This is a genomic window from Niallia laureatilytica (assembly GCF_046613985.1).
Classification (GTDB): domain Bacteria; phylum Bacillota; class Bacilli; order Bacillales; family Cytobacillaceae; genus Niallia.
Genome location: NZ_JBKKHP010000005.1, coordinates 115,343 through 230,685 on the forward strand (window position 1 = coordinate 115,343; position 115,343 = coordinate 230,685).

Below are 115,343 nucleotides of genomic sequence, written 5' to 3' on the forward strand. Positions count from 1 at the left end.
TACTGGCAGGTTTAATGGATGGAAAGTACCATACAGCCAGCGAACTAGCATATATGGCCAAAATCACACCACAAACGGCCAGCTTCCACCTTGCAAAACTAGTCGAAAATAATCTTGTGACTACGGAAAAAAATGGACGTTTCAGATATTTTCGATTAGCAAATGAAGAAGTAGCGAATACACTTGAGATATTAATGTCTATCTCTCCACCACCAGAAATTCGTTCATTAAAACAATCAAGTCAATTAAAAAGGCTAGAAAATGCGAGAACCTGTTACGATCATCTAGCGGGACGCGTAAGTGTACAACTAACAAAAATAATGGAAGATGCAGGATACATAGAAAGAAGTGATAAACAATTCATCGTAACAGCAAAAGGAGAATCCTTTTTTCAAAAATTAGGATTAGATTTAGTAGGTTTATCTAAGAAACGCCGCTCTTTTTCACATGCATGTCTTGACTGGAGTGAACGTACTCATCATTTAGGAGGAGCATTAGGAAACGGTTTATTTGAGAGGTATATTGAATTAGGCTGGATTGAAGCAAAAGAGAATTCTCGGGAAATCATGATTACAGCGCGAGGGAAGTCTGGATTCAAAGAATTTTTTGGAATCGAGAATCTGCTTTAATTGAAGGATTTTAATTCATGATTTCTTTATAAAAAATAAAGCACTTCCTATTATAATCATTTCATCATAACAGGAAGTGCTATTTAAATTACATCAAGTGAATTAAATGGAATACGATACCAACTGCGAACAATCCAAGAATCATAACGATTGGAGAAACTTTCTTCTTCAGCAGCCACATGCAAAGAAGTGTTAACAGCAATCCTGCTAAACCAGGGATTAAGCTGTCTAAGTTGGCTTGTAAAGTTGTTACTTTAACTGGATCTAAGGAGAGACCAGCTGCTTGCTGTTCCAGCGCGGTTTTAATTCCTTCTGCTCCAGCAGGCAAGTTATCCCAGTCGATATAAGCACCTTCGTCTAATTCAACAGATGATACTGTTGGTGTGAATTGGACGGATACCCACCTGTTAACTAACGCTCCGAGGATGAACATCCCGAGTATAGAGGCACCTTTTGTAATACTTTGAAGTATTCCACCAGATAAGTCGTCTGTAATTTTGGAACCAGCTTTGTAGCCAAATTCTTGTGTATACCATGTGAATGCCATTCGAATGATATTCCATGCAAAGAAGTAAATAATTGGACCAAGGATGTTGCCAGTCAATGCCAGGGACGCTGCTAATGCACCAAGGATTGGTTTAATGGTAAACCAGAAAACTGGATCTCCTATACCTGCTAAAGGTCCCATCATTCCGACTTTAACACCTTGAATGGCTGTATCTTCAACAGGTGCACCGTTAGCACGTTCTTCTTCAAGTGCTAGTGTTACACCAATGATAGGTGAAGCAACATATGGGTGTGTATTAAAGAATTCTAAGTGACGTTTTAGTGCATCTGCACGATCTTCTTTTGTTTTATATAATTTTTTGATGGCAGGAATCATTGAAAATGCCCAACCGCCGTTTTGCATACGTTCGTAGTTCCAAGAACCTTGAAGGAAAGTGGAACGCCACCAAACAGAAATACGATCTCTTTTTGATAATCTCAATTCTTTTTCCATTGTTTATTCCCCTCCTTCTTAGTAATTATCGATAATATCGCCTAGTGGATCTCCATTGTTGGAATTTCCGCCGCCACCTGAGCCGCCTTGCTTAGAAAGTGCTAAGTAGATAAGTGCAAGAGCCACACCGATAGCTCCAAGACCGATAAGTGTGATTTGTGAAACTGTCGCTAATACGAAACCAATTGCGAAGAATGGCCATACTTCTTTCGTAGCCATCATGTTAATAACCATTGCATAACCAACTGCTACAACCATTCCCCCGCCGATTGCTAAGCCGCTTGTCAACCATGTTGGCATCGCTTCTAGCAATTCTCTAACAGGACCTGCTCCGATAGCTAAAATCAATACAGCAGGAATAGCAATACGTAAGCCCTGCATACAGATAGCAACGATATGCCACATTTCCACTTTTCTAATGTTTCCTTCTCTAGCTGCTGCATCCATCAAATGTACTAATGCTGTTGCAATTGTACGAACGATGATTGTTAGCAATAAACCTGCAACTGCAAGAGGAACAGCAATCGCGATTGCAGAGGACACGCCAGCTTCGCCCTGTCCACTTAAAACTAGTATAATTGCGGATGCCACAGATGCTAACGCAGCATCAGGTGCTACTGCAGCTCCAATGTTTGCCCAGCCTAAAGCGATCATTTGCAGGGTACCACCTAAAATAAGACATGGTACTAATTCTCCTGTAACTAAGCCGATTAACGTACAAGCAATGATAGGTTGGTGGAAGTGGAATTCATCCAAGATACCTTCTACACCAGCTAAAAATGCTACGATAATGACTAATATTATTTGAATCATATTTAAATCCATGTTATTAGTCCTCCCGTTCTTTCTATTTACGATTATTTTTGTTTATTTAATTCCTCTTGAGCCTTTTTAAGAATTTCATCCATATTGCCTTTTGAATCGTTCGGAACTTTCCGTACATCAAAGTTTAGGCCCGCTGCTTTCAGTTTAGCGAAAGTATGGATATCTTCCTGGCTAAAGGCCAAAACCTTATTCGGTTGAACCTTACCAGGTGAGTGTGCCATGGAACCAACGTTAATTGTCTTTAATGGAACACCGCCTTCAACCGCTCTAAGTGCATCTTGCGGGCTTTCAAACAGAAGTAATGCACGTTGACCGCCGAAATGTTGATCGTCTTTGGCAAGCTCGATCATTTTTTTGATTGGTACAACATGTGCCTTAACACCTGGAGGAGCAGCCTGCTGAATCAATTTCTTTCGAAGCTCATCCTTTGCCACTGCATCAGATACCACAATAATACGCGTAGGCTGTGTCGTTTTTGTCCATGCTGTTGCTACTTGGCCGTGAAGCAAACGAGAATCAATACGTGCTAACACATATTCAAATTTACCAGGCGCACCTGCATTTACAGGTTTTTGAGTAGCAGCTGCAGCAGTTGTGTCTGCTGGTTCTAAGCTTTCCGGTTTTACTTTAACCCCTTCTTTTGCTGTTCCTAAAATATGGGCAGCAATTTCATGGGCTGTGTTCATCGAGAAGCGTGATGCATATGCTTCAATTAACATCGGTAAGTTCATACCAGCAACGATTGCCCATTTGTCTTTGTGTTCATCAATCAAGCTGTTGGCTTGGTTGAATGGAGTTCCACCCCAAAGATCGACTAAGAATAATACTTCGTCTTGGTTGTCGAAAGAGGCGATTGCTTCTTTCATTTTTGCTTTGACATCATCAGGTCCTTCGCTCGGCATCAAAGTAACTGCTTTTACATTTTCTTGCTCTCCAAAGATCATTGCTCCAGATTGCATGATACCAGTGGCAAATTCACCGTGACTAGCAATGATAATTCCTACCATCTTTTTACCTCCTTTTATTAGTGTTACTGCTAAATAACATGGTGATTTAACCATGTATTATTCAGCTGTTTTTTTCAACTCATTTAAAGCGGTTACATTTTCGATATAAATAACAAAAAAGGCATGAGTAAAAAGTCGATTTTAAATGAGAATATAGGTATAGATTGCCCCTTAATCCTCAAAAAAATCAATACTTTTAACTCATGCCTGATCGAATCAGTAACACGTAAAAAATATGATAAATATCCAGTTTTATGTAAACGCTTTAAATTAATAGTTAAAAATTTGGATGCCTCTTTACTGAGCTTCCAAAGAAATTATAGCACACTAATATAACGCTTACAAGAAAGATTTTAAAAAAATTTAACGATTCTCACCAAGTATACTTGCAGCATGAATACATCCAGCCCTTCTGGCTGGTTTATTCAAACGGAATTGTAGACAACATAATCACTGTAATATAATTTTTCTGCCAAAATGGTAGGCAAAACTATTTTTTTACTTTACTCTTAAAACCCCGTTTAATAACATCAAAGAAACTTAAAGATTGGACCATATGGCTTGGATCTACGTAATTGCGAATGGCGCGCAAAACTTTTTTAGGCTCTTTAGAAGAAAATATATACTTCCCATTTCGTTTCGTTTGAACAGCATAACGAGGAATCCATTTCCCTTTGAACATAACTGATGCCGTAACAAAATCAACTTCATCCCAAGGTATTTGAATAAACTTCCGAGCATCACGACTGTTAAAGAATTCAAATCCCTTGTCGCCAATCATGATTTTTCCATATTCTGAAATCCCCATATGTGAAGTTGCATCACTAACTAAATCGACTTTTGTATTAATTGATTGGACCATTTTGTGTACTCCATTTCTAATATTAATTAACATTATTATACGTGTTTTTTTCATTTGTGCAAAAAAAATATGGTGTCAGCAAGGAAAATTATCTTTAAAAATAATTGGAAAGTCCCTCTAACTTTAGGACATATTTTAACTAGTTTACAAATAGTGTCTTATTATAGACACTATTTGTACCATTTAATAAAAAAGTCCCTCAAACACTATGTCTGATCAGCATTTCCTTGTTTTTATTACAATGTTTTTTTACTGCCAACGACAACCAACATATCCTGCTATAAAACTAGTAGTCTAGCAAGATAAAACATAGGCAGGAGCAGCGTAAAGCACCATTGCACCAAGGCTGTTCAGCCATCTGATCCTAAATGGACGAATGTCATGCTCTTTCTCATCAACTTGGTCTGTGTTTTTCACTATTTTTTTAGCAAGACAGCTGATGCAAATGTCCAATATTTTTACCACTTCGAGTGCCAAACTTCCTTTTAATTTTACATTAAAAAAATACTATCTTTCCTTGCTAAATCTTAATTTCTGCCTCTATCTATATCAAATTACCTCTATGATTTGCTAGGTCTATTTATATTTGTGCTCGCTGCTAAGTCATTTTATAATTTTTTTACACTCTTTCCATCTAAGGAGGCTACAATGGATACTTTAACAATAAAGGATATATACAAAACAATTGATAAGCAGCGAATTGAGATGGCATTACAAAAGGAAGACTTTAAAGGGGCATTTGTGTTATTCAAGTATTCTGAACTATCTTATGAAGAGTTTGGAGTTTTAGTTGAATCATTTATCGATTTTGATATAGAGGACCTTAGTACTTATCTGAAGCTAAAAGAGGAAATGAAGACTATGAAAAGGAATAATAGTCTGTCGCAGGAAGAAAATCAGAACGAAGAATACAATGCCCCTGCTAATCAAGAAATTTGGCAAAAAACATTGAATGATATCAAAGGGAAATTATCTGCTCCCTCTTTTCATACATGGCTCAAAGACACAACGATTGAAATGAAAGATTCGCAATATGTTCGCATATTTTGTCCAAATACCTTCGCACGTGATTGGTTAGAAGAACGATATGCAAGCTTGATTGCCAGCTCTCTTGAAAAAAATAATGGGGATAAGGCCGTCATTAAGCTTTATTGTTACTAATTAAAGTATTGGTTCAATAGGAAAAAAGGAGGAATCAATACCATGACCGACGAAACATTTGGTTAAAACTGTAAAATACTCTATAATAATTGCATTAAGATTATACTAGAATGGGAGTGTATAAGTTGGGATTTTTTAATCGGTTTTTTAAGAAAGTCGAAGACGTTAACAAAGGAGAAGCTGCTGCAACAGAGCTTGAAGAAGAGTTTTACTTAGGCTCACCTGAAGAGGAAGCCATCAATTTTTGGGTGGAGATGGCGCAAAATATTATCGTAAATACTGTTAAGGTAGCAAACAATTCCGTGGAACGTGCCTTTATTTTAGTGGATATGAGAACACAACCATCTTTTGAAATTTTCTATCAGCTCGATGGGAAATTAGTAATGTGGGATGAGCTTGAAGATGCTAACATAAAGGATAAAATTAAGAATGAATTAATGCCGCAAGCAGCGTCTGTCGCCTCGGCAGTTAATGGCAATTTCGCACAGGCTGAACATTCTTTGATTGCTTTTGCTGAACTGCAATTCGAATCGGCGACGGGAGCATGGTTTTCCCATATCATTTGGGAAGATGATGCTAATGCAAAACTGGCAAAGGAAGAGATTGCAAGCAAATGGTTTGATTCCTTGAGTGCTGAAACAAAATCGCTTCCATTGGACAGTGATAGCAAGCTTTCATGGTATCCATCATAATAACGCTAGAAGCATATCTGATATGCTTCTTTTTTACGTATAACGCATATAGTGTTTATGATGAAAAACGTCTGAAAGAAGATTGAACTATGATGTTCGGAGACTCTTCCTAATTGGGTTTGGTTATTCTATTATTTGTTTATTATCGCGACATTAGCTGCAGCTCTTTATAATGCAATGCGTAAACGAAAAAGGGCTCTATCTGTTTTCACTGCAATTGTCACTTTAATCACACCATTTCTTTCTTTTTTGTTCGCATTAGGCCGCAGAGATGGATTGAATGAATGGGAGTATATCGGTATTGGTTTGCAAGAGGGCTCTATATGGGCACTCACTGTAACAGCAGCACATTTAATGATTGTTGCTTGGTGGTTGTCAAAGATTTAATACTAGACTAAAGGAGTAATTCCACGTAAAAACCTCCACTTATTTCATAAATGGAGGTACACAGAATTTACATTTGAACAGGAGTTAAGGCTTCACCACCACCTAGTACGCTTACAACATTCTCGACAGCAAGCTGAGCCATACTCATTCTTGTTTTGTAGCTTGCACTGCCAATATGAGGCAATGTCACCACATTATTTAAGGATAACAAGTGGTGATCAGCAGGTACTGGTTCAATTTCAAAGACGTCTAACCCAGCTGCCCAAATATCTCGATTCTTTAAAGCTTGATATAAAGCATCTTCATCGACCAGTCCGCCTCTCGCTGTATTGATGAGAATGGCAGTAGGCTTCATTAGGGACAATTCCTCTTTGCCAATCAGATGATGCACCTCAGTACTATATGGAATCATCAGACACACATAATCGGCTTTCTGCAATAAATCGTTTAATTCTGCATAGTGAATATCAAGCTCCTGTTCTTTGTCTTGCTTTCGGGAACGATTATAGTAAAGCACATTCATATCAAAGCCTTTTGCCCTTTTAACAAGCGCTTCGCCAATTCTTCCTAAGCCGATAATCCCTAATGTGGCACTATAAATATCTTGTCCGGTAAATTCCATTAAAGACCATGCGCCCCACTTTCCGTTACGCAAAGCTTCAGAAGCAGTTGTCACACCTCTAGCTGTCGCCATCAGCAAAGCAAATGTTAAATCTGCAGTTGTTTCTGTTAACACTCCAGGTGTGTTCGTAACCTGTATTCCCCTTTTTACCGCTGCTGCTATATCGATATTATTGTAGCCTACTGCGACATTGCTGATTATCTTTAGATGTGGAGCTCTGCCGATGACTTCTTCATCAATCTTATCTGTTAAGAGACAAATAAGAGCATCAATATCTTCTACTTCCTTAAGTAAAATATCCCTTGGCACGGGGATATTCTCTTCTTCCCACATTCTCACATGAAAATGAAGGGAAAGTGTATTAATTATGTCTTCTGGCAGTTTTCTAGTAATATATACAGTTTGTTTCAAGACAATCTCCACCTTTTCAACTGGAAAGTATTTCAATAATTATAGCTTACAATAAAACAGGGCATGGGAAAACTCCTCTGCCCTATAAATGACTATGAATTTATCCTTCTAGTGCTGGTTCCTTTAAAGTGGTAATAATGAAGAAGCCAAGCACTAGCATGACCGCAAAGAATCCAAAGGCGATATTATAATTTCCAGTTGCATCAAGGATTGCGCCAACAATCATTGGGGAAAAGAATCCGCCTAGGTTTCCGCCGCTGTTTACTGTTGCAATCGCGACAGGAAATGTATTTCTATTTGTTAACCCCATTGGATAAGCAGTAAATGCGGGCCAGCCAATATTAAGGAAGAAGCCTGCCAGCCCTAAGCTAAGGGAAACAAGAATGGCGTTATCTGGAATATTCATCACGACAAGCATCATCAATGCGGTAGCGATGGCTGTAATTAACATGGTTGGCTTACGTCTTTTTAAGAATACTTTGTCAGAAATAATTCCGCCTAAAAGAGCACCTAACAGACCGCCGATTGCAGGTGTAGACGCGACAAAGCCCATTTTCATAAAGGAGTAGCCTTTTGCGTTGACTAAATACATAGGTACCCATGTCAACATGCCGTATAATACACTGTTCATTAAAAAATAAGTTAATGTATTACCCCAAATATTCCAAGACGTAAAAACTTCTTTAGATGTGCTGATTTTAGCGACTTTTTGGTAACGAATAGCTTTATCTAGCCAGCCTAGTGATCTATTTTCCGTTGCGGCCTCTGTCGGCACTTCTTCTTGGCGAATATATTCTAGCTCCTCTTTTGATACCTTTGGACTGTCTTCAGGCTTTGTTCTGACAACCAGATACCAAATGATCGCAATTATAAATCCAGGGATAGCAAACCAGTAAAAAACATAACGCCAACCGAAAGACATGGCAATAGCTGTAGCAATGATGGGTACAAAGATTGGGGCAAGCTGTGTAGAAGCAATATAAATTCCTGTTGCGGTAGCTTTTTCTTTAGCCGGAAACCAGTGGTTAATGGTGGTTGACATACTGACAGGAACAGGACCTTCTGCTAAACCTAGAAGTAAACGAAGTAAAATCAAAAGTGCAGCACTTGAAACCATCCCAAGGAAAAAGGTGACTAAGGAAAAGGCAATAACTGCAATAGCTACTATTCCGCGAGTTCCTTTTTTGCCGAGTAGGAAACCGGCCGGGATTTGTGAAATGGCATAGCCTAGGAAGAAAAAACTTGATATAGCCCCTGTTTGAAAGTTGTTAAGCGTAAAATCTTGTTGAATAAATGGCAGCACAACACCGATATTCGTTCGATCAGCATAACAAACAATATAGACCACAAAAATAAGCGAAAGAACTAACCAACGATATCCTGACTTTCTCTTCCCTTCTAATCCTGGATTGACCTTGGATTCAGGTAAACTCATTTCATTTCCCCCAATCATAAAAAATAGTATTTTCCTCATAAAAACTGCTATTTTTCTCTTTGTAAGGGTTTACAAAAAATACTAAATAATTACCTCTTCATCCTCTTCTGTCCCATTGTCAGCTTTAGAAAGTGTTTGATTGCTTAATGCAAAAAATGTTTTTAAAGACGGGTAAATTTGATGAAACACATTATTTAACTGCTCATAAAGCACTCGCTTACTCAAGTCTGGCTTTATTATGGAAATCGTATTATTGTGAATTTTTTCAACCGCCTCCTCCAATGAATCAAAATAGCCTATTACGGTGCCAGCAATCATACATGTTCCTAATACACCTGTCTCCGAAATATCTTTAATATGAACGCTTTTGTTCAGTACAGTTGCTTTAATTTGGGCCCATTCCCGATTTTTTGCCCCGCCGCCGATAGATTGGTAGCTTTTAACGCGGAGTTGATAGTCTGATTCAATAATTTGATTAATTTGTTTCAAACCAAAAGAACAGCCTTCTAACACAGCTCGAAACATATCGGCTTTAGTTGTATTTAAATGTATGCCGACAAAGACCCCTCTTGCATTAGGATCCCAAATCGGGGCTCGCTCTCCTTGCATATAAGGCAGAAAAAAGACACCGCCTGCTCCTGGTGCTGATTGTTTGCACAATTCTTCTAACTCAGCTTTCGTGTATCCTTCCGGCTTTAGAAATTGGTCGTAAAACCATTGTATAGCTGCACCAGGAAAGGACATGGCTCCATGAGACAACCAATGATTCTTTATAACATGGCATCTATTTAAAAATCGCTTATCTAACAGCTCTGGATTATCTGTACAAACAGTTAAAACATTAGAAGTCCCGACAGATTCGAACATTTCATTGACACCGATTCCGAGGGCGGCAGTGGAGCATGCTGTATCTGCTGCACCGGCAATCACAGGTATGCGGACGGACGCAATTACTGGATGCACATATTCCCCAACGATAGAACTTGGATCAACAACCTCAGGAAGCTTCTTAGGGTTTATACCAACCGCCTCATATATTTCAGGAGACCAACGATAGTTTTTGACATCATACATCCCGCTAAAGGAACTTTGCGTCCAATCCATCACAAAATTGCCTGTCAGCTTGTGCAGAATAAAGGTAGAAAGATTCCCCCATTTGTAGGTGCGCGCATATAATTCTGGATTATTGTTTTTAAACCACAAATGAGTTGTAAGCGTATACATTCCAGGTTCTAATCGATTTTTAGTAATGTCAAACAGAGATTTCTCACTGACTTGGTCTTTGATCCAAGCTGCTTCTTGTGTGCTTCTTTGATCTAAATACATAATGCCTGGATAAAGGGGCTCGCCCTTTGCATTTAAAAACACCGAGCTATTACAAAAAGTAGACAGAGAGATTGCTTCTACTTTGCCTGTGTTTTCAAGCTCAACTTGCTGCCACACCTTTAACAGCAATGTTTTCGTTTTACTCCAAATATCATCAAGATCAATTTCAATCCAGCCCATGGCAGGGTAAAGAAGAGAATAGGGCTCATACTCAAGAAACCCTAATTCTCCCTTTTTATTCATTGCACCAACTTTTATCCCGCTAGTGCCAATATCTATGCCAATGATATGAGACATAACTATACCACCCTCTATACACTCAATGGAGAATTCATTAACTCATTATAAAGTTCTATTGTTTCTTTAACAGTTCCTTTATTATGAATAATATTTCTAAACGCTGACACAACCGCTGTTGGATTAGGATTATTCCATACCATTCTGCCAAACGTGATACCTACTCCGCCCGCATCGATAACATCGTAAACCATTTGGAAATAGTCATCAATATTATTTCCATTTTCTCCGCCTGCGACAACTACCTTTCCTGGAGTAGAAGCAACCACTTTAGCGAAAGTTTCTGGATTGCCGGTATACTTTGTTTTCACGATATCCACACCAAGCTCAGCGCCAGCACGAACTGCATAGGCTACATTCTTCCAATCATTTTTTTCATTCTCAGGAATTTGGTTTCCTCTTGGATAAATATGTGCAATCATTGGCAAGCCGTGAGCTGCAGCCTGACCAGCAATGATACCTAGATTGCGTAATTGTTCAGGCTGATCATCACCGCCTACAATACAGCCCATCGACACTGCATCTGCGCCTAGTCGCACTGCTTCATCTACTTCTGTTACCCATGCATCATAATTTGGCTGCCAAGGGGAGAACGTAGAGCACTTCAAAATAAAGCCTGTTTTGCCAGCATGAGGACGGTAACACATATCCGCAATGCCTTTATGCATCGTAATGGCATCAGGTTCACCTGCTACAATTTCATCTAATTTACGTTGAATTGGCATCAGCTCTTCAAAAATACCCCGTGCCATTGCTTGATCGACTGCAACAGCTAATAGTTTTCCAGACTTTTGATTTAATAGACGATTCATACGAACTTCTTTACCTAATAATGACATATAAATAACACTCCTATTCTCATATTATTTCTACTTGTTATTGGGTTATGACTGTTTTCATATGATTACCATTCTTTACATCTAAAATTGCCTGTTCGATATTTTCAAGAGTGTAGCCTGTTGTGATAATAGCAGCCGTATTGATTTTGCCTGATGCAATGAGAGACAATGATTTATGATAATCAGCTCTTGTTAAAGCAGAGGTTCCATTAATGGTAATCTCATTATAATGAATAATGTTAGGATCAATCTCCGCCAAGACGCCATTTGTAAATCCAGCAAACAGATTTAATGTACCGCCTTTTTTTAATAGATTGGCGGACGTTTTAACTAAGAAAGGAATGCCTATTGCCATGATGACTACATCTGCCCCTAAACCATCTGTTTCACTTAAAACAATATCCTCAAGTGATTCTTCCTCCGGGTTCACAGCATAATCGGCACCTGCAAGAACCGCTTTAGCACGGCGATGATCAATTGGTTCACTCAATATCACCTTAGTCGCCCCTGCTATTTTGGCTAATTGTACATGCATCAGCCCAATAGGTCCTCCGCCAATAACTACTACAACGTCGCCCATTTTTACATTTGCTTTTCGTTGGCCGTTCATGCAGCATGCAAGCGGTTCTGCAATGACTGCCTGTTCAAAGGACAAATTATCTGGAATCTTCACCAGGTTGCCAGCTTCAAGAGCTGTACTTGGAATTTTCACATATTCTGCAAAACCACCGTCAAATTCATAGCCAATCGCAGTACGATTTGCACAAACATTCTCCCTGCCATTTAAACAGTAGTAACACTTCCTGCACGGAATAACTGGCATTATTCCCACTCGGTCACCAACACTAAATTCCATTACCTTTGCACCGACTTCTGCAATGGTGCCGACAAGCTCATGACCAATCACCGACGGAGTTCGAACGCCCTTTGTTTTTTTGCCTTCATATATACGAATATCTGTGCCACATACAGCACTTGCATTTACTCTTACAAGCACTTCGTTTTCACTAATTTCCGGCTTCGTTACTTCTTCCAGCTTCATATTATTAGGACCATGAAATACAGCTGCTTTCATTTTCTGTTCTCTCCTTTATGAAGAAAATTTCCTTCACAATAAATTCAAAAAAATAGAAGGAATTTACCAATAGTGTGAAACAATTCCTCTATTTCTCACATGACAATAAGAGAATCTTGGTAAATCACTCCTTCTACGCTGTATTTTCAAAAAACAAGAAGTACGGTCTAGTTGTATAGAATTTTCTGTTATTTCCTTTTGCACAATCATCATATCACATGGTGGTAATTTCCTTCAAGATATTTTTAGAAAATTTGAAGATTTTTTTCAAGTACACTCTTACATCTTTTTATCAGTAGTGGACTTTCGGGTTTTCTGCAAGTTGCTATAGTACAGTTCATATTGCTGATTCGCAACAGAAGCAACTAAAATATCAATAATAGTTAATTGAGCAATCCTTGATGAAATGGCATCTGTTCGAAATAAGGTCTCTTTAGAAGCTGTTTGCAGCACAATATCCGAAATTTTAGTAATAGGAGACTTTGAAGAATTCGTAATACATATGATGGCAGCTCCTGCTTCTTTTGCAATTTTCACCGCCGCTAAAACGTCTGTGTTAGAGCCTGTATGTGAAATGGCGATAACAACATCTTCAGGTGTGAGTACACTTGCTGACATAGCCTGAAGGACAGGATCGCTATAGGTAAATGATTTTATACCTAGCTTTAACAGTTTATGATGAGCATCCGCTGCGACTGCCCCTGAGCCGCCCGTTCCATATAGTTCAATTACGCGAGCTTTTGATATAGCGTCCACTGCTTTTCTTAATTCATCATCACTGCAAACCTCGATTGAATCATAAAGTGCCTGAATATTTGACTGGAATACCTTCTTTTTAATCATGACAACGTCATCGCCCTTTTCAATCACTTCATGAATTTGTTTTTCAGGGGCAATGACTTCCTTTGCCAAGTTTATTTTTAAGTCTTGAAACCCCTTATAACCAAGGCGTTTACATAAACGGACAACAGAAGATTCACTTGTTTCACTTCTTTCAGCGACTTCTGTAATGGAAAGATGAATTATCTCATCTTGGTTTTGTTCAATAAACTCTATAATCTTTTTCTCAGAATCCCTTAGTTTTGACATGGCAGCATTTATTCTTGTGAAAAAACCAGGATTTGTATTGATATTCAATTCGTTCATGGATACCCCTCCACTTTCTTTCACATACTAATTTATCATTAATTTTATAATATTTATTGGCAAATTTCCTACTTAATTTCTCCATTTTAACAGAATGGCTATGAAAATGATTCAAGTAAAGCAGATTTATCTTAGGGCATAAATATAGGAGGTAAACCATCGGCTTACCTCCTAATTAATTATTCAGCGCCTTGCTGATAATCAATATCATATTTTTTCGCTAGTTTTGCCATATCTTCATGATAATCTTTCAACATCAACAAGTACTCTTGTGCTTTTGCGTTAGATTTCCCGAACAGTTCTTCATTATCCTTTTCCAGCGCTTCTTTTTCAAGCTGCAAAGCTTCGTAGTAAGTGCTTGTTGCATCTTCCATTTGCTTTTTCAATGGTTCCAGTTCTGAAGAATTCACTTGTATATTTTTTGCTTCACTAACAGCTTTTTCATATGTAGGAATTACTTTATTTGTCAGCACATCATATAGCTTATCCTCTGAACTGTAATTGTCACCAGAAACAGTTGCCAATTCGTCATTTGCTTCTGTTTCATAGGCAGAAACCTTTGCAATATCATTATTAATGAAATTAACTATTTCTTTTTGTGTTTCTTCCTGAGAAGCTTTGTCTTCAGTTTGTTCTGTCTCCTCTTTCGGAGTTGAATTATTATCGCTGCATCCTGCAAGCAATATTAGCACAGCAAACAGACTGTAAAATAATTTTGTCAAAATCTTAACCTCACTTATTCTATGTTTGTAAAAAATCTCTCTAATAACTATAACATATCAAATATAGATATATGTTTAAAATGCTCGGATTGCATACCTTCTATTCCTAATCTGACATGCTCTATAAATCCTAAAAGGAATAATAGGGTCTTAACATAGTGACGCACATTTAAGAAAATGGCTGTAAACTTATGCATTATGAGTACATTGCTATAAAAGTTAAGAGATTTTTGACATTATAGTGACTATAATTAGACACTATTATTCAACCCTTTATATAACAGGTTTATTGAAATTTCACCTTTTAACAAACCACTCTTCCATTTACGTAAATATATCATAGACCCTTACAATAGTGACCCCTGAATCACTCATTTAATTTCCCACTAAAAAAGATCCTGCCTAAACAGGATCTAACTGGATATTTATTTTACTAATACAGTAGTATTAGCAGGTATAGTTAACATCGAATCATTCTTTATTACACCCGCTTCACTTGAAAAAACTACTTCTCCATTGCCGGCAATAGTTACTGCAACTGTCTCATTTGAAATATTATGATAAATCTGGATGGTTTGGTGGAGGGTCCGTTTATAGGCGACTATTTTTGCATTATTGACTTCCATCGCTTCTAAATTTCCTTTTAGTAACTCGTCATACCCTTGGCGAACACGGATCATTTTACGATAGTGGTTTAACAGGGAAGCTTGATCGTTGTCTTGTGCTTCAACAGAGATACCATTTCCGCCAATATTGTAGGTTGGTGTTTGCCAGCTTGTTTGGCCTTCCCCGTCGCCTTCAAACCAACGGAATGGCTCACGGATGAACTCATCTGGTTTTGCGCCTGTCATACCGATTTCTTCCCCATAATAGATAAATGGATTGCCAGGCAATGTCAACAGAATGGATGCAGCCGACTTCGCTTTAGCAGCATCACTATTCAGCTCGCTCATAACACGGTTTTGATCATGATTGGATAAGAAAATGGCGTCGATTATAGTGGGATTATAAGTGTGGTAAAGCGCTGCTGTTGAAAGTGCTGCTGCGGTAATACCTTGATCTGTGCCGCTTTTAACAGAAAGGATGATTTTATCTGCTAAATGGAAATTAAAGGCTGAATCTAATGCCTCATAGTACGGTGCAACTACCTCTGGCAAATCCCAAACTTCACCGACTAAATACACATCTGGTTTACTCTGCTGCATCACAGCTCTGAATTCTTTCCACCATTCGAGGTTATTAGCTGCACCATCTTCAGTTTGCCCTTTATAGATATGCATCGCCGCATCCAGCCGGAAACCGTCGGCCCCTTGGCTGAGCCAATACTGCCCAATTTTAATCATTTCTGCTCTAACGTCATGATGATTAAAATTCAAATCAGGCATGCCAGACCAAAATGTGCCATAGTAATAGCCCTCTCCGTTTGGGTTTTTATACCATACTTGCTGACCCCATGATCCTGTTTCGTTTAAATCGGCATGTTCATCTGCCCACACATAATAAGTACGGTATTTACTGTTTATATCTTGACTGGCTTCCTTAAACCAAGGATGCTCACTGCTCGTATGATTAACAACTAAATCCATAATTACCTTCATGCCCCGTTTATGTGCTTCATTAGTCAGGTTACGAAAATCTTCCAACGTTCCATATTCAGGATCTATATTATAGTAATCTGTCACATCATATTTATGGTAGCTTGGTGACGTATTAATCGGCATCAGCCACATTCCATTTACTTGCAAGTCTTTACTGGTGCTCCTATTGCCGTCATTCAAGTAATCAAGCTGACTGATAATTCCTTTTAAGTCACCATGGCCATTACTATCAGAATCATAAAAAGATTTTACATAGATTTCATAAAAAACACCGTCTTTATCATATTGGCTTTCCCCGCTTTGAGCACTTACCTGAGATGATAAACTAACAGTTTGCGGCAATGACAATTTTACTCCGTACCAATTCCTCAATTGCCTTCCCCCTTTTCAAATGAAATCGTTTACATTTTAACTATACCTGTATGGACAGCACGTTGCAAATATTTGGGGGAAATTGATTCTTTTTATATGATAATTATCAGCAGCTTAAAAAAGAAGTTTTCTTAAACATAATCTAAAACAGCTTTTAAACAATACCACATCCTTTAGCTTATTTCAGTTACGAAAAATGTCACAGTCTTCAGGACTTTAACTCTAAAATACTAGATTAAAAGAAAAATGTCATAATTCGCAAAACTATTAATTCTTTAGCCGTGTTATATTTTACATGTAATCTGGCATGCAGGTCCCTGACAGATTATAAAAAAATGATTAAAAGAAGAAAAACAATGAAAAAGAAACTTATCCCTGGTTTATTAATTACCGCTTTTCTTTTTTCAATCTTGACTCCTACTGGGTTTGCACAGAAAAAATCCTTCTCGTTTAATGTAACTCCGTCGCAAAATAGTGGTGTAGCGTATTCTGCACCTAACCCGAAAGATGATACTGAACAAAAAGGCTATATTTACACTACAAAGCACAATATAATATCTTCTGATAAATACTACTACAACATAAGAAAAAGCCCGTTAACTAGTGCAACATCTTACACTGGTTACATTAGGGTAACTCCCTCTAATGCAAAAAAAATTGTCAAAGCTTATAGTAAAAAAGCGAACAAAGGTCAAAGTTTAATTCTGCAAGCGGATACAGATAAATACTCTGTACACTAAGAAGGTTATTGGTACTCTTAACAAGCTAAATCGTCTAAATTAACATAGACCGACTACCTGCATCGGTCTATGATTATTACTTAATCATTTTTGAAAGGAGTATAAGTCTTGAAAAAAATATGGTTATTGCTACTTTGTACATTTCTAGTCGTGCTTTCTGGCTGCTTTCCAACAGGTGAACAAAACGCTGCATCTGATTCGAAACAGGCAAACAAATCAAATGAACCAACACCTGATAATCTTGATGTGGAATTGGACAAAAACTTGCTTGTAAAAGCAGATATAGCTGGTGGAGAAAATAAAGATTATCCCTCACTCTCCATCTCACCGAAGGACTTAAAGAACGATCCGTTAAAGCAGGAACTTGTTAATAATAAAGAATTAACAGATACTTTTGAAAACAATAATGAGATTAAACCAGACTATAAAGATGTATATTTTGAATTTACGGATGGATCGTATATGTCGATAGAATTAGGTACTGTTAGGTTTGAGGATTCATTTTACAGTGATCGTGAATATTCTGATGTTATATATGGTGCAAAGCCCAATATACGGTCTGATTTGCACGATATATACAAAAAAACAGCACTTGAAAATATTAATAGCAACGAGGCCATTGAAAAGGTTAAAAAGGCAGCAAATGAATACGGTATAACCAACCTTGGAAATCCAGATGTGATTGCTTTAGATTTAGAAACATTAGAAAATGAATGGGAGGATTACGAACAAAAGGACGGCGGTCATCCTCGCAAATGGGAAAAGGCTGATGAAGCATATGTAGTCACCTTTCCTGTTGTACATAACAATCTAATCATAACAAACAAAGGTTATTTTAGTAATGCTGCTGAAATACCGGTAATAGGAAGCCGGATAGTAGGTGTTGTTAATAAAGATGGAATAATTGCCTTAACTCTAGACGGCATTTATGATACAGGCAAAACAATACAAAATAAAGTAAATCCGATTTCCTTGGAAGACGCCATAAACATGGTTGAAAACAAGTACAAAGACGTCTTATTAACAGACCCAATAACAATATCAAAAATAGCATTAGAGTATGTTCCAATTGTGTCCAAGCAGGATTCCATCAGCTATAAACTAACCCCTGCATGGGTCTTTACCGCCAAACAGGATGTAACGTCTAGTGATGAAAAAGGCACAAACACAGCATCCGATTATTTTACTATCATAATCGATGCAGATACGGGCCAAGAATTGCGTATTGGAAGTGACTATTAATATGAAAAGTAGAGCATTAACTATGTCGTTTATGCAAGTATTTTCGTCTCCTGTTTTTTACCTTTCCATCATCGGTGTTACTTTACTTTGTTTTATAAGCGTCTGGGAAGAAATTAATAGTGTTGCTGGAGATGTAGCTTATTATTTTGATATTTTTATAGGCTTAACAATGTTTAAAAAATTAGTAGTTTTATTTGCTGCGTTTCCTTATGTATCCAGCTTCTGCAGTGATTGGAAATGCCAATTTATAAAACCAGTTGTCATCCGTACAGGGATTAGCAAATATGTGTGGTCAAAAATTATTACTTGTTTTGTCAGTGGTTTATTAACTGTATTTATAGGACAAATCCTATTTATCATCTTACTGTCATTTAAGTTCCCCTTGTTTCCAAATGAAGATTTAAACCAAGTATTGTTTCCACCATTTAAATCACTTAGTACCAGTATTTTCCCGCCTTTATATTTACTAGCACAAAGTTTTGTTTTTAGTATGGCAGCAGCATTATGGACAGTTGTTGGATTAACCTTCTCTGCGTTTATACCAATTCACTTTGCTGCAATAGCTGCACCTGTTATTGCCAGTTATGTTTTAGAAGAAGTTACCATCCTACTTCCAAATGCATTTAACCTGTACTTACTTACAAAAAGTTCAGATGTCATTCAGCAAGGTCCCCTCATCAGTTTTATCTACTTTTGTTTTATTTTTATTATGTTATCAATACTAGCTGGATGGCTGTTTTCTTATCAAGTTAAGAGGAGGGTGCGTAATGAAGTTGTTTAATACAGCAAGATTTGTGTGTTTGCAAAATTTCCGCAAATGGTCCTCCAATTACCGAGTTTGGATTATCGCTATTCTGCTGATCATTTTGACACATAGCTTTACGAAGGAAATCGTAGATTTTGGAAAAGACATTGATATTAATGTCTCGCCATGGATGTTTCCGTTTCTTTTTACTCAGAAATTTATTAAGCTACTGTTCTTTTTCCCCTTACTATTACTGTTCAGTGATGCTCCTTTTATTGACGAGAACCAGCCCTATATAATCGCAAGAAGCGGCAGAATTCCATGGAGCATCGGACAAATTGGGTATATTTTCATCGCTTCAGCAATTTATTTTATCTTTCTCCTGCTCCTATCTATCGGGCTTAACTTTTTCAATATCCAATTTACAATGGAATGGGGAAAAGTTCTTGGCACACTTGCAAATACTAATGCAGCCGAAGTAGTTAATTTAAAAACATTTATTCCTTCAGATGTTTTACACTATTTTTCGCCCATTCAAGCATTGTGGTTTTCTCTCCTGCTTTCATGGTTAACCGGAGTATTTTTAGGGCTTATTATTTATGTTATTAATTCCTTTTCGAACACTAGAGTGTTTGGAATATTAACGGCATCCTTCCTGCTAGTTTTAGATGCGACTGTTACCAATAGATATTATTTATACCGCTTTTCACCTGTGTCATGGAGCAATCTTGCACGGATTGATATTAATGGAACAACTCCAATGCCGTCGATAACCTATATTTATATTAGTTTTGCTCTACTGATCGGGATAATGATAATATCAGCCATTGTAATTAACCGCAAGCAAACGATTAATGTGTTACCACCTATATAAGCAAGAAAGGAGTAGTTAAGATGCATGCAGGTATTAAGGTTCATGATTTAACAGTAAGGTTTGGAGAAACGACTGTATTAAATAACATCTCCTTATCGTTTGAAAAAAACAAAATTCACGGTTTAGTTGGCAGAAATGGTTCTGGGAAAACCATTCTCTTAAAGTGTATTTGCGGGTTCGTTATCCCAGCATCTGGAAGTATTAAGATAGATGATCAGCAAATCGGTCAGGACTGTGATGTGCCAGAAAATATAGGTATCATTATTGAAGCACCGGGATTTCTGCCTAATTATGATGGATACACCAATTTGAAATTTCTTGCTGCAATCAAAAAGCAAATATCAAAGGAACAGATCTTACATGTAATTGAAAAAGTTGGATTAGATTCTAAAAGTAAAAAACATGTCGGCAAATATTCACTCGGAATGAGGCAGCGACTTGGTCTTGCTCAAGCACTGATGGAAGATCCTGATATCCTTATACTTGATGAACCGATGAATGGCTTGGATAACCAAGGAGTTAAAGATATTCGAACAATCCTTTTAGAGCTAAAAAATCAAGGAAAAACAATATTACTCGCCAGCCATAGTAAAGAGGATATTGAGATTCTGTGTGACACAGTACATGAGTTGGATCTCGGCAAAATAATAAACTCGAATACTAAAAACTGATATATAAAAAAATGACTCAAGACAGCTCTTGAGTCATTTTTTATATTCATTTTAGTTTGTATTCTGACCGCCGCCATTTAATCCTGCTTTAATAAGCTCATTCACCTTGCTGTTAGCAACCAACCCTAAATGGCCAATTCCACTAAGCTCAACGTTTTTTGCTCCTTTAAGGTTAGAAAGCCATGTTGGCACTAAATAATCTTTTGAACTGTAAATAGACGTGTATAGAATTTTATCGTTAGAATCTTTGCCAACTGGTGCTGTTGATGTAACAAATCTGTTAGGCGATCCTAATGTGATAACATCATTCACCTTTGTTCCGCCAGTGTTCAATATATAAGTCAATGTATTAATACCGCCTGCACTGTGTCCGATGATATCGACCTTGCTTTTGCCGGTTTTCTTTAATACTTGATCTACATATGTTGCAAGCTGCTTGGCATTTGTATAGCTGTTGCCTGTTTTATCTAATAATTCAATAGCATAAAGCTCATTATCTGCCCAGCCTTGTGATTTTAAATAACTTTTAATTGCATAGAAGTTTGTGCTGTTACCGCCTGTTCCGTGCACATAAATAACCGGGTCATGACTTGACGCTGCTTTGGAAACAGAAGGTTTCGCTCCAACAACAGAAACAATAATAGCCATACATGCAACTAATGAAATTAGTAATTTGGTAGTCTTCATTATTTCCCCCTATGGTTTAGAAGTTATCTTGCTATAACTATTGTTATATATTTCGAGAGGAGAAACAACCGGTAAGATTTGTTAGGAAGTGTATTCTATTTTTTTATATCACTAATAACTACTAAATTTGCTATTCTTAAATGTTCTTAATTATGTTATTATTTTGTACGTTATTAAGAAAAAAAGTGAGGTCTAGTTATTAATGAGAATGCAAAAGAAAAAACGGAAAATCAGTATCACAGGAATAATTATCGTATTATTGCTTGGAGGAGCTTTTTACGGGGGTATTTTATATCAAAGTTACTCTGAAGAAGCATCTGAAAAGAAAAAAGAATCTAATTCAGCACCATCAATGGACGAGAAAACTAAAACTGGCAGTAAGGAAAAGGCAGTCGTTACAGCAAATAATGACATATTACCTCAAGATGACTCGACAGCAGAAACCATCGATAATTTCGAGTTAACATATACACCTTTTGAAGAGAAACTAGTCGTTTCTACAAATGATGGAAAAACAAGTACTTTTAATTATTTAAACAATAACGATATTATCTCTTACTCCCCTTCTTATCAGAACATACTGCTTAATCCCCTCGGTGGTTTTGAAGAAGGTGGAAGTCTTTTTGTGTACATGAAGGATGAGGGTACGGTAGAAGTAAAAGTGGATAACGAGAATGAAAACAATTACTATCCGAAGCAAGCACTATGGCTTGATGATCAATACATATTAGTTGTCAAAAGTTACGTATACGGGACTGTAATAAACGGAGATTTGCTGCTCTATGATAGCCTAAATGAAACATTAACACCGCTGAATATCTATAATGGTGATGCAGTAGTAAGCATTAGCCTCTCCCATACTAAGAATAACGAGAAAACAGTTATTGTAGATGGAATAAACTTTACAGATGACATTTTAAATGAGAATCAGCCTTATGTGGCAGAGTACTCTGTAACAACCATACTGGACGAATTGTAAATAGATTAAAACCCTATTATGTTAACCTCATGTCCACATAATAGGGTTTTAATTATTTATTCGTATTCAACCCGCCGCCATTCAAAGCAACCTTAATCAAGTCATTTACTTTTTTACTAGTAACAAGCCCAAAATGATCAACACCAGTTATTTCAATGTTTTTTGCTCCATCGAGGATGGAAAGTTTGTTAGGTGTTATATAATCGTTTTTGCTGTAGATGGATGTATAAAGGATTTTGCGGTTTGGATCTGTTCCGACGGGTGCTTTTGTTGTTATTACTCGATTTGGGGATCCTAATGTTACTACATCGTTAACTTTATTTCCCCCATCAGTCAGAATATAAGTTAACGCATTTATCCCGCCTGCACTGTGTCCTATAATATCAACCTTTTTCTTACCCGTTTTTCTTAGCACATCATCTACATAAGTAGACAGCTGTTTCGCATTTGTAATGCTGTTCCCTGTTTTATCAAGTAATTCAATGGCGTACAACTCATTATCTGCCCAGCCTTGCTGCTTCAAATAGGTTCTAATGAAATAAAAGTTAGTACTGTTTCCCCCTAATCCGTGCACGAAAATTACAGGATCATGTGTTACTCGCTGTGCTTCGGAGACAGTTGGGTTTAAACCGACTGCACATAAAAGAATCGTCATACATGCTATTAGTGAATGTAACATTCTCATTTTTCTTCATTTCCTCCTAAAAATTATGCTGTTCATGACTGTTTTATTATGGACAATTTTTGTGGAGAAATTCACGGTAACTTCTGTTAGAAAAATAGAAGCTTTTTTACATTTCAGCTTCTGATCGGAATAAACAGAATTAGGAGAAGAATAATAAAAAGACTTAGGATATATCCTAAGCCTTAGGCAGCAATACACTTTTTGGGATTGATACATGAATTCCTTTATTTTCATCCACCACTTGTGTTATCGAAAAATCGCCACAAACGCTGATTAACGAGTATGCATCTTGCCTTGACAGCCCATATCTTGAACTCAGAAATCCAACCATTTCTAACGCTGCATTTTTTGCAGCTTGCTCTAAATCCGGATGAAAACCATGGGTTATCCATGCATCAGTTGTTTCAAGCAAGGGAGAGTGAAAGGCCATGTCTTTACGGACATTTATTTTTAACAAGCAATTTAATGATGCTTCTACTGCAGTTCCGCTCAGTTCACTGTCTCCTTGCGCGAAGTGACCGTCACCTAGGGACAGCAATGCGCCTTCTACTCCGACTGGATAATAAATCGTAGCACCAGCACCAATTTTCCAGTTGTCGATATTTCCTCCATACATTCCTGGAGGTGTTGAACTAAAGCAACCCTTTTCCTTAGGTGCGACTCCCATATTGCCGATATGAAGTCTTGCTGGTATTTGCATATTTGTTAATGCAGGCTCCCTTATAGCCTCTTCAGGTGCAATAATTCTGCCATTGATGTTGTATTCATAAGGGTAGTCGTAAGCAAATTTAGCATTCAGCCACTTGCCTTCTCGGTCTAATTCATAAATAGTGATTCGTTCCTTTTTATCAAATTCATTAAATAAAAAGCCCCAATTCGCCAGCAAGTTTGCACCATAAGGTAAGCGTGGAGTTAGCTGCAGAATTTCTACTTGAAGCATATCTCCAGGTGTTGCATCCTTAACATAGATCGGTCCAGTCATAATATGAGCACCTGGTATTCTTTGCTCAAAAGGAATATTATCGTATATTTCTTTAATCCCGTCATCCATCATCAAGTCAGGTGCGTCCCCCGCTTGGTGTGTTACTGTTTCTGCACTCACGATATCACCGGAGTTTATTTCTAACGCTGGCTTAACAGAATTATCAAAATAGCCCCAATGCACCGTTTTTGAAGTTGCTTTCAGTGTATGAAGCGATATTTCTTGTACTTTCGTATCATTTACAGCCATTGTACCTCTCCCCTCTCGGTTTTTCCTCCGATACAGTCACATAGGTTTGTGCTGACAATCCTCCATGAAAGTATTACTATGAATTATGCTTACCGCATTAATCTCTCTGAAGAAAACATCTGTGTGTTACAGCTGTCCAAGTCTTTTTCAAGTTTTCCATCACCTTGACAGCCTGTTATGCAATTCACCTTTTACCTATTCGGCGGCTCCCTTGTTATAAACAGAAAAATCGCTAGCCTAGTATGGTGCAACTTCTTCGGAGCATTCTCTAAGACGTACCTAGTTATTCTGGGATTTTCGTTCAAATGAAAGGTAAATAAGTCGATGTATTTGCATTTCATCGTAATTTATTCCTTCTTTACAGGCAAGCAACTTGTCAGATTATTTAACAAAGTATTTTAATAGCTTGCATGAATACAAAAAATAGAGCTGCATCCATTCAGATGCAACTCTAAATAACAATTATAAGATCCTTTAACTCCGTTTAAAATTCTCCTCAATCTGCTCCAGCGACAATCCTCTTGTTTCCGGTAAATACTTTCCTATAAACACAATCCCTCCAACCGCAAATACGGCGAAAAGGAAGAAGGTTGCCGATAAGCCAACACTGTCTAATAGTACGGGGAAGAATAAACCAACTAAAAAATTGAAAAGCCAGAGAAACAAGACTGCCATTCCCATCCCTATTCCTCGGATTCTGGCTGGAAATATCTCTGATAAGGTGAGCCATGTCATTGGACCGACTGCTCCTTGGAAGAACGCTAAATATAAACATGTCATAGAAAGGACGACATATGGCAGCATTGGGGAATCCGCAAGAAGCAGTGTGGAAATTCCGATTGAAAGGAGAGCTGCGGTAACACCAATTAATCCTGTCAGAAACATAGAGCGTCTATTTACCTTATGCATGATGGACATGCCAATAATGACGGCTACTAAGGAAATTAAGCCATTTGCGACATTTCCGATTAATGCTGCCTTTGTTCCAAAGCCAGAGTTTTGGAGAATTTGTGTGCCATAGTACATGATTGAATTAATGCCTACTAATTGTGAAATCGCTCCGATTCCTATTCCAAGGACAACGATTCTTCTAATCCATGGAATGCCTAAATCTTTAAAGGTAACTTTTTTGGTGTTTTTCATTTCTTCGATACTTGCTTGAATACTTTTTAATTCTTTCTCAGCCGAAATTCCTTCACGAATTTGTTTTAGTGTATGCAGTGCTTCTGCTATTCTCCCTTTTGATGCGAGCCAGCGTGGGCTTTCTGGCAATATAAGAACACCTAACCATAAGGCAACGGCTGGTAGTGTAGCAATCACTAGCATATATCGCCAGACATGTCCTGCTTCATCAAAGGTATTTCCGATAACAGCATTAAAAACATAGGCAAGAAATTGACCAGTGACAATCATTAATTCATTTTGTGTTACTAATCTGCCGCGTCGTTCTGCTGGTGACATTTCTGCAAGATAAGAGGGGATGATAACGGATGCTCCGCCTACAGCTAGCCCTAACAGAAATCGGAATGAAATCATGATGGTTGTATTTGGAGCGATAACACAGCCAAGCGCTGCGAAGAAGAATAAGATCGCTAAATAAAGAATCGTTTTTCGATGTCCCCTAGTATCTGAGAGCCGGCCTCCGAAGATGGAACCAATTGCCGCTCCCAAAACAAGTGAACTTGCGACCAAACCTTCTGTAAAAGGAGTTAAGTTAAGCTGGTCAGGCTGAGCCATGAATGGCAGTGCACCGTTAATTACACCTGTATCATAACCAAACAACAATCCTCCAAAGGTCGCTACAATCGTAATTAACCGGAGATTTTTTTTTGGATCTTTATTACCCTTTCCTGTCTCCATCGAGTAATGATTAGACAACTTTGCATTATCCATTGCCCATTCCTCCTTTTTCGCCAGAGTATTTGTATCCGCTTTCAAAAATAATCAAATAAAACGGATGCTTTCTTAGCTTTACAACTCTATCATATGATGGATCTTCTTTATGATAGAGTTGTAAAGAACTGTTTATTTGGTATTAATTACGTTAGTAATAGTTTTTAAGTATTCACTTGTCCGCTTTGCAATTGGAAATGGCTTATCAAATGGTGCAGGATACATATCCTGTTCGACAACTGCCCACCCATTATAGTTTATGTCCTGCAAAGTTTTAAAGAAAGCTTCCATATCGACTACACCTAATTCAGGTTCACACATAATATCCTCACTCACTGCTTTAGCAAAGGACCAGCCCTCTAACTGCATTCTTTCTCTTACCTTGAGATCACAGCTTTTAATGTGAAGGTATGGAATACGAGCATGGTGTTTGCGCATGAACGCAACTGGATCACCATCTGCATATGCATGATGTCCTGTATCTAAGCATATATTTATATCTGTGTCATGCAGAAGTCTTTCGATTTGCTCCTCTGTCTCAATATGACTTTGTGCATGTGGATGAAACACTACTTCCAAGCCGTATCTTAATTTTGCATGGTTTTTTATTTGTTCTACATTGCGGATAAATGAGCTCCATTCGTCATCGTTTAATATTTGCGGACGGATAAGTTCGCCTGAAAACAAATCTGTATAACAATCATCGATTAACACTACATATTTCGCAGTTGGAAACTTCAGCTGAAGCTCTGCCATTTCATCGAGTAGAGCAATCATTTCCTGTGTTTTTTTCTCAGAAGTAAGATCACCAACTAATGTTGTTGCTGTCAGGGTTAAGTTGCGTTTCTCAAGCTCTTGCTTTAATTGCTGATAATTATTCGGAAGATAGCCCCATGGTCCAAGCTCAATCCCCTCATAGCCTGCCTCTTCCATTTCATTTAAGCACCGTTCCCACGGCACTTGCTTTTCATCTTCGGGAAACCATACTCCCCAGGAGTCTGGTGCTGTTCCTATTTTAATATTCATGCGATTACACCTCCCACTTCATTCACCCGAACCCATTGCTGCTGTACTGCTGATGCTAGAATGGCATCAACTGTTTTATCAATTTGTGCGCCAAATTCAAAATCACAAGCATAGGCAGTGCCTTTTGATAGTGCTGACAGCAATTCGTGTGCTTCAAGCACTTTCATATCGTTATAACCGATTGCAATACCAGCTGCTGGATAAAATGCACTATAGCCTTTATGATCTGGACCTAAAAATACTGTTCGGAAACCTCTGTCTGCACTATTATCTGATGTGAAATACACGTTTACTTCATTCATACGTTCTAAAGAATAGTGAACAGTGCCTTTTGTTCCTTGGATTTCATATGTTAAGTAATTTTTTCTTCCTGCTGCAATCCGGCTAGAAGAAATTGTGCCGACTGCTCCATTTTCATAGTTTGTTAGGATTGCAATAATATCTTCATTTTCTACTTCTGCTAAAGTTAAAGAACCAGGAGATGAAGGTCTTTGTTTAAATATAGTTTTCGCTGTTGCATTAACGCTTTCAATATTTCCCAAAATAAACTGGGAAACACTTAACAAGTGGGAGCCTAAATCACCTAGTGCGCCAGAACCAGAATACTTATTAATATGTCTCCACGTAATAGGCAAATTTGGGTCAAGCAGGCTATCTTGTGCATACGTTCCGAAGAAGCCGACGATGTCGCCTAGTTTCCCAGTGTCTACTAGTTCTTTTATATAAGCACTGGCTGGATTCATCACATTATTGTAGCCAACATAGTTGACGACTCCTTTAGCCTTCGCAATTTCCGCAAGCTCTAATGATTGTTCACTTGATAGAGTTAAAGGTTTTTCACAGTATACATGCTTGCCGTTCTCTAGTGCAGCCTTTGCAATTTCATAGTGAAATGCATTTGGTGTCGCAATATCAACGATGTCAATATGTTCGTCAGTGACTATGTCCTGCCAGTTTGTTGTCCATCTAGAATAGCCTAATGTCTCACTTGCTTTTTGAGCTGCTTCTGCACTAACATCTGATACAACTTCAAAAATTGGCTTGCCATATTCAGGACCAAAGTTCAATAAAGCGTTTACAAATGAGTTCGTATGAGCCTTACCCATCCAACCTGCACCAATCAGTCCAATTCTAATTTCCATGTTATTTAACTCCTTTATTGTTTATTTTTGCTTTCCTTATGTACATATTAATAAACTCTATTTACAATGTCATTATAGGATATTGCTAAATAATGTAATATTCTTGCTGTCTTTATAATGCGTGTAAAAGATATGTAGGAGGAAGTTTTATATGGTGGAAAAAGGAGTCTTATCACAATCAAAAATGTATTTTCATACACCTAGTGATTTCGCGAAAGATGCACTTTTCTATTTATCTTACTCTGGTACGTTCTGCTGCAGTAACGAATATATCGTAGAGCGGAACAATTGGAACAGCTATCTATTTATGATTGTAAAGAAGGGAAAAATGAGAATCTTTTATGAGGGAAAGGAATATACCGCCTCAGAAAACTCGTTTGTGTTTCTGAATTGCTATAAACCACATAAATATCAGGCCGAAGAGGAAACTGTATTTGATTGGATTCATTTCTCTGGTAATGCAAGTGAAGCTTATTATAATCTCCTATATGAAGCAGGCGGATGTGTTTTTTCGATTGCAAACAATTATGTAATTCAAGACTATATGACTAGTATTCTCCATGCAGCCAAAGAAAATCATGTAGAAGAGGATGCTGTATCTATTTATATACATAAGATATTGTATGAATTAAAAAAGAAATCGAGTGAAGTGGATTCCTTGCAGTTCAAATCTATCTTAGAGGCGATTAATTACATAGAAAGCTCCTTTCCTAACCAAATTAAGCTTCAGGACATTGCCGATTGTGCAGGATTAAGTCCATATCATTTTTCACGAGTATTTAAAAAACATTTGAACTGTTCTCCCTATCAATATTTAATTAACTTCCGCATTAATCATGCCAAAGAGCTCTTGCACAACACAGACTTATCTATTCAGGAAATCACATTTGAATGTGGCTTTAACAGTGTGCCTCATTTCATAAAAATTTTTAAAGAGCATACAGAATTAACACCAAAGAAGTTTAGAAATCTGCCGTTTTAAAGAAAGAAGGAACAAGTGGTATACACTTGTTCCTTCTATTATTATTCCCATATATCTTTCAATTCCCAATAAGTAAAATCGATTACTTCAGCTGCTCCATTTTCTGCAAAAAGTTCAAACCCTAGTATTGCTTCGTTAGGATATATACGGCTTGTCATTGTCACTTGTCCATCATTTGCGAATACTTCGATAGAGGATCTGTCGATAAACACCCTTAGTGAAAGTTGTGTGTCAGCTGTAAGTGTAGTGCCTCTTACTCCATCTTCGCTTTTTCCAGCTTTAGACACATCTAACACTAGCTTCTGTTCTTTCGTTTCATATTTTATCAAGGTTTCCTCTTGATTGATGCCGCGGATTTTCACGCCCACTGTTTGTGCTGCTGTTTTTGTTAAATCAATATCAAGCTTTAATTCCATAAGATCATTATTTGCTTCAACGAGATAGCTTTCAGCTAGATGTTTGTTTGTGCACACCTTTTGCTCTGTTGTTCGCAGCAATGACAATTCCTCTACTGGTTTCATGAAGATTTTGTTATTTTGATCAAGTGTTAACTCGCGGGGAAGTGTTAAGGCGCCGCACCAGCCGTCTTCCTTTGTCGGCATAATCGATTCCCACATATCCATCCAGCCAATCGCAATGCGGCGGCCTTTGTCATCTAAAAATGTTTGCACTGCATAAAAGTCATGGCCATTATCTAGTTCTGTGAAATCATCTGCTTCAAAGCTATTTGTTTCATAACTGTAATCTCCAACTATATAGCCTGTTTGGAAGATATTATTATATAATTCACCTTGTGCCTCCATGCCTTGCGGAGAGAATAATAGTACATGCTTTCCTCCAAGCTCAAAGAAGTCTGGACATTCCCACATATAACCTAGTGATCCATCACTCTCTGCTAATACGCCAATATATTGCCACTCTCGTAGATCACTTGATTTATATAAAACAACTTTGCCGGTATCTTCCTTTCTTGTGCCTAATATCATATACCAGAAGTCCTCATGCTTCCATACTTTAGGGTCACGGAAATGACCAGATCCTTCTTCAGGATGCTTGGATATTACCGGATTTGCGGTGTCTTTTGTAAAGAGAATGCCATCTGTGCTAGTAGCAATACATTGGGACTGATCAAGAATATCTTTCTCTTTGTCTATAAATATATTGCCTGTGTAAATCAAGGTAAGAATGCCATTATCATCAACAGCACTTCCAGAAAAACAACCATCTTTTTCGTATGCTTCTGTTGGTGCAAGGGCAATTGGCAAGTGCTCCCAATGAACTAAATCCTTGCTTTTCACATGGCCCCAATGCATCGGACCCCAGTTTTCATCAAATGGATGATGCTGATAAAACACATGATATTCCCCTTTATATTGGACTAAACCATTCGGATCATTTATCCAATTTGCAGGCGCCATAATATGATAGCCTAATCTGTAGCGGGAATTCATTTGCTGCTTTGCCTTTTCGATGGCTTCTTGCGCTAGTTGAAGCTTATTAGTTGTTAACATGTACAATTCCTCCTAATTAACTATTTGCAGTTTTTTCTTATTATTTATCGTTTTATTCGAATTGAGTAATGTGAAGATCGAAATAATCGAAAATACGAGCACCAATAATCCCATTAATAAATAGGACTGTCTAAATCCAATACTGTCATATAATCTGCCGGCCAATGGAGATAGAATCGATGCACCGACTTGAGATGCAAATTGAAAGCCGACTAAATATAAGACTGATGACAATCTAGTGTCAAAATTCGCAGCTAAATATTTAAAGATAGCAATTAACATGATTGGCAGCTCCACTGCATGAATTAACTTCATCGAAGAAATTCCAATTGGACCTATTACAATACCGGAGCCAATGATGCGGAAAGCCATCAAAAAACCTGCCAGCAATAAACTTCGTTTCGCTCCAAGCTTATTCACAAGAAATGGAGCTAAGAACATCATTCCTGCTTCCAAAAACACTTGGAATGAATTTAAATAGCCGAACACTTGATTACCAAGGGCTTCAGATGCAAACAAAGAAGAATAATAGATTGGAAATTGTTGATCATATACACTGTAAACGCAAGTGACACCAACAACATACATCATTAAAAACCAGAAATCTTTTAAGAGAAACAGCTGTCCTACATCTTTCAAGGTAACAGAGTCGGCTCTTTCCATTTCATGATGAGTCATCTCTACTCTTACAGATAAAATGATTGCAACGAGGATGACCGCAGACACAGAGGCAATCCAAAAGTTGATGTTCGGGTTAACATTAAACAGCTGCCCGGCAAAGAAAGTAGCTGCGGCCCATCCCAGCGAGCCCCACATTCTTGATTTCCCATACTCAAACTGATATTTCCGGCCAATCTTTTCAATATAAGACTCGATTGCACCGATGCCGGCTAAAAAGGCTGTTCCAAGATAAAGGCCCCCAACCGCTGCCCCTAATAGCACATTAAATTGCAATAATGGTCCGTAAACATAAATATAAAACGGTCCAACAAAAACAAGCAGCAAGCTAATGAAAAACAGAATATTTTTCTTCAGACCAATTTTATCTGAAATATATCCGTATATGGGCTGCATACATAAAGCGAAGATAGCGTTTACAGAAAAGATAATGCCAGTTTCTGCTCCGTTTAAGTTTATTTCTTGACCTAACCAAATGGAAAATAAGGAATAACTAGAAGACCAAGTGAAAAAGAAAAAGAAAAAATAAGCACTTAATTGCCAATACAATCGTTTTGAACCATTCATTTCAATTTCCCCTTTTTGATGTAATGGAGTACAAATCTAAATTGAAAGCACTTTCAACATCATTTTATGTCAACCGGTTTCATATGTCAACGGGTTGACATAGGTTTTTCTTAAATTAGTTTATCGAAACATCTAAAGTTATGATAAATGTTCAACTTACTGCCCTAGTTGAGAAAAAGTTTTAATTTTTATTTGGTTCCATTATTAACTTCAAAATGGCTAAACCACAGTATTTTAAGTCCTATATTATAAAGAATCTTATTTCCTAAAAAGTCTTTGTAATATTCCATTATGTTTAAAGTAAAATCTGTTCGGGTATTTAGTATGAGACAAAAAATATAGGTTATATAAGCAGATTTATTGTAGTGAATGATAGCAAGGTTTAGAAATCGTTAGGATTATAAAAAAATAAAAGGAGGGAAACAACTATTCACTTGAGATCAGTGTTAGTTTGACCTGACGAATTTGGCACTATATTAATTATTTGTGCTTTCAGTTTACCTCAAATGCTTTTCCCCACAATATGATACATGAGTAACACTAGATTGAACTAATCTGTTATTTTTGTATAACCGCACATCACGGAGTTGAAAAAATGAAATTTAACAAGAAGAAGATTAACATTGTAGATATTCAAACAGCGAAGAAAAGTGTGTTTGCTACAGGAGTAGGAAATGCAATGGAATGGTTTGATTTTGGTTTATATTCCTACTTAGCTGTTATTATTAGTCAGAACTTTTTTAGTGCAGTACAAAATGACGAGTTAAAATTAGTATTTACTTTTGCCACATTTGCAATTGCCTTCTTAATGCGACCTTTAGGCGGTATTATCTTTGGTAAAATTGGTGATAAAGCCGGAAGAAAAGTCGTCTTAACTACAACCATTATTTTAATGGCCTTTTCGACCTTATTGATCGGTTTATTACCTACTTATGATCAAATTGGAATATGGGCTCCTATCCTGTTATTAGTCGCAAGAATTATTCAAGGATTTTCAACTGGAGGCGAATATGCCGGTGCAATGGTCTATATTGCTGAATCATCTCCTGACAATAAGCGCAGCATCCTCGGAAGTGGATTAGAAATTGGTACCCTTGCAGGATATATATTAGCTTCACTCGTAGCAAGCATACTCTTTATCACCTTATCAGATGAACAAATGGCCTCATGGGGTTGGAGAATTCCATTCTTGCTTGGTTTACCACTAGGATTTGTTGGATTGTATTTGAGAAAGAACCTAGAGGAATCACCTATTTTTGAAAATGAAATTTCTACTACAGATGCTCAAGAACAAACAGAAGAAAGCTTCTTCTCTATACTAAAAAATCATAAAAAAGATATTATTGTCTGTTTCGTATCTGTAGCCTTCTTTAATGTTACCAATTATATGTTATTATCCTATATGCCTTCCTATTTAAACGAAATTATTGGTTTATCAAGCACTACCGGTACTATATTAATTACACTTGTGATGGTCATCATGGTGCCACTCACATTACTATTCGGTAAGCTAAGTGATAATATTGGTAATAAAAAAGTCTTCTTAATCGGTTTAGGCGGTTTGACCCTTTTATCGGCGCTAGCTTTTTATTTCGTAAACATGAGTGGCCTAATATTTATTTCATTAGGTATTCTAATTCTGGGTGTACTGCTTGCAACCTATGAAGGTTCCATGCCTGGTTCGCTACCAGCAATGTTCCATACCGATATACGCTACCGAACACTATCTGTAACATTTAATGTCTCAGTTTCTATATTTGGTGGTACTACACCATTAGTTTCCACCTGGCTCGTTCACCAAACAGGCAATAACTTAGCACCTGCCTGGTACTTAACAATCATAAGCCTTATCGGATTCTTTGTAATTCTATTCTTATTTAAGAGTACAACAGGAAAATCCTTAAAAGGATCTTACCCAACAGTTGCTACAAAGTCTGATTATAAAGAAGTTATTGAGAATCCAGCAGATGCCCTATGGTGGAAGGCTGAACAAGAAGAAAACAAACTTTATTAACAATCTATTGGTTCCATTTATCAACTGGATAGAACTCTCAACAGAATTAAAGCATCAGCATTTTGCTGGTGCTTTTTTGAGTTGAATTCCTATAAGAGCATATTTATTGGACTGTTTAAATAGTAATGCAAGGCAACTATTAATACAGTTTACCCTCTTTTAGGGAATGAAGAAAAGCTGCCCATAACGGACAGCTTTTCTTCATTTTCTCGTTAACTATACTTCTTAAGAATATTTTTATATACTCTAGCAACATCAAAAATTAATGGGACAGCACAGATTACAGATATAAATAATCAAAAATAACGAAATACTTCTTCATTATCATCCATCCAATATAATACATGAGGTACGGGAGTAATTAATAAAACTACACCAATATAAATCCATAAAAAAGGGCTCGTTGTCTATCCACTTATCCAAAATCCTCTATTCCTTAGTTATTCTAACCATATGTATTCTATCTTACTCTGACAATTCCTTCTATCACTAACTGTTGAAAAACAACTATTAAATCCTTCTTTTTTCTGTCTAAAAAGAAATCCCGCTTTTTAGCTTTTATCCATTCAAGATAACAAGGAAGAACCCTTCTTAATTCATGGATCCCTTCTTTAAATTTCACAAGATTTACATGATTAGTTTTTCTGAACTGTTCTGTTACTCAATTCCCTCATAAAATGTAATTCTATTTCAAAAAGGGTCAATAACTGTTAATTCGATAGTGTTCCAAGGCATTTTTTCAATAGCTGGATTAGAGTATGGATATTCTTTTCTTGATAGTAAGGAATGAAAATTTTTTAAATCATTAATTTTAATTCTAATTGAATTCCCTGGAGAAGAGTCTCCATTATGTTCAGATAGATGTATAACTATATCATTTAAAGAAATTTGGAGATATACTGGCATATTTTCCGAATATTTATGTTCCCAATCTATTCTAAATCCTAAATAATTTATATAAAACGAGCAAACTTTTTCAATATCAAAACACGAAAGATAGGTATAATCATATATTATTCCTTTTGTGCACACTAGATAAAGACCCAAACTTACATACATATTGATAGGAATTAATCGAGTTTTGCATTCGTCAACTCCTTAATGCTCCTCGTTGACAGACACTATAAGGGGAATTTCTATCAATGTCCAATATTATTGTTATCACTACTAATTGGTTCAATTAAATTCCCATTTTTATCTGTTATGACACTTTCTGTTTTATCATTGGATTCTTTCGAAAATGAATAATATGAAATAGACACAACTATAATAGCTACCAACACAATAGAAATAATTTTCTTCATAGGAACTCCTTTCAAAGGCTTCTTATCTTTTATTTTAACTTCCTTTTTAATTTATAAAAATAGGACTTCCTCGTCAACCTAATCAAAAAATCCCAACAGAATGAGAAAATTATTTGCTTCACATGTTAAAGAAAAGCTTTTTGTTTTTAAAAATCCATTATATTGCTGCATGAAGCGGAATTACATCAACTAAATGGAAGTTTACATTTGTAAATTCAGAACAAAGTGAAAGACAACACTGAAAGTTAAACAAATATTCCTTCTTCAACAAACTTACCCTTTCATAATAAAATAAGAACCAGCCGCCTATTATAGCAGCTGGTTCTTATTTTCGCTTGTGTTTTTCATTAATTATTTTTTTGTTGAGTATCCTGACTTTTCCAACCATTAGCAACCTCATATCCTCTACGATATATTTCGCTAACTTATCATCAGAAATGTCATCTCCATGGATATCGAGACGAAAATCCTGTCCTTGTAAACCACCGCCATTAGTAAAATCGATTTCAAAGTCGAATTGGACTCTTTTATCCATTTTTATATCCACCTCTAGTTAGTTTTGTGTCGATATTATATATATTCTTATAAAGTAAAACAATGACTTTTTACAGCTATCCTAACTCAATTAAGGCATAATATTTCATAACCCACGATAAATGGCGATCCTCATCTATAAGAATCGCCATTTTCTAATTAATATTTTTACAAATGTAGCCTACATTATTTATGACAGTTTTTTCGCTGGTTTAGAAATATAACCTCTCAGTAAAATAGTCACCAAACTTAACACTAAGAACAATATTCCTCCCCAAACAATATATTCTATCCCAATGCCTGTAATGAATAAGCCTCCTACAGCAGTTCCAATACTTATTCCCCAGTTAGAGCCCGAGACGAATAATCCATTAGCAAACTCTGGTGCTTCTGGTGCAGCGGAAGTTATCCAATATTGGTTCAAATTATTTTGAATGGAGAACAAAATGCCGAATATAATCATAATTATTGCCATCGGAACTAGAAGCTCTCCTACAAAAAACCATACGATGAAAATTAATGCCATTACTATCGGAAAAATAATGGCTGTTTTGATTGCACTTTTAGTAAGAAAATTCCCAGCCAGAAGATTTCCAACGATACTTGCTGCACCGAATAAAAAGAGTACTAGGCTTAAAGTTTTCCCAGATACTTGTGTAACACTAGTCAAGTATTCAGAGGTAAAACTATTCGTTCCAGCAACTGCGGCGGTTAGAAAAATAATCGTAAAAATGCTTAACCATGTAACTGGTCTTTTCAATACGCTTAACTGCTTTCCGTAAGATGTTTTCCCTGCAACTGGCATAGAAGGTACTAAGAACAAAGTTAATAAAAATGCTACTGCATTTAAAGCAGCAGGAAACAGTAACGCCATTTCAATTGAAGCCATACTTGCAATAAATGTAGTGATAGGTACACCAAGCACCATACCTGCAGAAACTCCCATAACAATAATGGTTATTGCTTTCCGAGCTTCCTTTTCATCCCCTGCCGTAGCTGCAATTGTTAATGCCAATGAACAATAGATTGGATGAAAAAATGCAGGAATTATACGAGCGACTAATGCAATGTTAAAATTAGTTGCAAAAATAGAAAAAACAGTGCCGACTACAAATACTCCTAAAGAAATAAGCATTACCTTTTTACGATTAATACCTGAAAATAAAACTGGTAATACTGGACCTGTAATAGCAACAACAAGTGCAAACAGACTAACCAACAATCCGGCTCTTGTGACAGAAATTCCGTAATGCTCTGCCAGTAAAGGTAAAATACCGATTACACCCATCTCTGTGTTCAATACCCCAAATACTCCAAATGCTAAAATAAAAATAAGTAGTTTAGTATGTTTCTCCAAAATAGTACTCCCTTTTTAACAAAAAATTTCATTTGATATTTTTATAAATAAATTTTCGCTAACTAATATTAGCGGACCGGAAATGATTCCAGCTTATGGTTTAAAGCATATTTCATGTGAGCCTTCTATTTATACTTAGTTATAAATCATTTATATACTGGATATATTTTTAATCTTGTGGAATAGTTAAAACGATTTTCCCAAAGTTTTCTCCCTGTTCCATTTTGAATAATCCCTCTGGTAGCTGTTCCAACGAAAGAGTTTCTTCCAAAATAGGATGAATTTGGTGTTCTTCAACAAATTTAAGCATCTCAGCAAAGTCTTGGGGACTTCCCATTGTAGAACCTATCAGGGACATCTCCTTTACAGTCATACTTGGAAGGAATAAATTCGGTACTGCACCTCTCGTTGCACCAAAACTGACAATTCTACTACCAATTTTCCCAAGTGACACTAAGGTTGAAAACGAATCTCCACCAATACTGTCAATAGATAGGTCAATACCACCAGTTAATTTCTCTAATTTCTCCGACCAATCATCTGCTGTGTAGTTGACACCTCCCACCGCACCAAATTCTTTAGCCTTTTCTATCTTTTCTTCTTTGCTTGATGTTACGTAAACTTTTGCTCCTAATGCAGCTGCAAACTGAACAAGAAAAGTAGCTACGCCTCCGCCAACACCTGGGATAAGTACGGTTTCCCCCTTCTTCACTTTACCTTTCGTGATTAGAGCACGGTAGGCAGTTAAGCCAGCGAGTGGTAGTGCTGCTGCTTCTTCCCAAGATAAATGAGTAGGTTTTGCGTAAACATTTTCCACTTGTATCTTTACATATTGAGCGAATGTTCCGTCAGTTGGATTACCAAGAACTTGGAAGTCGGTACTTTTTTTATCTTTATCATTTCCCCAGTTTATTCCAGGGTTTATAATGACTTCGTCACCAATAAAGACATTTTGAACTTCGCCTCCAACCTCGACGACCTTTCCTGCACCGTCGGAACCAAGAATAGCTGGCAGTTTCATCCCTGGGTATTGCCCTTTTACAACCATAAGATCTCTTCGGTTAAGAGATGCCGCTTGTAATCGAACGATGACATCATTCGGACCCGGTTTTGGCTTTTCTATATCTTGTAACTTTAATTGACTTGGTTCCCCTGTTTCTCTTAACATTATTGCTTTCATATAAATCTATCCTTTCATGGCTAAGTCTTTCTCTATTTCAGAGAAAATTAAATTAAATTAAATATCAAATTTCCAATTGGCAAATTGCTTCACAATATTTGGATTGTTTTTGGAAGGAAATAGACTCGTATTTGTATCTAAAGTTGAAATTGCGTCCATATCGTCTTGGCTTAATTCAAAGTCAAAAATACGAAAGTTTTCGATAATTCGTTCCTTGTGAACAGACTTTGGAATCACAACAATTCCCCTTTGTGTTAACCACCTTAAAATTACTTGAGCAACAGACTTTTTATGCTTATTAGCTAATGTAACTAAAATTTCATTTTGAAAAATGTTATTTTTACCTTGAGCAAGCGGACCCCAAGACTCCATCTGGATATTGTATTCTTTCATAATTTTTTCACTTTCCAATTGGTGGTAAAATGGATGGGTTTCAATTTGGTTTACAACTGGAACAATATCGTTATGACAAATCAAATCTACTAAACGATCCATCTGGAAATTACTTACGCCTATTGCTTTAACTTTTCCTTGTGCATACAATTCCTCCATCGCACGCCAAGATCCGTATATATCCCCAAATGGCTGGTGAATCAAATATAAATCTATATAGTCCAATTGCAGCCTATCCAATGATTTTTCAAAAGCTATTTTTGCACGCTCAAAACCAGCATCCTGAACCCACAGTTTTGTTGTAACAAATATTTCCTCTCTAGGCACTCCACTGCGTATGATAGCTCTCCCGACCGCTTCTTCATTTTCATAAGCAGCTGCAGTATCAATTAGACGATAACCAGCAATAAGTGCATCGTAAACTGCTTGTTCACATTCTTCAGCATCTGGGATCTGCCAAACTCCAAATCCGAGTAAAGGCATTTCAACACCATTATTTAAAGTCACTTTTTGCATACTAAAACCTCCAAAAATAGTCTCTGATTTATTCAAAGTAAATCCTTTACTCTTGCATGTTTTATTGCGAAATTTTACTATCAGATTCTTTGAACAGCTTTAAATATAATTCCTTCGTGTTACACGAAGCCAAGAAAGAGATAGCATTTTTTAAATCGATTTAGGTATTTACAAGATTGGAAATCCTGAGTATCATTACATTACCAGCTTCGTGTTACTCGAAGTCAAGAAAAGATAGTATTTTTTATATTTATATAGGTATTTACAAGATTGGAATTCTGAGTATCATTACAATATCACCTTCGTGTTACACGAAGTCAATAATATAAATTAACCTAAATTTAAAGAAAAGGAGTTTTTTAATATATGTATACCGTAAAAGAAGTTGCTAAATTACTTGATATAACCTCCCACACTGTACGTTACTATACAGATAAGGGGTTAGTTCCTAATCTACAGCGAGATAAAAATAATAATCGCATCTTTAAGGATGATTCTATAAATTGGCTTAGAGGGGCAAAAAACTTAAAAAAGAGTGGAATGTCAGTTGATGATATAAAGAAATATGTTGAGCTCTGTTTGGAAGGTGATTCTACTATTCCGGAACGTTTTGAAATAATATTGAAGCAAAAAGAACTGGTTCTGAAGCAATTAGAAGAAGCAAAATTAATGGCCGAATATATTCTAAATAAAGAAAAGCACTACCGTAATATTATGAATCAGGTTATTCCAGATGATACGAACCCTGCCCTTTGGCATAATGGTAGATTGCCAAAGAATGACAGCCAATCTTGTCAACCTGTTAATGAGGCTAAGATTGCTGATTAGAAAGAATTATTTATAATATAAATTATCCATTAATAGTTAAAAGTCGATGTTCCTATGGAATATCGACTTTTTCTTTATGATGCCCATACACTATAAATCTCTCAATAAACAAACACTTATTCTTAAATTTAACATTTTATAAAGCTAAAGCAGCAGAAAAGAATAAATAAAGTGCCAACTAATTAGTGCAGGCTTGATGAATATATGAGATACAGGAATGTTTTTATCCTACATTTTTGTATTACAGGAATTCTGCTCTAATTGTACTAGAAAAGACGCTCCCTTTTATGAAAAGAATGCATTTTTTAGTACATATGCCTAGAAAAGAACTCGTTTATCAATTTATCTGTTGTAAGTATTGTGGCAAATTCTTCGTGCAATGTAGCTAGAGAGATATTATGAATAGCTTCTGCATCATAATATATCTCATTTTGGTCCTTTAAACCAAAGGCAGCTGTTGCATCTGAAATCAGGTATGTATCGAAACCTAAGTTACCACTCATTCTTATAGTTGTAGATACACAATGAGGTGTAGTTAAACCAGTAATTACAACTGTTTTTATTTCATTTTCTATTAAAATCTCTTCTAAATTTGTACCAATAAAGCTACTGTTTACTTTCTTATTTATTATTACTTCTTTATCAATAGGTTTAACGATTTCTTTAATAGCAAACCCCTCATTTTTATGATGAAATACTGAATTAGGATTATCAGATGTATGTTGTATATGTATTACTAACCATTCTTGTTCTCTCCATAATTTTAGTATCTTACTAATGTTTTCTTCTGCATTAAGGTTGTTACGTTCTCCCCATTTTTTATTATCGAAAGCTTTTTGCACATCGACTATAATTAAAGCTTTTTTCTTTTCCTCCATAAGATATCCTCCTATCATTAATTTTCACTACATTTTAAATCACTTTTGTTCATTTAACCTACCATGTTATGTAATAAGAAAAATATCATCGCTGCCTTTAGCACTTATTTCTGTTAGGTGATTTTCTTTAAAACTATTAAAATGAAAATTCCTTTTCAGATAGTCCCAAAATATCTGTATTATTAGGTAAATAACCGAGTAACCGCAGCATTGCTACAATTTGCCCCTTATGATGAAATTCATGTGTAATAGAATGACATAGTAATTGGTGTGGCGATTTTCTTATAACCCCACTGCCTACTTTCCAAGAAGGCTCTTTAACGATCAGTTCATTATTTCTATCAGCGAATTGATCGAAAACATTATCTACATATATATTTGCCTGCTGAAAATAATGTTGGATATTTTCCATTTTCATTTCCTTGATTGCTTCCTTTGATAATAATGGTGCATCCGTTTTGGCAAGCACAAAAGAACCTAACCAAGCATGATAACAACCCGCGACATGAACTAAGGAATCTCTTATATTTTGAAATCCAAATCCAAACTCTTTTGTAAAATCAGCTTCATTCAATTCTTTACACTGGTCTAGTAAAATCTGCCTTGTTTGTTTTACCCACTCATATTCCTGTTTGTCCATCTCACTATCCCCCACTTATAAAGATAATAACTGAATATTCTTCTTATTATACATAAATGAAGCTTTTCACTAAACACTAATTTTCCATTTCGTACCGACATAATGTGGAGTCTTTTACTACCGTAAATATCCTCCATTATTAATATCAAACGTTGCTCCTGTGTAATGCTTTGCTTTATCTGATAATAAAAAAACAACCGTTTCCGCCACATCTTCAGGTAGGACAGGGGTATTAATGAGTTGGTGACTTAAATATTCTTCTTTTCTCCAATCAGGTATTATCCCCATCATCGTTGTATTTACCATCGTAGGCGCAACAGCATTAACTCGAATATATGGTGAAAAATTCATGGCGCAGCTTTTAGTTAAACCAAGTATAGCTGCTTTCGAAAGTCCGTAAATCGCATCTGAACTGCCTTCCATCCCTGAAACTGAAGACATATTAATGATGACTCCCTTCCGTTTCTCTTCCAATAATTTTTTGCCAAACATTTGTGAAAAATAAATAAATCCCTTTACATTTATGTCTAAAACTTTATCCATTTCATCTGCTTGATAATCCAAAATATTTTTTGCTAAATAAATTCCAGCATTGTTAACTAAACAATCTACGTCAGAATGTTCTGCTTCGATGTAATCAAAAAATTTAGTAACAGCTTCATATTTACTGACATCTAATTGGTATGTATATAAAACATTACGATCATCCATTGCCAGTGATAAATTATTTAAAGAGTTGCCATTAATATCGCAAGCAATTACCGATGCACCCTCATTTAAACATCCTTTGACAATCTCCTTTCCAATTCCATAGCCTGCACCTGTTACTATAACTTTTCTTTTTTTGAGCATTTTTTATAACTCCTCTCTATATTGGTTTTTTTTGAAAATTTTATCTTCTTTAAATTATAAATGAAACAAATGGAAAAAGGTGGAGGAATTACTTTTGGGGAATTACTTTGTAACAATAATCGTAACATAACAAAGAACCCAGCATTATTCAGCTGGGTTCTTTAAATAACATTTCTTATTCTTGCTGTTTCCTCTACTCAAGCGTAGTGAGTGAAGCTATGGTCATAATGATTAGTACAAAGGAGACTGTGAACCATACGGTATTATTAGCTGTATTTTCTTCATACTTTATCTTCTTTAACAATGACACAAGATTTAAACAAAAAACAATACAATAAATGGGTAATAAGTAAAAGCTAAAAATAGCAAAAACTTCAATCAAAATAGTCACCTTTTTTCTTTCCTAAGTCAAAATAAAAGCGAATTAAACCAGCATCTCTACCACCATATAATAAAGCAATATTTAAGCTGTAGTTCCTTTTAATAATCGAACAGGCAGCCTTGTTTCTAAATGAATGTCTGTGAATTCTCCCTCTATTTCTTTCAATAAAATATCGATAGCTGTTTTCGCTATTAGATCGACTGGCTGCCTAATGGTTGTTAGTTCTGGTAATAATGTTTGAGCTGTCTCTGTCCCATCATAGCCGACTACCTTAATGTTTTTTCCTCGTTTTTTTGCTTCATTCCAAAATGCTGCCGCAAATAAATCATTAGTGGCAAATACACCATCTACTTCTGGATGGTCGTTAATAATTTCATTTATTATATGTATATAACTATTTTGAGCAAAAACCTCTGATATTTCATAAATAATTGGCGTCCTGCCCTGTTGCTCCATAAGATCTATATATGCTTTTCTTCTTAATCTGGCCGGCGTTTCCAGTTCTCCAATTCCATCCATTAGCACAATACAATTACAGTCATTTTCAATTAACAATTCTGTTGCGATTTTCCCACCTTCGTAATTATCAGAGCCGACAACTGGGATGGTTTCAGACAGATACCTATCTATAGCAACAACAGCTAAACCTTGCTTATGATAATCAAAAATACCGCGATTATGTGTGCCGACAATAATTCCATCCACCTGATTACGTAATAACATTTCCAAGTATTTTTCTTCTTTATCAATCTGATTTAAACTATTGCAAAGCAACACCTTATACCCTAACGTTGCACAAATGTTTTCTAAGTGAAAAGTCAGTTCTCCAAAGAAAGGGTTTGCCGTTGTCGGCAGTATCAAGCCAATTAAGTTAGACCGCTTGTTAAATAAAGACCGAGCAACATCATTTGGAAAATAATTAAGCTCATTCATCGCTTCTTGGACTTTTTCCCTAGTTTTATCACTTATGTACCCGCGGTTATTCAAAACACGCGAAACAGTAGTTGGCGAAACACCAGCCTTTTTCGCCACATCTTCAATTTTAGGCTTCATTTCTGTTCCTCCTAAAAAACCAATTAAGTATATTATAGTACAAAAGATTATCCGCTGTTTTACTGGATGAAAGATTTATAACATTTTAGGAAGAAAAAGTGCTCATCACGTTATTAACATTAGCCGTCACTTCCATTTTTAAGCTCTACTCTGAATTTTCTTGTTTGTATGTTTAATCAGCAAATCTTGGGTTAACAGACATTAAGATTACTTTTGTTTTAAAGTCAGAATTCAGTTATTTTCATTTTGTCTTTATTCTATAGATAAATGATGTAAAAAAACCGCAAACATTGTCATATCATGCGATTTCTCAGGAAATACAACATAAAATACGGAAAATATTTCTCAGCTTGTCGCTCCTTCATGATATGCCCCGAAATAGTGCATAATAAAAGCCCGAATCCGCATAAGAATTCGGGCTTTTCATTATTTTATTCTTCTGTAGCTAATTCCTCTTCTGCTTCTTCTAAATCATCAGGATAAACTGTCGTATCAAATACTTCTCCTGTTGCTTCGTCTTTAACATCGATATTTACCTTCATTTTATCCATGTCTTCTCCGTTAAAGAGGTTATACATCATACCCGTAATACCAATACCGATAATGGACCATGAATCCATGCTGTTCTCATAGGCTGCTTTATCTACCGTTAAAGTGAACTTAGAGAACGAGTTATTGTAAGTAATATCTTTCACAGATGGGAAAGTGCCGTCTGTTTTTATTTCATCTAATGATTTTTCGGCATTTGTTTTAATGTCTTTCATCATTTTTTTATGCTCTGATTTAGACATTTTATACGTTAAAGAACCATCCTCGTTTTTTGTTACCTCAATACCTTCTGCTTCCGCTTCTTTAATGGTATTATCAATGTCCTCGCCTTCAACAAAAGATGCTGGCATTGTAATTTCCACATTTAGCAGACCTTTGTCTACAGCAAAATCCTCTGTTTCTTCTGATTCCTTCTTGTCACTTGAAGTCTTGCTTGCTTCTTTGTCAGCTCCACAAGCAGCAAGTGCAAGTACCGTAATGGCTAAAAATAACAAAAACCCAAATTTTTTCATGTAAGAATCCCCCTACTGTACTATATATTGTATTTACGTACCTTAGTACAATACCATATAATAGGAGGTCATTTCTAGCAATCTCTAATAATCGAATTATTCTAAACTCTATTCCTTACCGACATATATGTAATTATCAAAGGATAATAATGACATTTCAGCCCCATTTTTTTCGTAAATCTTCATCGCCCCCTCCTGTGCTATTTGACGCTCGTAATTCTTCCTTTTCTTGTCTGAAAAAAAGATGATAGTTTCACGGCTCTCTCTCCTAGTTTTATTTGGAGATTAGACGGAATAATTTACAAAAAGTTACAATCCTAGTTATAATAAAGGAATCTTTTTCTTTTAAATTCCGCCCCAATTATTCGCTTTTAAAATACTTGAGTACCTCATTTAATACCTTCACTAACCCCTGTTATTTCCTTATATTAAAATAATAATTATATTGGGTTACTATGAATTCAGATTAAGATGTATATTACAGTCTCTAATTAATAAAAACGGGTGCCTAGTGCTTAGGCAACCCGTTTTTCTGTGTCTTATTCTTACTCTTTTATACTATCAAGCTTCGTACTAACTTCCTCTTTAGCCGCCTGATTTCCATAATGCGGTCTTACTCGTTTAATAAACAATGCGAGTATTAGTGCAAGCACTGCAATCCATGTAGAAACAATAAAGGTAAAGTTAATTCCATGTATCATTGCTTCATTCATGATTTGTTGTTGAATTTCCGTTGCCGACTGTGCTGTACTTGCATCCATATTTGCCATTGCATTGGCAGCTAATTCCTCTGCTTCTGCTTTCGTTCTATTTTGCATAACGGTAATTAATAACGCTGACCCAATTGCACCTGATACTTGTTGTAAAGTGTTGTTCAATGCTGTTCCGTGTGGATTGTTAATCGGCGGCAATTGATTTAATCCGTTTGTCATTACTGGCATCATAACCATGGACATTCCGAACATACGCAAGGTGTACAATAAGACAAGTGTGGAATATGCAGTATTCATGCCAATCTTGCTGAAGTAATAAGACGTTATAACTGTAATTGTTAAGCCAATTACGGCTAGTATTCTTGCTCCGTACTTATCAAAGAGTTTCCCTGTTATCGGCGACATTATTCCCATTACAATCGCTCCAGGAAGCATTAACAAGCCTGAATCCATTGGAGAAATGCCGCGGATGGTCTGCACATAGATTGGCAGCAGGATCATAGATGAAAACATTGCGACTGAAATAACAATGGAAATGACTGACGACAATGCAAACATAGGATACTTATAGATACGAAACTCAAGCATCGGCTCATCCATGCGCAGCTGGCGCAGGATAAAAGTAAGCAATGCAACTGTACCAATAATAATCGTTCCATATACGTATGGGCTATCCCAGCCCTTCTCTCCTGCAGAACTAAAGCCATACAGCAACCCACCGAAGCCAATGCTCGATAAAACTAATGAGAATATATCAAGCTTAATATCTCGTTGGGCCGTTACATCTTTTAATTTAATAAAGGCAAAAACTAAAGTTAAAACTGCAATTGGCAGAACAATATCAAATAACATTCTCCAGCTGTAATGCTCAATCAGCCAGCCTGAGAGCGTTGGCCCAATTGCTGGAGCTGTAATCATCACCAGACCAAACATCCCCATTGCTGCCCCTCTTTTTTCAACTGGAAATGCTGTAAGCATCACATTCATTAATAACGGCATCATGATCGCTGATCCTGCTGCCTGAATCATGCGCGCTCCTAGTAACACACTGAATGCTGGAGCAATGCTTGCTAAGAGCGTTCCTAAAGTAAATAATAACATGGCTGTTAAGAATAATTTTTTATCAGAAAAACGCTGAATGAAGAACGCACTAGCTGGTATTAATATCCCATTAATGAGCATATAACCTGTAGACAGCCATTGTACTGCAGTCGCATTGACGTCGAATTCCTCCATAATTGCTGGAAGAGCAACGTTAAGCAAGGTTTCATTTAATATCGCTACAAAGGCGCCGATAAATAAAATCGCAATCATGCCATATGGAGGTGAATTAGTTTCCTTTGTCATGTGGAATCAGTCCTTCTTTCTTATTTAATTTATCCTTCAAATCTGTAAAGCTCCCCTCTTCCCCTCCGTTTCAATAATTCCTTTGTTTCTGTTTTAAATAATTGAATTTACAACAAAAACACTCCTTTTAAATTTTTTTCAAAAAAGGATTGACGAAAGCATGGTATACATCGTATAATTAAGATAGGGATAATATACGATAATAACTAAATATAAAATGCATACCTATGTAAATTTACCATATCTAGTAACTCTTTTCAATGGTAAATTACATATTTTTTTATGTAATTTTTTATTAGAAGTGCGTTCATTGAACGCACTTCTATTTTTTTGCGGCAGGCTGTTTATTCTTTACTATAAACGGAATAATTAGCATGCAGCTGTCCATCTTGTCCAAGTATTCGCTGTGTAACGAACATTTGTGTTTTATCTGCTGATAATGATCTCGTTGCCTCGTTAAGGATGTTTCTATCTTTATATGCAGCAGAGATGAATTTTCCATCTGCAGTTATTTCATACTTAACAAAATCGACTCCTTGACCTTTAAAAGGATGCTTTTCCCCGTCAGGAATCCCGGAAAATTCCACTTGATATGTTTGTTCATTTTGTTCCTCCCAGCTGACGTGAAATAGCACTTTCTCGCCAACTAACTTGATACTATACGTGCCTGAAGCAGGCGGACTGCCTAATGAATAATTAGATTCTTCCCTTAACAACTTCCATGTTCCGCAAAAGTCTTGAACAGCATTTCCTAGACTTTGTTTCATAATATCCGTTGCTCCATTTCTGTTATTTTGCCAATCTGTGATATACAGCCATCATATCTCGCTTATTTAATTCTCGAATGCGGTTGAATATTGGAATTTCTTTGACTTCCTCTGCAGCGCCTTCTGTAACCACATCGCTTACCGTACCAGTCAGCCATGTTTGTACTTTTACACCTTCAACTAATTCCTCTAATCCCTCTTCATTGATCCCGCTCGCATGACAGCTGATACACGGCACCGATAATTTCATGACACCATCATGAAGATTATCTTCCGAGATAACCTTTTTGCCTTTGCAGAAAGGACATGGATGACTTGCTTTTATTTTATTAATTTGGGTTACAATTTTTTTATATCCGAATGCTTCATATACATAGGTTAGCTTTTTGTATTTCCCATTCGTGAAATATTTATCAATAATACTTTCTCTCGTTTCATCAATACCAGTAAAATCACAGATTGTCAGCTCGTTTTTACTGCTTAAGTTTTTGATATTGTCTTTAATACTGCTCCAGAACGGCAACACATTTTGCAAAACAATTTCATAGCCTACAAAGCTTGCTAATTCAAGTTCCAGCATTTTAAGGGCTGCTTGTGTTTTTCGAGGCAGCAAGGAAACATCCTGCGTCAGTGGCATGTCTTTGCCGACGATTGCTTTAAGTTTCTCTAAAACTGGTAATGAGCCGACGATATTAATAATCTTTGTAATAGGAAGTTGAATTAACTCCCGGATATCGACGTCACTAAACAACAGCTTTTTCTCGTGATTTAATATAGTGCCATTACAAATTGGGCAAGGTATCATTTCTTTTGATTGCTTCATCTGTTCTTTAATGATGGATTTTGACACAACCATATAACGGCCAAGTATAAAGTTGAAGCCTTCCCATTTCTTTGAAGACTTTGTCGCTTTATCATAAAATGACTTGTCCCAATAGCCATATAAGAAGGTATGTTTTTCTGCTTCTGTTAACTCGTTATAGCTCTTACTCAAATCATGACCTAATTCATTTTTTATTTCCTCGAAAAGAAATTGTATTTTTGCATGTTGATAATATTTCAGCACTTCCATCACATCAGGATGTAATAAGCCGTCCCAAAATGGAACTGTTTTATCTTGAATCACTAACTCAAAATCAAATTTTTCCATTTCTCTGCGCCCGGAACAGCTTGGACAGTGATTAGCTTGACTATAAAAATCAAAGCTTTTTGTATCTTTATTAGCTGGATGAGCAGATACGATATGATTAATTATTCCGCCTATTTCAAAAAGAAAACTGTATTGGCTATATAAGTGCCTCTCTAAATCAATAGCGATGACTGGTGCAATTTTATCAGATTCATATTCGCCGTAAATCAATCGTGCCATAGAAGAAAGACTCTTTAGAATGCCGCCTTTATAGACGTTTTCAGCTTGTTTAAAATAACTGATATGATTTTCCGTTAAATAATTTATTCCCTTTACTGAATCTAATTGGGATGATATATGTATCGATTCATCATTCTTCTCAGTATTTTTTTGGCTGAAATATTCATCATGACTGACCACATCAAGATGCAGCACAGGTTCGGACTGTCTTTTTCCAAAATCTACAATAAAATCAGAGCTTTCAAGCATATAAGCATTATGTTCAATCATTATGATGGAGACTGTTTGATCTTCCAAAATAATTCTTACACTATCAATGAATTGATTTAAGATATTTTGTGATAACCCTTTAGAAGGCTCATCAAATATAAATAGTGTATGCGGATTTCTGGTGTTGGCAAACAGCTCTGAAACTAAGTGAACACATTGAAATTCACCTGTTGACAGTGTCTGTGTTTTTCGTTCCAATGTTAAATATCCGAGCCCAAGCTTAATCAATAAACTTAGCCGTTTATGGACAATGTCTTCTTTTGGAAGCTCTTCAACAATATCTTCAATTGAGCGCTGAAAAACATCTTCTATTTCGCTGCTATATTTTGATAGCTTCCTTTTTATATCAAGAAATGTCGCTATGGTTGACCTGCTCGTGATGGACTGATTCCGGTCCTGACCTACCATTACGAGTTTGTCTTTTGGGTATCGCTTCAGAAAATCCCTTGCAATACACTCATTTACTAAAGTTGATTTACCGCAGCCAGATTCACCTGTAAAGGTTACAAGTCTATTTTTTGGAATCTCGATTTCCGCCATTTGAATATTGCGGCAATACAAATCGTAAAATGGATAGAATTCAGTTGGAGTTTCCTCATTCCGTTCCCAAAGTATGGCTTGCGGACGCGGAGATTCTTTCACTAGCTTTCCTCCGTATTTACCGCTGCCTGGCCCAAAGAACAATTGCTTATCTGCTGCATTTAATACACTATCTGAATGATCTATCAGCCAAATTTGGTTTTTACAGCCTAATTGTTGAACCTGTTCTAATATTTTTAATAGCGTGTCATGATCAAGACCAACCGATATTTCATCAATAATAATCACCGTATTGCTGCTGGCAGACATAAATTCTGCCAAATATAGACGGGTTAGTTCTCCGCCCGATAAGGTGCCCATTATCCGGTTTAATGTTAAGTAACCTATATTCATATTGATAATATTGCGAAGAACAAGCTGTCTTTCTTCACTAATATTTAATTCCTTCGCCAAGGAATAGATCGTTTCAACACTTAAATTATTCACATCAGAAATGCTGTGAGGATGATTTCTAAGCTTTAGCAGATGTTGCTCTACATCTTCACTATAACGCTTGCCATCGCACTTTTTACATGCAACATTTTTTGTCGTTCCCCGCCCTTTGCATGCAGGGCACCATCCTAACGCATTATTAAAAGAAAATACCTCTGGTGACAGATGTAATATTTCTCCAAACTTATTTCGTATCTCTTTAAAAACACCAGTATGTGTGCCAATAGTAGAGCGTGGATTGGAAGAAATCGAGGATTTTCCAAGAAAAAGCACTAACGGCATATTCTCCATATTAATAGCGCTAAAATTGGTTTCCATAATATCTGCAAATAAATATTGGTATTCCGCTTTAGGCAATAGAGAAACAAGCCGTTTTTTTGATTCCTCCCCTATTGTTTGACAAAAGGTAGTTTTTCCAGATCCGGATAAGCCTGCAATTCCGAGCGACCGATCCTCTGGCAAGATTGCATCTAAACGGTTAATATTGTTGGCAATTAACTGATTGATTTTAATCGTTATTCTCTCCTTACATTCTAATTAGCATCTGACATATTTACGTTTAAATCCCAGTTTTCCTCTATCCACTTCTTTTTGAATATTTTCATAAGCATGTAAGAAGCTACTTTTTTTATTAGCTCGTTTCATTTCGACAATACCTATTTGTTTTGCTGTTTCAACTGCCTTTTCATGTAGCGGCAAATAAGAAACACCAACAGTATATATAAAATTATTCATAGCAGATTTTGTTCGTTCAGGCGATTCTGCAATTGTTTCTTTAATATTTTCTAGCATGCTTGAAATCTTGCTCTCGGAAAACTCGGTGTCTTTGCGATTTCCTAGCATCCAGCAATAACAGCTCCAGCCTGCAGACATCTTCAATTCGTCTCCGCTTGCAATCCATTTATCAGCAACCTCTTGGGCAATATCAGACTCAGATAATGTTACCGCTACCACATAATCGGACAGCATATAAAAGTAAGCACCATCTATCCACCGATCGTAATCCGATTCTGTCATGCCTTTTGGGTCTGCAATAATGCCTGCGAAATACATTGCATCATAGTTCCCAGTTGCATATAGCTCTTCTGCCAATAATTGATTAATTTTAATTTTTTTAGCGATTGGTTTCATAGCACCTGTAGCCACACCAAATAAAGGCTCATGAGCACCATTGGACATGTAAATCTTTTTTGTGCGTTCCTTGCCAAGTGCTTCAAGCTCACTCATTACCGTTTGAAAATCCATTGTCTTCTTCCTCTCCTAGTTAAGCTCTTTCATATCTTCCATTTTACCATTATTTTTTTGCCTGTATTCTCCTACTTTTGATATAGATGAAATAAAACAGAGCTGTCCGAAACAGCTCTGAATCATCTACTAGTATTTTGCTACAACAGGAATCCAAATCTCCGTTTTAACAGCTGGTGAAGTTAAATCTTTATTTTTAATGGACAGAATCTCAGGACCTTCTACTGCTTCATAGTTAGAAGACGGAAACCATTCTGAGTATATTCTTCCCCATGTTGCTTGCAGTGTACTTGGGAATGGGCCGATAGATTCAAAAACCGCCCAAGTCAAAGCTGGCACTTCAAGTTTAGAAAAGTGTTCCGGACAGCTTTCCGTTGTAGCTACACCAATATATTGATCAAGCTCCCCTTTTTCCTCCATCCGCCCTTCTGAAAAGTTAAGAGATGCTTGTATCATTCCTTTAGGCTCTAAATTGGACAGCTGCTGCAATTGTGCTATTTTCTCCATCGTTAATGACTGCCACATCGCTGTTATTTCTGGATTCTCTCCTTCAAATATTATTGGAACTCTTTTCATAATACCAACTATTTGAAAGGGGTCTTTCTGTTCTATACGGTAATTCATTTCATTACCTCCTCTAATAGATAATTCGAAGGTCATGTGCGGATACGCTTTTAACTGAATACTTTTGCGTTTTACTTCTGATGGGGTAACACCATGCAGCTGTTGAAAAGCTCTAGTAAATGCATCAGGCGAATTGTACCCATATTTTAGAGCTGCATCAATTATTTTTATGCTGCTATTAGTTAGTTCAAGTGCTGCTAAACTAAGACGTCTGCGGCGGATATATTCTGAAAGAGAAATCCCAGCCAAAAAGGAAAACATCCTTTTAAAATGATACTCTGAACAATGTGCTAACCTTGCTACCACTTTAAAGTCTATTTCGTTCGTTAAATTCTCCTCAATATATTTCATTGCATCATTCATGTTTTTTAGCGAATCCATTTTACGACCTCCTCAACCAAATAATAGCTGAAATGATTGCCAGCAACCCGACATTTTGTGCACGATTATGCAGGGTTAAAAAAACCTTCCAATCGAAATATAAGTGGAAGGTTTCATTTTTAATTTACTTGTCGTTTAAGCCTTTGCCGTCAAGAATATGCTGTACATATTTGTCTACTCTAGCGGCTCGAGTTTTTGCTTGTTTTGCTTGTGAAAAATGTAATAAATATGCTCTTTGTCTTCCAGGTGTCAATCCTTCGAATGCAGACTTTAATGCTGGGATTTCTGCAAATTTTATCTGCAGCTCTTCAGGCATGGAGTATTCTTCATTCTTCTTTAATTCAACCTCTAAGCCGGCCTCTTCTACTGCAATAGCTTCTTTAATATAGGCTTTTAAGACTGATTCCATGTCTATTATTTGCTGAACATTAGTAAACCGGATTTGCCGGGCTGCTTGTACATTCTCTGTTTGCTGAACAAGAATACCTTGTGGGTCTTTTATTAATGCGCCTTTATGAAACAGAAGAGCAACATACTCTTTGAAACCATGGATTAATACGACGTTCTTATCATTAAGTGTATAACAAGGATGCATCCACTTAAAATCCTCTGTAAGCTCACAGTCAAGAATGATATTACGTAATATTCTATACTCCTCTTGCCATGTTTTTGCTTTATTCAAAAATTCATCGACCTTAGGATTAGTTTTATAATTTGACATGAAAAAATACTCCTTTTCGCGTTTCGTTTACCTGACAATTATGTATGTGGTTCTATTATAATCGATTATTATATGTTTTAATATGTGCTATTTGTGTTAAACAGCCTGAGACTGCGACGTAAAAAATCCAGCAACTAAAATAGTGCTGGATTTTTTACAATACAGTCATTATTTTTTTACACCATCAGGATAATTCTTCGCATGATATTTATCTCCTAAATGAGTGAAATCATCAACCGTTTTGCGCAACTCATTCATAAGTGTATACTTTACGTCATGCATCGTTTTATAAAAGGCATACTCTTCACAGCCCTCATGCTTAATTCCTGCTAAGGCGTTTGATGATACGATTCTCCGATGTTCATCAATTAATTTATCAAGTGCTTCAAACACATGCTGCGTGTATTTTGCTACATTCTTATGCTCCATTTTTAATTGATCCTGCAGTTGTTGAATTTGTTTGTCCATTTCGACCCTCATTTCTTTGTTCTAATCATAAACAAACTTTTATTAATATGTTTTCAAAAAATAGACTGTATCATGACTTGTAAAATTTACATCTTTAAAAAAACAGTTCCCAGTAAATTATAAGAGTAAACATTTTGCCTGCTCCGATTAGTCTTTGCTTCTGTACCAGTATTGGTACACTTCTTTAAAGCCGATTTTGGAATAAAGCTTTAAAGCAGGTTCATTATTTAACATTACTTGCAGATAAGCATATTGCGCTCCATTATCCTTGCCCCAGTCCAGGATATTTTGAATTAGCACTGTCCCATACCCTTTATTACGACAGTTGCTGGCTGTGACGATATCAAATAATCCGATATATCCTCTTTCTAATACACACATCCCACATGCAAGTATTTCACCACTATCGTTCTTCAGCAGAAAATAGGCAGTTTTCACCACAATGTTTTTTAGCATTTTCGCTAATGTTACTTGATTACTCCCACTAATATGATTGAGGTGGCAATAGTAATTAAACCAATGTTCTTCGAAAGTTTGATAAAATTCAGCCTTATGTACTACTGCAATATTTACATCTTCTAAAGGCAATACTTGAACAGCGGTTAACCCAGCTTGAATATAGCCATTTTTCGCTAAATTCTCATCCAAGTTTTCCGGTAAAGCTTGCTTCGTCATTTTAAAAATTGGCTTTAAATTTCTGTTACGATAGGTTTGTTCGATAGTACTAATTTTATTAGCAACCTCTTGATAGGAAGAATATATCGGATTGACGGAATTTGCTCTGTTGGTATAGCCATCAGCAAAACGCAATACCCATCCATCATACATATTTGTTTGTAAAGCAGGTAAGGCGTTCATGGACAGTTCCTCTATAATTTGAATCCAGTTTGTTCTCGACATTTTACCCCTCCTGTTTAATTGAATAAAAATACCTATTAACTAATAATTATACAAAATTACACAAATTCCTTCTTCCCTAACATGATATTTTTTTCATAGCAAAAAGAAGCATGAAAACTTCTTCATGCTTCTAAATAGTATTTAAAAACGATTGAATAAATGGTATACCTGCACCTAAAAGCACGCCATTTTCTGGAGAACGGCTTATATAAATAAAAGGATCATTGCTTGGAAATGCTGTCTTTTCATTTACTTTTTCATGAAGAATATTAATATCCTCTTCTCTTAAGTATGAAGTAATATGGCCACCCAAAATGAATTCTCTATTCAATACAAGGTGGATATTATTAATGGAAATGGCTAAATAATTAAGGAATTCATTCCATCTCGCAACATAAACTGGAGAATTGTTTCGCAGTTGTTCAAAAAATGACTCTAACGATTCGTCTTCTGTTAGAAGTGCATAGACAGAACTGTATGTTTCCATGCAGCCTTTCTTACCGCAATAGCACGGGGGCCCGTTTGGATTTACTGTCATATGTTCAACCGTTCCGCTATGCCCTTCTTTCCCCATGTAAATCTGCCTGTCGATTATAACCGCTCCGCCAAGATGGGGACCAATCGAGAGGTAGACAGCATCATCCATATCATTTCTTACCCAAAGCTCTGTTGTTGCTGCACATTTGGCATCATGTAAAAACATGCAGCGATATGGCAGATGCTGTGAAAACACCTCAATATCTAAGCCTGTAGAAATTAATATTTTTCCATAGGTTATTTTTTTGCCGTCATTCGATGTTAACCCTTGTACAGCAAAGCCAATTCCGAGAACCTGCTCTTCTTTCACTTGTAAGGCATCAATAAAGGCTAGAACTTCTTGACTTAACTTTTTGTAATAGTAATCCTCATTAGCATATCCCAAGGATAACCGTTTTTGCTGAAATGCTTTTCCAAGCAAATCAACTGCCAGTAATTGTACAGTAGATTTTTGGATTTCCACTCCAATGCTGATTCGGGCCTGTGGGCAGATAGCATAAGCAGCTGCTCGTCTTCCCACTGAAGATTCAAACTGCCCACTCTTCTCAATTAACCCTTCTTGCTCCAAACGGACTAAATTTTGCGTTACTGTCGGCAAGCTTAAATGCAGCTGGTTAGCAATTTCTTGTTTGGAAAGCTTCCCATTTTGATAGATGAGATGATAGATAGCCGAATAATTGCTTTTTTTTATATCTTTAAATGTGATGTTATTTTCCATGAAAATACCTCATTTGATAAACCAATTTTATAAAAATACTTATCTTAACTCCTTTAAATATAACATACGAGCATATCCAATTACAGCTTTGTCAAAAAGCGTCTGACAATTTTTACTTTTAAATAGATTGACTATTATCAAAAGACGTTTTATTATGTAAATGTATTTTATAAAACTATTTTACAAAATAACTTAACGAAAAGGAATGATAAATATGGGCATTATTGAAAAAATGAGACTGGATGGAAAAAAGATTTTCGTTACAGGCGGTGCTAGAGGGATTGGAAAGAGTGTCGCAACCGCTTTCGCTGAAGCTGGCGCAGATATCGCTATTGTAGATTTAGATATTGAAGAAGCGGTCAAGACTGCAAAAGAATTAGAAGCAAACAATGGGATTAAATCCGTTGCTATTAAAGCAGATGTTACTAACCCACAGGATGTAAACGCTATGATTGATACTGTGCTTGAACATTTTGGCCGTTTAGATGTTGCCTTTTGCAATGCCGGCATCTGCATGAATATCCCTGCTGAAGATATGACCTTTGAACAGTGGAAAAAAGTAGTCGACATTAATCTTACTGGTGTATTTCTAACCGCCCAAGCTGCTGGAAAAGTCATGTTAAAACAAGGCGGCGGGTCTATTATTAATACAGCTTCCATGTCAGGTCATATTGTTAATGTTCCACAACCGCAATGCTCTTACAATGCTTCAAAGGCAGGAGTTATTCAATTAACTAAATCATTGGCAGTAGAATGGGCAACAAGAAATGTGCGCGTTAATTCCATCAGCCCAGGATATATCGGCACAGAGCTTACCTTGAATTCGCCAAGCTTACAGCCATTAATTGCTCAATGGAATGAAATGGCACCGCTTAAACGGATGGGAAGACCGGATGAATTACAATCTATCTGTGTTTATCTTGCTGGCGATACGAGCAGCTTTACAACAGGATCTGACTTTGTCATCGATGGTGCATTCACTGCTATTTAATAGATTCATAGGAGGTCATCATAATGAACTACTTACTCGGTACAGACATCGGAACATCTGGTACGAAAACCATTTTAATGGACACAGAAGGAAACTTGCTTGCTCAAGATCTCCAAGAATATGATGTGTTAACACCAAAGCCTTTATGGGCTGAACAGTGGCCTGATGTTTGGCTTGATGCTGCAAAAGCTTCTATCAGCAACACGGTTGAAAAAGCAGGTATTCATCCTGAAGACATTCGCGGACTTGCTATTAGCGGACTGTACGGCGGATCAGGCATTCCACTAGATGAGCATATGGAGCCTGTAAGACCTTGTATGATTTGGATGGACCGCAGAGCTTCTGTCGAAACGCAATGGGTGTTAGATACTATCGGGGAAGAAAAGCTGCTGGAAATTACCCATAATGGCGCCGATCCTTACTACGGCTACACGAAAATATTATGGATGAAAAATCACGAACCGGAAAACTGGAAAAAAACGAAGCTGTTCTTGCCTCCGAATGATTATGTTATTTATAAACTGACTGGAGAAGTGGCGATTGATTATTCTTCAGCTGGTAATATTGGCGGGATTTTTGATATGAATAACCGTACTTGGTCAAAGGAATTGCTCGATGCAATGGGAATCCCATATTCCATGATGCCAGAAAAAATCGTTGAATCAACAGACATCATCGGCGGGTTAACAAAAGAAGCAGCTGCAGAGTTAGGACTTTCAGAAGGAATGCCTGTTATCGCCAGCGGGATTGACTGTGGTGCAGCTAATATTGGCCTTGGTGTGTTTGAATCTGGCAAATATGCAGCAGCTATTGGCACGTCCATGTGCGCCGCATTGATTTCTGATCAGCCAGTGAAAGGAAAAGACTTAATTGTTTGGCCGTATTTATTCGATGCTAAAAGACTATCATACTATTTTGCTGGTGGAGCTACTGCAGGAGCAATCGTAAAGTGGTTTAGACAAACGCTATGTCAATTTGAATTAGAAGCAGAAAAAGCAGGCGGGAAAAATGCTTATGATGTATTAAATGAACAGGCTGCCAATATACCTGCTGGCAGTGAAGGATTAGTTGTTCTTCCCTACTTTATGGGCGAAAGAAGTCCTGTCTGGGATTCAGATGCGAAAGGCACCATTGTCGGTTTATCTTTAGCACATACGAAAGCACATATATATCGCGCCTTTTTGGAAGCGGTTGCCTACAGTTTAAGAGATGCCATTGAAGCAACAGGCGAAAATGTAGGTGAATCAATCTTGCTTGCAGGGGGTGTTACTAAATCAAAATTATGGAGACAAATTTTTGCTGATGTGACGGGCTATCCAGTTGTATGTCCTATTCACGATGTCGAAGCAAATATGGGGGATGTAATGCTGGCTGGAATTGGTACTGGTTTGCTTTCCTTTGAAGATGTGAAAAAATGGCAGGTTCTTGATGAGAAGATTATGCCAATTGAAGACAATCACAAGAAATATAATGACTATTACAAAGTTTATAAATCTATTTACCAAAACTTAAAAACAGATATGAAAACGTTGACAAAATTATCAGCAGCTACAGTATGAATTTAGCAGCAGTAAAAAGGAGTTGTGATAAATATGGATAAATGGAGAAAAAGAATTGGATACGGGGCGGGCGATTTTGCCTGCAACCTCGTATTTAGTACAATGGCATCCTACCTCCTTTTCTTTTATACAGATGTTTTCGGAATTTCGGCAGCGGTTGCAGGTACTTTAATGTTAGTAACGAAAATCATCGATGCTTTTGCTGATACTGGCATGGGATTATTGGTGGACAGAACGAAAACCAGATGGGGTCAAGGGAGACCTTACTTCATTATTGGGGCACTTCCTTTTGCTGTGTTTACTATTATGACCTTCATCGTTCCTGATTTCAGCATGTCAGGCAAAATTCTTTGGGCGTATATCACTTATTGCTTGTTGAACATTGCTTATACCGTCGTAAATATTCCATTAAACACGATTGTACCTCGGTTAACTTCCGATAATCATGAGCGCAACTGGTTAGTATCAACTAGAATGATCTGCGCATTGCTTGGGACTGCATTAGTAATGACCATCACCACACCGATGGTAAATTTATTCGGTCAAGGAGATGACCAAAAAGGTTATTTAGTTACAATGACTATATATGGCATTGTCGCTGTGCTTGTCTTTGTGTTCACCTTTATGAATACAAAGGAAGTTGTGCCGCCGACCGTCCAGCCTGGCAAGTCCTCCTTTAAAGAGGATTTCAAAGGATTAACAGCCCCTGCTGCTATATTTTTTATATTAAACTTTCTCTACTTTAGTCTATATGTTATCCGAAATACGACTGTTATCTACTATTTCACCTATAATCTTGGCAGAACCGATTGGCTCACATTTGTAGGGATATTCGGAATTCTTTCCGGATTGCCAATCCTGCTATTATTGCCTTGGCTCCAAAAAAAGATGGCAAAGAAAAATGTTTTGCTTTTAAGCACCTTAATTTATATTGTTGGAGATTTAGTCCTTTACTTTGGAAAAACATCCCCTGCCATGCTGATTGCCGGCTTAACGATAACTGGTCTTGGCATTTACGGCATCTTTGGGACAACATTTGCGATACAGCCGGACGTTATTGATTATTCCGAGTACAAAAATAATCGCAGTATTTCTGGAATGATTGCCGCATTCCAAGGTTTTTTTGTAAAAGTCAGCTTAGGTCTTGGCAGCGCCCTTGTAGGAGTTTTCCTTAAAATCGGTGGATATGTACCTAATGCAACACAAACTGAAAGCGCTTTAAAATATATTGAAATCAGCTTTATCTGGGTTCCGCTTATTATTTGTGTGCTGATTGGCATAACGATTGTTTTCTATAAGTTAGATGACAAACGGACCGAAATGGATATTGAACTCGAACGAAGACGTGCAAAGATTAACAAAAATACCGAGCAGGATGCTTTAAACGAAGCACATTAAGTGTTAAGAGGATAGCGGATACCGCTATCCTCTTATCTTCAATGAAAGCCTTTCATATAAAACTCAATTGCTGTTACTTCTTCGTTTTGAAGTCTTTCACGATTGCTTGATAATAAAGTTTTTAATGCATTCATTTGCTCTGATGATGGTGTCACAAAGCTGCGATTAAAATGATTAATCCACTTCAAAAGAGCAGACTTACCTAATCTGGAAACTTCTCTGTTTTCACATTGAACATAAAAACTTATACTATAAAAAATTGCTTCCCATTTGGATAAAGAACATAATAAAATGGCTATATTATATTTAGTATGTTCATAGCTTGCTTCCTTATAAATATCATATAAGTAATCCTTTATATCTTCGTAATAATGCTGTGCTATTGCCTTTCGTGCAGCCTTGGATATGCCTATCATTTCCGATTGCAGAAGCTGAATAAATTCTTGCTTATACTTTGCTCCATCTAACTTCGATATAGCATGGATAGCAGCTTTTGTGATGGAAATACGGCTGTGATACAAGTACGGCTGTATTAGCTGTGCTTGTTCTTTACTGCCTGTCTCCCCTATTCCTAATAAGCTTTCACGAATATACTGGTTAGCATTCAACATACCCATATAAAAGCTGCTGAAATCTATGGATGTTTTTTGCTTCTTTAATAAAAATCTAGCAAAATAGCGAATAGTACTGCTTTTGTCTAAAAGTGCCGCTTCCAATTCCCTGCCACTTATTTCTGGAAAGTAGGAGTGAAATACCTCCAATCCCTTTAAACGAATCGAAGGAAACTTATCTCTTTTAAAAATGGAGTAATGCTCTTTAAATTCATGAGCTTTGAGACTACTTACTAATTCATTAAACAAACTTTGCCGCACAAGAGGGTCCTTTTCCTTTTTATATAGGTTTACTAGTAATTCCTTATCATATAGATTTGCGTGCATGATCATTTGATAACAAAAATACCGGACGTTCCTATCCTTTGCGCTTGTCCCCTCTTTCAGAAATGGCAATGATTCTGGCTGTGATAAAACTTGAGCAACTTGTTGAAAAAGATGCTCTTTCTTAAGTTGCCACTTAAAAACAAGAGGAAGACTTGAGACAATTTCAGCCATATACTTATCATTTAAGCGACGCTCCACATATTTATCAGCTGCTCCCCTCACTGCTGCAACCCAATCCTTACATCTCAAAAGTAAAAATGGCCACTCTTTACCTGAAGTGTATTGATTTAATAGAATTAAAGCTTTTTCACGGAAATAGCCATTTGGGTGAAAGCTGCACAACCCTAAAATAATCACTCTCTGTTCTTCCGGCATATTTGGCAATAATAAATTCTCCGGGTTTTCCTTACTCCAATCCATGGACCAGTCTAATGAAGTTCGTTCTCGAAACAAGGCATCAAGTTTTGCCAATTCAAGGATGGTTAAGCACGCAGCATGTTTAGTAAGCATACTAGCTGTTCTTCTTTTCAACACATCAGAACGTGTTAACAATAAGGGAAAAATAGCGGGAATTCTTGTTAGCTCGATATTGTCTGTATCTTTAAGCAGTTCTTCTATATAGCCATCTGAAAATCTGTCTGCAGGATTGTCTTTTTTACGTTTAGAAAACGGCCATTTCAATGGATATCTCCTCCCAACGGAAACCTAAGGCTTTAGCAATTAATCAATTATCTCCCAAACTCTTTCATCTTCTATCGTAAGCATCTTATTGAAAACTCCTAACGTTCTTACAGTTAGTTTTTCTCCATTTTCGAAATCAAATTCCTTTTCATAAGTTGCATAAACGCCGAAATTAGATAGATTAGAAGTACTGCTGCTTATCATGATATTGTCTATTGAGCATATTTGATTTGAATTGCAGTCAAGTCCATTTGTTGCAATTAACCATTGATCAAATTCTGTATTTGAAGGGGTAGTAAACCACATAAAAACAAATAAAACTATAATAATACTCGCTGCCACATACCTCTTTTTCTTGAACAAATCTATTATTCCTTTCTACAATAATGTGGCTATCTTGATAAAAAAAGATAGCTGCCAACTTGGCAGTTATCTTAAAGTTTCTTGTTTCGCTGCTAAATACATACGGTTCTGTATCCCGGTAATAAAAGAAAGCAAAAAGCAAGCTGTGGCTGTTAGGAAAGTACATACCACCCCAAACTCTTCAGTAAGCCATCCTAAAAAAACAGACGAAATACCGAATGCCGCATACATTAAAGTCCCTCTTGCAGAAAACACTTTAGCAAGCGCCTCTTGCCTAACTGCTTTCTGGAAAATGGATACCTCAGCTACGTCTTTAACCATCTGAGGAAATCCAAATAACAACGAAATGATTAAGGCAATCCAAGCATTCGAGATTAGCGCGAAGGCTAATGTAAGGATCACTAGTAAGAAGGTGGACCAGATAATGTAATACCCCAGCTTTTTCTCCAGCTTATCTGCAATTCGATAGACAATTAAACCACCAATAAACATGCCTGCAAAGAAGGATGCATTTATTATCCCCCACCAAAACTCTTGCTTATGAAGAACTTCTTCTACATATACATATAAAATCGCAGCAATCCAAACGCCATTAGCAAAGGTTTCAAAAATATTCATTAAACTAATAGATCGGAGTTGTCTATTCTCCCAAATAATTATCCAGCCTTCTTTAATGGAGGACCACTTAGAAATAATCACTTCGTTTTTTGGTTGCTGATCTTGTTTAATATAAAACATAAACAATGAAGAAATAATGAATAAACAGAAAGTCAGCCAAAGAAGATGATTCCCTCCCCAAATAACTAACAGTATGCTCCCAATCGGCCAGGCGATTAACTGCGTTATTTGGTCAAGAACAGCTAAAAAACTATTTGTCTTGACGAGTTTCTCTTTTTTTACGAGAACTGGGACTAGTGCATTTCTGGCTGGCGTAGCACATCCATCTAAAAAGGATATGAAGGCAATCAGTATATACAATAGAATCAAGTTATCTAACTGAATCGTCGGTATTAATATACAAAGCAGGAAAAGCAGCAGCGTCTTACCACTTTGCGAATAAAATAAAATCCATTTCAGTTTATATTGATCAAGAATAATCGGCGCAAAAAAAACGCTGCATAATGCCGTAATGGTGATAACAAATGGCACTAGCGACATTAATGTTACAGAGTTAGTTGCTTTATAAACAATTGTTGTTAAACTAACTGTATAGATGACATCACCTAGATTAGCTAACATTTGACCAAGCCAAAGAAACCTAAATGACATCTCATTTTTAAATTTTGACATAGGTACCCTCACTTCTTAATTTATTAAGTTTTAAGAAAGCGGGGAATTCTACATTGGATAGCCTCCTGTCAAAATATTCTAAATCAAGAATACCATAAATCTGTTTATTTGTACCATTATTTGTTAGAAAAAAAGCCGCCTAAAGGCAGCAGGCAAATATCATTGTTTTTTATACAAATCCTCCGACGACAACCATTGAACCAATTGTTCGTATGGATAATAGGTAGTTCCTTTTAATAACAATTTAGGTGCATCAGGATATTTTTCCAACAGTTCTCTAACCTCTTCAGGGCGTAATCTTAAATAAACAAATAAATCTCGCTCTTTAATTAATAAAGGAGTTCCTGATGGACTGCCTTTAGGATTTTTAAAATTTTTCAAACCATTTCCGATGAAATAACCCAACAATGCCAACCCTGCACCTATCCAGAAAAAATCAATTTCCACGTCTTCAACCCTCTCTTTTTTTATCATTAATACGAGTATCAACTGCAAAAAGTTACCTATTTGTTGCGAATGGATAAATAATATTTGCCATTTGCCAGCACTAGAACAATGCTCATAGCTATTATGGAGAAAATTTGTGAATTACCTGATGAGATGGAATAGAATGTGGCGAACATAATTGCTATTAGTAAAGCTGTGCAAAAAAGATGATATGATTTATAAAAACCTATTAACATCACATGTTTTTCTCCATCATCAGCGACGTTTAATAGGGCATTACCATAATCTTTATGCGAAGACCTTGGAATGATTGGGCGATGTGGTTGCACCAATCTATACAGATTCATCATAATTGACATTAAAATGCAGCAAATTAAAACGGTAATTAAGGAGAGTATAATAATTACAATTTCTTTATTGGTAATGAGCGTAATACATAACGCTAGCAAAGAAAAAATGAAATTAGAAAAAGTCAATAACGCATAATCTGAAAGCTTTTTATAAATTTGGATGTCTATTGCATCTTCTTCCTCTCCATCGACATCTTTATTATTTAAACTAATAATCTGCTTGTATAATCCAAAGCTTACCCCCATTACAATCACAATAATAATAAATATTGCAATTACAAACTCATCTACATATGGATCAAAATTTATTTCAAAGCCTTTCAAGATCAGAATCGAGCTAAAAAACCCGAGAATTGCACTAACAATGATTTTAATCCATGTTCTCATCATTCATCCTCCTCTATAAAAAATACATTTTCGACAGGCTCATTAAATATCCGGGCAAGCCGCACTGCAATTAATAGCGAAGGAATAAACTCCTCCCGTTCAATTAAACTGACTGTTTGCCTGCTTATATTGGCAAGCTTGGCGAGTTGAGTTTGATTTAAACCGTCCCGTGCCCGCAGCTCCTTTAAACGACTTTTCATAATTTTCTCACCTCATACATTTATTGTAAATTATGCATTTTGTTTTGACAAGTATATTTGTCAAAATGATAATTATATTGGTCAAATTAATAACAAAAAAGACATCTTACTCTTTGTAAGATGTCTTTTTTGTTCTAATATAAGAATCATATATTTCTCCGATAATTCCTTTAAATTGGTGAACACCTGTATTACCATTAGTCATGATAATTAACCCTCTTCTTAACTTAGGGTACGCTACCATCATGCATTGAAATCCACTTCCCCAACCTAGTGATGAAATCTCTCCGCCTTCGAGAAACACGCCAAGTCCTGTCCAGCTTCTGCAGCCTTGTGCGGTAATTAGTTCTCTTGCTGCAGTTGGAGAAATGCCGATTTTACTTTGATCACCTAGCGCATTCATAACTTCTATTACTAATAGTGACAAGTCAGCTGCAGTTGTCCAAAGTCCTGCCGCTGCGGGATATGGATATAATGGATACTTTTCTTGCATGACATTTCCATCCTTGTCATGGCCACAGCAATAATTATGGGATATGTCACTTATACGGCTTGGATAACGGCTGTTCGCCATTTTTAATGGTTGAAAGATGAACTCCTCTATAATTTCTTCTATTTGTTTTCTAGTTACATCCTCTATGAGCAGCTGGATAATACAATATCCAGCATCCGAATATTGAAAGTCACTTTCTGGTTCATACTGCACTTCAATCGGAGACTGGCAATATGGCGTTTCACCAGTTAATATTTCTTCCATAGTGGGAAGAACCGTGTCTTTTCGTTCTATAAAACTATCTTTAGGATCTTGTATCCCAGATTGATGACATAACAAATTCCGTAATGTTACACCCTTTTTTTTAGTTAAATAATTGTTGGGGATTTTCCATGATGTCAGCCTGTTATTTACATCCTCATCTAAATCAAGAATCCCTTGTTCTGATAGCACCATTACCAAGACAGCTGTTAAAAACTTGCTGATGGAACAAGCACTGAAAAGGGAATGATTGTTCACTATTTTACTCGTACCTGCTTCAAGAACACCATAATTATCAATTTGGGAAATCTGACTATCTTTAATAACAGAAACACTTAAACCTGCTACATTATAATGCTTCATGCGCTCAGGGATATTTATGTTTTGCACTGTACCACCACTCCCTATTTTTAACCAAATGATACCAGATGAAATGATATAGTGAAATAGACTACGCAACTATTTAAAAAAATGCACCTGATTTTAATCAGATGCATTCATTTAAATGATCATTATCGCTTTAACACAAGCACATTCACCGAATTTGCAGCTAAAGTAACCACTATACCATTACCCTCAAGGCTTATTTCTGTTTCTGCTGGTACAATCAGCTCTGCATTTTTCTTGTTTACATTCGGAGTAGAAATTAGCGAAGCATCTCCCGTAACTGTTATCATCTTGCCGGTCTGATTGACAACTATGTCTTTTAGTTCTAGCTTCGTTGTTTTTTCAAATGGATCTGCATTTACGAGCTTCACATATACATGGTTATCATCTTTTGTGACAGAGTGGTAGATATCCCGATTATAAGCTTCGAGTTTATAATCTAGCACTTTGCTTTTGAAGGTTCCGTCTGTGTATGAACAGATGAGTCGATTGCCTGTTTCTCCGCCGTAATTAACCGTAATTAAATAAGGCGTATTAACAGCAAGCTCTTCATAGCTGCTGGAGCGGAGATTTCCTGCTGCGGTGCTGGATGAGTAATCGCCTAGTCTATAACCTTCAACGCCTTGCTTATAAACCTTCACTCCTGTTGCGTTGCCATTATAGCCGATCGCATACTCCAGTACATCCTTTTTCTCTGGCGAAATATCGGTTAATCCGACACCTACATATATACCATCATTGCCAGAGATCTTCGATGCTACAACCTCTACTTTATAATTCGTCCATGCTGCATTTTGGATATACAAGCCGTTTAGACCACTGTTTTGCGGCTTTAATACTAGGCCTCTTTCTTTATCAAGCGTATACCCTGCTGCACCTGGAATCATCTGCCATGCAGCATGCAATTCTTCTCTGAAATCTTGTTGGAACAATACTTCTCCGCTTTTGTTTTCAATCACCTTAACAGACTTCACTTCAACCTCTGCATTTCCGGAAGCTATTTCAATGCCGCCTCTTGCTGTAAGCTCAGTCAAGCTCCCATTTTGGTAAGAAGAAAAGGATGTTCCAAGCAATTTCGTACCAAGATATTTTCCGAACAGCTGTTGTACATAATAATTTGGCGTATACCAGACTGTTTCGTCATCAAACCAAATCAAATCTGGTGTCCAACGGTAAGTTCCATCTGTAAGTACTTTGTTGAACAGTGGTGCATAGGCAGCCAGACGGACAACATCTGAATTTCTTTCAAACCCAGTCATAATGGCTGCTTCAGCAACTGCACCTGCTAATGTATTCTTGTCAGTAGACGCAAACTCGCCGACAAACACTTTTGAAATTTCCGCCTCATTTATGCTGCCATCAGCTTGATAAGCTCTATAGTAATAATTGTATCTATCTGCGTTATTCAACAGATAATCATTGGAACGATAGTAATGCTCATCTGCGATTGTATCCATATAATTAGGCTGTGTTTCATACCATGTTACTGTTTCTTCGGTAACTGTTTTGCCGTCTGTAAAGCTGACGTTTGCTGCTTCTGTTAAGTTACCGCTTAAGAATTTCCAGCCTTCCTGATAGGCATCATCATCTGCTTGCGCACCAACTGTTGAGATTATTTGCAGGTTATGGTCTGGGTAATGCTTCACCATATACGCATCAATTGCTGCTTTAAAATATTCAAAGTTCGCAAAAAACTCTGTACCCCAGTTTTCATTGCCAACACCTAAATAAGGAAGTTCAAATGGTGCTTCATGGCCCATTTGTTTACGCAATGCTGCCCATTCATTACCTTCAAAATCTGTATTGATCGCAAAATCAATTAAATCTGTAAAGCTCTTAACAAAGTAATCTCTTAAATCCCCGCCTGCAGGATGGACATAATCAGAACGCGCTTGACAAAGCACACCGCAAGCCATAACCGGTAACGGAATTGCGTGCAAGTCCTCAGCCAATTGGAAGTACTCCATATAGCCCAGACCCATGGTCATCATATAGCCCCAAACATTAAAGTTTTCCTTACGCAGTTCGATAGGACCGACAGAGTCTTTCCATTCATACACATTCTCCCATATATAAGAGCCCTCTGAAATACAGCCGCCTGGAAAACGAAGGAAGGTTGGATGCAGATCTGCTAATGCATTCACTAAGTCTTTCCGCAGTCGATAGTTCGGATTTCCTTGATAATTTTCATGTGCAGTTGCTGATCTTCCTTCCTCACTAGCTCCCCAAACATCCTGTGGCATTAAAGATACCATATCAATTGAAATGTCACCGCTAAATGTTAAGGCCAGCTGTCCAAGCATGGACTGCGAACCTGTAAGAACAACACTTTCATCTACCCCGTATTTTTTCCATGTGTTGCTGTTGTCAACATGAATCGTTACTGTGTCGCTGATTGCTGCACCATCTTTATCCTGAAGCTGCAGATGAATGCTTCCTTGATTTTCTGCTTTTGCCCAAATAGTAAAATTGTATTTATCTTCTTCTTTAATAAACATGGCACAATGATGATTAGAATCAGTGAAGCCTTTATTGATAAGTGTGCTGCCATTTGGAACAGTAAGATAATGTGTATTAACGTCTTTATCCATTATGTCGAAAAATTCATTTAACCCGCCTGTATTGTGGACGGTAACAGACTCGATATCGCCATACCAGGCATGAAGCGGCTGATGATTTCTTCCTGTTGAACAGCCGCACACACCGGATGTATGCGAATATGTATCGAATAAAAAAGATTCAAAGGAACGATTTTGGACAAGTTCAGCATATATGCCCCCGTCTGCGGCGTTATTAATATCTTCATAAAACAAGCCATATAATGTCTTGCTTATATCTAAGATTTCTTGATTTCCGTCGATTGTTAATAAATGAGATGGAACTCCTTCAGGCAGGACAGACAATGAGAATTCCTTTTCCGCTGTTTCCGTTCCTTTACGCAACACAGCTGTCAAAGTAACTCCTTCCGGCTCGCTAATTTCGCCTAATTTCCCTTCATCTGACAGTAAGCTTGGATTACTTGATTTCCATGTGACTGCCACCTTCGCTCCCATAAGACTTTCAGGAAGTGTAACATCCTTTGAAACGACCGTAATTGGAAATGATAAATATTTATCTCTGGCAAGCTCGACAATCTCCGTATCAGAAAGTGTTTCACACATCACTTCAATTACTTCATCTTGTGTTAAACAAGTCTTATATACACGGAAATCGGACAACGAGCCGCAAAAGTCAGCATCTGCCTCAAATTGCGATTTTCCAATAAAATTATTGCTGTAGTTATCTTGATCAGTAAAAGTCTCAAACCATTCGCGCAGCTTTGCATATGTACCGCTCGAAGTCTGGCTGATTGTTCCGTCTGCAACAATTTCACCATTCACATAAATAACAGGACCTGCACTGCTTAACGTTCCACCTTCTGTGCCTCTGACTGTCATCGCCACATGTAGCCATTCTCCAGAAGAGTATGTTCTATTAGCATCAGCAATTAAATCCGAACCAGCAAAACAATTGCCTCGTAAATTTCTCGTTAAAAATAGGTACGGTCCAGTTTCCCCTTTTCCGAAATCAAAGATTCTTTCCCAAACATTGGACCCTTTCCCTAAGGAAAGCCAAGTGCTGACGGTCAATCCAGTCTGATCGGTAACTCCTTCAAGCAACCCAGCTGGAAGCTTTAAATAGGATGTCCCGCTCGCTCCGCCTGATAACGCAACAGCACTTCTCCCGCCAACAGTTTCTGCCACTGGTTTAATCTTCCCTTCAGCAGTTGCATGATTTTCATATTTGGAACTGTCTCTTCCTATATTATCTGCATCATTAAATTGATATTGAGCAACAATTGATTCAGCCAATGAGTTACTTTCATCGTTTCGCTTCATTTAGTATCTCCTTTAAAATTATTTAAGCGCTTACTTAAAATCCTTACTTGTATGCACCAAATACCATTAAAACCAAACTCATACTTACAACTATTATAATATTGAACAATGAAATTTTCCAATATAATTTACAAATCTAATCTTAATATTCGAATAAAATTATCTAGTTAATAATTTTTATACCTATAACTCCCCTCTTTATGGTTCATTTTAATTAGACTAGTAGTTTTAATTAAAAGAATATTAAAATATTAAATTGACAAACCAATCTACAATGATTATCATTCTCAATATAACTAAAATATAGAAAAAAGAGGGGAAAAATGTACATAACATCTTTTAAAACAAAACCTGTCCTAGTTGCTGCACTGTTTTCTTTATTCCTAGCTGGATGTTCAGCAGGTCAAGAAAATACAAATAGCGAAAATGTAGCTACACACTCTGTTACACATGAGCTTGGAACAGCAGAGGTTCCTGATAAAGCGGAGCGAGTTGTTACATTAGAGCTTGGCTTAACAGAAACGGCTGCTGCTCTTGGCGTGATACCAATCGGTGTTGCAGATGATGATAAGCCAGAAAGAATTGCTGAAGATACAATGAAATTAATCGATGGATACACATCAGTCGGCACACGTGCCCAGCCAAATTTAGAAGTAATTAGAAGTCTTAATCCTAATCTGATTATTGCTGATGTTGACCGTCATGAGAGCATTTACGAGGAACTACAAAAAATTGCGCCAACCGTTGCTTTTAAAGACGATGCCGCAAACTATGAAACGGTAGTAGAAACTACAACAAAGCTAGGTGAAGCATTAAATAAAGAGTCTGAAGCAGAAAAACTGATTACACAGCATAATCAATTAAGTGAGGAACTAAAATCAAAGATGGAAGTAACGGATAAGACAGTATTACAAGCAGGATACAGTGAAGGAAATGTATTTAGTGTATCGACTTCCTCTGCTTTTACACCTGGTTTCTTAACAACGCTAGGTGTTAATTATGCACTGCAAGATGATACTGCAACAACTCAAGAGCTAACGATTGAACAGCTTCTTAAAATCAATCCGGATACATTAATTGTGACCATTACGGAAGATGCTCCTTCTGTTTTGGAAACATTAAAAGAGGATCCTTTGTGGAATAAGCTGACTGCTGTCAGCAGCAAGCAAGTTTACGAGGTTGGTCATAATGACTGGTCCCGCCGGAGAACATTGTTAGCTATTGAGGATAATAAAGAGAAACTTACAGAAATCTTACAAAATATGAAAACAGAAAATGCAGAATGACTTTATAGTCGTTCTCTTTTTTTGGAGGTGAAATTCCATAGCTTCCCGGTTTAATCTATCATTCGTGTTTGCAGCAGGACTAGTAATTCTGCTAATATCCAGCTTTTTTTCTTTAAAAATTGGTGCATTTTCCTTTTCATCCACCCAAATAATAACCGATTTGTTTTCAAACTCAGAATCAGAGTCTGCAATCATTCTCCAGGATGTTAGAATGCCAAGATTACTTATTACTATGATTACTGGAGCAAATCTAGCTGTTGCTGGGGCATTGATTCAAGCGTTAATGCGCAATCCTCTTGCTTCACCGAGTGTACTTGGCATTAATGCTGGGGCCTCTTTAACGGTAGTATCTTGCTTAGTATTCTTTCCGGCGATTACCGGCTATTGGCTCATCATTACAGGATTTATCGGTGCTACTGTCGCCGCATTGCTTATTTTTATCATGAGTGTGGTATTTCGAGGAGGAAATATCGCTGTAAGCATTTCACTCGTTGGCATTGCTATTCAAGCGTTTTTTTCGTCTGCAACTCAATCAATCTTAATATTTAATGAAGAATCCATCAAAACAATTCTTATTTGGCTGGCTGGTATGACAGCAGGATCCACTTGGGACGATGTCTATCTTCTGCTGCCGCTTAGTTTGCTTGTTTATTTTTTTGCCTTTTGCTCCCATCGCTCCTTGTCCATATTGCTGTTAGGAGAAGAAGTCGCCATTAATTTAGGGCAAAGACTTGTGGCGATCAAGCTTTATGTAAGCATACTAGTCATACTGCTCGCCGGCGCAACCGTATCCATTGTCGGACCGATTGGCTTTGTCGGCTTAATCATCCCCCATATTGTCCGCTACTTGGCCGGACAAGATTATAAATGGGTGCTTCCATTAAGTGCTTTATATGGCGGCTGTTTATTAGTTGTTGCAGACATCCTTTCCCGGTTTATCATGTTCCCTGCTGAGACACCGGTAGGAATTTTAACCGCCTTATTAGGTTCCGTCTATTTTGTCTACCTGTCACGCACTAAAAAAATGAAAGAGAAGAGTTGAGTTATGTGAACTATAAACGACATCCGCTTTTTATTATGATGGGGTTGTGTGTAGTCCTCCTAACCCTGGCTGTTATTAATATTGGTCTGGGAGCAGTGCCCATTCCACCACTTCGAGTCATCTCTTCCTTGATCGGATTAGGAGAATACAACGAAACATACATTATAGTTTTTTACAGACTGCCCCGAATTGTCTTAGCCTTACTCGTTGGCGGATGCTTAGCTGTTGCTGGTGTAATAGCTCAATCAATATTACGAAATCCATTGGCTGCACCAGATACATTAGGTATAACAGGCGGAGCAAGCATTGGAGCAATCGGGTTTTCCCTGCTGTTTCCGGCAGCGTCTCCCTCCCTGACAGGTATCGCCGCTTTTATCGGCGGCACTATTGCTGCGGCAGCTGTTTATTTACTAACCTATCAACGCACCGGTACCGAACCTGCCCGATTGGCGTTAGTCGGTGTTTCTGTTAGTGCATTTTGCGGTTCATGTGTAGAGCTCTTTATTTTAAAGATGAATACAAACCTGCAGACATCCTTGCTTTGGCTGAACGGCAGCTTATTTGGACGTACATGGCAATCGGTAATTGACCTCCTGCCATGGGCAGTTATCTTAATAACTGTTACTCTTTTTCTAGCAAAAACTCTCGATATTTTCATCCTAGGAAAAGAATCGGCAATCGGTCTAGGTATCAAAACAGAAACGGCCACTGCAATTTTAATGGGATTATCCGTCCTATTGACTGGTGCAAGTGTTGCTGCAGCAGGAATGATTGGCTTTGTCGGACTAATCAGTCCCCATATTGCCAGAAAGCTAGTTGGCACAGTTCATCATTATCTTATTCCAACAACCACATTAATTGGAGCAATAATGCTGCTTTTTGCTGATTGTATCGGGAGAGGAATAATCCCTCCAATTGAAATTCCAGCAGGGATTGTCACTGCCTTAATTGGGGCACCATATTTTCTATTTTTGCTGTGGAAGCAATCGTCGAAGAAGGGATTGTTGACTCGGTGAAATTCAAATGGAAAAGGAGGAGCAATTATTTTTGCTCCTCCTTTTTTAACTCAATCGCACCGTAAAAGTAGTAATACCACCTGGAGTACTTTTCACTGTTATCTTCCCTTTATGTTTCTCTACAATCGATTTAGCAATAGCTAAACCAAGGCCGTTTCCACCATTTTTCCGCGAACGGGAAGGGTCATTACGATAGAATCTGTCGAATATTTTTTCTAAATGCTCTGATGTAATCCCCTCTCCCGTATTTGTTACCTCTAGTAATATTTCATTATGACGCTTTCTTAGATCTACTGTAATTAAGCCTTGAAGATTTGTGTACTTAATAGCATTATCTATTAAAATCATCACTAGTTGCTTCATTTGCTCCACATTACCAAAAGTGTTTAACTCAGGTTCGATATGATACTCAAGATTGACTTCCTTTTCATAGATAACACCTTCCATTGTCAGAATGACACTTTCGACTACTTTGCTTATATTGAAAGGAGCAAAAACTAAGTCAGAGCGTTTGTCATCCATTTCTGCCAGGTAAAGCAGGTCATTGGTAAGCAACTTCATTCTTTCTGTTTCTGTTTTAATGTGATGAATCCATTTTAATTGATTCGCAATTAAATCTTCCTGGTTGCTTAATAGTACATCTGTATTGGTATGAATGACAGATAGCGGTGTTTTTAATTCATGAGAAGCATCAGAAATAAATTGCTTCTGCTTATTAAACGCTTCCTTGACTGGCGCGATATAACGGTTAGCCAAAAACCTATTAACTATAAACACGATAATTAGCATAATAATACCTACAAGAATAAAGGTATAAATTAAATTATCGACGACTTTTAACTCGGCCGTAACATCAAGCGCATAAACATAATAGCCTGACTGATTTTCTTCCACCATATATGCCCAATTAGTATCATTTAGCTTTAAGCGTCCTTTAGAAGAGTCACTTGTTGATATCTCCTCTATAACTCTTTCATAGAATGCATTATCTAGGTCTAATTTAGATTGTGAAGATAGTATATTCCACTTGTCATCTGTCCTCAGCTCAAAGCATGGTAAAAGTTCATCCTTTGAAAAGCCGGTTTGTTCACCTTGAGAAGGTGGTGATTTGTCATCCTTGCTGATTTTGCTTTTTTTGTGATAATAATCAGATACCATTTCTAGATTAATGTTTATATCACTATTTACTTTTTGACAAGTAATAATGTAGATAGAGATAAATGCTGCTAGCATAATAATGATGATGGTAGCCATGTTGGCAATTAAGAAGCGATTACGTAATTTTGTGAACATCTGATGCCACCTCCAAAATATACCCTACCCCTCTTATTGTTTTTATTTGGACGATTGAATTTAAAAAAGCTAGTTTTTTTCGTAAAAAAGAAATATATACTTCCACATTATTATGTTCAACATCTGAATCAAGCCCCCATAATTTTTCAATGATTTGCTCTTTCGATGTGACCGTATTTTTTCTAATTAAAAGCAGCTCTAATAACTTGCCCTCTTTTAAAATTAATTTCAAATCTTTGCTTTTGCACATTAACATAAGGGTAGACATATTTAACTCCAGATCACCAAATTTCAAGGAATCTTCTGGAACTACTTCATTATTGCGTCTTAGTGCCGCTCTTATTCTTGCCAGCAGTTCATCAGTAGCAAACGGTTTTGCGATGTAATCATCTGCACCATTATCAAGTCCTGAAACTTTATCTGGAACTTCTCCTTTTGCAGACAGCATTACAACAGGAGTTGCGATTCCCCTATCTCGAATTGTTCTCAAAACTGTTATTCCGTCTAGTTCAGGCAGCATAATATCAAGCAGTATTAAATCATAAATGCCGGTGAGGATAAAATCCAGCCCTGTTTCTCCATCATGCACCATGTCCACATAATAATTGTTTTTACTCAGAATTTGCGCTAATGCTTCAGCAAGACCCACTTCATCCTCGACGATTAAGATTCTCATTATACTTCCCCTTACCTAGTTTAATAAAAGTCTAAAACCATATTTCATGAGGATAATCATAACACTTTTCAAAGTCAAATTTAAAATTAATTCATTGATTCTTCCATTTAAGATTCATTTAAGGTTCGGTTTATAAGATAGTCTTAGCACAGAACAGAAAGAAAAGGAGGAGCTGCTGTTACTTTTACTTCCAGTACGGACAAAGGATCATTAATTGATTAAATATGTAATGCGAAGTCTTTTGGGAGTAATTAATATGTCCATCTAAATTTAAATATCTATAATAAAAGGAGAATATAAATGAAGAAAAAATATATTATTTCAATAGCAGCAGTTGCTGTTCTTATACTAGGAATCGGAGGCTACACATTACTTAACAGCTTTATGGGAAATAATGTGGAGATAAACTCTGTGTTAGATCAAAATGAGGAATCTAGTACATCTGAAGCAAGTGCAGATTCTGATGCAACACCTGTTTCTGCAGAAGATTTAAACGGTGATTGGCAAATTGCTGACGCTTCAAGTGTATATTGGTCTGTTACAACATCACAAGAAACAGTTAACTTTGTCAATGAAGAGGTAACAGGCAATTGGACAGTGGATATAAATGACCCAACAGCAATGTCTGGTGAAGGAATTGTCGATATGAATGCATTGGATTCAGGGAATTCCCAAAGAGATGATCATGTCAAAGAAGGCGCTGAGTATTTAAATGTTACCGAATTTCCAGAAGCAACATTTGCGACAAGCACCTTTTCAGAATTACCAACAAGTTGGACAGAAGGAACTGTTGTACCCGTAACGATAGATGGAACAATCACTATTAAAGGCATCGAAAAGGATGTGCAATTTGAATCAGAAGCAATGTACCAAAACGGGCAGCTTCTGTTATCAGGAACTACTGTTGTGACATTCGCTGATTTCGGAATGGAAAACCCACATTCAGTAGCCTTAGACACAGAGAATGACCTTACTGTACAGTTGGAGCTTGTATTAGATAAGGCATAATAACTGATAAAGACGCCAATGGATGTTGGCGTTTTTGTCTTTTTTCTCGGGGTTAATAATCATTCCATTCTAATCTGCAACGCTTCCCTTTACCATGTTTACAAAGCATCTAGATTTTTAGTTTTTCTATTAAGTAAATAAGGACCCTTTGTTAGTAATGATTAAAATTTAACTGCCTGATATTATTAACTTTCTAGTTTTTTCATCATAAATTTTGTAACTAATTTCAACCATATGATCTTTTGTAACTGTCACTTCACAATAGTAAGGGATTGATTTTCCATAAGCATCTAGTTCAGGAATATTCCTAAAGGAAAACCATTCATCTTTGTTGAGCATGTTAAATTCTGCTGATGAAGAGCGACCAGCTGTATCTATTTCAATAACACATTTTCCAGTGACAACATCATATTCCTTGAGTACAACATATTTCACGCTTGGAAGAGTAATCACTAGCATTAAAACACCTATCAATAAAACTCCACCATTTTTTATTATTTTTAATAATGAATAATCCTTACCACGATAAATTACAATAAAGGAAATAACTGCTGCTATTACAAACAGCACTCCGAGGCTAAGCATCAAGTAGTATAAAAACATTTTTCTCTCCCTATCATTATTCTTCTGTTGCTTATATTATAGCATCGCTCTTCCAGAATCCTACCATTTCAAAAAACTCACTTCGAGATTTTTATCCCTTCCACACCACACCTAATAGAATAGAACTTGGTAATTATGGGATGAGTATCCCGAGATAGATTTAATTTTTTTAACCTTCTTTTACCTAACCTTCTATCTAACATAGAAAAAGCCTGAATAATAATATTTTCTGAGTTTATAGCTTGCTCAATAGTTAGAGAATTGTAATTGATTAGTGCTGCATAAAGATGGTAACTTTGAAAAATGCTTTGCGTTATCATAATCTCTTCAGCAGCATCTGAAGCTATTAATAATTCTCTTCGTTCGAGGGAGTTAAGCATTACATTCCAATCTTGGTTATAGGGGATTTCCTTTAGTACTTTTTCATCCTTAATCTGTTGATATAGCTTCTCATGTTTAACTGCATATGTAACATCAGATGCTGTTAATATTTCATGTTTGTCCAAAGTAATCCATACCCTACTTGGACTATCATGATATTTCCGATAAACCGCTGCATGTATTTGAATTCTTCCTTTTAGCTTATCACTTAGAAAACCTTCCAATGTAGTTTTCAACTTACTCCATTGCAAAACATTCACCTTCACTTTTTAATCTGTCTAAATATCTAAACGCTCTTGGAGAACTAATCTGCATTTTGTTTATAATACTTAATCTATAACTCTACTATCATTCGTAATAGAATTAGCGATAACCTCACATTTTTTTATAGCCCAGCTATAATGACTAGCAGTGTTTGCTGTGAAATAGCTGTATAAGTTTGTTGTTTTTGTCCACTTATAGTATTTTTTTGTCATGATTTCTTCATTAGTATGTAATTTAATAAGATTCGTGACCCTTCCATGGCTTAGCTTTAATTTTTTTATCGCTTGATTTAATGTTACATCTTGATAGTTAGCCCAAATTTGCATATTTAACTCTTTCAGATTACTCCATTTAAATCCTGGTGCCGGCATACAAGGAATGTCCCCATCCATACCTTCTCTGTGCCATCTTTCAAGCATTGCTTGCCACTCATAAAGATGCATTAATACATCACGAAAATTCTTATCTCTTTCTTGAGTTTCAATAGATTGAGTCCTTTTTCTGCTAGGCAATGACTCAATTATTTCTAACAATGTTTTCAAATTTATATCGCAGTTTATTAATAATTTTTCTTTTTCATTTTTCATAGGCGTATCCCCTCACTTTTACTATATATTAACATAAGAACATACGGTCTTTTATTGTACTTTCTAAAAAACTGGAAAAATCTCTAAAATTATGTATAAGAATAAATAGATATATATTATTTTTTACAGAATTTTTTTAATTGTTAATTTATAATATATTGATACGTTCTTAATAAAGAAGGGAGTATGTTTGTGAAGAAAAAATTTTGGAGAAAAAATACATTAATTATAATTTGTTCTATCCTTATTGCTGGAACAGCAGGATACTCTGCGTATTTACAATTTTCTAAAGCTGATGTCAAAGTTAGCGAAGTAACAGCCACAGCTGAATCGGATTCAAACACAAAAACATTTATTGAAATTGAGGAAACTAATGCTAAACCAGTTGAGGAAGAGTTCCCGCTAAATATTGGTGAAGGCGAAGTGCAAATAGCAATACATAAAATGTCACATCAAAAAATTGAAGCAGATGAAAAGTGGGGATTTTTGCCGCTGACTCAAGAGCGAATCAAGAGACTGATTAAAGTTGTTAACAGCGGTAATTATGAACACAAATCTCTGTATTTAGAAATACTTAACCGCTGGTCAAATGGAGACTTTTCACAAGCAGATAAAGATCATAACGCTATTTGGAGGCTGCAAGGCGGTTCAGTCGGTGAAGCGACAGGTGTATTATCAACAGAGGAAGAAAAAGCGTTTATTGAAGAGCATTTTGATGTGGATTAATGACATTATGACTTTTGAACAATGATACCTTATTTAAACTGTTTGTCAGCTACTTATGGTAATTATTCCGTTCTGTGCCTAAACATATTTATTATGATTGGATGGACTATAAAAGCATGTTTAATTTTTGAATACATGCTTTTATTACATCTTATTTTCTTATCTAGAATAACCTCTAATGCAAATGGAATTACTTAGTATCAAAGTCTTTCTAAAAATAAACGAACCTGTTTTGGAGTATTAAGTATAACCACTTTCTTATGTTTAGATAAAACCTCTAGACTTTTCAATATAACAGGTCTTTTCGTATGAGGATACTTCCAAATCCACTTAAAAAATGCAAAAGAAAATCTTTCTTCACAGCCTTCTCCCATATCTGGCCTAGTTTTATGATGATATTTTAGTATCCTTTTAATCATTCTAAACATACAAGTCCATCTAGAAATATCAAGAAAAATGATTGTATCTGCTGCATTCAGCCTTATATCCATTGTACCGCCATAGTTCCCATCGATAATCCAGCTTTCTTCTTTCACTAATTCAACTTGAATATTTATTTGTTCATTTTTCGGGACGCCAACCCAATTAGGCTTCCAGAATAATACATCAAGATGATATACCCTCAAATTTAACTTTTCCCCTAATTGCCTGGCCATAGTTGATTTACCAGATCCACCAGAACCAATCAATACAATCTTCTTCATTCATATTACACCTCCCCTATAATGACAAAAAGCCGCCATATGGCGCCTTCGTATTAGTTAAATCAAATTAACTTAACAAACCATGCTACATAATATGCAGCTGGTATAAATATTAGTTGTGCAACAATCGTACCAACAAACTTGGAACCTATCATTGTGAGAGAGTAGCTTTTTAGATAAATGTAATCAACCTGTTTCTTCATGACTTTATCTGCTAGAACAGATGCTTTTGGGTCTATAAATAAAGTTAGCAATATGGTCGCTATTCCATTTATGATGCCAGAAGACATTAAAGCAGCCGGAGCATACGTTTCAGGTACGAGCATTGAAGCATAAATAGACGACAAAACACCAATCGTAAACACTGCAGAAATAACTACATTAATGATAAAAAGTCGTTTAGGAATAGTCTTAAGAGTAATCCCTTTTAAATATGTAAACCTCGGAAGACGAAAACACATTACCACCTTTTTAAAACCATTTTTATTAAAATTTTTTATAAATAAAGCTACAACAGAACCACTTTGTTGAGAAAGTTGAATGATGGCTCTCGAGAAAATATTAATGAATGTAGGAAATAAAAATATTCCTAACAATACACCAAAAGATGTAACTCCTATCAAAACTCTATATTGCTCTTCAATGTAATGCATTGGATTAATACTTGGTGCTTCTGCAATAAGCTTTGCTGTTAAAGGTTGTTGAAACATCGTAGAAAACCTAGAAACAATAAGCAATGTACTAAATAAAGATAAAGCTGTTGCGATTAACTTTACCCTTGCACCTGAAATTCTAGTAGAATATGCTAATGTTTCAATCATTGTTACTAACAATAAAAATAATGATATTAATAAGACTTTACCTGTAACTAGATCCATAATAACTCCTCATTAGTTAACTTAAATATCTTAGATTATTATAGACCATTATACAAAAATTGATAATATAAAGACTCCAATCTTAGGAAAATAATATTAAACTTATTAAATAAAATCATGAAACTTTATATTATTGAAAACGTATTAAATACTAACAATTAAACGGAGGTGAGTTTTAATATGGAAGGTAAAAAATGCTCAGAGTGTGGGGGAACTTCTTTTTCTCAAGGAAGTGACTATATTAACCTTAGACCATTAAACAAAAAGATGGCAATTGGTTCTGAGAAAATCTATACATACTGTTTAAACTGTGGAGAAGTTATTTCTATAAAGATTGTGAATCCCAGCAAGTTAACTTAAATTTGTTATTCATTGTACCTTTTTCTACAGGTACTTTTTTTGTTTTTGAAAAAATTAAGTTAAGCTCGTTTTTGTTAGTTAAAATTCTATCTACAGCAAAAAAACATTTAAATTCCCCTAATAACATGATGATTTGCATCAAAACAAGTTGTTTCTGCAGGAAAGGTCTGAGTTAAATCATCTGGAATTTTGTCATACTTCAAAAAAGTTTCCTCCTCTGAAACAGTAAAAGTTAAACTATAATTTTCATTCAATAAAGCTGCAGTAATTTGAGCAATTTTTTTATTAGGATTTTCCCCATAAATTATGCCATAAACTCCGCTATTTGTTTTTATATCTACATATGATACTTTACTGGTACCATACCCTGACATTTTTATTTTATATTTTCCATTCCATCCTTTATTTAATTGTGCGTAACCAGTATATTTATTATCTAGTTCAAAAAGCACAACAGAAGTATTTGAATTTCCCAATGTGACTACATCTAAGACTTTAACCTTAACTTTTTCTTCCTCCCCTCTATTCTCCCATTCAGTTAAACTGGACTCTATTGATTGGCTATTAGCATCAATAACGTAATCATTATTAATATAGAAATAAAGAAAACCAACTAATAGAAATAAAAATAAAAAAGGTATAAATATTACTTTTTGCTTCATTAAATATCCTCCAGATGGTACTAACCTCATCAAACAAAATACTAGCCCTATATTGAAAAACCAAATGTAATTATGTATAGTAAGGAAAAATCGATTAAATGTGCTAAATCCAGCCTAAAAAGCTACCATACCAATCATCCGGCCTACTCCATATCCAACTAAAATGATTGAGAATCCTATCATTACATAAATACTAACTTTAATAAATTCACTCTGTTCATTAACCTTCTTTAATATAGCGTTATAAATCCCCATAATATTATTACTCCTTCTATATCACTGCTCTAAAACAGATTATTCTAAAGCTGTTGTTAATATTAAAAATCCTGTGATGTTGACATATACTATCTTGTTATATTTATATACGTTTCTTTAACTGTTTGGTTTCACTTAGAGGTATATTGATAGACTGTTGACATTATAAGGACGCTCTACATTCTTTCGGACTTACTACTCCTCGAATAAAATAGCTTTCCCATTTAAGGAAAGCTCTATGTTATACTGACCTATTGCTAATTTAGACTTTATTCTGTAATACATTCGTCCGGATTCATCTTCAGAAGTTTCCATTTACCATCGTTCATTTTCCGAAATTGCGCGATTTCTACGTCTGTACCATTAGTTAAAGTAAAAAATAGAAAACAATAATAAGCCCCGTCAGTACCAAGAACATAAATATTTTTAACATATCCCTGCTTTACTGTTGGATATCTTTTCTTAATTAATTTACACCAATCACCATACTTTACATCTACAACGGATTCGGCATTATGTTGCCAAAGATGATATGGAGCACATAAAAAATCTTCACTGAACTGCTGAATATCGTTTATACGGTAGCCATTTCCTTCAAAACTAAGCTCCATAAATCCATATGAGTAACCAAAAAATTCAGCAGCTGTTTCTTTAAAACCATGGATTGTTTCTAGTTCATAAAAAAAACGTAATTCTTCTTCACCTGGTAGCCTGCAAAGCTTAATAAGACTAATATGTCCTATCCCTGCAAATGAGTTAATGAAATCCTCATAATGAACTTTATCTCGTAATGCATTACTAAACAAATTGTAGGCAATTGGATATGGCGTCTTTGCATTTCCAACTGATCCACAGCTTCTGACATATAGATTTTCTGCCTCACGCAAAATGCTAAAATAATTAACAACAGTATCTTCAGGAGTATTAGTCAACTCTGCGGGTAATTGTATCTGGTTATAGTAGTTCTCCCCAAATTGGTCAAAGAACTCAAAATTAAATCTTAAATTTAATGCTGGTAAGCAGGAAGGCCGGAAATATTGTTGTTGATGTGCTTCTTGGTCCAATTGATTCTGGTTTCTTAATGACATTTGAATCACCTCATTTTAGTTTATGGGCAATCCGTTTTTAGGTGCAAATCAGCTTAATATTCTATATTTCAAAATTACTTATTTCCATAAGTACACCTTTCAAAATTTCAACAGATTCTATAGGAAGTCCATCCAGCTCTAAACTGTGATTTCCTCCTTCTACCAGATGGAAAGTCAGTTGTCGATTGTTTTTCAATTTTTCAAATCGTTCCGCAATGAAACAACTGTCTTTATCACCAATAATACACAGTCCTTTATTTTCACTAGTGACCATTGCTTTAAATACATCATCTCTTTGCAATAATGGAGTTAACCATATAGTTTTTGCATCTTTCAACATTTTATTATGAAGCAAATAACTCAGAGCTATCGTTCCTATCGATTTTGCCACTACAAAAATATTTTTGTATTTCTTGTTCTCAATGGCTTTGTCGATTGTACGTTGTATTTCTATTGTAAAATACTTTTCACTTAAGTAAGATAACTCTTGCTTACTGAATGAATAATTAATATGTAATACATCAAACCCTTTAGTGTAAAACAAGCTTGTTGTAAAGTGTAACAACGGAGCCTGTGTAGTATAGCCCGCCCCTGGTAAGATAATAACTAAATTATCCGCTGTTTCTTGCTGTTCTATTAATCTGAATGGAATACTGTAAGAATCAAAAATTTCTTTATTAGTCACTGTTTTATCACTCCCAATAGTTTTACGGTTCTCTAATTTTTTTCTTAAACTATTAATTAGTTTCCTTCTTCAGTACGCACGTTATTTCTGTTGATCAAAACTTACTTCCGTTTGCTTCTCAAATGTATTATATGATCCTAGAATCGTTAATTCACCTTCAAAACCTTGCTTTGTCCATCTTGAATAAAAGCCTGGATTTTCATCATCAAATTCTGATTTAATATACTCACTCTTCCACCCTAGTTCAGGCAGTTTATTAACATAATACTCATAGACTTCATTCAAGTGGTCCCCATTCCTAACATAATTTACTCTTGTAGGTTCTAAACCCTTAAATAAAGGTATATCTTCATGTTGTTCAGGGATAATTGACATACCTTTATAAGTTTCATCTGTCAATTGTATATATACTAAACTCCCCGCAAAAATTACTATTATAGTAATCGCTAATAATAACACTATTTTCTTCACATTAAACTCCTTATGTATGTGTTTCTTAATTTACTTTCACCATAAAAAGGGATCAGCCAACTTTATAGTCTTTAATTTATATTAAGTATAAGAATAGTTCCAATCTTTTATTAATCCAGAGAAGAAATTGATTTAAAAATCCCCTCCTTCCATAAATTCCAGCTGTTTTTTTATCTCAAAAAGGCTTGTAATCTCCCCAAATTTTCCTCCATAAACACAGCATTCTCTTCCACTCCACGACGTTTACACCAGCCAATACTATTAAACGCATCAGTAAATTGATAAAAAGGCAATACACTGTCTAAATCAATTAAGGGTCTGATACTCTCATAGCCTTCTCGATAAGCCTTATACAAAGCAGAATCAATACTCAGGAAATCACGGTACAATTTAGTGAAATCAATTTCTGTGGAACCAAACCGAACACTTTCAAAATCTATCACTCCAGCAACTTTATCATCATCAACTAATATATTTGCTGGACGAAAATCCATGTGGATAAAGCTAGGTCCATCAGGTGTGGGGAGTTGAAGTTTCATTTCCGCAAACTTTTCGAGTGCTTGTTTATATAAGGTGGTTGGTAAGATGTCTTTTACATCTTCTGCAAAGCTATAAAACTGGTCTTCTATGAATACAGACCAGTTGGGAAACGCATTTTGGATCGTATTCAACTTTTCGCCAGAGTTTGCTTTGATTGTATGCATGGTTGCATGAACTTCTCCAACTTGGAATGCCACTGAATGTGAAGCAGCAGTTGTTAGCGGTCTCCCCTTCAATGCTGATAATAAAAAAGCACCGCAGCACTCCTCATCGCCTGACCAATAGTCCAACATTTCAGGAATGGAGACATTCCCCTTTAAAAGGTTATATGCTTCCAATTCTCGGTGATACTTTAATTTTGAATAAGGAATTTTCACATATACATTTTCACCATTTTGCAAATTACATATATAGACTGTGGAACTGTATGAATCTTCAACCTCACTTATTGATAATACATCTAGTCTAAAATGTTGAATGATTCTATTTATCATTAGTATTACCTCCTTATTCTATGCTTCAATTGTAGCTAACCGTTCCTTTTATTCCAAATTATACCACTCCATCTGATTATCCTGCCACTCTAGAAAAATTAAAAAATAAGGGCGATTCAATAGTATTGAACCACCCTTACAATTTATTTAAAAACCTTGTCAATCAAATTCCGATCGTAATCTAATATCCAATCATTAAAAGTTTTATAAATACTTCTTATATTCTCTGGTGATTCAGCTAATAAATCACAGCCTCTATCATCGTAAACATGAAAGATTGTTTTTCTATCAATATTAATAAAATAGACTCTATGATAAATACTTGGTTTTAGTGCCAAATCTTGATTACAAATTGCTTTTAACAGCGGAATATAGTTGAGATCTGCTGCTTTACATTTTAGAGTAAATCTATGTGTTTTGTATATTCCTGCTTCGTCATCTTCAGGAAAAACATAAGCTTTGATTTCATGGCTCAGCCTGTACAATAAGGATTTTTCAACATAGGACGAAAAGTTCCCTAGATTTCGTCTAATATTTCTCCCCTTATGAAAATCACTTATATCCATCACTACATAAATATCTTCCTCAGGGGAATGTAATGCTTCAAACAAGGAAATCGCCCTATGATAGCACCCAAGTATATACGGGTTATCTGGATAGTCATATTCCCTTTCCCAATTAACCCCAAGTTCAAAACGAATGCCGATATCCCAGCTATAAAACAAGGGCGGTCTCAGTTCTAAAGCCGGGAAGTTTGTATTCATATAATTATTTAATAGCATGCTACACCGCTTTTCTTATTCTTACTTCTCAATCTCTTACAGAAAGTTTACTAGTTATTCTTATTGAGCTTGAGTGATTGGATAACAACGGTCATGGCATTCAAAACTATACGGTTCAAGTTTTTCATCTATGATTTCTGCTTGATAGTTATTATCCTTTAAATAGTTTAATAGAGTAGGAAGTTCAGAAGCTGTGCCACTTCTGTCATGCATTAATATTATTGGTGAATGCTTAGACGGATCTAATTGTTTTAGTTGTTCAATTATATTTTGTACATATTTTTTATTGGAAACGCTCCAATCACTGCTGTCCACATTCCAATCCCAGATGACAAATTTATTCTCTTTTAAAACGTCTCTAAAAGAATTTGTTAAATAAGGAATGCTTCCATACGGCGTGCGGATTAAGTTTGTTTTAACACCTGAGATGTCCTGTAATGTTTTTTGAGCTACTTGCATTTCATTTAAAGCTGACTCTGCTGATTGATAAAATTTATTTACATCATGGGTAACGCCATGTAAACCAACTCCATGTCCGTCCTTAACCGTTCGACTAACCGCTTTCGGATAAGTCTTCATAGCAGGTTCTAACATAAAGAATGTTGCTTTTACATTATACTTGTCAAGGGTATCTAAAATCTCAAAAGTAGAAGAAGTCGGACCATCATCGAAGGTTAAATAAACTACTTTTTCATTCGCCTTAACTTCTGTTGCTTTTTCAGTATCTTTTGTTTCCTCTGGTTTTTCGGTGTCTTTTGTTTCTGTTGTTTTTTCAGCGTCTTTTGTTTCTTCTGGTTTTTCTTCAGCCTTTTCTTCTGTTGCTTTTTCAGCGTCTTTTGTTTCCACTGATTTTTCATCAGCCTTTTCTTCTGTTGCTTTTTCAGCGTCTTTCGTTTCTACTGGTTTTTCATCAGGTTTTTCTTCGATTGTTTTTTCAGCTTCTTTCGTTTCCGTTTCTTTCTCAACGTCTTGCGTTTCAGCTGGTTTTTCACTGTCTTTGTTTTCATCTGTTTGTACTTCTTCGTGTTTATCTATTTCATTGTCTTCAGCCATTTGTTGGGGCGTAGAGTCACTTGATAAAGTTCTATTTTTTTCCGTAACAACTAACAAAATTAATATTGACAACATACAAAAAACGATAATCCCTATTCTTTTCATCTTCCTGTCCTTCACTTTCTACTTTAACATTATGTAAATTAATATATTGAGAGTTTTTTGTACGAATAAGCACAAAAAGGCCAAACAACTCTAATAAAGCAATTGTTTGACCTTCTTTTTATATTAAAAGATAGAAGTAAAAACAAACACCTAATTCTTTATTATAAACACCATGCTGGTTCATACAGTATTGTATTTTTAGATTTATATTCTTTTGAAAGCTTCATCCAAACAAATTAATTACATTCCTCCCATCTATTCCTTAACGTTTCATTTTAACGCATTTTTATTTCACATTTTTTTCCTTAACAAACATCTCTTAATTTAACATAAAAACTATATTAAAAGATTAATTAACTTACACTATTTGGAATAATAGAACTATAGTCCCTATACATCCATATTTAGGCAATATCAACTCCATACTAAATTTCCTATAATACGCTTCTTTTTTAGGAGTATCCTTTATAAAGTCCTTAGTATATAAGACCTTTACGAATTTTTTCAAGGGCTGCTCTCTAGAGTAGCGTTATGTTAACTATTTTCTCTAAATAAATTATCAATCTCTAAATTTTCATTTTTAAAAATGAAATATTTTGAATTACTATAGCTAGGATTTTTATGTGTAGATACTAGAAATGATTCATTCCCAATTATCAGTATTTCACCTAAGGAATTTTTATCCTTCTTCATAGCAACACTATAGTATTCTTCTGCGGTAAAACTCTGTGGTTCTCTAACCCATTTAGAATTTCTAAAATCAGCCATTATTTTTTTAATTTCTTCATGATTAGTTACGGTCACTAACAGTTCTTCATCACTATTCCGGCTCATTTTTTTGACTTCTAATGAAGTTATCTCCGCATTTTCCATGTTAGTTATTGCAGTGAAATTTTTATCCTTAAAATTAACATTATAAATAATGAATGCTAATAACCCTGCTAATACCGTTACGCCTGTGATCAATAAGAATTTCTTCATTTGAACTCTCCTAGCAATGTTGAATCTAATTTTTTAGCAAACTGCTATTAATTTCACTCAAACTTATTAAAGGAAGAATATTTTCATAAAAGAATATAAAAAAGAGAGGAGAATAGCAGTAGCATGACTTAGCATAGCTGAAAAATTCACTTTATGTATATACAATTAGTAGAGGTAACGGAAGTATATTATCTGAAGTTTATGAGAGTATTTAACAAATTTCAGCTACTAAATTTTTTTATATTTAATGATTTTTAATACATACCAGCCACCCCAACCGCCAACAAAACCTATTAGTAATAAAAACAGATTTCTTTCTAAATTGGGCTCTTGTAACCATTGTTTGTTAAATAGTAAAAGACATCCTGTTGAAACTCCCATTGTAATGGTTCCAAACACCAATCTAATTACATAATCTTACATTAAAAGCCCCTTTTGTACCAATCTTCAACATTTTTAAAAGCTCTTAAATAAACATACTGTTTGTATTAATATAAACGAAATTTCTTAGCATAAAGTTTCACTATCCAAGCAGATTTTTTCATCTTTTTATTGTGAATTATAGTAAAAATATTAATATTTGCTGAGTATTTAATGGGTAACATCTTCACAAAGGATAAAATCTTAATTATTAGTAATTCCCATCTGCCTTTGAAATCCTAAGTAACGACTGCCTTGAAAGCTCAATACTCCAATATGATTTTCAGAAAGCAGACCATACTCTTTACCAGAAACATGAAACTCTGAACGATCACCGCTTACAAATTCGAAGGTAATATAATAAAATGTATAAGTGCTTGATGAAAAGTTGCTTTCTTCTTGATAATTAGCATTTGAAATTCCGCTAACATCTGTTCGTTTTTATTTCACAACAGCTGTCACACTAAGCTGTTGTGATTGCTCATTTTTGCGCCACTGACCAATTCCTTTAAAAATGGAATAAAAGAAGCCGCTGATTACAATAATAAAAATTATTGCAATAATAATAGGACCGATTTGAAAGATTAAATCTTCTTGAAAAAACAAATCCCCGCCCATATAAAGCCTCCTTCTTTAACAGCTTATAATACTTACGACTATGTATATAATAAGTTTCATAATTCAACCATTTTTCCCAATTTATGAAACAACAATAGAGAGCTGAATTATGCCCTCTGTATGATTCTGCATTCCTCTCAAACTCCCATTATATTTAACAATTTGCCAATTGTAATAAAAACAAAACACCACATCAAGGCCCCAATTCCGCCATACATCAAATATATTCTTAGCCTCATATGTGCAATCCCGCAACAGTAAAATGTGAGATGGCGTACTCCTGGAATAAAATAAGCGATCAACAGGGAATACGGTCCAAACTTCTTTATCCATGATTCAACTTTTAAAAATCTTTTCTCCTTTAGCCCAATCCATTTTCCAAACCTATCTATCAGAGGTCTTCCAGCTTTTTTACCAATCATATAACTAATCATCATGCCTAGAAAAGTCCCGCTAAAGCTGATTAAAATAGCAAGCTGATAATTAAGAGTGCCTATATGCGTAAAGTATCCTATTAACGTCATCAGTGCTTCATCAGGAATTGGCAACCCCACTATTCCCAAACTGAGCAATAGGAAAACAGCAAAATAACCATATTGACCGATTAACTCGTTAGCTACTTCCATCCGTGAATTTCCATTTTTTCATTGTCTTGTTTCTTGAAATTTGGAATTTTAATATGACTGACCATTAGAAATGCCAGGATGCATATGCCGATGCACAAAATAACTGGGCTATGTAATGTCATAAGTACTAACAAGCACATAGCAGCAGCCGGTGCTGGCAATCCAATAAATACTGCCAGATTGCTTTGTTCTACGTTAAAACGGGCTAATCTCAGCAGTCCGCAAATGCTGAATGCAAGTGCACAAACCAAACCAACGAGGGAAAGCTGACTTAAAGAAATACTATATGCCAGCATGGCGGGTGCAATACTAAATGTTACTAAATCAGAAAGAGAATCAAGCTCTTTCCCGAACTCAGATACGGTATTAAACTTTCGCGCAACCCTGCCATCAAACAGGTCAAAAAACATGCCAAAGCAGATAAACATCATCGCTGAAAATGTATTATTTAATAGCAAGGAATAGATAGATAACACCCCGCAGATAAAGTTGCATATGGTAATGATATTAGCTAAATAAATCAAAATATAACCAGCCTCCAAAACGATTGTTTATTTATTCATCTTCCTAGTATAATTATGGTTCACCCTTACTCTATGTGAATTTTTCTTCATCTCAAAAAGTACGAGCAATCTTATTATTCTTTCAAATTATAAAATTCCAATGTGGATTCTATGTGTTTTTCATAAAAAAACCTTTTAATTAGATAAAAAAACAAACTATTTTTTGTTTTATTTTGTTTTTTTTTATTTAATAGCTAGATTTCCGTCTAAAGACAATATACACCAAAAAAGCAGTCACCTATAGGCAGACTGCTTTGTGTTCTTTTCTAAAGAAAACTAAAACAAATACAATAAATTCTATTCAACCTCTTGTATGGACAATCCTAATGTAGGCTCCAAATTCTCTGGAGCATCATAAATGGCCGTATACATCAGCCCGTTCTCCTCATATGTACTTTGCCCACTATCAATAATTCTACCGTCGACTAAACCTAATGCTGTATTAATTTCTTGTTTCTTTTCTGCCGAAATGGTTGAATCTGCTATATTAACTAAGTTAACTGCTGCAGAAGTAACGTCTCCGCTATCATCCATAATTCCAAAAATTGCTGCTGTCCGAAGGTTGCCAGTATCGTTATCCGTTGCTGCAGATACTACAATTGTTTGATTCTCATTGATAGTGCCAGTACGAAGTAATCCATAAGCACTATCCTTTTCTTCTAAATCATTCAGAGTAGCCAAGTCAGGATTAACGGAAGTCATACTTTTATTCCATTCATTTTTCAAGCTATCCCAGTTCCTATCAAAAACTGTTTTTCCATCCGTTTCTGCTGCCGACACTTTTTTCGGTTCACTAGCATCTGCAGTTGCTTCTGTATTTGCTTCTGTAGCTGCTGCTGTATTTTCAGCTTTCCCCTCTGTTTCCTGAGCTTCGTCTTTTTGACCACAACCGCTTATCACTATAACCAGTAGTAATGCTAAAAAAATGTTACCTAATAAGCTTTGCTTTTTTTCTGTCATCTCCAAAATCCTCCATCACTATTTCATTTTACAATATTTAACTTATAAGTTCTCTTTTCCCAAAGGTATTTATTCCCAAACGCATATATTAAAATTTCTTTCTGTCACATAGAAACTCTGTTTATTTTGCAACAAGAGATGTAACTTCCATTAACACAAAAAAGTCAGACATTTATACCACTGTCTGACTTTTTACGGCTGCATCTTATTTGCGATATCGGATTTGCATCTGTTTCTAGCGAATTTCTTCATATAATTAAGCATATCTCAAAAAATAAAAAAGCTGCTTTAGCAGCGGAGATAAATCAATATACACTACCCTTTTCGTATTAATCTAACAAAAAATGAGATTCCTAAAATTAAATATAAACAAGCAGTAAGACCCCAAGTAAGAAAAATCCCTAATCCTAAGCCAATATTAGCATCTTCATAATTATTTATTACATCATCAATAACCACATACAGCATTGGAGCAGCACATATAAAATAAGCTAACAATGATAATAATAATTTTTTTGTATTTTTATAATAAAACATAACAGGGATGAAAAGTAATGCAAGTGTGATAATAACAATTATCGCCATGGATATTTCCATAAAATCCCTCCAAATACAAAAAACTAAAATATTTTTATCTTTACCGATATTATTACCCGTAAATTAAAATTAGAAATCAAAACAATTTAACTACTAATTCCTTATTCATTATCTTGTTTCAATAGCCATACGCAAGTGTGATACCACTCCAAGAAGCAATAGAAACGAACATACCAGTTTTTCAAAAGAGGTTCCAAGTAGTTGTTGAAAAAAGCCAAAGGTCCAAAGTGCCACGAAACACCAGCATATAATAGATCTTCCTCTTTTATTTAAATACCGCTTTTTTTGGGCAGCAAAAATGGTAAAAGCACCGCCTATAATGCAAACAACCATACCAACAACAGATATTGGCAGCTGAGATTCAAACGAATCAGATCGCCCTCCGTTAACCCAAGAGAACGGAATAACACTGCTGATAACAAGGATATGCAGTGCTATTGTTAAAGAGTAAAAACAAATAGCCATTATTAAAGCAGTACGTAGATTGATTTTTCTAAGTTTTTCTTTCATATATCTACCTCGCTTTTATTATTCCTCTAATTTTTTATTATAAGTGGGACTCATATTATAGTTATGCTTTCACTTACCCCCTTTAGTCCTTTAACCCATATTAATTAATCATTTTTTTTTTACATTATCTAAAAAACAAAGAGGAATTCATTAGAATTCCTCTCAATAGAGATTGATAAATCAACCTATACAACTACTGCAGTAAAAAACCAAATAATCATAATAACCTGTATTAATATTTTTGCTACACTGCCTCCTAAGAAGCCTATTACCGTAGCGAATCCAACCTTTGCCGCCTTCTTCATATCTTTATGCAAGATATATTCCGTAATTAAAACCGCTACAAATGGTACGAGGATAATTCCAAATGGAGGGAGAATAAAGGACCCGACTATTGTTGCGATTGCAGCTATTGTTTCAGAAATCTTTGACCCGCCATATTTTTTCACAAAATAACTATTTGCGATGATATCGGCTGCTATTAATACAGCACTTAACAATCCCATACTTATCCAGAACCATATAGACAGCTCACTAGGATTAATCAAAAACTGATAAACCAAAAATCCTCCCCATATTGCTACTACAGAGGGAATAATCGGATAAACTATCCCCACAAAACTTAATATAAATAATATTATGGTTATTGCCCACCATACGAATTCCATCAAAAAACCTGCCTTTTTAAAATTCTAACATTTAGAAATCTTGCTCTTTCAGAACAAGATTTCCTTTCGTTATTTAGCTGCTGCTATGCTTGCGACTTTTATAGCGGTGACTGCCGCCATACGGATTATACCTTCTGCTTCTATCACTGCTGCTGCTTTTTTTATATCCTCTTCTATCACTGCTGCTGTATTTTTTATACCTTTTTCTATCACTTCTGCTATAGCTTCTAGATCTATGACTGCTGTGAGAAAATTGCTTAATCGTTTTCATAAATTTTTTAAACATTCTTTCCACCTCTTTAATTCATTTTATTTTTTTCGGAACAGTACATCAGAATCTTTTCTCAAAGGGATATTAATAATTACCTTTGTCCATTCACCATAAACACTTTGAATTTCAATCGACCCTTTATAATATTCCAATAACCTTTTGGCGATTGCTAATCCTAACCCATTTCCGCCATTTTTTCTGCTTCTTGCTTTATCAACACGGTAAAATCGATTAATCACCAATGGTAGGTCTTCTTCTGGAATTCCAACACCGTAATCCTTTATTTCAATAGCTAAGCTGTTTTCGCTATGTTTTACTTTAAGCTCGATTTCCTTCTTGTTTTTTGAATATTTTATGGCATTATCTAACAGGATAATTATTATTTGCTCAAGATGATTTTTGAATATTTTTAAGGTGAAATCCTTACTAATATCTATTGAAGAGGAAATATTATAGTCTGGATTTAAAGTTAAGAAATTTTCAACAACATCCTCTACTACACCTTTTATTTTTATATCCTCTAATACAGCAGTACTTGTGGAGAAATCTCCTCTTGATAAGGTCAGCAATTCTGAAACCATACGGATTAATCTATTGGTTTCATTCAAACTCAAGTTAAGTGACCTTTCTAATGTTTGCGGATTATCTTTTCCCCAGCGATTTATAAGGGATAGATGACCGTGAATGATTGTTAATGGTGTTTTTAATTCATGAGAAGCGTCTTCCACAAATTGTTGCTGTTGCTGGAAAGATGTCTCGAGATTATCCATTAATTCATTAAACATAATTCCTAACTCTGTCATTTCATCATGCTGTTTATCGATATTCACCCGTTTATTCAAACCATTTTCTTTTATACTTTTCATTGTCCTAATCATAGAATTTATTGGTTTTAATAACTGAAAGGACAGAATCCTTCCCCCTACAAAACTTAAAATGATAGCCACTAATCCTGTAATTATTACTAATGTCGTTATTTGATTTATCAAACTTTCGAAGTTCTCTAAGTTTCGGACAATTTCTATCGTACCTTTAAAACCGGTTACTTCAAAAGGCTTTCGGTATACAAGCAGTCGATCTCCCTTAGGGGACATTTCCACTAATTCTTCTTTTAAAGCTGATTGTGATGAGACCCAATTTTTTGGCACTTTATTTGTTATTGTAAATAATACGGAATTATTTTCACTAACAATCCTTATTAATTGGTGATGTTCATTCAAGATATCTATATACGCTTTACTTTCTAAAATCTCTTGTTCTGAATCTGCTTCTAATAAATAGGCATAAATTTCTTCCATATTTTTTTGAATTGTTTGTCTTTCATGATTATTAACCCACTTCATAATGACAACATACTGAACGAAGGTATAGGATAAAAATAAGAAGAGGATTAGTAATGCGGCCCAAAATGTTAATTTCCATTTTATCTTGATACTTTTAGGTAATAATGCTTTCACACTTTTCATTCCCTCATAACATATCCCATTCCTCTAATCGTTTGTATATAGCCTTCTTTATCATTAGCTTCCAATTTCCCGCGAAGATGCATCACATAAACATCTACGACATTTGTTTCTATGTCTGCATGATAATCCCAAATATTTTCTAGAATAATCTCTCTAGTTAAAACTCGGTTAATGTTTTTCATAAACAGAAATAACAAGTCGTACTCTTTTTTAGTCAGTTCTATTAGGTGCTCCCCTTTTTTTAACAATCTTGACTCAATATTAAGCTCAAGATCTTTAAAGGACAAAGTCATCTCCGGTAAATTTTTCAGTTTCTCTTGTCTTCTAATAATAACTCTAATTCTTGCTAACAATTCCTCAATGGCAAAGGGTTTTGGAATATAATCATCAGCACCGATATCTAATCCTAAGACCCTGTCCATAATACTATCTCTGGCAGTTATCATAATGATCGGAATATCCTTTACTGCCTTTAACCGTCTACAAACTTCAATACCATTTAATTTTGGCAGCATTAAATCAAGCAGGATAACATCCCAATTCTTTTCTAATGCAAGCTCTAACCCTTTCCTTCCATCATAAGCAGGCGTAACATTATATCCTTCGTGCATTAGCTCCAAAAGAATAAATTCTGATAACGCTTCTTCATCTTCAATTACTAAAATATTCAACTGTTTTACCTCCATATATTATCTTGTCAGAATTATATCTTATCTAAATTATATTGGATACTAATGCATTAATTTGTATTAAGTGAGGATTTTTTAAAATGAAAGTGACCTGCTTATGGGATTTATATGCATTTAATACTATTCTCCTTTCTTAATAAGATTAATCCTTTCTATAATCATACAAAACCGTAATGAAATAACGGTAAAATGTATCATGATGCTTTCTAAAATTTTAATGAAAATTTTTTAATCTTAAATATGTTAGGAGAAGATTATGAAAATAATAAATAGAATTTTTTTGCTTTTTATTGCCTTTTTAAGGAAATCAATGTAATATATATATTACATAATGCAACTTAAACATTACATTGTGTAATTTAGTTCGGTCGGTGAAATTATGAAAAATCGTATTAAAATAGCCAGAGCTGAGAAATCCATGACTCAAGCAGAGTTAGCCAGAAAGGTTAATGTTACAAGACAAACAATTGGTCTTATTGAAAAAGGGAACTACAACCCTACCTTGCAGCTTTGTATTTCCATTGCTAAGGCTTTAGAAAAAACACTCGATGACTTATTTTGGGAGGAGTAATTTTATGGAACAAAAATCATGGCTGTCTAAGGTATTACCTAAGGATGAATACAAAGAAAAGAAAATGCTTTACTATATAGCTGAATCTGCTGTGCTGCTTGCCATATTGTTATTTATTTATGCATTGATTAATAATTTTTCTCTTTACGGAGGGTCTGCTTCTGGAACTGTCACCTTGCTTTCTTTATGTTTCCTAGTTGCCTATGTACTAATAAGATATATAATGTCAGGCATAGAATATCCTGATATTATAAGTGAAAGACGATTTAAAAAAGAAAAACAAGCAATCATAAACCGCAGTTTAATCATGATGGTTCTTATTGCCGTTATGTTAGTAGTAATACAAGGAATCCCGTCTAACATGACAAGTTCAGTTCAGTTGTTTTTACCAGCGATTTTTATATCCTTCATTAATTTTATAATAAGCTATACTTCACTCAAAAAATCCTATCATAAAAACATTGATTTATTGGATTAATCATTAACATGTTTTTCAAATAAAACACCCTTTAAAATACACTTAATGAAGTGAATTTTAAGGGGTGTTTCTTCATGCCTCATTAAAAGTAAACATCTACACTCAAGTCCTATCATAACTTCTAACGACAAATCCTTGATTTTCCGCAAACGTATTGATTACCTTTACCAATTCACTTTTCGAAATGGACACGGAGTGATGAATTTCTCTTTTGTTATTAATGACATATTCTTCAAAAATTATATAATTTAAATGATCCATTTTTTTAACTACAAATTGATTACACTCATATTCTCCACTTCTAATATTGCTAGAATAAATAAAATAAATGATGCCATCATAATATTCTTGTTCAGAGATTTCCGTATTTAAAAATAATGGAATGATTTCATGCATATAGTGCTTCCTTTCTAGAATCATTACTCCATCTAAGGTAATGGTTTTTCTGGTCGTTTTGGACAATAAGAACAATTAGGGTCTTCACATTTCACCTCAGTCCATTCATTGCAGGAAGGACAGAAATAAGCATCATAATCTTCATAGTAAACCAAGTTATGTTGACATTTTTTACAGTGCTGTTCCATATCAATTGAACCGTCTATTTCGATACCATCTATAATAACCAAATCATCTTTTTCTTCTATCTTCATCATTACCTCCAAAAGGTATTTTCACCTGTAATTCTCCTCGTACGTAATCTTATTTAGCAAAGATACTAACTACTCTTACCACTTCCATTATTTTTTCCAAACCATTTTTTTAAAACCTCGTCTACTTTAGGACTGTATAAACACATACAAACTCCAACCATAAAAATAATAAATCCGCTAAAACCAGGGGTTATAAACGGGAATCCCTCAGAATAGTACACTATTGTAGAACGACTATATAGAGCCAACCAATTAGATTTATGACAATTCTTTTCTTATACATTGCTTTATCCTTCTCATAGATTAATTGTAATAACTTTAATACGTTTATAGCTCTTCTTTGGTTTCATTTAATCGCGATTTATTAGTTCCATTATTAATGAAGGGCTCTTTTTTTTAAGGTTTCTACTATTTTAGTTACTAATTTGTAATTTACTGATATTAATCTACTTTTATACGAAAAACCTAATTGTATTTATTGGATGATAGTGTTACAATACTATAGTTCGATAATATGGTAGCGTACTAAAGCAAAATACTTAATAAAAGGTGGTCTCTATAATATATGAAACGTTTAGTAACAATGATTTTAGCAGTAGCAGCGATTTTCACCATTGTAGCAGGGTGCTCTAAATCTGCCGAAAAAGATGACAATACATTGGTAATTGGTATTGATGATAAATTTGCTCCTATGGGGTTCCGTGATGAAAATAATGAGATTGTTGGTTTTGATATTGACTATGCGAAAGCAGCAGCTGAAAAAATGGGCATGAAAGCTCAATTTCAACCTATCGACTGGAAAACGAAAGAATCTGAGTTAAGCAGCGGTCGTATTGATCTTATTTGGAACGGTTACACCATTACAGATGAGCGTAAAGAAAAGGTTCTCTTTACAGAGCCTTACTTGAAAAATGCACAGGTTGTCGTAACAATGGCTGATTCTTCTCTTTCTAAACTTAATGATTTAGAAGGAAAAGTCGTTGGTCTTCAATCACTTTCTTCTGCATCCGATGCATTAGATGCTGATCCTATTAAATCAAAAATTAAAACAGTAACAGAGTTTGCTGACAATGTTTCTGCTTTGAATGACTTAAAGAGTGGCCGTTTAGACGCTGTAGTAATTGACGAAATTGTTATTAACTACTATATGACTAAAGAGGAAGGCACTTTCAAAGTACTTGATGAATCTCTTGCTCCTGAAGAATATGGAGTAGGCGTTAAAAAAGGTAATGAGGATCTGCTTAATAAACTACAAAAAGCACTTGATGAGATGAACGAGGATGGCACTGCATCAGAAATCTCTGAAAAGTGGTTTGGCGAAGATAAAGTGTTGAAATAATAACTAATTACTGGCAAAACAGGATTTCCGATAAGGAAGTCCGTTTTGTTTTCGGAGGTAACTTTTATGTCTTTTGAATACATTAAATCAATAATTATGCCTTTGCTTGAAGGGGCTCAGATGACTGTCCTCTTGTTTATCATTGCTATTGTAGTGTCCATACCGCTAGGCTTTCTATTAACATTAGCTGTAAGAAGCAGCTTTAAGCCTCTTTCCTGGTTTGCTCAAGGCTATATTTATGTGCTTCGCGGAACACCGCTATTGCTGCAGCTATTGTTTATCTGTTTCGGTCTGCCAATGATTCCTGTAGTTGGTGAATATTTAGTATTAGATCGTTTTGTAGCTGCATGTTTAGGTTTTATTTTAAACTATGCTGCTTATTTTGCCGAAATCTTCCGCGGCGGTCTTATTGCCATTGATAAAGGTCAATATGAGGCATCACAAGTACTTGGCTTAAACAAATGGCAGACTTTAAGAAAGATTATTCTTCCGCAAATGTTCCGCATCGCCCTTCCGGCTGTGGCGAACGAATCTGTAACACTTGTTAAAGATACAGCACTCCTTTATGCGGTAGCTGTACCAGAATTGCTGCACTTTGCTCAAGCTGCAGTTAATCGCGACTTTACAATTGTGCCATTTGTTGTGGCAGGTGTCATTTATTTAATCATGACGCTTCTATTAACGTTAATCTTTAAATGGCTTGAACGCCGATTCAAATTTGAATAAGAAGGAGTTGGTGAATATGGCTATTATTGAAATCTCTAACTTAAAAAAATCGTACGGCAATTTAGACGTATTAAAGCAAATTACATTTAATGTAAATAAAAACGAAGTAGTAGCGGTTATTGGTCCCTCCGGATCTGGAAAAAGCACCATGCTTCGCAGTCTTGTTAATCTTGAGGTGATTGATGGCGGCAGTATTTGTGTGAGCGGCGATTATTTAGTAAAAGATGGACAATACGTTAAACCGCAAGACATTAAACAAATCACAGGTAAAATGGGGATGGTCTTCCAGCACTTCAACCTCTTCCCTCATCTGACTGTGAGAGAAAATTTAGAGCTTGCTCCAAAAATGGTCAAAAAAGAATCCTCTGCTGACATACAGAAAAGAAGCAATGAGCTGCTAGAAAAAATCGGGCTCTCCAGCTGGGCGAACTCGTTTCCAGCTAAGCTGTCCGGCGGACAAAAACAAAGGGTGGCAATTGCCAGAGCATTAATGATGAACCCAGATATTATGTTATTTGATGAGCCTACTTCCGCTCTTGATCCAGAATTAACTGGTGAAGTATTGCAAGTGATGAAGGACCTGGCTCAAGAAAACATGACCATGATTGTCGTAACGCACGAAATGGGCTTTGCCAGAGAAGTTGCTGACAGAGTCGTATTTATGGACAATGGGGAAATTGTTGAATCTGGTGCTCCAAAAGATTTGTTTACAAATCCTAAGTTTGAACGAACAAAAGCGTTCTTAAACCGCAGTTTAAAATAAGCAAAAGGCAGTTTCATAATAAACTACCATCCTAGCAAACTTAATGGCCAACCAGAATTTATTCTGGTTGGCTTTTTTATTGATTTAATTTCATAACTTTTAACAGGTAAAACAGTTAATCTTATAGATAACCCTTTATTAAACTGTAAACCGCGCAATAAATAAAGGATTTCTGTGTAAAATAAATAATAACACCAAGCATTAGAAGTTCCAGTAAATACTATTTATTATAATTACCAGTAAATAATACGTGGGGACTCAGGTGGCATTTCAAGTGAAGCAATTATTGGCAAAATAGAGCTGAAGAAATAAACAGCTGCATCTTTGTCGCTGTTTTATACTTATAGAAAATTATTTTTCAATCTCTTTACTAATTCATCATAGTTTATGAAATAATCTTTAATTGGAATGACAGCAAAATCAGATGAAGTTTGAGTATTTGCTAATAGGCATTCATCATATATTAGAGAAATATAAATATCTTTTTGCACCTTAATTCCGCTTTCCTTATAATAACCTACTAAATCCATATATAAATTATAGCCTGCTTCATCAATAGACCTTTCTATCACAAAACCGCCAGTAAAGTCTCCCCACCAAGCTTGAAAGCTTTTATAAACTTCATGAAAACTAGTTAGACCTTCAGCATCTTCACAAAACAAACTATGATAAAAAATTTCTTTTTCCTCATAAAACAGCTTTGTATCGTTGACATCATTAAGAAATACAATTTGAGAGACTTTCTTCCATAGGTTTTGAAACCTTGATTTAAAGTCATCCTTAAAAGTAATCTTTGCAGAGAAATAAGGGAACTTTATCTTTTCGGTATTGTTTGTTTGATTTATATATATATTTTGCAAGTATATTAGGAAGTTTAAAGAGGTCGAACGATCTGTCATCATAATTAATGCATTTTCCAAAATTTACATCCTCCCTTTCTCCTCTATTATCACCATTCTTCTGGTAAAATACAAATTTTTTACTATTAATCAGCTAATATCTGAATAGCCATGTTTGACACATCTATAAAATTGTGTATAATTCAAGGTAATTGCATAAACAAAAATGTTTTCTAGGGTTCCGCAGCATATATTATTGTGTTGGACTGGTCCGAGAGAAAACTCACAGCTTTGCTGTGTCACGGAAGGACAAAAGCCTGGGAGAAACTGACTTATCAGTTTGCTCCCGGGCTTTTGTTTTTTTTTATGCAAAATTAATTTGGAGGTTTTAGAAATGGATTGGATTAAAGTTTTTATCGCAGCATTTTTTGAAGTATTTTGGGTTATTGGCTTAAAGCACTCTGATAACCTATGGATGTGGGCGGGGACAGTTGTTTGTATTATCATCAGCTTCTACGTAATGATTATGGCAGGGAAAAAGCTGCCTGTTGGGACTGTTTATGCAGTGTTTGTTGGTTTAGGTACTGCAGGAACTGTACTTTCTGAACTTCTATTCTTTGGGGAAGCTTTTAAAGTGGAAAAGGTTCTCTTCATCTTACTCCTTTTAGGAGGCGTAATCGGCTTAAAATTGGTTACAAAAAATAAAACTCAAGAAGGGGATGAATCGTAATGGCTTGGATTTCTCTTATACTAGCAGGTCTGTGTGAAATGTTTGGTGTGGCTATGATAAACAAATTGCATAAAGACCGTAACTGGCAATCCGTATTACTATTAATATTAGGATTTGGTGCTAGTTTTATCTTCCTTTCCTATTCAATGGAAACACTCCCAATGGGAACAGCTTATGCAATTTGGACAGGAATTGGTGCTTCTGGTGGAGCTATTTTGGGCATGTTACTATATGGTGAATCAAAAGATTGGCGAAGACTTGTCTTTATAGCTATGGTGTTAGGTGCAGCAGTAGGTTTAAAATTGGTCTCCTAATAAGAAAAGAGCTGAATAGCTCTTTTCTTACATGTTTCTCTCAAGAGTTCACATTATTGCCTTCATAATAACGAGACAACTCAATAATCATTGCACCCATACGTTCAAGCTCAGGAACAACGATTTTGTCTACTCCTTCTTCCGATAATGCCTCTGCAGTTACTTTTCCTACTGCAACTGCTAATGTATTGTCTTGGAATGCATCGAGGATTTCTTTTGTTACACCCTTCTCTTTTGCAAATGTAAAAAGAGATCGTACTTGAATCGCACTCGTAAAGCAGACGGCATCCACTTTGTTATCGTGCATTTCCTCAAAAAGTGTTTGCACAGCATCCCATTCTGGAGCGATATGCTGATATGGCAGGATAGTAGCAACGCTTGCTCCTTTATCTTCTAAAAACTGGATGAGTCGAGGCGCTGTCTCACCGTGAAGCTGAACCAATACGTTTTTCCCTGCAAAATCAACATCTTCAAGCGCACGAATTAATCCTCTTGTTGACCCATCTTCATCGAGAATATCAGGCACTACGCCAATTTTCTTCAAGTAATTTTTTGTCTTGTAGCCTCTGATCGCTATATTAGCCGCTTCCAATCGCTTAAGATATTCCGCTTTTACACCTAGCTTTTCCGTGATATTTACAAGTGTTTCTGTACCGATGCCTGTCGTAAAGATGACCCAGTCTGCCCCTTCGTTCACAAACTTAATCAGAGCAGGTTCTACCTCTTTTTCCGCTAAGAAAACGGTACCTTGTAAAGAGCGGACAACTGGAATACCGCCTTGATTTTCGATTAATTTGCTGATTTCTTCTATTTTACGAGAAGCTCCAATAACCACACGCTTCCCTTCTAATCCTTTGCCCATTTTAGTTACCTCTTTTCCCTCATCTATGTACATATATTTTCTATTATAATAGCAGGCTCGTAGAAAAAGAAAATATTTTTATGCAATATTCTTATAATTTTAAGTTAATACGAAAAAAAGGCCATTTTCTATTACAAAAATGGCCTTTTTCCTTCTTTCACTTTCGTTAATTCAATTATTTCCTTTAATACAGACATCTCCGCCCATTCCTCTTCTGTTACCAGTTCCCACTGTATACCTTCCGGCTTTTTGTATGGTGTATTTGATTGGACTAATTCCTGTTTTAAAGGAAAAGGAAAGCGGCCGAGTTTATGCTCTGTTAAATAGTTCCAAACACTTGTTTCGTTACCATTTTTGTGTTCAGCCCTTTAAGAAAGTTTTTAAGCTTGAATCATTTTATTAATATCCATCTCAAGCGGATATGTGCTATATACAACAATTTTATTTTTATATTGTTTAACAATATCCATACGGTCCTTATAACTGGACAATAACAGCTTTAACTCCTTCTTGCCGTTTCTTGTAACAATCGTTAAAGAATAATCTGCATTCTCAGGGTGAAGATACCCTTCTTCACTTCCAGGATATAAACTGTATTTTTCTCTGACAGTTGCCTCATTAAACAGCTTTAAAATATCAGTTTTAAGCGCTCCTTCAATTTTTCTGCCATTATAGAGAACTTCTGTATTAACTTCAGACAATTTCAAATGCAATTTATATTTTCCAAGCAGCCATTCGACCACACCTGTCGGCAAACATGTCATTAAAACCTTCACTATACAAAATAGAACTAACGCTATGATGGAAATCCAAGTCATCTATGCTCACTCCAATATTATAATAACCATGCTAAGTATATCACATAACTATCATACTGGATTTCGAAACAATATTGACCATCCAATTGGCAGAATTATTGACCATCCAATTTAATTAACCATTTGCTTTTGACGAAATAATCTAACTTTCTTTTTTACTGCTTCTGTTATAATATAGCCAATTCCGCCACCAATAGTATTTAACAGCAGATCATCCACATCAAATGCCCTGCCTTGAACAATACCTACATAACCTAATAAAAGCTGCAGCACTTCAATTGTTACACTTACTAGAAAAATACATCCTATCGCTTTTGAAAGTTTTCTTGCTTTAAATAACAACGATATATACACACCTAATGGACAAAGCATTATTAAATTATAAAAAGATAACTTTACAGAATTCCAAAAGAACCAGTCGAATCCTTGATAATGATAAAGATTGTACCAATCTTTAATAAAATAAAACGGCACTAGCTGTATAGTTGGCAAAAAATCGTGTTGAGGAGGCAATATAATTCCTCCAGTTGTTAATTGCGCAACGTGCAGTAAATAATATAGAAAGCTATAAGTAATCAATCTTTTCATTAAACCACTTGTTTTCATTCTAATAAAATCCACTACGATATAAATAATTAAAAAAATTGTTCCAAAAAAGACAATATCATAAATTGCATACATAGTATCTTAACCCCTTTCCTTAATCCAATACTTAGACGAAACTCTTTACTAAAAGGTTTGTATTTTATCCTTTTTATATCATTTCGTATGATACAAAAAAGAGTAAGAGAAAGCAGACTCTTTATCAAAAGTCACTTCTTTTTCTTGATCTTATTAGGTTTTACAGCAACTGTTGGAGCATATAAGCTAAAAAAATGAAACATACTATTCCAATCTGACAGATTACTTTTTTATCAATATCTATATTAGGTTTCTTAACATTTCAACTATGGACATATATTAAATCCTTTTTGAAAAGAGAGGGACTCAATATGTCGAATGCATAGACTTCCGATTGAGTTTCTCTTTTTGTTTGATAAAAACATAAAAAAAGAGCCTACCCATAAGGCAAGCTCTCCTAACTCATCGCATCACCAATCCTCCATCCACATTCAAACACTGCCCCGTCACAAACGCTGCCAAATCTGATGCTAAAAACAGCACACTTCCTGCAATATCATCAGGACTTGCCAAACGGCCCATCGGTGTCATTTGAATGATTGATTCTCGCACAGATTCCTGTGTTTCGGAGCTGGAATCTGTCGGATAGGTTAAGCCTGGCGCGACTGCATTCACGGTGATTCCAAATAGGCCAAGCTCTTTGGCTAGATTTCTTGTAAAGCCTAACAAGGCCATTTTTGATGTTGTGTAGTCATGGTATGGAATAATCGGAAAATCGATTAGATTGCTGACAATATTGATTATCCTGCCTTGCATTTGTTCCTTCATATATGGCATCACTGCTTTGCAGACATTATAGGTGCCATGAACATTGCCTTCCCACTGGCTGTTGTAATCGGCCCAGCTGATTTCCCATGCTGTTTTCCTTGTTTTGGGGTTAAAGGTATAATGACTCAAGGCATTATTCACAACGATGTCAATTGTACCGAATGCATCAGCAATCTGTGCGACCATATCGGTGACTTGTTCTTCTTTTTGAACATCTGCCTGAATGGCAACAGCCTGCCCTCCTGCTGCTTCGATTTGACTGACAACTGCTCCGGCGAGGTCTTTGTTTTTTAAATAATTGATAATGACAAATGCACCTTCAGCAGCCATTTTTTTAGCGATAGCTGCGCCTATTCCTCTGCTTGCACCTGTCACTAAAACAATTTTTTCTTGAAGATTCAACTTTCCTCGTCCTTTCTATTCCACATCACTGTCGTATTTTTCAAGTCCATACTCAAGGTCCCTTTCCAAATCAACCATGCGAACTAGCTCCATTAAATTAAAACCGCCATCATGATGCCAGCCTGGCTTTGCCCGGTTCATTTCTCCGATTGGGCTGAACCGATTAACGCCAGCAGCGCCTAAAATATTGGCGAGCGAGAACAATCTTGCTGGTTCTACGGCAAGCCCGCATGATTGTAAATAGCTCTCCCATTGCTGGAAATGGTCAGCAACTTCCTCAAGTCTGTCCACTGCATACACATGAACACTTCTGTTTAACGGGCTACCGCTAAAAGAAGGTTCCTCATGGTAAATGACCGTCCATGCTGTATCGTCTTTACTGCTGTATACTGCCGTTTTCTGTGATTGCAGGCTTTTTAAGGAATGCTCATTTCGGAAGTTTTGTATGGACATTGCCTCTTCCCCTGTCAGCTTTGCTCTTGGTCTTTTTTTATGGTATCGGGAAAGCTCTGCTGCTAATCCTTGTGCAAACTGCTTCGGGCTTACCACCCCATCTTGCTCCACATAAACACATTGCGGAGAAAGACAGCTTTGCTGGTCATAGATGGAAATATCTTCGGCAAGCTTATGGAGTGTGTCACTGTAATGATCAGCCGTTAATGCTTCTTTGCCAATCATAGCAAAGCTGATTTTATGACCATATGACAACAGCTTTTTGTGAATTGGTGTCTTCTTCCTTATTTCCGCGACCGTTTTGTTCGACCCATAAACGATAACAGCCTCTCCCCAATTGACTGCCATATTATCAAGGGACTCTGTCCCCCCCTTCCATGGCAGGATGGCGATGGCATCAGCCAATCTCTCGTCCACTTCCTTTAAGGATTGGAGAAAGAGGGCAGGGAGGAGGGGCTCTGAGTAAGAGGTCTTGCCGATTGCCGCTGATTTAAGCAAAAGCCCCATTATTAAACTCCATAACTGCACGCCTGGCACATTACCAGAAAATAAATGAAAAATAGTATTTGGTCCATACGCACGACTCATTCCGCCTGATTTTCTTGGCCGAAAGTCATCGAGTATGGCAGGCTGGTCAAATTCCTCATCAAGGAAGCGCAGCAGCTCCTTTTTGCGAAAGGTCCTCATATACCTTTTCAACTCGAGCCGAACCATGTCTTGATCATACCCGGTGACTGCAGGAATTAATGCGTCGGCAATACGTCTCAATCGGTAGTTTGGATTCAGCCATAGCTGGATAGCTTGGTCTATCTTGTCGACTACTTCATTAGTAGTAAGCTGAGCAAGATAATCTTTTCTGTTTGCTTGCAATGATGCCCCGATTTCCTCTATATGCTCGGCAGTTAATTCTGGATATTTTACGATGTACTTCCTGCCTTTCACCTGAATTGACTCTTGGCGAAAATCTGTGAGCTTTATTGATTCTGGTACATAATAGGCTTCTATTAATTCTGTTTCCATCACTAAATGGATGCACCACCTAATGCAGATTGCATCAGCTGATCCACTGCAATCGAACAGCCTCTGGCTTCTGCCCCCTTTATTCTGCCAAGGAGCTTAAACCCGTTATCTGTTTGACAGCCTTCATCCTGAGTTAGAATCGCTATACAAGAATTCCAGTTTGCTAAGTCAATATGTGCAATTACCCCTGCTTGACCATTTGTGATTGGCTTTAATGTGTCTGGGTCAAGTATGACTGTTTTCACCCATGCAGGACCTGTCTTTTCTAAACGAATATCTCCTTCTAAACAGCTCGACAAAATACTTTGATCATAAATTTGCGAGCTTAGTTCGGTCATGCCATACATATTTATGCAGAGTGAACGGTCAACTTGGAAGCTTGTATGAAACTGTTTATACAGCTCTTCCATCTCTACTTCACGAGACTGACCTTTAAAGCCGCCTGTATCAAATATCCTGCTTCCTTTTGCGAGCTGAAATTGCAGTCCATTTTCCTTTAAATAATCAAGAAGATGAACATAAGCAAATGTTGCGCCCATAAGCATTACTGGTTCTTCTGATTGTTCACACTTACGCAGCTCACTCGCAAATTTCTCCATCTCTAATCCTTTTTTCCCGAAGAAGAATTGGCTGTTTTCTGCCCCAAAATAAGCTGCTGCATTTGAAAGATACCTAGACAAGGAGGAATTTTCATTCATGTCTGCAGCTGGTGATAATACAAATATCGTCATCTTCTCCCTGTCTGGCAGTACAAACTGTTTAAATGGATGCTTCATCGATGCATCCCATACCTTTAATGAGGGATGATAATTTCTGCCCTTTTGGTCAGGATTAGTAGTTCCGCTAGTCATAAATACAGCCTCTGCATCCTCAATAGGTTCACACGCTAATGTCAGCTCTTTAAAACCTTGTATTGGCATTGGCGGTATATCAAGCCAACGCTTAACCGTGAGGGGGTTCTTTTTCTTCACTTGGCAATATTTTTTGTAAGGCATGTTATGCTGAAATTGATAGGAAAACAATTCTAGAGCGAGTTTATTAAATTCTTGGTCATGCTCTTCTTTATTCAAAATGCCATTCTTATATTTTTCGATAAAAGTGAGGACTTTTTCTGTTATAACAATAGAGATTTCTTTCATATTCCCTTCCCCTTTTCTATCCAGTTTGGAATATTAACAAACAGCAGATGTAAAATAATTGAAGAAAATGCCCCGATTAATATCGTATTTGACAGGAAGGCTCCTGCTGCCCCTGTAAAACCTGTTGAAAAGCTTGGCAAAGAGATTGCTAGTAAAATGGAAAGTCCAATAATCATGTAATTGCGATCCGATTGTTCCACTTTTGCTAGTAAGGAAATACCAGTAAACACTAACGTCGCAGCAGCCGGCAGGAAGATTCCGCCGACAACAGGGCTTGGCGTTAAAGCAAGCAAGGCACCTGCTTTCGGTACAAAGCCAAGCACTAGGAAGATAACACCTGCAATCATCACAGGATATCTTGAACCAACTCCTGTCAAACGAAGCAAACCAACATTTTGGGCATAGGCAGTTGTTGGAAAACCGCCAATAAGAGAGGACAGCATAGATCCTGCCGATTCGCCTGCAAAACCATTCCTAATTCGCTTTGCACTTATCTCTGTTTTCAAAATGGTGGAGGATGCTTGATAAACACCCATCGCTTCAATTACAGCCACTATATACGCAACAAAAAATGTGAGAAAAGTTGTCCATTCGAATTCTAAATTTCCATAAGGCAGGAATGTCGGCAGACCGAACCAAGCCTTTTCTGCTATCATTCCAAAATCAGCTTCTCCTAAACAAATCGCAATAATATCACCAACAACTAATGCTATTAAAAAGGAAAAAGATTTTAAAAAGCCTTTTCCGAATATAGATAAAATTAAAACGATACAAGCTGTTGGAATGGACATCATTAATACAGTTGAACTTGCAAAGCCTGCATCTCCTGGTGAACCGCCGAGAAACTCAGACAATGTAAAGCTCGATAAAGAAATACCGACTAGAAAAATAACAGTCCCTGATACAACTGGTGTAAATAATACCTTCAGCTTGCCTATTAACCCAGTAACAGACAATATGAATACAATTATTGCACTGACAAGGATTGCCCCGCTCGCAGCAGCAAGACCGTTTGCTTTTCCAGCTGCGATCATGATGGAATCGAAGGCAGCTGATGGTCCTTGGACGATTGGCAGCTTTACAAACTTTGCTGCCTGCAGCAATGTAACAATACCGGCTGCAATAAAAATGGAATTAACGATATTGGCTGATAAAGCAAAAGGCAAACCAATCATTGCTGCCACAAAAATAGGATCTAGCCATACATTTGAAACAAACACATGCTGCAGACCATATAAAAAGCTTTTAAGAGGAGGAAGCTTTTCATCAAGCCCCACTGTTAATAGTTGTTCGTCTGGTGTTTCATTCGTTTTATCAATAGTTTTCAAGTCTTCCATTTGTGTCTCCTTCTAGTACCATTACTTTTTGAGCAAGCTCGTATTTGTTAATACAGCCGCTTGCTTTTTCACAAAGATGCTTAATACAATCGCTCCAATCAATGCTCCAGCAATCGAGCTGAAAATAAAGAGCGGGATAAAGCCAAACAATGACGCCTTTTGTCCAAGGAGAACTGCCGCAATTGGATATGCTAATATTGCCCCAAGTATGCCAGTTCCAAAAACCTCTCCGGCAAATGCCATATACAGCTTCCTAGTCTTTAAGAATAATAGTGACGCTAACAGTGCTCCGACCATGCTTCCTGGAAATGCAAACAGTGAACCAGTTCCCATGAGGTTTCGTAAAAGCGAGACACTAAAGGCTTGCAGCACGGCATAATACGGACCTAGTAATACTGCTGACAGAACATTGAGAAAATGCTGTACGGGAAACACCTTCGTAAACCCAATCGGAATGAAGAAAAAATTACTAGTCATTGTCCCGATTGCGACCATCATTGCCGTTAATGTAAGCTTTCGTGTTTTTTCCATAAAAAAATCCCTCCAGTAATGAGCACTGAGGGATCTAGACAGTCAAAAAAGACTAATCTAATACGAACACTTTCCTACGCTGGCATTATCCAGTTCAGGTCCAAAAAGGGTCAAGACTGTAAAGTCTACTCTCAGCCGTTCGGCTCCCCCAGTGCAATCTCTTATTCAATTTACAACCATGCTAATATAAAAAAGCCAGGTCTCACTTTAAGACCTGGCTTTAAATAGCAGTAAATAAAGAATCTCACTGACTACTTTCCTACGCTGGCATCATCCAGATCAGGTCCGAAGGGTTAAAAAAATTGCTTTTTTCTCTCAGCCCTCCATGCGGGCACCCCTAGTAGTTAAATGGTTATGTAAAATTAAGCTTAATCATAAACCTAACTGATTCTAATGTAAAGAGATTTTTTACTTGCAATAGGAACTATCTATTGTTTTATTCGTAAATAAAGTGGAGGTGTTTAGTATGTTCAATAGCAAATCTGAATGTTCCGTATGCAGGAAGGAAATTAGGGGGAATGACGTTGTGTATGTAAAAATGCGCTATCCTATGCGTAAAGGAATGACCGAAATAAAGGCATATTTAAAAAATGAAGGAACCCTTATTTGCGAGAACTGTAATAAAAAGGTAAGGGAACCTTATTTTAAACAGTTCCCTTACCTTTTTATTAAACAAACTTTATTTCATACCCTGCTTGGAAGGTTTCCCCTGCTTCAAGCTTATTCATTCCGAATTTTTCATTTAACTTTCCTGTTGTGTTATATAGATCAGCAATCCCGTACCATGGTTCAATACATACAAATGGAGCCATTGTTCCTTCTGGTTTAGAGTAGTTCGACCAAATCCCTACAAAAGGAAAATCTTTAAATGTAACTTCGACGCCATGATTTGATTTATCTGACACTAGTTTTATCGCATCAATATGACTGTAGATTAATGCATCATTTTCAAAAAGAGAATCCTTCACCTGAATAGAATCAATATCATTAGCAATCCCTTTTTCATGAATAAGCGAATCCTTCAGCTCATATTCCATAACATCTTTGTTTTCAGCTGTTGTAAAATGGAGGACATAATCCTCGGCAGATTCATCATCTAACAGCGGAACTCTAAAGGCAGGATGTGCACCGATGGAGAAAAACATCTCATCCTTATTGTCATTGACTATTTCCCAGCGGACAGAAAGAGAATCCTCCAGCAAAGAATAGTGAATATACGCTGTAAATTCATAAGGATAAACATCAAGAAAACGCCCGTCCGACTTAACAACAAAGGAAACAGCATTGTCTGTTTTCTTCTCTATATCAAAATCGGCATCACGCAAAAAGCCATGCTGCGACATCGGGTAGGATTTTCCATTTAGTTCATATTTATCATCCTTTAAACGGCCCACAATCGGAAATAATACGGGAGAAACTCGCCCCCAATATGCTTTATCCCCTGTCCACATATAATCCAGTTCATTCTTTTTATGCTGCACTTTACGAATTTCAGCACCGCTGCTTGCAATTTCTACCTTTAACCACTCATTTTCAATTACAGTTGTCATTGAAATTACCTCTTTCCCATTAATATTATAAGAATGCAACGCAATAACCTTTTATTTACATTTAATATAATTATTGTTATCATTTAGCTATTATTTAATAAAGGAGCTCGATCATGATCAATTGTATTTCAGATTATCTTCAAGTACCGAAAGCTATAATAAAGTTTGGACTGCTCTCCATTGTCATCGCTATGAGCTTTTCCTTATTTAGTCTTTCAGAAAAAATTGGTGAATGTATTGGTAAGCTATTATTCATTGTTACACATTAATTGCTTATCCATTACATACCCACTACTCCAAAAAATAAGCCACAAATTTAGATAGTTAGCGCAATAACCGTCTCTATTAAATCCTCGACTTCCCCATAACATTTGTTAACTTCCGGTAAATGATAAAAGGTGCTTGTCGCTTCTAAATTATTCACTTCCTTATTAGGGGAATAGAGGAATATCTTTTTCCCCAAACCAATTGCTATACCTAATTCAATATGACTCCCTTTTCCAGCCGGAAGTATAACAATTATAAAATCACTATTTTTCACAGCTGCTAACTCTTCTTGTCCGATTTTCTCTAAAGCTTGTAAGGATGTTGCTCTGTTATTTAATGTCCAATCATATGTATGGATATATCCTTTATCAATAAGCAGTTTACTGATATTTCGTACTTCATTCTTATTTTTAAAGCTTGATGCAATATAAAACGTTCGTTGCTGCATTTGCTATCTCCCTCAATTCCTATAGCCATTATAACATTATTTGGTATACGGACACCTCAGCAACTATTAAAAGTTTAATATTTATGTTTATAATTATATTAAACAGGGTATTAAAAAATGTTGTATATAGAAAGTTGATAGTAAGTGAGGGGATAATTCTTGGGAATACTGATTGTTGATGATAATGAAGCTAATTTATTCGTCATAGAAAAGCTGTTGCAGCGTGCTGGGTATACAGATTATCTGTCGTTTACTTCTGCACAGGATATGTTTAACTATTTATATTCAGATAAACCATTTGTAATAGAGAGTCAGGTTGATGCTATCTTAATGGACATTATGATGCCGGAAATTGATGGAATAGAAGCTTGTAAACAGCTCCAGCAAGTAGAGCATCTGAAAGATATTCCAGTCATTTTTGTCACAGCGCTAGAGGACTCATGCAAAGTGGTTGAAGCATTAGATGCCGGTGGCACAGATTATTTAATGAAGCCGATTAACAAAACAGAGCTGCTCGCAAGACTTCGCGTTGCAATCAGGTTAAAATATGAAAAAGACTGGCATAAGAAACAAGAAGAGAAAATCAGAAATGAATTGGAGCTGTCAACACAAGTACAAACAAGCGTGCTCAGCCCACCTATACATAAAGAAAACTTGCTTATTAAGGCATCCTATCTGCCTGCATTTCAATTGGCGGGAGATATGTACTTTTGGTATGAGATTAGCGATCATCGTTATGCCGCCATTCAGCTTGATATGATGGGCCACGGAATTTCCGCTTCGCTTGTATGCATGTTTATTTCCTCTGTATTGCGTGACACAATTCAAAAAAATCCTGATCCTGAGAATGTGATACAAGATTTAAACCGCCGAATGAGCACACTAAATTCAAATCAAAAAATACCATATTATTTTACAGCGATATACTTAGTACTAGATACAAATGAACGAACGATAGAATACATAAATGCTGGACATTTGGACGGTTATGCCCTAATTGACGGTACAACAACAGTAGAATTGAAAAGCAATACGACAGCTGTCGGCTTCTTTGATGATATCAGAACAAAGAAGAATATCATTCACTACTCGAATTCTGTTCAGCTTATTCTTTGTACAGATGGTGTCCATGAAGCGATTGATAAATATGGAGAAACGGGTATCGACTTGATAAAGAAGGCTGCTTCCTGCCGGCTTGCTGATGCGAAGACATCGGAACCGATTGACTTAATTACATCTAAAGACCACCAGAAAGGTGCTACAGACGATATGTGTGTAGTCTTAATACAAGCAGATTGAAGGCGATCCATATAAAAAAGCAGTGCTTCCTAATAGGAAGCACTGCTTTTTTTACGGAATATTTTCTCTTGTGTATTAAAATTTTCAAAGTAGGCAGAATCACTGCGAATTGTCTCTTTGCTTCCTAAGCCAAGGAAGCCTCCCGGGCTTAAACTTTCATTGAATAATTCATATACTTGCTGCTGTAATTCCAGATTAAAATAAATCAGGACATTACGGCAAATAATTACATGAAATTCATTAAATGACCTGTCTGTTACTAGATTATGCTGTGCAAACACGATATTTTTCAGGATTGACGGCTTTAAAATAGCTCCGCTGCTGTCTGCTGTATAGTATTCGGAGAAGGAACTATTGCCGCCAGCGGCAAGATAGTTTTTCGTATAAGCCTGCATTTTTTGCAGGGGGATTACCCCTGCTGCAGCTTTTTCCAACACAACGTCATTCATATCAGTAGCGTATATCTTGGCCTTATGTGCCAATCCTTCCTCCTCTAGCATAATTGCCATAGAATAGGCTTCTTCACCAGTAGAACAACCTGCATGCCAGATCCTGATTTCAGGGAGCTTCCTTAATAAGGGAACTGCCTCTTCTCGGAAAGCCTTAAAGAAGGAGGGGTCTCTAAACATCTCAGTAACATTAATAGAAAAGTCACGGAGCAGCTTATAGAGAACATCTTCGTCATGAATAATTCTCTCTGTTAGTCCAGTAATGGTTAGCAGCTTTTCTCTGTTTAACCGATTTTGGACCCTCCGCATTAAGGACGAACGCATATATTGTCTGAAGTCATACCCAGTCAATTTGTATACAGCTGTCAAAAGTAAATCTAATTCAATTTCTTCTTTTTCCATACTAATTCATTTCCTTGTCTTTTCTACTTAGAAGAATATACAGCATTATGACAACCATACCCTCATGGCAGATAATAATTGATCCAGTTTCAGAGGTTTGCTGATATAATCAGATGCCCCTGCTTCTATACATTTATCGCGGTCACCTTTCATTGCTTTCGCTGTTAATGCAATGATTGGAATGTCATTGTTTTGCTCTATACCTCTAATTTTTCTAATTGTTTCATAGCCGTCCATGACAGGCATCATAATATCCATTAACACAATATCAAAATGCTCTAATTCATCCATCTTTTCAAGACATTCAGCGCCATTTTCTGCGGTAATAACATTCATGCCTTCTTTATTTAAAGCATTTTTTAATGCAAAGATATTACGATGGTCATCATCTGCTACAATGACTGTTTTCCCTTGCAGTACAGTAGATGGTGAGTGTTCTGTATTACTCTCTTCATTTACTGCTGCTGCATTCTCAGGCTCGGCCTCGTCAGAACCAATTGCAGATGCTGCTTGATCTTCCGCTATGCTGTCTATGCCAATTAGAGGGATTCCTCCCGGCAAGTTCGGAATGAAAATCGTGAATGTACTTCCTTCTCCTTCCTTGCTTTCTACTAAGCACGTGCCTCCAAGGAGTTGGGAGAATTCCTTCGAAATGGATAAACCGAGACCTGTTCCTCCGTATTTCCTCATTGTTGCTCCATCAACCTGCTGGAATGCTTCAAATATCATCGCATGTTTATCTGCTGGGATACCAATACCAGTATCTGTTACAGACATCTTCACCCATATATCCGCATAATTGGAGAGCGGAAGCTGCTTCACTTCATTCATTTCTGCTTTATTGACAGAAATCTTAACACTGCCCTCTTTTGTAAACTTAAATGCATTTGATAACAGATTTTTCATAACCTGCTGCAATCTTTGTTCATCTGTATAGATGATTGGCGGAACATCCTCATGGAAATCAATCTCAAAATCTAAGCTTTTGCTTTTCGCTATTTGCGTAAAGTTTCGTTTCAATCTGTCAACGAATTCACTTAAGTACACTTCTTCAAAGCTTATTTCAAGCTTTCCTGCTTCCACTTTAGAAAGATCGAGAATATCATTAATAAGATTTAATAGATCATTTCCAGACGAATTGATGACTTTGGCAAATTCCTTCTGCTCAGAAGATAATTCGCTGTCAAGGTCATCTGCCAGCATTTCTGAAAGCAGCAAAATACTGTTAAGCGGTGTTCGAAGCTCATGGGACATATTTGCAAGAAACTCGGACTTGTATTTCGAGCTAAGTTTAAGCTGCTTTGCCTGCTCCTCCAGTTCTTCTTTCACAGTCTGCAGTTCCTCTGTTTTCAGTTCTGCATCATTCGTTCTTTCCTCGAGCTGCTCATTAATCATCCGCAGTTCTTCTGTCTG

Annotated in this window: 120 protein-coding genes, 2 pseudogenes and 3 riboswitches (2 of these 125 running past the window's edge); of the genes and pseudogenes, 31 read left to right on the top strand and 91 right to left on the bottom strand. The window is 36.2% G+C overall.

The features are described 5' to 3' along the window. Window positions 1-629, top strand: the 3' portion of a protein-coding gene (locus tag ACLIJJ_RS14200) for an ArsR/SmtB family transcription factor (protein ID WP_341081091.1). It extends 64 nt beyond the left edge of the window; 629 of the gene's 693 nt are visible here — the last part of the coding sequence; its start codon lies off the left edge, out of view; the stop codon is at window positions 627-629. A gap of 88 nt (window positions 630-717) precedes the next feature. Here the strand turns inward: ACLIJJ_RS14200 and ACLIJJ_RS14205 are convergent, their stop codons facing one another. The 5 genes from ACLIJJ_RS14205 to ACLIJJ_RS14225 form a co-directional block, all read right to left on the bottom strand. Continuing rightward, window positions 718-1,629 (bottom strand): PTS system mannose/fructose/sorbose family transporter subunit IID, encoded by a 912-nt coding sequence (locus tag ACLIJJ_RS14205; protein WP_233315149.1) that lies wholly within the window; start codon window positions 1,627-1,629, stop codon window positions 718-720. Window positions 1,630-1,647: 18 nt separating this feature from the next. Then, window positions 1,648-2,454 carry a PTS mannose/fructose/sorbose transporter subunit IIC gene (locus ACLIJJ_RS14210; RefSeq protein ID WP_233315148.1) on the bottom strand — a complete coding sequence of 269 codons (807 nt, stop codon included), beginning with the start codon at window positions 2,452-2,454 and terminating at the stop codon, window positions 1,648-1,650. A 32-nt stretch (window positions 2,455-2,486) separates the two neighbouring features. Beyond that, window positions 2,487-3,461: a mannose/fructose/sorbose PTS transporter subunit IIA gene (locus ACLIJJ_RS14215; protein WP_411411127.1), complete on the bottom strand. Its 975-nt coding sequence runs from the start codon at window positions 3,459-3,461 to the stop codon at window positions 2,487-2,489. Window positions 3,462-3,951: 490 nt separating this feature from the next. Further along, on the bottom strand, window positions 3,952-4,323 hold the full coding sequence (locus ACLIJJ_RS14220; protein WP_233315146.1) for a DUF956 family protein: 372 nt from the start codon (window positions 4,321-4,323) through the stop codon (window positions 3,952-3,954). Between the two features lie 294 nt (window positions 4,324-4,617). Then, entirely contained in the window at window positions 4,618-4,800 is a 183-nt protein-coding gene (locus ACLIJJ_RS14225) for a hypothetical protein (RefSeq protein ID WP_341081094.1), read from the bottom strand. Window positions 4,801-4,971: 171 nt separating this feature from the next. Between ACLIJJ_RS14225 and ACLIJJ_RS14230 the strand changes: the two genes are divergently transcribed. The 3 genes from ACLIJJ_RS14230 (at window position 4,972) to ACLIJJ_RS14240 (ending at window position 6,563) form a co-directional block, all read left to right on the top strand. Next, window positions 4,972-5,484 carry a DnaA N-terminal domain-containing protein gene (locus tag ACLIJJ_RS14230; RefSeq protein WP_411411128.1) on the top strand — a complete coding sequence of 171 codons (513 nt, stop codon included), beginning with the start codon at window positions 4,972-4,974 and terminating at the stop codon, window positions 5,482-5,484. Between the two features lie 125 nt (window positions 5,485-5,609). After that, window positions 5,610-6,176 carry a hypothetical protein gene (locus tag ACLIJJ_RS14235; protein WP_411411129.1) on the top strand — a complete coding sequence of 189 codons (567 nt, stop codon included), beginning with the start codon at window positions 5,610-5,612 and terminating at the stop codon, window positions 6,174-6,176. A 135-nt stretch (window positions 6,177-6,311) separates the two neighbouring features. Beyond that, the gene (locus ACLIJJ_RS14240; RefSeq protein WP_411411130.1) at window positions 6,312-6,563 is read left to right on the top strand and encodes a hypothetical protein; all 252 of its coding nucleotides are present in this window, start codon (window positions 6,312-6,314) and stop codon (window positions 6,561-6,563) included. Between the two features lie 67 nt (window positions 6,564-6,630). Here the strand turns inward: ACLIJJ_RS14240 and ACLIJJ_RS14245 are convergent, their stop codons facing one another. The 8 genes from ACLIJJ_RS14245 to ACLIJJ_RS14280 form a co-directional block, all read right to left on the bottom strand. Next, window positions 6,631-7,596: a 2-hydroxyacid dehydrogenase gene (locus tag ACLIJJ_RS14245; protein WP_233315144.1), complete on the bottom strand. Its 966-nt coding sequence runs from the start codon at window positions 7,594-7,596 to the stop codon at window positions 6,631-6,633. Window positions 7,597-7,696: 100 nt separating this feature from the next. Continuing rightward, window positions 7,697-9,031, bottom strand: coding sequence for an MFS transporter (locus ACLIJJ_RS14250; protein WP_233315143.1), 1,335 nt, complete (start codon window positions 9,029-9,031; stop codon window positions 7,697-7,699). Between the two features lie 81 nt (window positions 9,032-9,112). Beyond that, on the bottom strand, window positions 9,113-10,654 hold the full coding sequence (locus ACLIJJ_RS14255) for a xylulokinase (RefSeq protein WP_411411131.1): 1,542 nt from the start codon (window positions 10,652-10,654) through the stop codon (window positions 9,113-9,115). A 14-nt stretch (window positions 10,655-10,668) separates the two neighbouring features. Next, window positions 10,669-11,493: a class I fructose-bisphosphate aldolase gene (locus tag ACLIJJ_RS14260; RefSeq protein ID WP_233315141.1), complete on the bottom strand. Its 825-nt coding sequence runs from the start codon at window positions 11,491-11,493 to the stop codon at window positions 10,669-10,671. 37 nt (window positions 11,494-11,530) lie between these two features. Then, window positions 11,531-12,568, bottom strand: coding sequence for a zinc-dependent dehydrogenase (locus ACLIJJ_RS14265; protein WP_233315140.1), 1,038 nt, complete (start codon window positions 12,566-12,568; stop codon window positions 11,531-11,533). 279 nt (window positions 12,569-12,847) lie between these two features. Further along, on the bottom strand, window positions 12,848-13,714 hold the full coding sequence (locus ACLIJJ_RS14270; protein WP_233315139.1) for a MurR/RpiR family transcriptional regulator: 867 nt from the start codon (window positions 13,712-13,714) through the stop codon (window positions 12,848-12,850). Window positions 13,715-13,893: 179 nt separating this feature from the next. Then, the gene (locus ACLIJJ_RS14275) at window positions 13,894-14,436 is read right to left on the bottom strand and encodes a hypothetical protein (RefSeq protein WP_233315138.1); all 543 of its coding nucleotides are present in this window, start codon (window positions 14,434-14,436) and stop codon (window positions 13,894-13,896) included. Window positions 14,437-14,861: 425 nt separating this feature from the next. Next, window positions 14,862-16,406 carry an alpha-amylase family glycosyl hydrolase gene (locus tag ACLIJJ_RS14280; protein ID WP_411411132.1) on the bottom strand — a complete coding sequence of 515 codons (1,545 nt, stop codon included), beginning with the start codon at window positions 16,404-16,406 and terminating at the stop codon, window positions 14,862-14,864. 335 nt (window positions 16,407-16,741) lie between these two features. On the opposite strand from ACLIJJ_RS14280, the gene ACLIJJ_RS14285 reads away from it, so the two are divergent. From ACLIJJ_RS14285 to ACLIJJ_RS14305, 5 genes are all read left to right on the top strand, one after another. Then, complete coding sequence (locus ACLIJJ_RS14285; protein ID WP_411411133.1) at window positions 16,742-17,146, top strand: hypothetical protein; 405 nt, start codon at window positions 16,742-16,744, stop codon at window positions 17,144-17,146. Between the two features lie 108 nt (window positions 17,147-17,254). Continuing rightward, window positions 17,255-18,388: a hypothetical protein gene (locus ACLIJJ_RS14290; RefSeq protein WP_411411134.1), complete on the top strand. Its 1,134-nt coding sequence runs from the start codon at window positions 17,255-17,257 to the stop codon at window positions 18,386-18,388. Window position 18,389: 1 nt separating this feature from the next. After that, a complete protein-coding gene (locus tag ACLIJJ_RS14295; RefSeq protein ID WP_411411135.1) occupies window positions 18,390-19,169 on the top strand; it encodes a hypothetical protein in 780 nt (259 codons plus the stop codon). Beyond that, window positions 19,156-20,007, top strand: a complete 852-nt coding sequence (locus tag ACLIJJ_RS14300; RefSeq protein ID WP_411411136.1) for a hypothetical protein — start codon at window positions 19,156-19,158, stop codon at window positions 20,005-20,007. Before ACLIJJ_RS14295 ends, ACLIJJ_RS14300 begins: the two co-directional genes overlap by 14 nt. A gap of 20 nt (window positions 20,008-20,027) precedes the next feature. Beyond that, window positions 20,028-20,678, top strand: a complete 651-nt coding sequence (locus tag ACLIJJ_RS14305) for an ABC transporter ATP-binding protein (protein ID WP_237942840.1) — start codon at window positions 20,028-20,030, stop codon at window positions 20,676-20,678. Between the two features lie 51 nt (window positions 20,679-20,729). Here the strand turns inward: ACLIJJ_RS14305 and ACLIJJ_RS14310 are convergent, their stop codons facing one another. Beyond that, on the bottom strand, window positions 20,730-21,365 hold the full coding sequence (locus ACLIJJ_RS14310; protein WP_411411137.1) for an esterase/lipase family protein: 636 nt from the start codon (window positions 21,363-21,365) through the stop codon (window positions 20,730-20,732). Between the two features lie 208 nt (window positions 21,366-21,573). Here ACLIJJ_RS14310 and ACLIJJ_RS14315 point away from each other — a divergent pair, with 208 nt between their 5' ends. Beyond that, window positions 21,574-22,344, top strand: a complete 771-nt coding sequence (locus tag ACLIJJ_RS14315) for a hypothetical protein (protein WP_411411138.1) — start codon at window positions 21,574-21,576, stop codon at window positions 22,342-22,344. 52 nt (window positions 22,345-22,396) lie between these two features. Here the strand turns inward: ACLIJJ_RS14315 and ACLIJJ_RS14320 are convergent, their stop codons facing one another. From ACLIJJ_RS14320 to ACLIJJ_RS14340, 5 genes are all read right to left on the bottom strand, one after another. Continuing rightward, window positions 22,397-23,029, bottom strand: coding sequence for an esterase/lipase family protein (locus tag ACLIJJ_RS14320; RefSeq protein ID WP_341081114.1), 633 nt, complete (start codon window positions 23,027-23,029; stop codon window positions 22,397-22,399). A 175-nt stretch (window positions 23,030-23,204) separates the two neighbouring features. Beyond that, complete coding sequence (locus ACLIJJ_RS14325; protein WP_411411139.1) at window positions 23,205-24,260, bottom strand: acetamidase/formamidase family protein; 1,056 nt, start codon at window positions 24,258-24,260, stop codon at window positions 23,205-23,207. 474 nt (window positions 24,261-24,734) lie between these two features. Beyond that, window positions 24,735-26,153, bottom strand: a complete 1,419-nt coding sequence (locus ACLIJJ_RS14330) for a sugar porter family MFS transporter (protein ID WP_341081137.1) — start codon at window positions 26,151-26,153, stop codon at window positions 24,735-24,737. Between the two features lie 132 nt (window positions 26,154-26,285). Beyond that, window positions 26,286-27,179, bottom strand: a complete 894-nt coding sequence (locus tag ACLIJJ_RS14335; protein WP_411411140.1) for a sugar phosphate isomerase/epimerase family protein — start codon at window positions 27,177-27,179, stop codon at window positions 26,286-26,288. Next, the gene (locus ACLIJJ_RS14340) at window positions 27,176-28,321 is read right to left on the bottom strand and encodes a Gfo/Idh/MocA family protein (protein ID WP_411411141.1); all 1,146 of its coding nucleotides are present in this window, start codon (window positions 28,319-28,321) and stop codon (window positions 27,176-27,178) included. The genes ACLIJJ_RS14335 and ACLIJJ_RS14340 overlap by 4 nt, the downstream gene beginning before the upstream one ends. Window positions 28,322-28,472: 151 nt before the next feature. On the opposite strand from ACLIJJ_RS14340, the gene ACLIJJ_RS14345 reads away from it, so the two are divergent. Beyond that, complete coding sequence (locus ACLIJJ_RS14345) at window positions 28,473-29,303, top strand: helix-turn-helix domain-containing protein (protein ID WP_237942850.1); 831 nt, start codon at window positions 28,473-28,475, stop codon at window positions 29,301-29,303. Between the two features lie 41 nt (window positions 29,304-29,344). Here the strand turns inward: ACLIJJ_RS14345 and ACLIJJ_RS14350 are convergent, their stop codons facing one another. Then, complete coding sequence (locus ACLIJJ_RS14350) at window positions 29,345-30,814, bottom strand: glycoside hydrolase family 32 protein (RefSeq protein WP_411411142.1); 1,470 nt, start codon at window positions 30,812-30,814, stop codon at window positions 29,345-29,347. Window positions 30,815-30,826: 12 nt separating this feature from the next. After that, complete coding sequence (locus tag ACLIJJ_RS14355) at window positions 30,827-32,059, bottom strand: MFS transporter (RefSeq protein WP_233315123.1); 1,233 nt, start codon at window positions 32,057-32,059, stop codon at window positions 30,827-30,829. Between the two features lie 595 nt (window positions 32,060-32,654). Here ACLIJJ_RS14355 and ACLIJJ_RS14360 point away from each other — a divergent pair. Then, window positions 32,655-34,073, top strand: coding sequence for an MFS transporter (locus tag ACLIJJ_RS14360; RefSeq protein ID WP_233315122.1), 1,419 nt, complete (start codon window positions 32,655-32,657; stop codon window positions 34,071-34,073). A 690-nt stretch (window positions 34,074-34,763) separates the two neighbouring features. Here ACLIJJ_RS14360 and ACLIJJ_RS14365 read toward each other — a convergent pair. The 6 genes and pseudogenes from ACLIJJ_RS14365 to ACLIJJ_RS14390 all read right to left on the bottom strand — a co-directional run bounded on the left by ACLIJJ_RS14365 (window position 34,764) and on the right by ACLIJJ_RS14390 (window position 39,357). Continuing rightward, window positions 34,764-35,083: pseudogene (locus tag ACLIJJ_RS14365) on the bottom strand (glyoxalase superfamily protein). A gap of 129 nt (window positions 35,084-35,212) precedes the next feature. After that, window positions 35,213-35,377, bottom strand: a complete 165-nt coding sequence (locus tag ACLIJJ_RS14370) for a hypothetical protein (RefSeq protein ID WP_237942853.1) — start codon at window positions 35,375-35,377, stop codon at window positions 35,213-35,215. A gap of 325 nt (window positions 35,378-35,702) precedes the next feature. After that, on the bottom strand, window positions 35,703-35,912 hold the full coding sequence (locus ACLIJJ_RS14375) for a cyclase (protein WP_411411143.1): 210 nt from the start codon (window positions 35,910-35,912) through the stop codon (window positions 35,703-35,705). A gap of 189 nt (window positions 35,913-36,101) precedes the next feature. After that, window positions 36,102-37,268 (bottom strand): MFS transporter, encoded by a 1,167-nt coding sequence (locus tag ACLIJJ_RS14380; protein ID WP_233315119.1) that lies wholly within the window; start codon window positions 37,266-37,268, stop codon window positions 36,102-36,104. Between the two features lie 169 nt (window positions 37,269-37,437). Then, entirely contained in the window at window positions 37,438-38,448 is a 1,011-nt protein-coding gene (locus ACLIJJ_RS14385; RefSeq protein WP_411411144.1) for a quinone oxidoreductase family protein, read from the bottom strand. 57 nt (window positions 38,449-38,505) lie between these two features. Continuing rightward, a complete protein-coding gene (locus ACLIJJ_RS14390) occupies window positions 38,506-39,357 on the bottom strand; it encodes an aldo/keto reductase (RefSeq protein WP_237942858.1) in 852 nt (283 codons plus the stop codon). Between the two features lie 366 nt (window positions 39,358-39,723). Here ACLIJJ_RS14390 and ACLIJJ_RS14395 point away from each other — a divergent pair, with 366 nt between their 5' ends. Beyond that, window positions 39,724-40,185, top strand: coding sequence for a MerR family transcriptional regulator (locus ACLIJJ_RS14395; RefSeq protein WP_341081157.1), 462 nt, complete (start codon window positions 39,724-39,726; stop codon window positions 40,183-40,185). A gap of 305 nt (window positions 40,186-40,490) precedes the next feature. Here ACLIJJ_RS14395 and ACLIJJ_RS14400 read toward each other — a convergent pair whose 3' ends face one another. From ACLIJJ_RS14400 to ACLIJJ_RS14465, 14 genes are all read right to left on the bottom strand, one after another. Continuing rightward, window positions 40,491-41,063, bottom strand: a complete 573-nt coding sequence (locus ACLIJJ_RS14400) for a cysteine hydrolase family protein (RefSeq protein ID WP_411411145.1) — start codon at window positions 41,061-41,063, stop codon at window positions 40,491-40,493. A 136-nt stretch (window positions 41,064-41,199) separates the two neighbouring features. Next, entirely contained in the window at window positions 41,200-41,703 is a 504-nt protein-coding gene (locus tag ACLIJJ_RS14405) for a DinB family protein (RefSeq protein WP_411228938.1), read from the bottom strand. A gap of 117 nt (window positions 41,704-41,820) precedes the next feature. Then, window positions 41,821-42,555: an SDR family NAD(P)-dependent oxidoreductase gene (locus ACLIJJ_RS14410; RefSeq protein ID WP_411228937.1), complete on the bottom strand. Its 735-nt coding sequence runs from the start codon at window positions 42,553-42,555 to the stop codon at window positions 41,821-41,823. 463 nt (window positions 42,556-43,018) lie between these two features. Continuing rightward, window positions 43,019-43,990, bottom strand: coding sequence for a LacI family DNA-binding transcriptional regulator (locus ACLIJJ_RS14415; protein ID WP_411411146.1), 972 nt, complete (start codon window positions 43,988-43,990; stop codon window positions 43,019-43,021). 431 nt (window positions 43,991-44,421) lie between these two features. Further along, the gene (locus ACLIJJ_RS14420) at window positions 44,422-45,051 is read right to left on the bottom strand and encodes a hypothetical protein (protein WP_233315111.1); all 630 of its coding nucleotides are present in this window, start codon (window positions 45,049-45,051) and stop codon (window positions 44,422-44,424) included. Between the two features lie 545 nt (window positions 45,052-45,596). Continuing rightward, window positions 45,597-47,111, bottom strand: coding sequence for a DHA2 family efflux MFS transporter permease subunit (locus ACLIJJ_RS14425; protein WP_411228933.1), 1,515 nt, complete (start codon window positions 47,109-47,111; stop codon window positions 45,597-45,599). Between the two features lie 344 nt (window positions 47,112-47,455). Further along, the gene (locus ACLIJJ_RS14430) at window positions 47,456-47,878 is read right to left on the bottom strand and encodes a hypothetical protein (RefSeq protein ID WP_411411147.1); all 423 of its coding nucleotides are present in this window, start codon (window positions 47,876-47,878) and stop codon (window positions 47,456-47,458) included. 22 nt (window positions 47,879-47,900) lie between these two features. Continuing rightward, complete coding sequence (locus ACLIJJ_RS14435) at window positions 47,901-51,062, bottom strand: ATP-binding cassette domain-containing protein (RefSeq protein ID WP_411411219.1); 3,162 nt, start codon at window positions 51,060-51,062, stop codon at window positions 47,901-47,903. A gap of 24 nt (window positions 51,063-51,086) precedes the next feature. Continuing rightward, window positions 51,087-51,794: a DNA alkylation repair protein gene (locus tag ACLIJJ_RS14440; RefSeq protein ID WP_411411148.1), complete on the bottom strand. Its 708-nt coding sequence runs from the start codon at window positions 51,792-51,794 to the stop codon at window positions 51,087-51,089. 129 nt (window positions 51,795-51,923) lie between these two features. Beyond that, window positions 51,924-52,799, bottom strand: coding sequence for an AraC family transcriptional regulator (locus ACLIJJ_RS14445; protein WP_237942869.1), 876 nt, complete (start codon window positions 52,797-52,799; stop codon window positions 51,924-51,926). Between the two features lie 124 nt (window positions 52,800-52,923). Continuing rightward, on the bottom strand, window positions 52,924-53,520 hold the full coding sequence (locus tag ACLIJJ_RS14450) for a YdeI/OmpD-associated family protein (RefSeq protein WP_237942871.1): 597 nt from the start codon (window positions 53,518-53,520) through the stop codon (window positions 52,924-52,926). Between the two features lie 168 nt (window positions 53,521-53,688). After that, window positions 53,689-53,988, bottom strand: a complete 300-nt coding sequence (locus tag ACLIJJ_RS14455; RefSeq protein WP_233315105.1) for a hypothetical protein — start codon at window positions 53,986-53,988, stop codon at window positions 53,689-53,691. Window positions 53,989-54,135: 147 nt separating this feature from the next. Beyond that, window positions 54,136-54,888: a GNAT family N-acetyltransferase gene (locus ACLIJJ_RS14460; protein WP_411411149.1), complete on the bottom strand. Its 753-nt coding sequence runs from the start codon at window positions 54,886-54,888 to the stop codon at window positions 54,136-54,138. A gap of 130 nt (window positions 54,889-55,018) precedes the next feature. Further along, a complete protein-coding gene (locus ACLIJJ_RS14465; RefSeq protein ID WP_411411150.1) occupies window positions 55,019-56,143 on the bottom strand; it encodes an ROK family transcriptional regulator in 1,125 nt (374 codons plus the stop codon). 214 nt (window positions 56,144-56,357) lie between these two features. On the opposite strand from ACLIJJ_RS14465, the gene ACLIJJ_RS14470 reads away from it, so the two are divergent. From ACLIJJ_RS14470 to ACLIJJ_RS14480, 3 genes are read left to right on the top strand one after another with little or no spacing between them, the layout of a single operon-like run. Further along, entirely contained in the window at window positions 56,358-57,134 is a 777-nt protein-coding gene (locus tag ACLIJJ_RS14470) for an SDR family oxidoreductase (RefSeq protein WP_341081185.1), read from the top strand. 23 nt (window positions 57,135-57,157) lie between these two features. Continuing rightward, the gene (locus ACLIJJ_RS14475) at window positions 57,158-58,693 is read left to right on the top strand and encodes an FGGY-family carbohydrate kinase (protein ID WP_411411151.1); all 1,536 of its coding nucleotides are present in this window, start codon (window positions 57,158-57,160) and stop codon (window positions 58,691-58,693) included. A 33-nt stretch (window positions 58,694-58,726) separates the two neighbouring features. Further along, on the top strand, window positions 58,727-60,091 hold the full coding sequence (locus ACLIJJ_RS14480) for an MFS transporter (RefSeq protein ID WP_411411152.1): 1,365 nt from the start codon (window positions 58,727-58,729) through the stop codon (window positions 60,089-60,091). A gap of 38 nt (window positions 60,092-60,129) precedes the next feature. Here the strand turns inward: ACLIJJ_RS14480 and ACLIJJ_RS14485 are convergent, their stop codons facing one another. From ACLIJJ_RS14485 to ACLIJJ_RS14520, 8 genes are all read right to left on the bottom strand, one after another. Next, entirely contained in the window at window positions 60,130-61,710 is a 1,581-nt protein-coding gene (locus ACLIJJ_RS14485; protein WP_411411153.1) for a hypothetical protein, read from the bottom strand. A 39-nt stretch (window positions 61,711-61,749) separates the two neighbouring features. After that, window positions 61,750-62,016, bottom strand: coding sequence for a hypothetical protein (locus ACLIJJ_RS14490; protein WP_341081197.1), 267 nt, complete (start codon window positions 62,014-62,016; stop codon window positions 61,750-61,752). 123 nt (window positions 62,017-62,139) lie between these two features. Then, on the bottom strand, window positions 62,140-63,342 hold the full coding sequence (locus ACLIJJ_RS14495) for an MFS transporter (protein ID WP_411411154.1): 1,203 nt from the start codon (window positions 63,340-63,342) through the stop codon (window positions 62,140-62,142). Window positions 63,343-63,522: 180 nt separating this feature from the next. After that, window positions 63,523-63,810: a DNA-binding protein gene (locus ACLIJJ_RS14500; protein ID WP_411411220.1), complete on the bottom strand. Its 288-nt coding sequence runs from the start codon at window positions 63,808-63,810 to the stop codon at window positions 63,523-63,525. 56 nt (window positions 63,811-63,866) lie between these two features. Then, window positions 63,867-64,550 (bottom strand): DUF3169 family protein, encoded by a 684-nt coding sequence (locus tag ACLIJJ_RS14505; RefSeq protein WP_233315095.1) that lies wholly within the window; start codon window positions 64,548-64,550, stop codon window positions 63,867-63,869. Then, the gene (locus ACLIJJ_RS14510; protein ID WP_411411155.1) at window positions 64,547-64,747 is read right to left on the bottom strand and encodes a helix-turn-helix transcriptional regulator; all 201 of its coding nucleotides are present in this window, start codon (window positions 64,745-64,747) and stop codon (window positions 64,547-64,549) included. The genes ACLIJJ_RS14505 and ACLIJJ_RS14510 overlap by 4 nt, the downstream gene beginning before the upstream one ends. A gap of 106 nt (window positions 64,748-64,853) precedes the next feature. Next, entirely contained in the window at window positions 64,854-65,864 is a 1,011-nt protein-coding gene (locus tag ACLIJJ_RS14515) for a serine hydrolase domain-containing protein (RefSeq protein WP_411411221.1), read from the bottom strand. Between the two features lie 149 nt (window positions 65,865-66,013). Further along, on the bottom strand, window positions 66,014-69,766 hold the full coding sequence (locus ACLIJJ_RS14520) for an alpha-L-arabinofuranosidase C-terminal domain-containing protein (protein WP_411411156.1): 3,753 nt from the start codon (window positions 69,764-69,766) through the stop codon (window positions 66,014-66,016). Between the two features lie 323 nt (window positions 69,767-70,089). Here ACLIJJ_RS14520 and ACLIJJ_RS14525 point away from each other — a divergent pair, with 323 nt between their 5' ends. From ACLIJJ_RS14525 to ACLIJJ_RS14535, 3 genes are all read left to right on the top strand, one after another. Further along, entirely contained in the window at window positions 70,090-71,052 is a 963-nt protein-coding gene (locus ACLIJJ_RS14525; RefSeq protein ID WP_411411157.1) for an ABC transporter substrate-binding protein, read from the top strand. A 64-nt stretch (window positions 71,053-71,116) separates the two neighbouring features. Beyond that, entirely contained in the window at window positions 71,117-72,094 is a 978-nt protein-coding gene (locus ACLIJJ_RS14530) for a FecCD family ABC transporter permease (protein ID WP_233315091.1), read from the top strand. A gap of 5 nt (window positions 72,095-72,099) precedes the next feature. Further along, a complete protein-coding gene (locus tag ACLIJJ_RS14535; protein WP_237942891.1) occupies window positions 72,100-73,110 on the top strand; it encodes a FecCD family ABC transporter permease in 1,011 nt (336 codons plus the stop codon). A 45-nt stretch (window positions 73,111-73,155) separates the two neighbouring features. On the opposite strand, the gene ACLIJJ_RS14540 is transcribed toward ACLIJJ_RS14535, so the two are convergent. Further along, window positions 73,156-74,403: a sensor histidine kinase gene (locus ACLIJJ_RS14540; RefSeq protein WP_237942893.1), complete on the bottom strand. Its 1,248-nt coding sequence runs from the start codon at window positions 74,401-74,403 to the stop codon at window positions 73,156-73,158. Next, window positions 74,384-75,079 (bottom strand): response regulator transcription factor, encoded by a 696-nt coding sequence (locus ACLIJJ_RS14545; protein WP_233315088.1) that lies wholly within the window; start codon window positions 75,077-75,079, stop codon window positions 74,384-74,386. The genes ACLIJJ_RS14540 and ACLIJJ_RS14545 overlap by 20 nt, the downstream gene beginning before the upstream one ends. A gap of 300 nt (window positions 75,080-75,379) precedes the next feature. Between ACLIJJ_RS14545 and ACLIJJ_RS14550 the strand changes: the two genes are divergently transcribed. Next, window positions 75,380-76,087: a YceI family protein gene (locus ACLIJJ_RS14550; RefSeq protein WP_251647537.1), complete on the top strand. Its 708-nt coding sequence runs from the start codon at window positions 75,380-75,382 to the stop codon at window positions 76,085-76,087. Between the two features lie 168 nt (window positions 76,088-76,255). On the opposite strand, the gene ACLIJJ_RS14555 is transcribed toward ACLIJJ_RS14550, so the two are convergent. The 3 genes from ACLIJJ_RS14555 to ACLIJJ_RS14565 form a co-directional block, all read right to left on the bottom strand. After that, window positions 76,256-76,690: a hypothetical protein gene (locus ACLIJJ_RS14555; protein WP_233315086.1), complete on the bottom strand. Its 435-nt coding sequence runs from the start codon at window positions 76,688-76,690 to the stop codon at window positions 76,256-76,258. A gap of 77 nt (window positions 76,691-76,767) precedes the next feature. Continuing rightward, window positions 76,768-77,322: an SF0329 family protein gene (locus ACLIJJ_RS14560; RefSeq protein ID WP_341081218.1), complete on the bottom strand. Its 555-nt coding sequence runs from the start codon at window positions 77,320-77,322 to the stop codon at window positions 76,768-76,770. Window positions 77,323-77,400: 78 nt separating this feature from the next. Beyond that, on the bottom strand, window positions 77,401-77,922 hold the full coding sequence (locus ACLIJJ_RS14565; RefSeq protein WP_233315084.1) for a ClbS/DfsB family four-helix bundle protein: 522 nt from the start codon (window positions 77,920-77,922) through the stop codon (window positions 77,401-77,403). Window positions 77,923-78,114: 192 nt separating this feature from the next. On the opposite strand from ACLIJJ_RS14565, the gene ACLIJJ_RS14570 reads away from it, so the two are divergent. Next, window positions 78,115-78,648 (top strand): DUF6241 domain-containing protein, encoded by a 534-nt coding sequence (locus tag ACLIJJ_RS14570; protein ID WP_411411158.1) that lies wholly within the window; start codon window positions 78,115-78,117, stop codon window positions 78,646-78,648. 200 nt (window positions 78,649-78,848) lie between these two features. Here the strand turns inward: ACLIJJ_RS14570 and ACLIJJ_RS14575 are convergent, their stop codons facing one another. Both ACLIJJ_RS14575 and ACLIJJ_RS14580 read right to left on the bottom strand, forming a co-directional pair. Beyond that, window positions 78,849-79,352 (bottom strand): DNA topology modulation protein, encoded by a 504-nt coding sequence (locus ACLIJJ_RS14575; protein ID WP_237942899.1) that lies wholly within the window; start codon window positions 79,350-79,352, stop codon window positions 78,849-78,851. A gap of 62 nt (window positions 79,353-79,414) precedes the next feature. After that, the gene (locus ACLIJJ_RS14580) at window positions 79,415-80,230 is read right to left on the bottom strand and encodes a lipid II flippase Amj family protein (RefSeq protein ID WP_233315081.1); all 816 of its coding nucleotides are present in this window, start codon (window positions 80,228-80,230) and stop codon (window positions 79,415-79,417) included. A 180-nt stretch (window positions 80,231-80,410) separates the two neighbouring features. Here ACLIJJ_RS14580 and ACLIJJ_RS14585 point away from each other — a divergent pair, with 180 nt between their 5' ends. Further along, entirely contained in the window at window positions 80,411-80,590 is a 180-nt protein-coding gene (locus ACLIJJ_RS14585) for a hypothetical protein (RefSeq protein ID WP_233315080.1), read from the top strand. Window positions 80,591-80,697: 107 nt separating this feature from the next. On the opposite strand, the gene ACLIJJ_RS14590 is transcribed toward ACLIJJ_RS14585, so the two are convergent. From ACLIJJ_RS14590 to ACLIJJ_RS14685, 20 genes and pseudogenes are all read right to left on the bottom strand, one after another. Continuing rightward, entirely contained in the window at window positions 80,698-81,252 is a 555-nt protein-coding gene (locus ACLIJJ_RS14590) for a hypothetical protein (RefSeq protein WP_411411159.1), read from the bottom strand. 114 nt (window positions 81,253-81,366) lie between these two features. Further along, entirely contained in the window at window positions 81,367-81,507 is a 141-nt protein-coding gene (locus ACLIJJ_RS14595; RefSeq protein ID WP_233315078.1) for a hypothetical protein, read from the bottom strand. Between the two features lie 269 nt (window positions 81,508-81,776). Beyond that, on the bottom strand, window positions 81,777-82,595 hold the full coding sequence (locus ACLIJJ_RS14600) for a hypothetical protein (protein ID WP_411411160.1): 819 nt from the start codon (window positions 82,593-82,595) through the stop codon (window positions 81,777-81,779). 61 nt (window positions 82,596-82,656) lie between these two features. Beyond that, window positions 82,657-83,280, bottom strand: coding sequence for an alpha/beta hydrolase (locus tag ACLIJJ_RS14605; RefSeq protein ID WP_237942903.1), 624 nt, complete (start codon window positions 83,278-83,280; stop codon window positions 82,657-82,659). Between the two features lie 81 nt (window positions 83,281-83,361). Continuing rightward, window positions 83,362-83,751, bottom strand: coding sequence for a hypothetical protein (locus ACLIJJ_RS14610; protein WP_237942905.1), 390 nt, complete (start codon window positions 83,749-83,751; stop codon window positions 83,362-83,364). Between the two features lie 170 nt (window positions 83,752-83,921). Next, window positions 83,922-84,785, bottom strand: coding sequence for an aminoglycoside phosphotransferase family protein (locus ACLIJJ_RS14615; protein WP_237942907.1), 864 nt, complete (start codon window positions 84,783-84,785; stop codon window positions 83,922-83,924). Window positions 84,786-84,928: 143 nt separating this feature from the next. Continuing rightward, complete coding sequence (locus ACLIJJ_RS14620) at window positions 84,929-85,549, bottom strand: DUF3885 domain-containing protein (RefSeq protein WP_237942909.1); 621 nt, start codon at window positions 85,547-85,549, stop codon at window positions 84,929-84,931. A 78-nt stretch (window positions 85,550-85,627) separates the two neighbouring features. Further along, window positions 85,628-86,725, bottom strand: coding sequence for a polysaccharide deacetylase family protein (locus ACLIJJ_RS14625; protein ID WP_251647552.1), 1,098 nt, complete (start codon window positions 86,723-86,725; stop codon window positions 85,628-85,630). A 534-nt stretch (window positions 86,726-87,259) separates the two neighbouring features. Then, window positions 87,260-87,706 (bottom strand): hypothetical protein, encoded by a 447-nt coding sequence (locus tag ACLIJJ_RS14630; RefSeq protein WP_411411161.1) that lies wholly within the window; start codon window positions 87,704-87,706, stop codon window positions 87,260-87,262. A 624-nt stretch (window positions 87,707-88,330) separates the two neighbouring features. Beyond that, window positions 88,331-88,552, bottom strand: a pseudogene (locus ACLIJJ_RS14635) (DUF2500 domain-containing protein); the annotation flags it as partial. A 15-nt stretch (window positions 88,553-88,567) separates the two neighbouring features. Further along, window positions 88,568-88,744, bottom strand: coding sequence for a DUF2500 domain-containing protein (locus ACLIJJ_RS14640; protein ID WP_233315069.1), 177 nt, complete (start codon window positions 88,742-88,744; stop codon window positions 88,568-88,570). A 137-nt stretch (window positions 88,745-88,881) separates the two neighbouring features. Next, window positions 88,882-89,370, bottom strand: a complete 489-nt coding sequence (locus ACLIJJ_RS14645; protein ID WP_233315068.1) for a DedA family protein — start codon at window positions 89,368-89,370, stop codon at window positions 88,882-88,884. Continuing rightward, window positions 89,361-89,894 carry a CDP-diacylglycerol--serine O-phosphatidyltransferase gene (gene pssA, locus ACLIJJ_RS14650; protein ID WP_237942919.1) on the bottom strand — a complete coding sequence of 178 codons (534 nt, stop codon included), beginning with the start codon at window positions 89,892-89,894 and terminating at the stop codon, window positions 89,361-89,363. The genes ACLIJJ_RS14645 and pssA overlap by 10 nt, the downstream gene beginning before the upstream one ends. Before the next feature lie 336 nt (window positions 89,895-90,230). After that, window positions 90,231-90,893, bottom strand: a complete 663-nt coding sequence (locus ACLIJJ_RS14655) for a hypothetical protein (protein ID WP_411411162.1) — start codon at window positions 90,891-90,893, stop codon at window positions 90,231-90,233. A gap of 315 nt (window positions 90,894-91,208) precedes the next feature. After that, on the bottom strand, window positions 91,209-91,490 hold the full coding sequence (locus ACLIJJ_RS14660) for a hypothetical protein (RefSeq protein WP_411411163.1): 282 nt from the start codon (window positions 91,488-91,490) through the stop codon (window positions 91,209-91,211). 108 nt (window positions 91,491-91,598) lie between these two features. Beyond that, a complete protein-coding gene (locus ACLIJJ_RS14665) occupies window positions 91,599-92,000 on the bottom strand; it encodes a hypothetical protein (protein WP_411411164.1) in 402 nt (133 codons plus the stop codon). 185 nt (window positions 92,001-92,185) lie between these two features. Next, window positions 92,186-92,668: a DUF456 domain-containing protein gene (locus ACLIJJ_RS14670; protein ID WP_233315063.1), complete on the bottom strand. Its 483-nt coding sequence runs from the start codon at window positions 92,666-92,668 to the stop codon at window positions 92,186-92,188. Window positions 92,669-92,737: 69 nt separating this feature from the next. Beyond that, complete coding sequence (locus ACLIJJ_RS14675; protein ID WP_233315062.1) at window positions 92,738-92,881, bottom strand: hypothetical protein; 144 nt, start codon at window positions 92,879-92,881, stop codon at window positions 92,738-92,740. A gap of 96 nt (window positions 92,882-92,977) precedes the next feature. Continuing rightward, entirely contained in the window at window positions 92,978-94,405 is a 1,428-nt protein-coding gene (locus tag ACLIJJ_RS14680) for a HAMP domain-containing sensor histidine kinase (RefSeq protein WP_411411165.1), read from the bottom strand. After that, entirely contained in the window at window positions 94,402-95,076 is a 675-nt protein-coding gene (locus tag ACLIJJ_RS14685; protein WP_445738860.1) for a response regulator transcription factor, read from the bottom strand. Before ACLIJJ_RS14685 ends, ACLIJJ_RS14680 begins: the two co-directional genes overlap by 4 nt. A 397-nt stretch (window positions 95,077-95,473) precedes the next feature. Between ACLIJJ_RS14685 and ACLIJJ_RS14690 the strand changes: the two genes are divergently transcribed. Together ACLIJJ_RS14690 and ACLIJJ_RS14695 are read left to right on the top strand one after the other, a co-directional pair. Continuing rightward, window positions 95,474-95,665 carry a helix-turn-helix transcriptional regulator gene (locus ACLIJJ_RS14690; RefSeq protein ID WP_233315059.1) on the top strand — a complete coding sequence of 64 codons (192 nt, stop codon included), beginning with the start codon at window positions 95,474-95,476 and terminating at the stop codon, window positions 95,663-95,665. 4 nt (window positions 95,666-95,669) lie between these two features. Then, the gene (locus ACLIJJ_RS14695; protein WP_237942931.1) at window positions 95,670-96,143 is read left to right on the top strand and encodes a hypothetical protein; all 474 of its coding nucleotides are present in this window, start codon (window positions 95,670-95,672) and stop codon (window positions 96,141-96,143) included. 102 nt (window positions 96,144-96,245) lie between these two features. Here the strand turns inward: ACLIJJ_RS14695 and ACLIJJ_RS14700 are convergent, their stop codons facing one another. Both ACLIJJ_RS14700 and ACLIJJ_RS14705 read right to left on the bottom strand, forming a co-directional pair. Continuing rightward, window positions 96,246-96,605 carry a hypothetical protein gene (locus ACLIJJ_RS14700; protein WP_411411166.1) on the bottom strand — a complete coding sequence of 120 codons (360 nt, stop codon included), beginning with the start codon at window positions 96,603-96,605 and terminating at the stop codon, window positions 96,246-96,248. Beyond that, window positions 96,572-96,796, bottom strand: a complete 225-nt coding sequence (locus ACLIJJ_RS14705; protein WP_233315056.1) for a hypothetical protein — start codon at window positions 96,794-96,796, stop codon at window positions 96,572-96,574. Before ACLIJJ_RS14705 ends, ACLIJJ_RS14700 begins: the two co-directional genes overlap by 34 nt. Before the next feature lie 562 nt (window positions 96,797-97,358). Here ACLIJJ_RS14705 and ACLIJJ_RS14710 point away from each other — a divergent pair. The 3 genes from ACLIJJ_RS14710 (at window position 97,359) to ACLIJJ_RS14720 (ending at window position 99,621) form a co-directional block, all read left to right on the top strand. Next, the gene (locus ACLIJJ_RS14710) at window positions 97,359-98,132 is read left to right on the top strand and encodes an amino acid ABC transporter substrate-binding protein (protein WP_237942935.1); all 774 of its coding nucleotides are present in this window, start codon (window positions 97,359-97,361) and stop codon (window positions 98,130-98,132) included. A 66-nt stretch (window positions 98,133-98,198) separates the two neighbouring features. Further along, window positions 98,199-98,858, top strand: a complete 660-nt coding sequence (locus ACLIJJ_RS14715) for an amino acid ABC transporter permease (RefSeq protein ID WP_233315054.1) — start codon at window positions 98,199-98,201, stop codon at window positions 98,856-98,858. Between the two features lie 16 nt (window positions 98,859-98,874). Further along, window positions 98,875-99,621: an amino acid ABC transporter ATP-binding protein gene (locus ACLIJJ_RS14720; RefSeq protein ID WP_411228905.1), complete on the top strand. Its 747-nt coding sequence runs from the start codon at window positions 98,875-98,877 to the stop codon at window positions 99,619-99,621. Between the two features lie 341 nt (window positions 99,622-99,962). Here the strand turns inward: ACLIJJ_RS14720 and ACLIJJ_RS14725 are convergent, their stop codons facing one another. After that, window positions 99,963-100,541: a hypothetical protein gene (locus ACLIJJ_RS14725; RefSeq protein ID WP_411411167.1), complete on the bottom strand. Its 579-nt coding sequence runs from the start codon at window positions 100,539-100,541 to the stop codon at window positions 99,963-99,965. Window positions 100,542-100,682: 141 nt separating this feature from the next. Next, a riboswitch (guanidine-I (ykkC/yxkD leader) is annotated at window positions 100,683-100,786 on the top strand. 68 nt (window positions 100,787-100,854) lie between these two features. Here ACLIJJ_RS14725 and ACLIJJ_RS14730 point away from each other — a divergent pair. Together ACLIJJ_RS14730 and ACLIJJ_RS14735 are read left to right on the top strand one after the other, a co-directional pair. Beyond that, window positions 100,855-101,190, top strand: a complete 336-nt coding sequence (locus ACLIJJ_RS14730; protein WP_233315052.1) for a DMT family transporter — start codon at window positions 100,855-100,857, stop codon at window positions 101,188-101,190. Then, window positions 101,190-101,504, top strand: coding sequence for a DMT family transporter (locus ACLIJJ_RS14735; RefSeq protein WP_233315051.1), 315 nt, complete (start codon window positions 101,190-101,192; stop codon window positions 101,502-101,504). The genes ACLIJJ_RS14730 and ACLIJJ_RS14735 overlap by 1 nt, the downstream gene beginning before the upstream one ends. 40 nt (window positions 101,505-101,544) lie before the next feature. On the opposite strand, the gene ACLIJJ_RS14740 is transcribed toward ACLIJJ_RS14735, so the two are convergent. The 9 genes from ACLIJJ_RS14740 to ACLIJJ_RS14780 all read right to left on the bottom strand — a co-directional run bounded on the left by ACLIJJ_RS14740 (window position 101,545) and on the right by ACLIJJ_RS14780 (window position 111,065). Further along, window positions 101,545-102,366 carry a uroporphyrinogen-III synthase gene (locus ACLIJJ_RS14740; protein ID WP_233315050.1) on the bottom strand — a complete coding sequence of 274 codons (822 nt, stop codon included), beginning with the start codon at window positions 102,364-102,366 and terminating at the stop codon, window positions 101,545-101,547. A 380-nt stretch (window positions 102,367-102,746) separates the two neighbouring features. Beyond that, on the bottom strand, window positions 102,747-103,184 hold the full coding sequence (locus ACLIJJ_RS14745; RefSeq protein WP_233315049.1) for a YfmQ family protein: 438 nt from the start codon (window positions 103,182-103,184) through the stop codon (window positions 102,747-102,749). Window positions 103,185-103,295: 111 nt separating this feature from the next. Beyond that, window positions 103,296-103,865, bottom strand: a complete 570-nt coding sequence (locus ACLIJJ_RS14750; protein WP_411411168.1) for a VanZ family protein — start codon at window positions 103,863-103,865, stop codon at window positions 103,296-103,298. A gap of 402 nt (window positions 103,866-104,267) precedes the next feature. Beyond that, window positions 104,268-105,035: a 3-oxoacyl-ACP reductase gene (locus tag ACLIJJ_RS14755; protein ID WP_411411169.1), complete on the bottom strand. Its 768-nt coding sequence runs from the start codon at window positions 105,033-105,035 to the stop codon at window positions 104,268-104,270. Window positions 105,036-105,050: 15 nt separating this feature from the next. Continuing rightward, on the bottom strand, window positions 105,051-106,508 hold the full coding sequence (locus ACLIJJ_RS14760) for an acyl-CoA reductase (protein WP_251647586.1): 1,458 nt from the start codon (window positions 106,506-106,508) through the stop codon (window positions 105,051-105,053). 2 nt (window positions 106,509-106,510) lie between these two features. After that, a complete protein-coding gene (locus ACLIJJ_RS14765; RefSeq protein WP_237942944.1) occupies window positions 106,511-107,647 on the bottom strand; it encodes a LuxE/PaaK family acyltransferase in 1,137 nt (378 codons plus the stop codon). Continuing rightward, window positions 107,644-108,984 carry a solute carrier family 23 protein gene (locus tag ACLIJJ_RS14770; RefSeq protein WP_411411170.1) on the bottom strand — a complete coding sequence of 447 codons (1,341 nt, stop codon included), beginning with the start codon at window positions 108,982-108,984 and terminating at the stop codon, window positions 107,644-107,646. The genes ACLIJJ_RS14765 and ACLIJJ_RS14770 overlap by 4 nt, the downstream gene beginning before the upstream one ends. 21 nt (window positions 108,985-109,005) lie before the next feature. Then, window positions 109,006-109,515: an energy coupling factor transporter S component ThiW gene (gene thiW, locus ACLIJJ_RS14775; protein ID WP_411411171.1), complete on the bottom strand. Its 510-nt coding sequence runs from the start codon at window positions 109,513-109,515 to the stop codon at window positions 109,006-109,008. A 54-nt stretch (window positions 109,516-109,569) separates the two neighbouring features. Further along, a riboswitch (TPP riboswitch) is annotated at window positions 109,570-109,675 on the bottom strand. Between the two features lie 79 nt (window positions 109,676-109,754). After that, window positions 109,755-109,864, bottom strand: a riboswitch (TPP riboswitch). Between the two features lie 319 nt (window positions 109,865-110,183). Then, window positions 110,184-111,065, bottom strand: a complete 882-nt coding sequence (locus ACLIJJ_RS14780; protein WP_411228898.1) for an aldose 1-epimerase family protein — start codon at window positions 111,063-111,065, stop codon at window positions 110,184-110,186. A gap of 113 nt (window positions 111,066-111,178) precedes the next feature. Between ACLIJJ_RS14780 and ACLIJJ_RS14785 the strand changes: the two genes are divergently transcribed. Further along, window positions 111,179-111,334 (top strand): hypothetical protein, encoded by a 156-nt coding sequence (locus ACLIJJ_RS14785; protein ID WP_411411172.1) that lies wholly within the window; start codon window positions 111,179-111,181, stop codon window positions 111,332-111,334. Between the two features lie 47 nt (window positions 111,335-111,381). Here the strand turns inward: ACLIJJ_RS14785 and ACLIJJ_RS14790 are convergent, their stop codons facing one another. Further along, window positions 111,382-111,780, bottom strand: a complete 399-nt coding sequence (locus tag ACLIJJ_RS14790; protein ID WP_237942954.1) for a nucleoside 2-deoxyribosyltransferase — start codon at window positions 111,778-111,780, stop codon at window positions 111,382-111,384. 159 nt (window positions 111,781-111,939) lie between these two features. Here ACLIJJ_RS14790 and ACLIJJ_RS14795 point away from each other — a divergent pair, with 159 nt between their 5' ends. Then, window positions 111,940-113,079, top strand: coding sequence for a PP2C family protein-serine/threonine phosphatase (locus tag ACLIJJ_RS14795; protein WP_237942956.1), 1,140 nt, complete (start codon window positions 111,940-111,942; stop codon window positions 113,077-113,079). A gap of 29 nt (window positions 113,080-113,108) precedes the next feature. On the opposite strand, the gene ACLIJJ_RS14800 is transcribed toward ACLIJJ_RS14795, so the two are convergent. Together ACLIJJ_RS14800 and ACLIJJ_RS14805 are read right to left on the bottom strand one after the other, a co-directional pair. Continuing rightward, a complete protein-coding gene (locus ACLIJJ_RS14800; RefSeq protein WP_233315039.1) occupies window positions 113,109-113,930 on the bottom strand; it encodes a CheR family methyltransferase in 822 nt (273 codons plus the stop codon). Between the two features lie 45 nt (window positions 113,931-113,975). Further along, window positions 113,976-115,343 carry the end of a sensor histidine kinase gene (locus tag ACLIJJ_RS14805; protein ID WP_411411173.1) on the bottom strand. It continues 1,392 nt past the right edge of the window, so the window shows 1,368 of its 2,760 coding nt (coding positions 1,393-2,760); its start codon lies beyond the right edge, outside the window; the stop codon is at window positions 113,976-113,978.

Bases quoted from the DNA above. Each gene is read 5' to 3' on its own strand.
- ACLIJJ_RS14205 (WP_233315149.1), bottom strand. From the start codon at position 1,629: ATGGAAAAAGAATTGAGATTATCAAAAAGAGATCGTATTTCTGTTTGG.
- ACLIJJ_RS14210 (WP_233315148.1), bottom strand. From the start codon at position 2,454: ATGGATTTAAATATGATTCAAATAATATTAGTCATTATCGTAGCATTT.
- ACLIJJ_RS14215 (WP_411411127.1), bottom strand. From the start codon at position 3,461: ATGGTAGGAATTATCATTGCTAGTCACGGTGAATTTGCCACTGGTATC.
- ACLIJJ_RS14220 (WP_233315146.1), bottom strand. From the start codon at position 4,323: ATGGTCCAATCAATTAATACAAAAGTCGATTTAGTTAGTGATGCAACT.
- ACLIJJ_RS14230 (WP_411411128.1), top strand. From the start codon at position 4,972: ATGGATACTTTAACAATAAAGGATATATACAAAACAATTGATAAGCAG.
- ACLIJJ_RS14250 (WP_233315143.1), bottom strand. From the start codon at position 9,031: ATGAGTTTACCTGAATCCAAGGTCAATCCAGGATTAGAAGGGAAGAGA.
- ACLIJJ_RS14255 (WP_411411131.1), bottom strand. From the start codon at position 10,654: ATGTCTCATATCATTGGCATAGATATTGGCACTAGCGGGATAAAAGTT.
- ACLIJJ_RS14260 (WP_233315141.1), bottom strand. From the start codon at position 11,493: ATGTCATTATTAGGTAAAGAAGTTCGTATGAATCGTCTATTAAATCAA.
- ACLIJJ_RS14265 (WP_233315140.1), bottom strand. From the start codon at position 12,568: ATGAAAGCAGCTGTATTTCATGGTCCTAATAATATGAAGCTGGAAGAA.
- ACLIJJ_RS14270 (WP_233315139.1), bottom strand. From the start codon at position 13,714: ATGAACGAATTGAATATCAATACAAATCCTGGTTTTTTCACAAGAATA.
- ACLIJJ_RS14285 (WP_411411133.1), top strand. From the start codon at position 16,742: ATGATTAAAAGAAGAAAAACAATGAAAAAGAAACTTATCCCTGGTTTA.
- ACLIJJ_RS14295 (WP_411411135.1), top strand. From the start codon at position 18,390: ATGAAAAGTAGAGCATTAACTATGTCGTTTATGCAAGTATTTTCGTCT.
- ACLIJJ_RS14300 (WP_411411136.1), top strand. From the start codon at position 19,156: ATGAAGTTGTTTAATACAGCAAGATTTGTGTGTTTGCAAAATTTCCGC.
- ACLIJJ_RS14305 (WP_237942840.1), top strand. From the start codon at position 20,028: ATGCATGCAGGTATTAAGGTTCATGATTTAACAGTAAGGTTTGGAGAA.
- ACLIJJ_RS14310 (WP_411411137.1), bottom strand. From the start codon at position 21,365: ATGAAGACTACCAAATTACTAATTTCATTAGTTGCATGTATGGCTATT.
- ACLIJJ_RS14315 (WP_411411138.1), top strand. From the start codon at position 21,574: ATGCAAAAGAAAAAACGGAAAATCAGTATCACAGGAATAATTATCGTA.
- ACLIJJ_RS14320 (WP_341081114.1), bottom strand. From the start codon at position 23,029: ATGAGAATGTTACATTCACTAATAGCATGTATGACGATTCTTTTATGT.
- ACLIJJ_RS14325 (WP_411411139.1), bottom strand. From the start codon at position 24,260: ATGGCTGTAAATGATACGAAAGTACAAGAAATATCGCTTCATACACTG.
- ACLIJJ_RS14330 (WP_341081137.1), bottom strand. From the start codon at position 26,153: ATGGATAATGCAAAGTTGTCTAATCATTACTCGATGGAGACAGGAAAG.
- ACLIJJ_RS14335 (WP_411411140.1), bottom strand. From the start codon at position 27,179: ATGAATATTAAAATAGGAACAGCACCAGACTCCTGGGGAGTATGGTTT.
- ACLIJJ_RS14340 (WP_411411141.1), bottom strand. From the start codon at position 28,321: ATGGAAATTAGAATTGGACTGATTGGTGCAGGTTGGATGGGTAAGGCT.
- ACLIJJ_RS14345 (WP_237942850.1), top strand. From the start codon at position 28,473: ATGGTGGAAAAAGGAGTCTTATCACAATCAAAAATGTATTTTCATACA.
- ACLIJJ_RS14350 (WP_411411142.1), bottom strand. From the start codon at position 30,814: ATGTTAACAACTAATAAGCTTCAACTAGCGCAAGAAGCCATCGAAAAG.
- ACLIJJ_RS14355 (WP_233315123.1), bottom strand. From the start codon at position 32,059: ATGAATGGTTCAAAACGATTGTATTGGCAATTAAGTGCTTATTTTTTC.
- ACLIJJ_RS14360 (WP_233315122.1), top strand. From the start codon at position 32,655: ATGAAATTTAACAAGAAGAAGATTAACATTGTAGATATTCAAACAGCG.
- ACLIJJ_RS14370 (WP_237942853.1), bottom strand. From the start codon at position 35,377: ATGAAGAAAATTATTTCTATTGTGTTGGTAGCTATTATAGTTGTGTCT.
- ACLIJJ_RS14375 (WP_411411143.1), bottom strand. From the start codon at position 35,912: ATGGATAAAAGAGTCCAATTCGACTTTGAAATCGATTTTACTAATGGC.
- ACLIJJ_RS14385 (WP_411411144.1), bottom strand. From the start codon at position 38,448: ATGAAAGCAATAATGTTAAGAGAAACAGGGGAACCAAGTCAATTAAAG.
- ACLIJJ_RS14390 (WP_237942858.1), bottom strand. From the start codon at position 39,357: ATGCAAAAAGTGACTTTAAATAATGGTGTTGAAATGCCTTTACTCGGA.
- ACLIJJ_RS14395 (WP_341081157.1), top strand. From the start codon at position 39,724: ATGTATACCGTAAAAGAAGTTGCTAAATTACTTGATATAACCTCCCAC.
- ACLIJJ_RS14400 (WP_411411145.1), bottom strand. From the start codon at position 41,063: ATGGAGGAAAAGAAAAAAGCTTTAATTATAGTCGATGTGCAAAAAGCT.
- ACLIJJ_RS14405 (WP_411228938.1), bottom strand. From the start codon at position 41,703: ATGGACAAACAGGAATATGAGTGGGTAAAACAAACAAGGCAGATTTTA.
- ACLIJJ_RS14410 (WP_411228937.1), bottom strand. From the start codon at position 42,555: ATGCTCAAAAAAAGAAAAGTTATAGTAACAGGTGCAGGCTATGGAATT.
- ACLIJJ_RS14415 (WP_411411146.1), bottom strand. From the start codon at position 43,990: ATGAAGCCTAAAATTGAAGATGTGGCGAAAAAGGCTGGTGTTTCGCCA.
- ACLIJJ_RS14420 (WP_233315111.1), bottom strand. From the start codon at position 45,051: ATGAAAAAATTTGGGTTTTTGTTATTTTTAGCCATTACGGTACTTGCA.
- ACLIJJ_RS14425 (WP_411228933.1), bottom strand. From the start codon at position 47,111: ATGACAAAGGAAACTAATTCACCTCCATATGGCATGATTGCGATTTTA.
- ACLIJJ_RS14430 (WP_411411147.1), bottom strand. From the start codon at position 47,878: ATGAAACAAAGTCTAGGAAATGCTGTTCAAGACTTTTGCGGAACATGG.
- ACLIJJ_RS14440 (WP_411411148.1), bottom strand. From the start codon at position 51,794: ATGGATTTTCAAACGGTAATGAGTGAGCTTGAAGCACTTGGCAAGGAA.
- ACLIJJ_RS14445 (WP_237942869.1), bottom strand. From the start codon at position 52,799: ATGGATTCGCTAAAAAACATGAATGATGCAATGAAATATATTGAGGAG.
- ACLIJJ_RS14450 (WP_237942871.1), bottom strand. From the start codon at position 53,520: ATGTCAAATTATAAAACTAATCCTAAGGTCGATGAATTTTTGAATAAA.
- ACLIJJ_RS14455 (WP_233315105.1), bottom strand. From the start codon at position 53,988: ATGGACAAACAAATTCAACAACTGCAGGATCAATTAAAAATGGAGCAT.
- ACLIJJ_RS14460 (WP_411411149.1), bottom strand. From the start codon at position 54,888: ATGTCGAGAACAAACTGGATTCAAATTATAGAGGAACTGTCCATGAAC.
- ACLIJJ_RS14465 (WP_411411150.1), bottom strand. From the start codon at position 56,143: ATGGAAAATAACATCACATTTAAAGATATAAAAAAAAGCAATTATTCG.
- ACLIJJ_RS14470 (WP_341081185.1), top strand. From the start codon at position 56,358: ATGGGCATTATTGAAAAAATGAGACTGGATGGAAAAAAGATTTTCGTT.
- ACLIJJ_RS14475 (WP_411411151.1), top strand. From the start codon at position 57,158: ATGAACTACTTACTCGGTACAGACATCGGAACATCTGGTACGAAAACC.
- ACLIJJ_RS14480 (WP_411411152.1), top strand. From the start codon at position 58,727: ATGGATAAATGGAGAAAAAGAATTGGATACGGGGCGGGCGATTTTGCC.
- ACLIJJ_RS14490 (WP_341081197.1), bottom strand. From the start codon at position 62,016: ATGTGGTTTACTACCCCTTCAAATACAGAATTTGATCAATGGTTAATT.
- ACLIJJ_RS14495 (WP_411411154.1), bottom strand. From the start codon at position 63,342: ATGTCATTTAGGTTTCTTTGGCTTGGTCAAATGTTAGCTAATCTAGGT.
- ACLIJJ_RS14505 (WP_233315095.1), bottom strand. From the start codon at position 64,550: ATGATGAGAACATGGATTAAAATCATTGTTAGTGCAATTCTCGGGTTT.
- ACLIJJ_RS14510 (WP_411411155.1), bottom strand. From the start codon at position 64,747: ATGAAAAGTCGTTTAAAGGAGCTGCGGGCACGGGACGGTTTAAATCAA.
- ACLIJJ_RS14515 (WP_411411221.1), bottom strand. From the start codon at position 65,864: ATGAAGCATTATAATGTAGCAGGTTTAAGTGTTTCTGTTATTAAAGAT.
- ACLIJJ_RS14520 (WP_411411156.1), bottom strand. From the start codon at position 69,766: ATGAAGCGAAACGATGAAAGTAACTCATTGGCTGAATCAATTGTTGCT.
- ACLIJJ_RS14525 (WP_411411157.1), top strand. From the start codon at position 70,090: ATGTACATAACATCTTTTAAAACAAAACCTGTCCTAGTTGCTGCACTG.
- ACLIJJ_RS14540 (WP_237942893.1), bottom strand. From the start codon at position 74,403: ATGTTCACAAAATTACGTAATCGCTTCTTAATTGCCAACATGGCTACC.
- ACLIJJ_RS14545 (WP_233315088.1), bottom strand. From the start codon at position 75,079: ATGAGAATCTTAATCGTCGAGGATGAAGTGGGTCTTGCTGAAGCATTA.
- ACLIJJ_RS14550 (WP_251647537.1), top strand. From the start codon at position 75,380: ATGAAGAAAAAATATATTATTTCAATAGCAGCAGTTGCTGTTCTTATA.
- ACLIJJ_RS14555 (WP_233315086.1), bottom strand. From the start codon at position 76,690: ATGTTTTTATACTACTTGATGCTTAGCCTCGGAGTGCTGTTTGTAATA.
- ACLIJJ_RS14565 (WP_233315084.1), bottom strand. From the start codon at position 77,922: ATGAAAAATGAAAAAGAAAAATTATTAATAAACTGCGATATAAATTTG.
- ACLIJJ_RS14575 (WP_237942899.1), bottom strand. From the start codon at position 79,352: ATGAAGAAGATTGTATTGATTGGTTCTGGTGGATCTGGTAAATCAACT.
- ACLIJJ_RS14580 (WP_233315081.1), bottom strand. From the start codon at position 80,230: ATGGATCTAGTTACAGGTAAAGTCTTATTAATATCATTATTTTTATTG.
- ACLIJJ_RS14585 (WP_233315080.1), top strand. From the start codon at position 80,411: ATGGAAGGTAAAAAATGCTCAGAGTGTGGGGGAACTTCTTTTTCTCAA.
- ACLIJJ_RS14590 (WP_411411159.1), bottom strand. From the start codon at position 81,252: ATGAAGCAAAAAGTAATATTTATACCTTTTTTATTTTTATTTCTATTA.
- ACLIJJ_RS14595 (WP_233315078.1), bottom strand. From the start codon at position 81,507: ATGGGGATTTATAACGCTATATTAAAGAAGGTTAATGAACAGAGTGAA.
- ACLIJJ_RS14600 (WP_411411160.1), bottom strand. From the start codon at position 82,595: ATGTCATTAAGAAACCAGAATCAATTGGACCAAGAAGCACATCAACAA.
- ACLIJJ_RS14615 (WP_237942907.1), bottom strand. From the start codon at position 84,785: ATGATAAATAGAATCATTCAACATTTTAGACTAGATGTATTATCAATA.
- ACLIJJ_RS14620 (WP_237942909.1), bottom strand. From the start codon at position 85,549: ATGAATACAAACTTCCCGGCTTTAGAACTGAGACCGCCCTTGTTTTAT.
- ACLIJJ_RS14625 (WP_251647552.1), bottom strand. From the start codon at position 86,725: ATGAAAAGAATAGGGATTATCGTTTTTTGTATGTTGTCAATATTAATT.
- ACLIJJ_RS14630 (WP_411411161.1), bottom strand. From the start codon at position 87,706: ATGAAGAAATTCTTATTGATCACAGGCGTAACGGTATTAGCAGGGTTA.
- ACLIJJ_RS14640 (WP_233315069.1), bottom strand. From the start codon at position 88,744: ATGGGCGGGGATTTGTTTTTTCAAGAAGATTTAATCTTTCAAATCGGT.
- ACLIJJ_RS14645 (WP_233315068.1), bottom strand. From the start codon at position 89,370: ATGGAAGTAGCTAACGAGTTAATCGGTCAATATGGTTATTTTGCTGTT.
- ACLIJJ_RS14655 (WP_411411162.1), bottom strand. From the start codon at position 90,893: ATGACAGAAAAAAAGCAAAGCTTATTAGGTAACATTTTTTTAGCATTA.
- ACLIJJ_RS14660 (WP_411411163.1), bottom strand. From the start codon at position 91,490: ATGGAAATATCCATGGCGATAATTGTTATTATCACACTTGCATTACTT.
- ACLIJJ_RS14665 (WP_411411164.1), bottom strand. From the start codon at position 92,000: ATGAAAGAAAAACTTAGAAAAATCAATCTACGTACTGCTTTAATAATG.
- ACLIJJ_RS14670 (WP_233315063.1), bottom strand. From the start codon at position 92,668: ATGGAATTCGTATGGTGGGCAATAACCATAATATTATTTATATTAAGT.
- ACLIJJ_RS14680 (WP_411411165.1), bottom strand. From the start codon at position 94,405: ATGAAAAGTGTGAAAGCATTATTACCTAAAAGTATCAAGATAAAATGG.
- ACLIJJ_RS14690 (WP_233315059.1), top strand. From the start codon at position 95,474: ATGAAAAATCGTATTAAAATAGCCAGAGCTGAGAAATCCATGACTCAA.
- ACLIJJ_RS14695 (WP_237942931.1), top strand. From the start codon at position 95,670: ATGGAACAAAAATCATGGCTGTCTAAGGTATTACCTAAGGATGAATAC.
- ACLIJJ_RS14705 (WP_233315056.1), bottom strand. From the start codon at position 96,796: ATGATGAAGATAGAAGAAAAAGATGATTTGGTTATTATAGATGGTATC.
- ACLIJJ_RS14710 (WP_237942935.1), top strand. From the start codon at position 97,359: ATGAAACGTTTAGTAACAATGATTTTAGCAGTAGCAGCGATTTTCACC.
- ACLIJJ_RS14715 (WP_233315054.1), top strand. From the start codon at position 98,199: ATGTCTTTTGAATACATTAAATCAATAATTATGCCTTTGCTTGAAGGG.
- ACLIJJ_RS14720 (WP_411228905.1), top strand. From the start codon at position 98,875: ATGGCTATTATTGAAATCTCTAACTTAAAAAAATCGTACGGCAATTTA.
- ACLIJJ_RS14730 (WP_233315052.1), top strand. From the start codon at position 100,855: ATGGATTGGATTAAAGTTTTTATCGCAGCATTTTTTGAAGTATTTTGG.
- ACLIJJ_RS14735 (WP_233315051.1), top strand. From the start codon at position 101,190: ATGGCTTGGATTTCTCTTATACTAGCAGGTCTGTGTGAAATGTTTGGT.
- ACLIJJ_RS14740 (WP_233315050.1), bottom strand. From the start codon at position 102,366: ATGGGCAAAGGATTAGAAGGGAAGCGTGTGGTTATTGGAGCTTCTCGT.
- ACLIJJ_RS14745 (WP_233315049.1), bottom strand. From the start codon at position 103,184: ATGACTTGGATTTCCATCATAGCGTTAGTTCTATTTTGTATAGTGAAG.
- ACLIJJ_RS14750 (WP_411411168.1), bottom strand. From the start codon at position 103,865: ATGTATGCAATTTATGATATTGTCTTTTTTGGAACAATTTTTTTAATT.
- ACLIJJ_RS14760 (WP_251647586.1), bottom strand. From the start codon at position 106,508: ATGGAAACAGAATTAATAGAAGCCTATTATGTACCAGAATCAATAAAG.
- ACLIJJ_RS14765 (WP_237942944.1), bottom strand. From the start codon at position 107,647: ATGAAAGAAATCTCTATTGTTATAACAGAAAAAGTCCTCACTTTTATC.
- ACLIJJ_RS14770 (WP_411411170.1), bottom strand. From the start codon at position 108,984: ATGGAAGACTTGAAAACTATTGATAAAACGAATGAAACACCAGACGAA.
- thiW (WP_411411171.1), bottom strand. From the start codon at position 109,515: ATGGAAAAAACACGAAAGCTTACATTAACGGCAATGATGGTCGCAATC.
- ACLIJJ_RS14780 (WP_411228898.1), bottom strand. From the start codon at position 111,065: ATGACAACTGTAATTGAAAATGAGTGGTTAAAGGTAGAAATTGCAAGC.
- ACLIJJ_RS14785 (WP_411411172.1), top strand. From the start codon at position 111,179: ATGATCAATTGTATTTCAGATTATCTTCAAGTACCGAAAGCTATAATA.
- ACLIJJ_RS14790 (WP_237942954.1), bottom strand. From the start codon at position 111,780: ATGCAGCAACGAACGTTTTATATTGCATCAAGCTTTAAAAATAAGAAT.
- ACLIJJ_RS14800 (WP_233315039.1), bottom strand. From the start codon at position 113,930: ATGGAAAAAGAAGAAATTGAATTAGATTTACTTTTGACAGCTGTATAC.